Raw genomic sequence first — 82529 nt, 5'->3', positions numbered from 1 at the left:
CAACCCTCTCCCGCGAGGGGAGAGGGAGTTAAAACGGGGCTTTCATAAGCACATTTCAAGTGTTTTAGGCATCTAGCGCTTGATAGACAAGCGCTAACAGCTATCAATTTCATAGTATTCAGCCCCATGACCACATCCCCCTCCTCCCCAGGCGCCCTCGTTGGCATCAAGGTCCTCGACCTCTCCCGCGTGCTCGCCGGCCCCTGGTGCACGCAGATCCTGGCCGACCTGGGCGCGGATGTCGTGAAGGTGGAGCGCCCCGGCGCAGGCGATGACACGCGCCACTGGGGGCCACCCTTCTTGAAGGACGCGGAGGGCAACGACACCACGCAGGCCAGCTATTTCACGGCCTGCAACCGCAACAAGCGCTCGGTGACCATCGACATGGCCACGGCGGAGGGGCAACAGCTCATCCGCCAGATGGCCCAGCAGGCCGACATCCTGGTGGAGAACTTCAAGGTGGGCGGCCTTCAGCAATACGGGCTGGACCACGAGAGCCTGCGCGCGCTCAACCCGCGCCTCATCTACTGCTCCGTCACCGGCTTCGGGCAAGACGGCCCCTACGCCGAACGCGCCGGTTATGACCTGATGATCCAGGCCATGACCGGGATGATGAGCATCACCGGCCGGGCCGATGGCGAGCCCGGCGGCGGCCCGCTGCGCGTGGGCGTGGCGCTGACCGACCTGTTCACCGGCGTGTACGCCAGCACCGCCATCGTGGCCGCGCTGAACGTGCGCGACAACGCCACCAGCGGCACTGGCCTGGGCCAACACATCGACATGTCGCTGCTCGACGTGGGCATGGCCATCCTGGCCAACCAGGCCGCCGGCTTTTTGGCCACGGGCACCGCGCCCACACGCCAGGGCAACAGCCACCCAAGCCTGGCGCCGTACCAGGACTTCCCCACGCAGGACGGCGCCATGCTGCTGGCCATCGGCAACGACGGGCAGTTCCAGCGCTTTTGCGCCGCCGCAGGCCAGCCCCAGTGGGCCACCGATGCGCGCTATGCCACCAACACGCTGCGCGTCAAACACCGCACCGACCTGATCCCTGCCATGGAAGCCGTGACGCGCACACGCACCACCGCCGACTGGATCACGCTTCTGGAAGACAAGGCCGTGCCCTGCGGCCCGATCAACACCATCGCCCAGGCGTTTGACGATGCACAGGTGAAGGCACGCGGCCTGGCCGTGGCACTGCCGCGCTGGGCGGAGGGGGACACCGCCCAGGACGGCGTGCAGCAGATCACCGGCGTGGCCAGCCCGCTGCGCCTGTCGGCCAACCCGCCCGTGCTGCGCAACGCCCCCCCCGCGCTGGGCCAGCACACCGACGAGGTGCTGGGCGAGCTGGGGCTGGATGCAGCGCGCATTGCGGCGCTGCGGGCCAACGGGGTTTTGTAGCCACCGGGCCAACACGGGCGCAGGCCCACTCAGAATCCACCCACGCTGTGCACCAACAGCGGAACGGCCTTGCCCAACTCGGCAAGGCCGTTTTTTTATCAGTTCGGCATCAAATTGGACATCAGCGCTTATCCATCAAGCGGTAGCTGCTATTAATTTGATACCGACCACGTGCAAACACCGCACCGCCACGCCCTCGGCCATGGGTGAAAAATTCATGTACAAAAATTTACATCCCTCTCCATAATGGCAGTGGGAATCTCTCCGGCACGACACACCGCGCGCGCCGGTTGACCGAGACGGGGGGCGCAGCCGAACCACTGCCACCAAGCATGGCAGGGCAAGGCCAGGGCCCACCGGAACTTGCCCGCGACTGCGGTGATTTGTGGACCCAACAGGAGTTCCCCATGAAGCTCAGCCTCAAGCTCCCCCTGGCCTTTACCGTGTCGCTGCTTTTGCTGTTTGCAGCGGCGCTGTTTGGCATCAGCCGCCTGAACCAGGCGCTGGACACCTACCAGACCACCGTGGCCCAAAGCTTTGAACATGAGCGATTGGCATCCAGCATGCTCAACGAGTTCAAGGTGCAGGTGCAGGAGTGGAAAAACGTGCTGCTGCGCGGCAAGGACCCGGCCCAGCTCACGCGCTACTGGGCTGCGTTTGAAAAGCAGGAAAAGTCCATCAAGGACCATGCGCAGAAGCTGACAGCCGCCCTGCCCCCGGGTGAAGGCCGCGAGCGTGTGGTGCAGTTTGCCAAGGCCCATGAAAACATGGGCGCGGCCTACCGCAAGGGGTTTGAAGCCTTCAAGGCCGCCGACCACGACCCGCAGGTGGGCGACAAGGCCGTGGCGGGCATGGACCGCGAGCCTTCGCAGCTGATCGACCAGGCTGGGGATCTGATCGCCAAGGCCAGCAGCGAAGTGGCGGCAAGCGCAGCAGCCACCGCACAGCGCGCCACCACCATCAGCCTGGTGGTGATGCTGGTGGTGTGCGCGCTGGGCATTGCCGGGGCCATTGCCTTCAGCCGCACGGTGGTGAACCCGCTGGACAACGCGGTGCGTGTGTCGCAGGCCGTGGCCGGGGGCGACCTGACGGTGGCGCGGCATGTGGCGGGCAAGGACGAGATTGCCCTGCTGCTCAACGCCCTGCACGACATGCAGATCAGCCTGTCGCGCGTGGTGAGCAACGTGCGCAACAACGCCCACAGCGTGGCCGCCGCCAGCACCGAAATCGCGCTGGGCAACAACGACCTCTCGGCCCGCACCGAGCAGCAGGCCAGCGCGCTGGAGGAAACCTCGGCATCGATGGAAGAGCTTAGTTCCACCGTGCAGGCCAACGCCGAAAACGCGCGCCAGGCCAACCAGCTGGCGGTGAGCGCGTCCACCGTGGCCGTCCAGGGCGGCGATGTGGTGGCCGAGGTGGTGACCACCATGAAGGGCATCAACGACAGCAGCAAAAAGATCGCCGACATCATCAGCGTGATCGACGGCATCGCTTTCCAGACCAACATCCTGGCGCTGAACGCCGCCGTCGAAGCCGCGCGGGCGGGTGAACAGGGGCGCGGCTTTGCCGTGGTGGCCAGCGAGGTGCGCAGCCTGGCCCAACGCAGCGCCGATGCGGCCAAGGAGATCAAGACGCTGATACACGCCAGTGTGGAGCGTGTGGAACTGGGCACCGCGCTGGTGGACAAGGCCGGAGCCACCATGACCGAAGTGGTCGCCTCGATCCGCCGCGTGACGGACATCGTGGGCGAGATCAGCGCCGCCAGCAGCGAGCAGAGTGCAGGCGTGGCCCAAGTGGGCGAGGCGGTGATGCAGATGGACCAGGCCACCCAGCAGAATGCGGCCCTGGTGGAAGAAAGCGCTGCGGCCGCCGACAGCCTGAAGGGGCAGGCGCAGCAGCTGGTGGACGCGGTGTCGGTGTTCCGCCTGTCAACCGGCGAGCACGCAGCGGCGGGCGTGCACGTGCCCCGCCTGGCTGCCGCCTGACAGGCTGGCCAAGGGCTGGTGCGCCCTGTGGCGCCGGGGCACCGATACGGCCATGGGCGCCTGCGGGCGCTCGGTACTGCGTCTCCGCGCTCAGGGCCCCATGCATGGGCCTGTGCAGAGAAGAAAATCCAATAAAAAGGCCTCTAACGCTTGTCTATCATGCGCTGTAAGCTATATTTTTTATAGCAACCAAGCCTGTTCAGGTTCCACTGCTCGCTGCAAGGCCTGCAGCGCCTCGATCAATGCCGGCGCCACCAGTGGGTGCGTGGCCATCTCGTTTTCTGCCAGGTGTGCGCCCAGCAACGGAAGGCTCAGGCACGCAGGCTCGACGATGCGCGCAGACATCGTCCGCAGTGTTTCGCGCAGCGCATCATCGGCGTGGTGCGCGCGGGGCGAGGCATTGAACACCGCCACCGGCTTGTTCACAAAGGCCTCCTGGCTCACCAGCCAGTCGAGTGCATTCTTGATCACCCCCGTCACACCGTGGGCGTATTCGGGGCTCGCGATCAGCAGCGCATCGGCCCACGCCACATCGGCCTGCAGACGCAGCGCGGCGGGTGGCGGTTGTGCCTCCAGGTCGGGGTTGAAAAGCGGCAGCTCACCCACCGCCACGCACCACGCGACCTCCATGCCAGGTGGAGCAACACGTGCCGCCGTGCGCAGCAACGCAGCGTTGATGGAGGCAGCGCGCAGGCTGCCGCACAGGGCCAGAATTTTCATGGAGCCATTCTGGCCCAGCCGCACGCCCAAGCCGGTGGCGGCAACCGGTTGCGCGCCGCTCAATCCCCGTGCGCGGGCTCCAGCGCCTTGAACTGGGCCATGGTGTCCAGGCAGGCGCGCGCCACTTCTGCGCCCTTCTTCACAAAGTGCTCGCGGAAGAACTTGAGGTGGTCTTCGTGCTCATGAAAATCGCGCGGCGTGAGCACGGCGGACATCACGGGCACGTCCGTGTCGAGCTGCACGCGCATCAAACCGTCGATGACGGCGGTGGTCACAAACTCGTGGCGGTAGATGCCGCCGTTGACAATGAGCGCGCAGGCAACGATGGCGTCGTAGCGCCCGCTTTGCGCCAGCCGCTTGGCCAGCAGCGGAATCTCGAACGCGCCGGGCACCTCGAACTGGTCGATCTGCCCCGCAGGCAGCCCGCTGCGCGCGAACTCGGCCACGGCGGCATCACGGGCCTGGTCAACGATGTCCCGGTGCCAGCTGGCGCAGATGACCGCAACCCGTTCGCTGCGGTGCGCAATCGCTGTGCGGCCGCTTTGGTCGGCGTTGGCAGCAGCGGCATGGTGGGAATGGAAGGACTGATTCATGGATTTTCTCGAACAAAGAAAAGGGTTACCAGAATCAGGGCGCGCGCGAACAGAGCCCCTTGCATGGCAAGGCAGCTGCCCACACGCATGCGGCCCAGCGAACAGCCCCTGGCCCTGCAGGCACGCCCGACCTCACGATCAGACAGCCCCGCACAGCCCGGCACCGCGCACCCGACACGCACACAGGCAACCACCCCGGCGGGAGGCCCATGGCTTCGCGATCTCTTTCATCCGGACTGTGACCGTCGGCTCTGGCATCGCACCAGATCTGCTGACCCTGCGGGGCTTAAGAACCTGATCAATGTCTTTTTGGAGATCGCGTTGGAGTGCAATCGGGATGAGTGGAAGCCTCGGATGCGCCGCATGGGCTCATGCCCATGCAAGCAACCAAGGCTTCCAATCGCCCGATTTCACCCCAACCCTTCGGGCAAGAGCCTTTTCGGGCGGTCTGCGGTGTTGCGGCGCTTGTGGATAGCTGGGCTATCCACTGCGCCCCGCGCCTAGCATCCCATCCCGAAAAGGTTCTTGCGCGACTCCAAAAAGACATTGATCAGGTTCCAACTGCCCTGCAGGCGCTCGCGGGCTGCTGCAGGCTTTTTCAGCCCGCAGATACCGCCGGTGGGGAATTTCGCCCCGCCCTGAGAACGCAATCGGCCCCGGAAACACTCCGGGGCCAACGGACGGATTCTAGGAGCCTGTCGGACTTGGAGCGTCGAACGCGAAAATTGACCCCAGCGAGGACAGTTTTTGCCGGATTTGCAGCCCCATAGCCCGGCTATGGGGCAAGAAGACGGTAAAAAATGGACCGCTGCGGTCAATTTGCAGCCGACGATTTCCAAGTCCGACAGGCTCCCAGGGGCTTACCCTGTGGTCTCCGGTCACCCATGCGATTGGCAACACCGGCAGTGCCGTTTTTGCAGCCACCCGGGGTTCATTCAGCGCGGCTTTTCGAACCCGCCCTGGGCCCAGGCCGTGGCGCTGTGGGTGGTGAGCTTGAACGTGGGGGGCACGGGCACACGTGCCAGCTCCTCCCCCAGGTCGTCCATGGCACTCAGCGTGGCGGTGGCGCCTTCTTCGTCCGGCACGATGGCGAGGGCCACGCGCAGGCGCTGGCCCTCGGCCGTGGTGATGCTCACGTTCTTGTTGAGCTGCGCGTGCAGCTGCTGCTCGTGGCGGCGCAGCACCTCGCTGGCGGTTTTGACCAGCGTGTTGAAGGCCGACACATCCAGGGGCTTCGGGTTCTTCTTGTCACGCCCCATGGTCCAGGGGCCCACCAGCGCAGGCTCAGACTCGCCATGCAGCGTCATGGACACAGCCCAGCCATCGTCATCCTCGTTCTTGATGACCCGCGCCATCCAGCGCTCGTCGCTCCACAAGCGGGGTTCCTGGATGGGGGTGGGGGTGTCGTCGGCAGAGTCGGTCATGGGGCAGCAGGCAGGTTCGGTCAAAGGGCGCAGAGCATAACGGCGTGGTGAGGAAGGACGGGGATGCAAACCGTCCCAACGGGGTGGACAAGCCCCAAAAGCCGTCGTTTTCGATAACTTTTGGTTATTGCCAAAGTGGGACGACCATCGGCCATCACGGCTCGTCAAAGCCAGCGCCCGCCGTCTCGCGCAGCACATCGATGAAGGCCTGCGCGGCGGGTGTCGGCGGCTCCCCCAGCCGCGTGATGAGGCCATAGCTGGGCATGCGGTCTGGCAGGTCCACGGGGATACGTGACAGCAGTCCTTTGTTCACGTATTTCTCAACCAGGGCGGCGGGCTGCAGCGACATCATGTTGGTGGTGTTCATCAGCTCCAGCGCAAACAAAAAGGACGGCGTCTCCACCACCCCCGCCGTGAGCGCCAGGCCTGCGCCGCCAAACAGGTCGTCCGACACCTTGCGCACGGCGGTAGAGGCGGGGTACAGAATCCACGGCCAGTGGGCCAGCTCGGTCAGGGCCAGGTCCGCCCCTCCGCGCAGGGGGTGGTGCAGTCCGCCCACCACGGCCAGCGGCTCGGCCGACAGGCGCTCGTAATGGAACTGGCTGCGCTGGGCCTCGTCGGTAAAGCGCCCGATCATCAGATCGATCTTGCGCTCGGCCAGCCATTGGATCAGCTGGTCGCTGCTTTGCTCCAGGATCTTGAGCACCAGCAAGGGCCGCAGGCGCTGGATCTCGACCACCGACGCCACCAGCAGATGGGCCGCCGAGCCCGTGATGGCGCCAATCGTCAGGTGGCCATGGCCGCCTTGTTTGAGGGCATTGAACTCATCCACGAATTGGCGCTGGCCATCCAGCGCGGCACTGGCATAGCGCAGCGTGAAAAGCCCCAGTTCGTTGGGCCGCATGCCACGCGACAGACGGTCGAACAAACGCGCCTCCAGGATTTCTTCAATGTCCATCAGGATCTTGGTGGCCGCAGGCTGCGTGACGTGCATCTGCTCGGCCGTCAGGCGCAGGTTGCGGGTGCGTCCCAGGATGTCCAGAAACTGCAAATGCCGAAACCGCAGCCGCGCACAGGCCTGCGCCAAAGACAAGGGTTTACCCGGAAATGCGTCTGGACTCATAAGCGTTTGGAATGGATCGTAGCAAAAGATTCAGTGGACCCCGGCACGCGCGCTACCTAACCTGTGGCCTGCGTCGATGACGGTCCTGCAAAAGGACTGCAGGGCGCCGATGACCTCGGCCATCGAGACCCCAGCCATTCCAAAACGGAGACAAAAGCATGCAATTCAAAACCCTCGCCGTGGTCGCCACGGTGCTGGCCGCTCTGGCCGCCCCGGTGTCTGCACAAGTCAAGGAACACACGTTCAAGGTTGGCATCGGCCTGAGCGACGACCACCCTCAAGCGCAGGCGGTCAAGCACTTTGCCGAAAGGCTCCAGGCCAAGAGCGGCGGCAAGATGAACGCCAAGCTGTTTGCCAGCGGCTCCCTGGGCAACGACGTGAGCATGACGTCGGCCCTGCGCGGCGGCACGCTGGAGATGACGGTGCCAGATTCGTCCACGCTGATGTCGTTGATCAAGCCGTTTGGCGTGCTCAATCTGCCGCTCACCTTCAACAACGAGCAGGAAGCCGACGCGGTGCTGGATGGCCCCTTTGGCCAGAAGCTGCTGGCCATGCTGCCCGAGAAGGGACTCATCGGCCTGGGGTTCTGGGAGAACGGCTTTCGCCACGTGACCAATTCGCGCCGCCCCATCAACAAGGCCGACGATCTGGCGGGCCTCAAGCTGCGCGTGATCCAGAGCCCCTTGTTTTTGGACACCTTCAACGCCCTGGGCGCCAACGCCACACCCATGCCATTCACTGAGCTGTACACGGCCATGGAACAAGCTGCGGTGGATGGGCAGGAGAACCCACCGGCCACCATCCTGGCCAGCAAGTTCTACGAAGTGCAAAAGCACCTGGTGTTGTCGCGCCACATGTACAGCGCCTGGGTGCTGCTGATGTCCAAAAAGGCCTGGGATGGCTTGTCAGCCGAGGAGCAGAAGATCGTGCAGGAAGCCGCGCGCGAAGCCACGTTGTTTGAGCGCAAGACCATCCGCGCTTTCAGCGAAACCGCATTGGGCGAGCTGAAGAAGGCGGGCATGCAGATCACCGAGCTGCCTGCTGCCGAACAGGCCAAGCTGCGCACCAAGCTGCAGCCGGTGCTGACAAAGTACGGCAAGGAATTTGGTGAAGCAACCACCAGCGAACTGATGGGCGAACTGGCCAAGGCGCGCGGCGGCAAGTAAGCAAAGCCCGGCCCCGTCGGCGCGCCGCCAAATGCTGCGCGCTGGCAGCGGCGGTTTTCCCTTCTTTCACAGCGTTCTTCTGACAACCCCATGCAAAAGACACCCCGACGCCCCTTTCGCTCCCGCGACTGGTTTGCCGACCCCGCGCGCTCGGACATGACCGCGCTGTATCTGGAACGGTTCATGAACTACGGGCTCACGCCCGAAGAGCTGCGCTCGGGCCGGCCCATCATTGGCATCGCGCAGACGGGCAGCGACCTGTCGCCCTGCAACCGCATTCATCTGGACCTGGCGCGCCGCGTGCGCGATGGCATCCGCGATGCGGGGGGCATTCCGATGGAGTTTCCGGTCCATCCAATCTTTGAGAACTGCCGCCGCCCCACTGCGGCGCTGGACCGCAACCTGGCCTACCTGGGCCTGGTCGAGATCCTGTACGGCTACCCCATCGACGCGGTGGTGCTGACCACGGGCTGCGACAAGACCACACCGGCTGGCATCATGGCCGCGTCCACCGTGGACATCCCGGCCATCGTGCTCTCGGGCGGGCCCATGCTGGACGGTTGGCACGACGGCGAACTGGTGGGTTCGGGCACCGTGATCTGGCGCAGCCGCCGCCAGCTGGCAGCGGGCGAGATTAATGAAGAAGAGTTTCTGCAGCGCGCCTGCAGTAGCGCACCCTCGGCGGGCCACTGCAACACCATGGGCACTGCCTCGACCATGAACGCCGTGGCCGAGGCGCTGGGCCTGTCGCTGCCTGGCTGCGCCGCCATTCCGGCGCCCTACCGCGAGCGTGGCCAGATGGCCTACGAGACCGGGCGCCGCATTGTCGAGATGGCGTATGAAGACCTGCGCCCTTCGCGCATCCTGACGCGAGAGAGCTTTTTGAATGCGCTGTCGGTGGTCAGCGTGGCCGGGGGTTCCAGCAACGCGCAGGTGCACATCATGGCCATGGCGCGCCATGCGGGCGTGGTGCTGGAGGCCAAGGACTGGACCGAACATGCCTACAACCTGCCCCTGCTGCTGAACATGCAGCCCGCAGGCAAGTTCCTGGGCGAACGGTTCTTCCGCGCGGGGGGCGTACCCTCCCTGATGTGGGAGCTGCAGCAGGCGGGCCGCCTGCACAGCGATTGCGCCAGCGTGACGGGCAAGACCATCGGCGACAACCTGCAAGGCCGCGAAACGCGCGACCGCGAGGTGATACGCCCCTTCAGCGCGCCACTGATGGAGAAGGCGGGCTTCCTGGTACTCAGCGGCAACCTGTTTGACTTCGGCATCATGAAGACCTCGGTGATCTCCGAAGCGTTTCGCGCAAGCTACCTCAGCCGCCCCGGGCACGAAGGCATCTTTGAAGCCCGTGCCGTGGTGTTTGAAGGCGCTGACGACTACCACGCACGCATCAACGACCCGGCGCTGAACATCGACGAGGGCTGCATTTTGGTGATGCGCGGTGCGGGGCCCATCGGCTGGCCGGGCTCTGCGGAGGTGGTCAACATGCAGCCGCCCGACGCGCTGATCCGGCGTGGCATCAACACACTGCCCACCCTGGGCGACGGGCGCCAGTCGGGCACGGCAGACAGCCCCTCCATCCTCAACGCGTCGCCCGAAAGCGCGGTGGGCGGGGGGTTGAGCTGGCTCCTGAGCGGCGACACGATCCGCATCGACCTGAACACAGGCCGCTGCGACGCGCTGGTGGCGGCGGATGAGATCGAACGCCGCCAACGCGAGCTGCCCGCGCCGCCCGTGCCTGCCAGCCAGTCACCGTGGGAAGCGCTGTACCGCGAAAAGACAGGCCAGCTGGTCGATGGCGCCACGCTGGACTTTGCGCTGACCTTTCGGCGCATCTCCGAAAAAACCCCGCGCCACAACCACTGAAGCTGGCGACAACGCCTGCCGCACCGCACAGCACCGCACAACGTGTGCGGTCCGCGCAATGAACCTTTGAAGGATTTCAAATGAACAACATGACAACGGCCCGCGCGGCCGGTGCGGACACGCATGCCCAGGTTTTACCGGACGACGGCCTGCAAGGCACGCTGGTGGGCCGTGTGTGGACCCACGGCGCCATCCCCGGCCCGGCCGTGGTGGCGCTGCGGCCCGAAGGCGTTTTTGACCTGAGCGACAGCTACCCGACCATGAGCACGCTGCTTGACACGGAGTTGCCCGCACAGGCTGCGCACAACACGCCCGGGCGGCGCATTTGCGGTGTGGATGAACTGATCCAGAACAGCCTGCCGGGCCAACGCCAGCCCACGTTGCCCTGGCTGCTCGCCCCTTGCGACCTGCAGGTTGTCAAGGCGGCAGGCGTCACGTTTGCAGCCAGCCTGATCGAACGCGTGATCGAAGAACAAGCGCGGGGCGACGCGACCCGCGCGCAGGGGCTGCGCAGCCAGGTGATCGGGCTGATCGGCGAGAACCTGGCCGACATGCGCCCCGGATCGCCCGAGGCCATGGCCCTGAAGGCGCTGCTGCAGGAAAAAGGGCTGTGGTCCCAGTACCTGGAAGTGGGCATTGGCCCCGACGCCGAGGTGTTCACCAAGGCGCCAGTGCTGGCGTCCGTGGGCTGCGGCGATGACATCGGCATCCGCGCCGATTCGGCCTGGAACAACCCAGAGCCCGAGGTGGTGCTGGCGATCAACAGCCGGGGCGACATCGTCGGCGCCACGTTGGGCAACGACGTGAACCTGCGCGACATCGAGGGCCGCAGCGCGCTGCTGCTGGGCAAGGCCAAGGACAACAACGCATCGTGTGCGCTGGGCCCCTTCATCCGCCTGTTCGACGCTGGCTTCGGCATGGACCAGGTGCGCAACGAAACCGTGCACCTGCGGGTGGCGGGGGTGGACGGCTTTGAGCTGCGCGGCATCAACACCATGGCCAGCATCAGCCGCGACCCGACGGACCTGGTGGCGCAAACGCTGGCCGCACACCAGTACCCCGACGGGTTCATGCTGTTCCTGGGCACGCTGTTTGCGCCCATTGAAGACCGCGACCAGCCGGGCAGCGGCTTCACCCACAAGCTCGGTGATGTGGTCACCATCCATAGCGCCTGGCTGGGCGGCCTGCACAACCGCGTGACCCACAGCGAAACCGCCGCGCCCTGGCAATTTGGTTTGCGCGCCTTCATCGGCAACCTGGCGCAGCGCGGCCTGCTGCGCGCAGCGCTTTAGCCCGCACAGGCCGTCGTTGACCCGCAGCGCCGCGTGCGCCGGGCCCACAGCTCGACTCCCCTCACCAAAAATCAAATGGCCTTGCCATGACGGAGACACAACCATGCTGAACGCCTTTATCGACCGGTGCTGCCGGTGGATCAATCTGCTGATCGCCTTGGCCCTTGCGGTGATGGTGCTGCTGGTGTTTGGCAACGTGGTGCTGCGCTACGTTTTCAACTCCGGCATTTCCGTCAGCGAGGAGCTCTCGCGGTGGCTTTTTGTATGGATCACCTTCCTGGGGGCCATCGTGGCGGTCAAGGAGCACGGCCACCTGGGCACCGACATCCTGCTGACCCGGTTGCCCCCCATCGGCAAGCGCATCTGCCTGGCGGCCAGTTATGGGCTGATGCTGTTTTGCACCTGGCTGCTGTTCAGCGGCGCCCTTGCACAGGCCCGCATCAATTGGGATGTGGAGGCACCCGTCACCGGCGCATCGGTGGCCATCTTCTATGCATCCGGGGTGGTGTTTGCGGTGGCGTCGGGGCTGTTGCTGTTGATGCACCTGTGGCGCCTGTTGTCTGGCCAGGTGCCGGACGACCAGCTGGTGCAGGTCACCGAATCCGAAGAGGTGGCAGCCATCCCGCACCTGCATCTGGACCGCACCAGCGGCCCGAAGTGAATCGCCCCGGAGCAACATCCCATGACCATTTTCATCTTCCTCGGCTCCCTGCTGGCCGCCATGGCCATTGGTGTGCCCATTGCCTACGCGCTGCTGGTGTCTGGCGCAGCGCTCATGTGGCACCTGGACCTGTTTGACGCCCAGATCCTGGCGCAGAACGTCATCAACGGCGCAGACTCGTTTCCGCTGCTGGCGGTGCCGTTTTTCATGCTGGCGGGCGAGATCATGAACGTGGGCGGCCTGTCCCAGCGCATCGTGAAGCTGGCCCTGACGCTGGTGGGGCACAAGCGCGGCGGGCTGGGTTTTGTCGCCATCCTGGCGGCGTGCATGCTGGCCGCACTGTCCGGATCTGCCGTGGCTGACACTGCGGCTCTGGCCGCCCTGCTGCTGCCGATGATGGTGAAGGCAGGGCACGACAAGGCCCGTGCCGGAGGGCTGATTGCGTCGGCGGGCATCATCGCGCCCGTCATCCCGCCGTCCATCGGGTTTGTGGTGTTTGGCGTGGCCGCCAATGTGTCGATCAGCAAGCTCTTTCTGGCCGGCATCGTGCCGGGGCTGCTGATGGGCGTGGCCATCGCCATCGCGTGGTACTGGGTGTCACAGCGCGAAAACATCACCCCACCCCCCAAGGCGACTACCGCAGACAAACTGCAGGCCCTCAAGGAATCCACCTGGGCGCTGTTTCTGCCGGTCATCGTGATCGTGGGCCTGAAGATGGGCGTGTTCACTCCCACCGAGGCGGCAGCCGTGGCAGCGGTGTATGCGCTGCTCGTGGCCACGCTGGTCTACCGTGAGCTGCACTGGCGCCAGCTCACCGCCGTGTTCGTGAGCGCCGCCAAAACAACGGCCGTGATCATGTTCCTGGTGGCTGCGGCCATGGTCAGCGCCTGGCTGATCACCGTGGCCGACATCCCCCGCCAGCTCGTGGATCTGCTGCGCCCCTTCATGGACAACCCCACGCTGCTGATGATCGCCATCATGCTGCTGGTGATGGCCGTGGGCACCGCCATGGACATGACCCCCACCATCCTGATCATGGCTCCCATGCTGATGCCAGTGGTCAAAGCCGCAGGCATCGACCCGGTGTACTTCGGTGTGCTGTTCATCATGAACAACGCCATCGGCCTGATCACGCCGCCGGTCGGCACGGTGCTGAACGTGGTGGCGGGGGTGGGCAAGATGCGCATGGACGAGGTCACCCGGGGGGTGCTCCCCTTCATGGGCGCGCAGTTCGCCATGATGTTCCTGATGGTGTTGTTCCCGTCCATCGTGCTGGTGCCGATGCGGTGGTTTATTGGCTAGCACACCATTTTTAAGGCCAAATAGGCCGCTAGCGCTTATTGATAAAGCGCTAGCAGCTATCAAAAAAGGAGTCTTATGCCCTGTCGGCGCCTGACTCCCGCCTGTTTCCCATCCGTTGGCGTTTCAGCTCGCCACCGTGAACCGCTTCTGCACATGGCGGGGCGTTTCCAGTTCGTCGGCAATGGCCACGGCCAGGTCGGCCACGCTGATGCTGCCGGGCTGGTCGCCGTTCATCAGCGGTGCCTCGTCACCCAGGCGGTACTGGCCGGTGCGTTCACCGGGCTGCAGCAGGATGGGGGGCGACAGGAAGGTCCAGTCCAGCGTGTTTTCGGTACGGATCCAGTTCAGCGTTTCGCGGGCGGCCAGGGCGCCCTGCTTCCATTCGGCGGGGAACTGGGGCGTGTCCACCAATTGCAGGCCAGGCGCCACAAACAGGCTGCCGGCGCCGCCCACCATGAGGAAGCGGCGCACGCCAGCCGCCTTGGTGCCGTCGATGATGGCGCGGGTGCCCTTCAGGAATTCGTCGTGGATGTTGGGGTTCTCCCAGCCCGGGTTGTAGGCGCTCACCACGGCATCGTGGCCCGCAGCGGCCTTGGCGACCTGGGCGGCGTCTTGTGCGTCGGCCGCGACCACCGTGAGGCCTTCACGGGCGGCGAGCTTGGCGGGGCTGCGGGCCAGTACGGTCACGCGGTGGCCGCGTTGCAGCAGTTCATTCAGCACGGCAGAGCCGACAAAGCCAGAGGCGCCAATCAGGGCGATGTTCATACGGTGTCCTTGGTTTCAAAGTTGCGATGCAGTGAGAATAGGATCTTGTCAAAGCGGGCGGTAGATGGCTAAAACTGCCTTCTCTTTGAAGCTCAACTTCACAATCACGTTTTTTCACCCATGGAAGACCTCAAACGCATGGCGGTATTTGCCGCCGTGATGCAGCACGGCTCGATGAGCGGTGCAGCCCGCGCTTTGGGCATGAGCACCTCGGCCGTGAGCCAGCAGGTGCGCAAGCTCGAAAGCGACGGCGGCGTCACCCTGCTGCACCGCTCCACGCGCAAGCTGGCGCTCACCGAGGCGGGCCAGCGCTACCACGCCCGCTGTGCGGCCATGTGTGCCGCAGCCGACCAGGCACGCGCAGAACTGGCAGCGTCACGCGATGCGCCCAGCGGCGAGCTGCGCCTGTCGGCCACGGTGGGCTTTGCCCGGCACATCGCGCCGGCGCTGGGGGAGCTGCTGGCGGCCCACCCGGCGCTGCGCCTGCGGCTGCTGGTGGACGACTCCACCATCGACCTCATCAATGCGCGCATCGACCTGGCCGTGCGCTATGGACGTCTGGCCGATTCCACCTGGGCGGCGCGGCGCCTGGGTGGCATGCAGTGGTTTCTGTGCGCGTCGCCCGGCTGGGTGGCTGCCCACGGCATGCCGCAGCACCCGGACGCGCTGCTGTCGCACAGCTGGCTGGGCTTTGCGCGCGAGAACGGCGGCCTGCTGATCGATCTGCGCAGCCCCACGGGCGATCCCCGGGCCTTGCGGGTGGAGCCCCGCATTGCCAGCAACAACCAGCTTTCGATCCAGCAGATGTGCGAGGCCGGGCTGGGCCTGGCCCTGGTGGGCAGCATGGATTCGCACGATGCGCTGCAGGCCGGGCGGCTGGTGCGGCTGCTGCCCGACTGGTCGTTTGGCACGCTGGACATCTGGGCGGTGACACCCCAGCGCGATGCCCAGCCCGCCAAGGTGCGCCAGGCCATCGCGGCGCTGCACCGCTATCTGGGCCAGGTGCCTGGCGTCACGGAATGAGATGGGAGCAGCCCCGAAGCAGCTGCCTTAGGCGCTTTCTCCCGCAGCAAGACTGCATTCACTTTTTATCCATCATTTTTTTATCGTTTCAGCCCACAAATTCCATCGTTGTGCGGGCCGCGCCTGCTGCCTACAGTCGCCTCCCAGAACCTGCTTCTGAGCCTTTACCCCCCCCGACTGGAGCGCACACATGACGACCAACCCCACCACAAACTTCCCCATCGACCGCGTGCTGGCCGCCTTTGAAAAAGGCGACGTGCCCACGCTGCTGGGCAGCGTTGCCGATGACATGGATTTCCGCATCGACCACTACCGCGATGACGCAGACACCAGCTGGCAAGTCGCCCGCAACAAGGCCGACCTGCTGGCCGTGGTGCAGCGCCTGGGCACCGAGATTTTTCCGCGTGGCACAAAAATCGTGCATACCCACAGCCAGCCCCTGGGCAACGACTGGGTGATCACACAATTCCACCAGCGTTTCTTTTATGCGGTACAACAGCGCGAAGTGGAATCGCTGACCTGGATCGTGAGCCACTCCCAAAACGGCCAGCTCGACTACTTCCGCGAAACCGTCACCACCATCACCCCGACCTGACTGCCGCCTCGGCCCCTGAAACCTGCATGCTGTTTGACCTGCGCGCCCTCGGCTACTTTGTGGCGGCCTACGAAGAACGTTCCGTGACCACGGCGGCGCGCCGGTGCTTTGTGGCACAGCCGTCGATCAGCATGGCCATCAAGGGGCTGGAGGATGCGCTCGACACCGTGCTGTTCGAGCGCAGCCGCCAGGGCCTGGCGCCCACCCCCGCCGCCCACCGGCTGTATCCGCGCGCCTGCAGCCTGCTGGCGCAATCCAGCGCCATGGTGCGCGATTTTCGCGACGCGCCACGCGAAACGCTGGGCGTGTTCCTGCAGGACGATTTGATGGTGGGCCCGGCCGCGCCGCTGTTTGCGCAGATTGCCGACCTCCTGCCCAACACGCTGGTCCGGCTCACTGCCAGTGCGCAAGAGGCGCGGCTGCGCCTGGTGGCGGAGCATTGCAAGCCGCCTGGCGACACCTTCGTGTCTTTGTGGCGCGAGCCCTATGTGATGCTCTTGCCCGAACAGCATCCATTGCGTTTCAAGAAAAAATTCGGCATGGCTGACCTGCAGGGTGTGCCGCTTCTCGAGTGGCCCTACTGCCCGCTGCACCAGTCGTTCATCCGCCTGCTGGCCGAGCGCGGCATTGCCCTGGAGGTGCAGGCCAGCGCCGCGCGCGAAGAGCTTCTGCTGCACATGGTGGACAGCGGCCTGGGCGTGGCGGTGGTGCCTCAGTCCCATGCGGCGCATGCACGCCGCTCGGTCACGCGGCCGCTGGATGGGCCCCTGGCGTTCTCGCGCCACCTGGGTCTGGCGTGCGATGCATCGGATGCACCCATGCTTGCACTGCTGGGCCGCCTGGCCGACAGCTTGAAGGCATCCGCGATCCCCCAGAGCAGCGTTGCCTGAGCCCACCCTGTGCTTGCGGGAAGCGAGCGGGTTGTTGCACACGGTCCTTTCAGCTGGTCCATGCAGTAAAAAGGGGGCACCTCCATCCTGCGCAGCGCGCCACTGACCGCCATGGTTCTCGAAATCGCCCACCTCACCATTCGCCCCGGCCAGAACGCCGCCTTCGAGCAGGCCTTTACCCAGGCGCAACGGATCATTGCCTCCATGCCTGGCTATCTCTCGCACGAGCTGGGCCTCTGCCTGGAACGCCCGCAGGACTACGTGCTGCTGGTGCGCTGGGCCACGCTCGAAGACCACGAGATCGGTTTTCGCCAGTCGGCGCAATACCAGGAATGGAAAAAGCTGCTGCACCACTTCTACGACCCGTTCCCCTCGGTGGTGCACTTTGAGCCAGTGGCCCTGCCACCCGTGGCCTGAACCGCCCCCCGCGCCACCCGACCTGTGACGGCGCTGCCACGCCACGATGCTGCGGTGCACTATTCGGGTATTGCCTGAACATTTAGCCCACTGCGCATGCCGTTCTGATCCTAGAATTTGTAAACGCGCGTATCTTCTTCTTTTCTGCGCGAAGGACCCATCATGAAAGCAGTGCAGCAGGACATCGACGAGCGGACCAACCTCACCAGCACCAACAAGTTCGAGCTGCTGCTGTTTCGCCTGGGCACCGACAGTGCGCTGGGCAAGTCCGAGCTGTTTGGCATCAACGTGTTCAAGATCCGCGAGATCGTGGCCATGCCCAGCATCACGCCGATTGCAGGCACGACGCAGTACTCGCTGGGCGTGGTCAACCTGCGCGGCCAGGTGATCCCGGTGCTGGACCTGCCCGCCATCGTGGGCTGCAAGCCCCAGACTGGCCTGAACATAATGCTGGTGACCGAGTACGCGCGCACCACGCAGGCGTTTGCGGTGGAATCGGTGGAAGACATCGTGCGCCTGGACTGGAAGCAGGTGCTCTCGGCCGAAACCAGCGGCGCCGCTGGCAAGCTGGTCACCAGCATTGCCCGCCTGGACGGCAATACCGACGAATCCCGCCTGGCCCAGGTGCTGGACGTGGAAGCCATCCTGCAGATGGTGTCGCCCTCGGACGGTCATGAAGTCACCGAAGAAAAAGTCGGAGCCAAGCTGGTGCTCAAGCCGGGCACCATCATCCTGGCGGCAGACGACTCGTTTGTGGCGCGCTCGCTCATCGAGCAAGAACTCAAAGTGCTCAAGGCCCCCTATGAAATGGTGAAATCGGGCAAGGAAGCCTGGGACCGCCTCAATGCCATTGCCAAGAGCGCCGAGGCCGAAGGCAAGAGTGTGCTGGACCGTGTCGCCATGGTGCTGACCGACCTGGAAATGCCAGAGATGGACGGGTTTACCCTGACACGCAATATCAAGCAGGACTCGCGCTTTCATGGACTGCCCGTGGTCATCCACTCTTCGCTGTCGGGCTCGGCCAATGAAGACCATGTGCGCAGCGTCGGGGCCGACGGTTACGTTGCCAAGTTTGTGGCCGAAGATCTGGCAGAGACCATCCGCCGGGTGTTGCCCAAGTAAAGACCATTGAGGAAGCTCGCCTGAATTGGGTGCCGCGTCTGGCCGCGGTGAGAAATTGAATAGAAATTGGCCGCTATTGCTTTGCGCATAACAATCGATAGCTATCATTTTTGATACTTCTCACCCGTGCCTCCCGCACCAGCGGGCTGGACAATAGGCGCCGTCCTACCCTGCGCATCGGCATGCAGGTCAACCAAACCGCAGGCCCACGCGCTACATTGGGAGCGGCTTTAATGCGCAAGCCTTCGAAACTTGTAACACCCCGCCGGGGTGCTTTTCGGGGGCTTTACGAGCAGGGTGGAACGGCCACGCCTTGCCAGGGTCTGACCAGCATGACATACACACTCGCCCGCCTTATTTCTGTCGCGGTTCTGGGCGCCGCGGTAACCGGCTGCGCCACGGTGCCGGGTGACCCGTATTACGAGCCAGCGCCGTACCGGGTCTACGAGCAGCCAGGCTACATCCACAGCAACGCCCCCCCGGTGTATTCCAGCCCACAGCCGGTTTACCCCGCTTATTCCGCACCCCCTCCCGTCATTTACTACGGCGGACGCGACCGGGATGACCGCTGGGAGCGCGACCGCAACCGCGGTGACTGGAGAGAGCGGGAACGCGAACGGGAACGTGCCGAGCGCGACCGGCAGGCCCGGGAACGCGAGCGCGACCGCCGCGACCAGCAGGCCCGCGAGGCCGACCGCCGCCAGCGCGACCGTGACCAGGCCCTGCGCGATCAGGCTGAACGCGACCGCCGTGCCGCCGACGACCGCCGCAACCGCGAAGCCCAGCCCGGCCGCATGGCACCAGGCAGCTACACGCCGCACCCCCAAGACTGGCGCTCCCGCCAGCAGTCCAATAACCCCGACAAACCCTGACCAACCCTGGCAAAGGGTGAGAGGGCCGAGCCTGCTTCCACCTTTTTTAGCCCCTCTTGGCTGCAGACCATGCGCATCCCGACCCGCCATCTCGTTCCATTCCTGTGTGTGTGCGCTGCCTGGTGGGGCGCAGTGGCCCACGCACAGGTGGTGCGCTGCACAGATGCCCGCACCGGCAAGGTGACCTATACCGATGGCGCCTGCGCCGGCGGCTCTGCGGCACGCGAGGTGGAAGCGCGCAAAACACCCGAAGAAATCCAGCTGGATCGCGAGCTTGCCGCAGAGGCGCTGGAGCGCAAGCAGCAGCGGCTGCAGGCTGAGGCCACCGCCGCAGAGACCGAGGCGCGCCGTAACGCCGAGCGGGATCGGGCACGCGCCGCACAGGCCGCTGCAACCGCCCCCCAGCCCCAGGACTACGCCCGCTCCCCGGAATGTGCGCGCTCGCGCCGCAATTTCGATATGGTGGCGGCAGGCCTGTCGCGCTCGACCCATGAACAGGAACTGCGGCTGGAAGCAGCCCAGCGGCAGGTGGACCTGGACTGCCTGGGCCCCCAGGGCTATGCCGAAGTCGAAAAGGCCCGTGCCAACCAGCCGCGTGTCGTGGTGGTTCCGCCCTCCAGGCACCGCCCCCTCTACCCCGACCCGTTTCCCCAGGCAGGTACCCCGCAACCCCCGCCACGGCTCACGCAGTGTGGCGACTTTCGCTGCACCGACAACCTGGGCAACACCTATCCCCGCGCAGGCCCGGGGCGGTTTCCTGGGCCCGGCGGGGTCTGCCGCTCGAACGGCGGCCAAGCACCCTGCTGATCCAGCAGGCCACCCGCAAAGGGCCTTACCTCACAGGCCCCCTCGCAACCCCTCGGCCACGCTGGGGTAGCACAGCCGCACACCCAGCTCCTTCAAAATGCGCTGATTGTCGAGTCGGCGTGACTCGCTCATGAAGCTCAGCAGCATCAGCGACAGTTGCTCCTGGGCAGCGCTGCGCGGCACACGCGGGGGTCGCGGCAGGCCATACAGGTCGGCGGCCAGGTCAAAGTAGTCGCCCATCTTCATGTGGGTGGAATCGCTCACGTTGTAAGTACGCTGTGGCCGCCCTTTCCACAAGGCGGCCATGCAAGCCCGCGCCAGGTCATCGGCATGGATGTGGTTGGTATACACGTCGTCCTCGGGCACGAGCACCGGTGTGCCCCGGCGCAGGCGGGCCTCGGGCGTACCACCTTCGCGGTCCGGCGCGTAGATGCCCGGGATGCGCAGCACGCTGGCCCGCACACCGGCACGGCCCAGGTGGCGCACAGCGCCTTCAGCGTTCACCCGGCGCTGCGCCCGCGGAGTGCCAGGGGCTACGGCCCGGGTCTCGGGCACCAAGGCACCCTGACAGTCGCCATAGACCCCGCTGGTCGAGGCATAGACCAAGGACACCGGCAGGCTGCGTTGCCGCAGCATGCGGGTCAGCACCACTGTGCGCGGGTCCAGCCACCAGGCACTTCCTCCAGCCCCTTCGCCCGGCGGGGGGGCGAGATGCAACACCCGGGTGGCCACGCCAGACAACCGCCGCACTGTGGCGGCATCGTCCAGGTTGCCCACCAGTGGCCGAACTCCCAGCTTGCGCAGCCCCAGCACCCGGGTGGGACTGGACGTAAGTGCCAGCACCTGCAAGCGCCCGGCGCCAGGACCGGTGTTCAGGTCGCGCGCCACACGTTGACCCACATCACCGCACCCTACGATCAACAGGCGTTCGCGGCGAAAGCGCGCTGGCAAGGCGCCAAGGGGGTTTTGGTTTGAGGGCAAAATCGGTTCCGTTTGCTTAGCTTGAGACGATTCCAAGGATACCCACAACATGACCAGCGCCGAGGCTGCCCCGACTGCAGCGTTCCAGATCACCGTGCAGCCCAGCGGCCGCGCTTTCAGTGCCAATGCGGGCGAGGCCATCCTGTCCGCCGCCATCCGCAGCGGCGTGGGCCTGCCCTATGGCTGCAAGGACGGCGCCTGTGGCTCGTGCAAGTGCAAGAAGCTCAGCGGCGCCGTGCACCACGGCGAACACCAGTCCAAGGCACTGACAGCCGACGAAGAGGCCACAGGCCTGGTGCTGACCTGCTGCGCGCAGCCACTGACCGACGTGGTGCTCGAATCACGCCAGGTCACCGACGAAAGCGCCTACCCGATCAAGAAGATGCCGGTGCGCGTATCCGCGCTGGAAAAAAAATCGCACGACGTGATGCAGGTGCGCCTGCAGCTGCCCGCCGCCGACACCTTCCGCTACCACGCGGGCCAGTACATCGAATTCATCCTGCGCGACGGCGCCCGCCGCGCGTACTCGATGGCCAACGCACCCCACACACAGGCCGAGGCGCCGGGCGTGGAGCTGCACATCCGCCACATGCCAGGGGGCAAGTTCACCGACCATGTGTTTGGCGCCATGAAGGAAAAGGAAATTCTGCGGGTGGAAGGCCCCTTCGGCAGCTTTTTCCTGCGCGAGGATTCCAACAAACCCATCGTGCTGCTGGCCTCGGGCACGGGCTTTGCGCCCATCAAGGGGCTGATCGAGCACATGCAGTTCAAGGGCATCACCCGCCCCACCACGCTGTATTGGGGTGGCCGCCGCCCGGGTGATCTGTACCTGCACGACTGGGTGCTGGCCCGTGCGGCCGACATGCCCCACCTCACCTACGTGCCCGTGGTGTCCGACGCCTTGCCCGAAGACGGCTGGACAGGCCGCACCGGCTTTGTGCACCAGGCGGTGATGGACGATGTGGCCGACCTCTCGGGGCACCAGGTGTATGCCTGCGGCGCCCCCATCGTGGTCGATTCCGCGCGCGCGGCCTACAGCACGCAGCGCGGCCTGCCAGAGGAAGAGTTCTATGCGGATTCCTTCACCTCCGAGGCAGACAAGCACGGCGGTTGACCGGGGCGCGCATGCCGACCACCCCGGCTGAGCCAGCGGCCCCTCCTCCTGCCCCCTCGCCTCCCCAGGGGCTGCGATCGCGTTGGCGCAATGCACTGCGCGGCACGGGCCCCATGGCGGCCGTCGTGGGGCTGGCGGTGCTGCTGGTGCTGGGGGCCGGTGAATGGGCGACCCGCAATGAACTCGACAACCAGTGGGACAACCTGCGGCGCTCGGGGGAAGTGCAGGCCCTGGCCCTGCGCGGCGTGGCCACCCGATACAGCTATCTGCCCTTCACAGCAGCACAGCAGCCGTTGATTGCCGAGCTGCTGCACCACCCCGGCGCGCAATCACTGCGCAACGCTGCCAACGCCTACCTGCAGGCCATAAACGCCAATGCAGGCTCGGACACGCTCTACGTGATCAACACCGACGGGCTCACGGTCGCCTCCAGCAACTGGGACACGCCCACCAGTTTCGTGAACCAGAACTACGGCAACCGTCCGTATTTCCGCGATGCGCTGCAAGGGCAGCCTGGGCGGTTCTACGGCGTTGGCAAGACCACCGGCGAGCCGGGTCTTTTTGCGTCGGCACCCGTGGTGGAAAACGGCCGAGTGATCGGCGTCGTGGCCGTGAAGGTGTGGATGCAGCCCATCGTGGACACCTGGGCGCAACTGCGCGACCCGGTCTTTGTGACCGATGAGCGTGGCATCGTCTTCCTCGGCTCCGTATTCCCCTGGCTGTACAAGACCACGCGCTCACTGCCCGAGCAGGACGTGCAACAGGTGCAGTTCGACGAGCAGTATGGCGCGCGCTGGGCACCACAACCCGTGCCCTGGAAAACACTCCAGCGCGACAGCCAGCCTGGCACCGAGATTGTCGTGCCCGGCACCGGCAAGCGCTATCTGGCCTTTGAAGAGCGCCTGCCCGACCTGGGCTGGACCCTGACCCTGACGGCCGACAGCAAGGCCATTGCCCTGGCCCGGCAGCAGGCCTGGGCGCTCGCCAGTCTCGCCTCTGGCCTGCTGGTGCTGGGCGCGCTGTACTGGCAGCTGCGCGAACGGCGACTGGCCGAGAACCGCCAGGCCCGCATCGAGCTGGAACAGCGTGTGCACGAACGCACCTACGCGCTGCAGCAGGCGCAGGCGTTCAGGCAGTCGATGGAAGACTCGTTGCTGGTCGGCATGCGCGCCCGCGACCTCGAGGGCCGCATCGTCTACGTGAATGCCGCGATGTGTGACATGGTGGGCTACGCTGCCTCCGAACTCATCGGCTCCCTGCCGCCCTACCCCTACTGGCACCCCGACGACCTCGATCGCCACTGGAACGACAGCGACACTGTGCTGGCCGGCAAGGCCTCGCCCCAGGGCCGCGAGAACAGGTTGCGGCACAGAAACGGCTCCGACGTGCACACCATGTTCTACACCACACGGCTCATCGACGGCAACGGCCAGCACATTGGCTGGATGAGCTCGGTGGTGGACATCACCGCCCAAAAGCGCGCCGAAGAACAGCAGCAGCAGCGCGAGGCCCAACTGCAGCGCGTGCAGCGCGTGATCACCGTGGGCGAGATGGCGTCCACCCTGGCGCACGAGCTGAACCAGCCGCTGGCAGCCCTGGTCAACTATGCGGCCGCAGCGCGCTCGCTGGCCGCACAGGGCAAAACCGAACTGTTGCACGACAGCCTCACCGCGCTGTCCGCCCAGGCCCTGCGCGCAGCCGACATCGTCGGGCGCATCCGCCGCTGGGTGCGCCAACACCCCGAGGCCCGCGAGCCCTGCGACCTCAATGCCGCCGTGGACCAGTCGCTGGACCTGCTGCTGCGCGCCGAAGCCCGGCGGCACGGGGTGGCGGTGCGCCTGGACCTTGCCCAGGGCCCGCTGCACGTGAATGCCGACCGTGTGCTGCTCGAACAGGTGGTGCTGAACCTGGGCCTCAATGCCTTGCAGGCCATGCAGACGCACGCCACGCCCCCCACCGAGCACGAACTGCTGTTGCGCACCACGGCCGATGCAAGGTTTGCCAGCCTCGAAGTGCTGGACCGGGGCCCCGGCCTGGCGCCCGAGATCGCCGAGCGGCTGTTCGAGCCCTTCTTTACCACCCGCTCCGACGGCTTGGGGCTGGGCCTCAACATCTGCCGCTCCATTGTGGAAAGCATGGGCGGCGAATTGCGGGCCAACAACCGGGACGGTGGCGGCGCGGTGTTTGAAATCCGGTTGCCCCGCCTCTCCTCCCCGCCATGACCGACAGCCCCCTGATCCCCGCCCCCCCCAATGTTTACGTCGTGGACGATGACGAGGGCGTGCGCAACTCCCTGGCCGCCCTGTTGCTCGCTGGCGGTCATATGCCGCGCACGTTTGCCAGCGGTCCCGAGTTCCTGGCCAGCGCCGACCTGGCACACCCTGGCTGCGTGCTGCTGGACCTGCGCATGGATGGCATGAGCGGCCTGCAGGTGTTCGATGCCCTGCGCGAACGCGATGCCGTGCTCAAGACCGTGTTCCTGTCTGCCCATGGCGAGCTGGCCTCGGCCGTCGCCGCCGTCAAGCAAGGTGCGGTGGACTGGCTCGAAAAGCCCTGCGACGAACAAACCCTGCTGGCCGCCGTGCTCAAGGCTGCACGCCTGTCACAGGAAACCGCACAGCACGCCCGGCGGCGCAACACCTTGCGGGAGCGCTGGAACACGCTGAGCCCCCGCCAGCAGGAGGTGGCGCGCCTGCTGGCCACCGGCATCAGCAGCAAGGAGGTGGCCCGCGCTCTGGCCCAGCTGGACCCGGAACGCCCCATCGACCCGCGCACGGTGGACACGCACCGCTCCGCCATCTTTCTCAAGCTGGACATCCGCTCGTCGCATGAATTGGGGATGCTGGTGGAAGATTTGGGGCTGGCAGACGGCGCTTCGCGCACGACATGACCGGCCTTCCACCGGTTTTCGTAAGCAGTCTTATTATTTTTTGCACAATGGCACCATGAACCGCAGAAACCACCTCATCGCCAGTGCCGCTGTTGCAGCGGCTTTTTCATCCCCCTTCGCGGCCTCGGTCGCGCTTGCGCAGGACTCCGGCCAGCCCATCCGCCTGATCGTGCCCTATGCCCCCGGCGGGCCCATTGACGTGACCGCCCGTGCGCTGGCCGAGCGCGTGCGGGAGTCGCTGGGCACAGTGATCATCGACAACAAGGGCGGCGCAGGCGGCAACATCGGCGCCGACGCCATTGCCAAGGCCGCGCCAGACGGCCTGACCATCGGCATCGCCGCCACGGCCACCCACGCAGTGAACCCCTGGCTGTATTCCAAGATGCCTTACGACGCGGCCAAGGATTTCGCGGCCATCACGCAGATGGTGCGCGTGCCCAATGTGCTGGTCATCAACGCGGCCAAGGCCGAGCAGCTCAAGATCCACACCGTGGCCGACCTGATCGCCTACGCCAAGGCCAACCCCGCCAAGCTCAACTACGGCAGCGGCGGCAACGGCAGCGCCGGCCACCTGGCGGGCGAGATGTTCAAGCAGCGCGCAGGCATCTTTGCGCTGCACATCCCCTACCGGGGCGCCAATCCTGCGCAACTGGCCCTGCTGGCGGGCGAGGTGGACTTCAACATCGACAACCTGGCGGCCGCCGCGCCCAACATCCGGGCGGGCAAGCTCAAGGCCTTGGCGGTAACCTCGCTCGACGCCTCGGCCTCGCTGCCGGGCGTGCCACCGCTGTCTGCCACGTTCAAGGGCTTTTCCATCGACACCTGGTGGGGCCTGGTGGCGCCTGCGGCCACGCCCAAGCCCATCATCGACAAGCTGAACAAGGCATTTGTGGCAGCCCTCAATGCGCCCGAGACCAAGACCCGCTTCGGCGCCCTGCTGGCCGAGCCCGTGCCCACCACCCCCCAGCAGTTCGACAGCTTCATGGCCACCGAGCGCGCCAAGTACCAGCAGGTGGTGAAGGCCTCCGGGGCAAAGGTCGACTGACCCCCTGAGCGGCTGCGCCGCTTCCCCCAAAAGGGGGACGCACCCGCTGGACCGGCAAAGCCGGATCCACGGGTGCACTGATGGGCGCCGCGCCGGGAATGACGGGTGAGGCTGGTTTTGAATAAAAATAGCCTCCAGCGCTTATCCATCAAGCGCAAACAGCTATTAAACAGATAGCAAATCTATGCAATGCGGTGAAACTGCCGCCGGTAGGCCGAAGGTGCAATGCCCACGCTGGCCGAGAAGTGCTGCCGCAACGACACCGCCGAACCAAACCCCGCTTCGACGGCCACGGCTTCGATGGACTGGTCCCCGCCCTCCAGCAGGCGCTGCGCGAGGGCGATGCGCTGGTTCTGCAGCCACTGGCCCACGGTGGTTCCGGTGGACTGCCGAAAGCGCCGGGTGAAGGTGCGCGGGCTCATCACCGCGCGCTCGGCCAGGGCCTCCAGGGTGTGCGTCTCGTGCAGGTGCTCGCCCAGCCACTGCAGCAGCGGTGCCAGCCGGTCGCCGCGCACCGACGGCGCCACCGGCTGCTGGATGTACTGCGCCTGCCCGCCCTGCCGGTGGGGCGCGACCACCATGCGGCGCGCAGCGCGGTTGGCGGCCTCAGCCCCATGCTGCTGGCGCAGAAGGTGCAGGCAGCAGTCGATGCCCGCCGCGGTGCCGGCCGAAGTGAGCACCAGGCCGTCCTCCACGTACAGAACCTCGGGCCTGAGCTGCACCTGCGGATAGCGCCGCGCGAATTCCGCTGCCAGCGCCCAGTGCGTGGTGGCGGCCCGGCCATCCAGCAGCCCCGCGTCGGCCAGCACGAAGGCCCCCAGGCACAAGCCCACGATGCGCGCCCCGCGACGGTGCGCGGCCCGCAGCGCGGCCCGCAACGCAGGGGGCACAGGTGCCAGGTCATCGCGCCACGAGGGCACCACGATGGTCTGCGCACGCTGCAGCACCTTGAGGCCATGGCCCACATCGATGCCAAAGCCAGCGGAGGTGCGCAGCGGGCCAGGTTCCACACCACACACCACCAGCCGGTAGCGGTGCACCCCCTCTGCCGTGCGGTCCTCGCCAAAGACCAGGCAGGGCACCGAGAGGTGAAAAGGGCTGATGCCGTCAAAAGCCACCACCGCGACGGTGTCCGGGACAAGGGGAGAAACATGGTGGGTGTCAGGTTGGGCAGGGGCGGGCATGATGGCCTGATTCTATCGATGAGTGTCAATCAAGCCACTTTCGACAACTGGCCGAAGCGCGAACAATTCACCCTATCCCTTCCACACAACCCACTTTTTTCTTCATCTTCCAAGGACCGTGACCATGACCTCTTCCAACACCACCCCCCGCCGCGCCCTGATCGTCATCGACGTGCAAAACGAGTATTTCGCGGGCGGCAACCTGCCCATCGAATACCCACCCGTGGCCGAAACCCTGCCCAATATCACCCGTGCAATGGATGCCGCCCAGGCCGCGGGCGTGCCCGTGGTGGTGGTGCAGCACACCGCGCCGTCGGGTGCGCCGGTGTTCGACAAGGCCACCGAGCGCTGGCAGCTGCACCCCGAGGTGGCACGCCGCCCCGCCGACCACCATATCGAGAAAAACTTCGCGAGTGTCTTCACGAACACCGGCCTGGCCGAATGGCTGACAGAGCGCGGCATCGACACCCTGACCGTGGTGGGCTACATGACGCACAACTGCGACGCCAGCACCATCTACGAAGCCTCGCACCGGGGCCTGGGGGTGGAGTTTTTGAGCGACGCAAGCGGCGCTCTGCCCTATGCCAACGCGGCAGGTAGCGCCAGCGCCGAAGAAATCCACCGCGTCTTCAGCGTGGTGTTCCACAGCAACTTTGCCGCCGCCGCTTCGACCCGCGACTGGGTGGCGGCCGTGCAGGCCGGCCAGGCTTTGCCCAAGGACAACGTGTTTGCGTCGAACCAACGCGCTAGAAAGGGGTAACCCCCAGAAAGAGCAGCCCCCTGAGTCGCCTGCGGCGCCTCGGTGCCACCGCCGCCGCGGAGGCTGCGTCTCTTAGGGCACACCCAAGCCTGCGCAGGCAGGCTTGGGGCCGCAGCCCTCAGCCCAGAGGGAGAGAGCCTCCGGTGGCCTGGCGGAGCCGGTTCCACGGCGGCACGGGGGTGGGCTGCGCCAGTTGCCGGCGACTGCGATGAACGGGTGCAGTGGATGGGTGAGAAATGCCATTCGTCCAACGGCAGGCAACCGAAAATTCAGGTGTTTTTGGCCTCTAGCGCTTATTGAGAAAGCGCCATTAGCTCCTATTTTAGGAGCAACCTACACCGGCGTCAGGTCTGCCGCCCAGTGCGGCCCTTCCAGCACGTGGATGTCTTGCGTCGCCACGGCCTGCAGCCACGCGGCATCCACGCGCTCCGGTGCCAGGTCGGCCAGCGGGCGCAACACGAACGCGCGCTCGGCCATGCGGGGGTGGGGCACAGCGAGTTCGGGGGTGTCGATGACCTGGCCGCCGAACCACAGGATGTCCAGGTCGAGCGTGCGCGGAGCGTTGCGGTAGGGGCGCTCACGACCGGCGGCTTGTTCGATGGTTTGCAGGGCCTTCAGCAGCGCCTGGGGCGCCTGCGTGGTAGCCAGCTCGGCGACGGCGTTCAGGTAGTCCGGGCCTCCGGCATCGACCGGTGCGCTGCCGTAGAGCGGCGACACACGCAGCAACTGCGTGCCGGGCAACTGGACGATGGCAGCCAGGGCGGCGCGCAGGGCGGCCTTGCGGTCACCCAGGTTGGCGCCCAGGCCGATGAATACGGATACTGCGGGGCGGTCCCCCTCGGTGCGGTCATTGACGCGATCCACCCCGGAGTTGGGCCACTCAGCCACGGACACTGCCAAGGCTTGCTGCGTCACTCGCCCGCAGCGGCGGGTGCGGCGCCTTCGCCACCACCGGCCCCGCCCGGCTTGCGACGGCGGCGGCGGCGCTTCTTGGGGGCGCTGCCTTCGTATGGAAACGCGGCGTCGCCGTCGGCTGGTCCGGCATCTGGCGCAGCACCTTCGGCACTTGGCAGACCGCGCGGGTCGGCGGCAGGCGCGGCGCGGGGCACGCGCTTGACCACGGGTTGCGCCTTCTGGCGAGCCTTCTGCTCTTCGCGGGCCTGGTCCATCAGGTCTTCGCGGCGCTCGTCGTCGGCCGCCTGGAAGTCCTGCCACCATTCGGCCAGCGCCTCTTCGACCTCGCCCACATCGGCGCGCAAGCGCATGAAGTCGAACCCGGCACGAAAGCGCGGCTGCATGACCATGCCAAACGGCGTACTGCCCACGCGCTTTTCAAAGCGGGGCTGCATGACCCAGATCTCGCGCATGTCGGCCGCCAGCTTGCCCCGGCCGGACACGTCACCAATCCGCTTGTCGAACACCTCGTCGATGGCCTCCTGCAGCGCAGGCAGCGGGTGTTGGCGCTGGTTCAGGCGCTCCGTCCAGCCATTGCGCACGTCTTCCCACAACACGCAGGCCAGCAAGAAGCTCGGGGCTACAGGCTTGCCCTCGTTCACGCGGCGGTCGGTATCCACCAGAGCGGCTTTGACAAAGGCGCTGTCGGCGCGCTCCACGGCCACGTCCAGCAGCGGGTAGATGCCCTTGGCCATGCCCAGCTTGCGCAGCTGCTCGACGGTGGCAATCGCGTGGCCCGTCTGCAGCAGCTTGAGCATTTCGTCGAACATGCGGCTTTGGGGCACCTCGGCCAGCAGCGTCTGCGATTGCACCAGCGGGGCAGCGGTCTTGGCTTCGATGCTGAAGCCCAGGGCACTGAGCTTGGCCGCAAACCGCACGGCGCGGATGATGCGCACCGGGTCTTCGCGGTAGCGTGTGGCGGGGTCGCCAATCATGCGCAACGTCTTTTTCTTCGCGTCCTGCAAGCCCTTGTGGTAATCCACCACGATCTGGCTCACCGGGTCGTAGTACATGGCGTTCACGGTGAAATCGCGGCGCGTGGCGTCTTCGTCCTGCGGGCCCCAGACGTTGTCGCGCAGCACGCGGCCACTGGCGTCCACGGCATGCTGCATGCCCGACAGCTGCGCCTTGCTGGTCTTTTCGTTGCCTGCCACCTGGCCGGCGGCGGCGTTGTCGAGGTAGGCACGGAAGGTGGAGACCTCGATCACCTCGTGTTCGCGCCCCCGGCCATGCACGACGTGCACGATGCGAAAACGCTTGCCGATGATGAAGGCGCGGCGGAACAGGCCCTTGACCTGCTCGGGCGTGGCGTTGGTGGCCACGTCAAAGTCCTTGGGGCGCAGGCCCAGCAGCAGGTCTCGCACGGCACCGCCCACGATGTAGGCCTCAAAACCTGCCTGCTTGAGCGTGGCCACCACCTCGGCGGCGCGGCGGTCCACCAGCTCGGGGTTGATGCCGTGGACCGAGGCAGGCACCTCTTCGCGCTTGCCGAAATGGGGCTTTCCGCCCGAGGTGCCGGGCGTCGATTTGCCCATCAGTTTGTCTAAGAACTTCTTGATCATGGAGTGAGAGTATTCAGGAGATCTGGCACGAAACGGCGGCTGGAGGGGGCTGAAAAGCGCTCAGAGGCTGAGAGTTTTTGAGCCGAGCCCGAAAGGCGCACGAAACCGCCTCGGATCTAGGCGCAAAGCACAGCCATAGCTCGGGCTATGGCGAGCATTTGCAACGACGAGCCGGGGCGTTTTGGCGTGCAAGGCGGGCATGGATAAAAGACTCTCAGCCTCTCAGGCAGCAGGTGGTGCAGGCGTTTCGGCATCGGCCGCAAACAGGTCCAGTATGCGCCAGCCGCGCTCCTGGGCCAGCGCGCGCAGGCGGGGGTCGGGGTTGGTGGCGACCGGGTGGTTCACCTTCTCCAGCAGGGGCACGTCGTTCATGGAATCACTGTAGAACGTGCTTTCGACATCGCCCCAGCCCAGTTGCCGCTCGGCCAGCCATTGTTCCATGCGCCGCACCTTGCCTTCGCGCATGGTGGGGATGCCATCGATTTCGCCGGTGTACCAGCCACTGGCGTCGCGCGCCAGCTGTACGGCCAGCAGTTGTTCCACGCCCAGCGCCCGGGCGATGGGCGTGGTCACAAACTCATTGGTGGCGGTGACGATCAGCACTTCGTCGCCAGCGTCCTGATGCTGGCGAACGAGGTTGAGCGCCTGGGGCTGGATGGCCGGGCCGATCACATCCCGCATGAATTGCAGGTGCGCCGCAGCCGCCGCCTCGGGGCCGCGCAGGCGCACGGCCTCGGTGGCAAAACGCACATAGTCATGCACGTTGAGTGTGCCCGCTTGGTAGTGGGCATAGAACTCGTCGTTGCGGCGCGCGAACTCCACAGGGTCATTCCAGCCGATGCGGATGGTGAACTCGCCCCACTCATAGTCGGAGTCAAGCGGGAGCAGCGTGTGGTCGAGATCGAACAGCGCAAGCCGCAGGCGGGGTTCAGAAGTCATTCGGGTTCACAAATAAAAGGAATGCAGGGACCGGCATCATTCCGATTCCAGCATCGTCTTGAGCAAGGGAATCGTGATGGCTCGCTGGGTGCGCAGCGCAAAAGCGTCGAGCTGGTCGAGCAATTGCATGAGGCTGCCCAGATCGCGCGAGAAGCGGTTGAGCATGTAGTCCATGACCTCATCGCCCAGGAACACGCCGCGGGCGTCGGCCTCCTGGCGCAGCACGGCGCGGCGCTCGGCCTCGCCCAGCAGCTGCAGCTGGAACACATGGCCCCAGCCCAGGCGGCTGCGCAGGTCGTCGCGCAGAGGCAGATCGGCAGGAGGCAGGTTGCCAGCAGCCAGCACCCAGCGCTGGCTGCCGCTGGCGGGGCTGATGGCGTTCACAAACCAGTTGAAGGCCGTGGCCTGCTGGGCGGTGCTGTACAGGTGCACGTCGTCCATGACCACGGCAGCCCAGTTCTCGTCGAAATCCGGGGGCTCGGCCACCGAAGGGTCCAGCCAGCCCACGCTGGAGCCCTGCTCGCGCACGGCCTGGCGCACGGCCTGAAGCAGATGGGTCTTGCCACTGCCCGGCTCTCCCCACAGGTAGGTGGGCACTGGCGACCGGGTGGCCTCGCTGCTGCCCGCACCCGCTGCCAGGCGCAGGTGTTGTAGGGCCGCCTCATTGGGGCCCGCATGAAACCGGGCCAGCGTAGGCCCTGTGGCCAGGCCAATGTCCAGCGCCAGCTGCTTCATCATGCGCGGCGCCCTGGCAGCAAGGGCAGGCCCGAGGCAGCAGGAGCAGGAACGGTGGACAACAAGGGGATCGGCAGCTGCATCACAGGTGAATTGGAAGGCGCCTGGCCGTATGTGACTGCGGCGGGGCGCCGCAAAAAAAGTGCTTCGGACGCGTTGTCGCAACGCATCCTCTTCTTGCAAAGAGGTTTGGCGACAATGGGCGCGATTTTAGTCTGTGGCAAATGCCCTGCGCCAACCGTCCGGCCCCGCCTTGGGAATCCACCCTCCCATGCCCCTGCCCCGCCACAGGAGTCCCTGAGGTGGGTCAGCCTGCCGATGGAGCTTTCACCGCATTTTTCCCGGCCATTGCAAGGCCCGCAGCGAGCCCAGCGATGTTCCGCTTCAAGCGATCGCCTCCCAGCGACCTGTGCGCTCGGACAGCCAAAGGGCATCGATCACCCGCGCCTGGGCGACCGCATCCTCCAGTCCTCCGGCCTGCGGGCTTGCACCATCGCGGACGCGGCGGCAGAAGGCCTCGACCTGCAGCCGGTACTGGTCGGCCGCTGGCAGGGTTTCGACAGTGACACTGCTGCCATCCAGAAGGCCTCCCTCGTCCAGCGCCAAGTGCATCTGCTCGCCCCGGGCTGCATTGAATGGAATGAACAGCTCGATGCGGCCAAGGGTACCCACCACCTGCACCCTTTGAAACCGGACGCTTTGCGTCGATACCGTGAAATTGAGCTGCCGTCCGGCGCCAAAATCCAGCAACGCGCTGGTGAGCCGGTCGGTCCCCAGCTGCGGGTCGCGGTCGACCAGCGAGACCGCCCGCCGAGGCTCGCTTTCAAACAGATAGCGCCCGGCCAACACCGCATAGCAGCCGATGTCGTAGAGCGCCCCGCCCCCAATACCAGGCTGGTTGCGGATGTTGTCTGGATCGTCATTGAAGTACGAGAAAAACACCTGCACCGCCCGCAATTCGCCGATGCGCCCGGCACGCACAAGCTCCCGGGCTCGCCGCCACTGGGGATGGTGGCGCACCATGAAAGCCTCTTCAATGTGCACCCGGGCCGATGCGGTTCGCAGTGTCTCGGCCTCGGCGGCGGAGAGCGCCACCGGTTTCTCGCACAGCACGTGCTTGCCCGCAGCCGCCGCCTGCAGGGTGAGCGGCACATGCAGGTGGTTGGGCAGCGGGTTGTAGACGGCCTCGATGGCCGGGTCGGCCAGCAGCTCTTCGTAGCTGCCGTAGGCCTGGGCAATGCCCAGGGACCGCGCAGCCTCCTGCGCGGGAGGCAGGGTACGCGAGGCGATCGCGCGCAGTTCGACCAGCGGGCTGGACAACATCGCAGGGATCACATGCTGGACACCGATCTTGGCCGTGCTCAGCACGCCCCACACCACAGGTTTCATGGGTACCCCCGGTCCTGGTGATCCATCAGAGATAGCTGTTGAGCAGGTTCTCGAGCAACTCCTGCCGCCCGGAAACTGGCCGTGTGTCCTGGTTGCGCTCCAGGGCGCGCGCCGCCACCTGGTCCAGCCCGAGCCGTCCGCCCAGCAGATCCTGGCCAAACGCCTCGCCCCAACCCGCGTAGCGGACATCGACATGGCGGGCCAGGCGCCCGTCCGTGATCATTTTCTCGGCAATCAGCAACGCCCGGGCTGAAACGTCCATACCGCCGATGTGGCCGTGGAACATGTCCTCGGCATCCAGCGACTGGCGCCGCACCTTGGCGTCGAAGTTGAGGCCCCCGGTGGTAAAGCCGCCGGCCTGCAGGATCAGGTACAGGGCCAGCGCGGTCTCGGGGATGTTGTTGGGGAACTGGTCCGTGTCCCAGCCGCACTGCATGTCGCCGCGGTTCATGTCGATGGAGCCGAAGATGCCCAGGTCGATGGCCGTGGCGATCTCGTGCTCGAAGCTGTGCCCCGACAGAGTGGCGTGGTTGGCCTCGATGTTGACCTTGATCTCCTTGTCCAGGCCATAGCGGGCCAGAAACCCGTAGACCGTGGCGGTGTCGAAGTCGTACTGGTGCTTGGAGGGCTCGCGCGGCTTGGGCTCGATCAGGATGGTGCCGGTGAAGCCGATCTTGTGCTTGTACTCCACCACCATGTTCAAGAAGCGCCCCATCTGGTCCAGCTCGTGGCCCACGCGGGTGTTGAGCAGGGTTTCGTACCCCTCGCGGCCGCCCCACAGCACGTAGTTCTCTCCGCCGAGCTTGAGCGTCGCGTCCATCGCCTCCTTCACCTGCAACGCGGCCAGCGCAAAGATTTCGGGGTCCGGGTTGGTCGATGCGCCCGACATGAAGCGCCGGTGGCTGAACAGGTTGGCCGTGCCCCACAGCAGCTTCACGCCCGTCTGGGCCTGCTTGGCCTGCAGCACGTCGACCATCTCGTGCAGGTACTTCACGCTCTCGCGGGGCGTGCTGCCCTCGGGCACCACGTCGCGGTCGTGAAAGCAGTAGTACGGCGCGCCCAGCCGGGCGAAGAAGTCGAACGCCGCGTCGGCTTTCAGGCGCGCGGCGGCCATGGGGTCGGCCACCTGCTGCCACGGGCGCTCGAAGGTGCCGTCGTAGCCAAAGGGGTCGAACCCGTTCCAGCAGAAGCTGTGCCAGTAGCACACGGCAAAGCGCAGGTGGTCTTCCATGCGCTTGCCCAGCACCAGGCGGTCTTTGTCGTACCACTTGAAGGCCAGCGGGTTGGTGGAATCGGGGCCTTCGTAGGCGATGGGGGAAATGTCGGAGAAGTAGGTGCTCATGGTTTTCTCGGCTAAGGACGGAACATGGCTCAGGACAGAGCTCGGGAAAGGGCTCGGGGACATCAAGGCCTGCGGTACAGGCTGCGAAACAGGGCGTGGCGCGGCGCCAGCAAGGCGCGCTCGGCAGGATCAGGCAGGTAGACGGTGTCGATGGGCGGCGGCAGGCACGCCCACTCCATGGGGGTGCCGACGCTCAATGCGCCCAGGCGGGCCGCGCCCAGCGCGCCACCCACGGCCGAGCCGCCGTGGGTCACGATCTCCACGTTCAGCGCGCTGGCCAGCATCTGCGCCCAGAAGGCGCTGCGGGCGCCACCGCCCACCAGGGACAGACGCGACACCTCGCTGCCCGCGGCATGCAAGGCCGCCAGGCCGTCCCGCAAACCAAAGCTCACGCCCTCCATCACCGCATAGCCCAGGCGTGCGGCGTCGGTGTCCATATCCAGCCCGTGGAAGCTGCCGCGCACCCGCGCATCGTTGTGGGGCGTGCGCTCGCCGCTGAGATAGGGCAGAAACACCGGCGCTGCCTCACGGTCCCGGGTGCTCAGCGCCGCGGCGCGTGCGGCCACCTCGCCCGCGTCCGCAGCGCCCAGCAGGTGGGCCACCCACTGCAGCGCGCTGGCGGCGGCCAGCATCACGCTCATCTGGTGCCAGCGGCCCGGCACTGCGTGGCAGAACGCATGCGTGGCACTGGCGGCATTGGGCTGGTACTGCGGCGTGACCACAAACAGCACGCCGCTGGTGCCCAGCGACAGGAACCCCTGCCCGGGCTGCACCGCGCCCATGCCCACGGCGCTGGCGGCGTTGTCACCCGCACCACCGGCCACCACGGTGCCGGGCCGCAGGCCCAGCGACTGCGCCACGTCGGCCCGCAGGCGCCCGCTCACTGCGCTGCCTTCCACCAGGCACGGCATGTGCTGTCGCGTCAGGCCGGTCAGCGCCAGCAGTTCATCCGACCAGTCGCGGCGCTGCACATCGAGCCACAGGGTGCCGCTCGCGTCCGACAGGTCGCTCACGTGCTCGCCGGTCAGCATCAGGCGCACATGGTCCTTGGGCAGTAGCACCTTGGCGATCTGCCGGAACACCGCGGGCTCGTGGCGTGCCACCCAGCGCAGCTTGGGGGCCGTAAAGCCGGGCATGGCCAGGCTACCGCCCAGATCGCTCAGCGCCGGCAGCTCGCGCATCATCTCCGCGCATTCCTCGGCGCTGCGCGTGTCGTTCCAGAGGATGGCCGGACGCAGCACGCGGTCGTGTGCATCGAGCAGCACTGCGCCGTGCATCTGGCCCGACAGGCCGATGGCCTCGGTGGCTGCGTATTCTTCGGGGTGCACGGCCCGCAGGCTGGCCAAGGCTTCCTGCGTGGCCGCCCACCAGTCGGCCGGGTCCTGCTCGCTGTGGCCGGGGTGGGGTCGCGACACCGACAGGGGCGCACCGGCGACACCCAGCACCTGCTGGTCAGGGCCGAGCAACAAAGCCTTCACTTCCGAGGTGCCTATGTCGATGCCTATGTACATGGTGGATGGCTGCGTTCAGTGAAGAAGGGCGGGCGGTGTGGCGCCTGCCGGTGGTGGAGTCAGGGCCTGCTCATCGGCCCCCGTCGCGGCGACTGCCGGCGCATGCATGGGCCGCAGCTCGTGGTGCAGCACCAGCGCGGCCGCGCCCACGGCCGAGGCCAGCAGGCCGTAGCGGGCTGCGCGCACACTGGGAGCCGCCACGCCGGCGCTGGCCGCGTAGGCATCCAGCGTGTCGCGGGCCTGCTGCACGATGCCGGGGTACCGTTCGCACGATGGCCCGCCCACCACCAGGGCACCGGGGTTGAAGGTGGTCCAGAGGTTTTGCAGCACCACGCCCAGGAACACGCCGCCGCGCGCGGGGTCGCTCTGGCGCTCCAGCGCCCGGGCCCCGAAGAAGGTTTCGGCGCACCCCCTGCGCCCGCAGGAGCACGGCGGCCCGTCGATCTGCAAAATGCTGTGGCCGATTTCGCCAGCCATGCCCTGCAGCCCGGTGAACAGCCGGTCGTTGAGCACGATGCCCGCCCCCACGCCCACGCCGCAGGTCACGAAGATCAGCGAGTCCGTCGCCTCCCCGTCCGCAAACTCGTACTCGCTGAGCGCGGCGGTGTCCGCCTCGTTCTGCACATGCACCGCCACCGGCGGGCTGCCCGCGTCGGCCAGCGCACGCGTGATCAGCGGCAAAAAGGCCACGTCGCGCCAGCCCAGGTTGGGCGCAAAGCGGATGGTGCCGGTGGCCTCGTCGAACGCGCCGGGCACGCCGATGCCCACGCCCGATACGGTGACCGGCCTGGCCGCCAGTTCGGCCTGCGTGCGCACCACCAGCGCCGCCACCTGGCGGCACACGGCGGCGGGGTCGCGGTCGGCCAGGGGGGCCTCGGCCGCGCACAGCACCTCGCCGGTGACCGACACGCCCACCACCCGCAGCGACTCGACGCCGATCTCCACGCCCACCATGGCGCGGCGGCTGCCGTCCAGGCGCAGCGGGGTGGACGGGCGGCCCATGCCCTGCGCGGCGGCCAGCCCGGTCTCGGCGAGCCAGCCTTCGTCGATCAACTCCCGCACCAGCAGGCTCACGGTGGATTTGGTCAGGCCGCTCTCGCCGGCCAGTTGGGCGCGCGAGAGGCTGCCGCGCTGGCGCAGCAGCCGCAGCAGCACGCTGCGGTTGATGCGTTTGACAAGTTGCTGGTCGCCGGTGGTCTTCATGCGGGTGTGGTGGAAGGCGCGGGCTCGCCGAGGCGGTGGGCCTGCGCTTTTCCTTCGGGTTGTTTGCCTGCGATGATCATGCCCAGAACCTCGTCCTCGGTGACATCAGTCGTGCGGTAGGCGCCCACCATGCGCCCGTTCTTCATCACCGCCAGGCGGTCGCTGAGCCCGAACACGTCGGGCATGTCGTGGGTGATCAGGAAGATGCCCACGCCGTCGGCCTTGAGCTGGCGCACCAGGCGGCCCACCATGGCGGTCTCCTCGGGGCCCAGCGCGGCGGTGGGCTCGTCCATGATCAGGATACGGGCGTTGAAGTAGATGGCGCGCGAGATGGCCACCACCTGGCGCTGCCCGCCCGACAGGCGCCGCACCGGCGTGCGCACGTTGCGGAAGTTCTTGTTCAGGCGCTCGAAGACCTTGCGGGCTTCGGCGTCCATGCGGTGGTCGTCCAGCGTGTTCCAGCGGGTGAGCAGCTCGCGGCCCAGAAACAGGTTGGCCACCGCGTCCAGGTTGTCGGCGAGCGCCAGCGTCTGGTAGATGGATTCGATGCCCAGCCGCTGCGCGTCGGCCGGCGTGCGGATGTGGGCGCTCTGCCCCTGCACCAGCACCTCGCCGCTGTCGATGGGGTAGGCGCCGGCCAGCATCTTCATCAGCGTGGACTTGCCCGCGCCGTTGTGCCCCAGCAGGGCCACCACCTCGCCCGGGTACAGGTTGAGGCTGACGTCGTCCACCGCCCGCACGCCGCCGAACGACTTGCGGATGCCGCGCATCTCCACGAGGGGCGCGTTCATGCGGTATCTCCCGTCAGGCGGCGGTACACCACGTCGAACACCACGGCCGCGATCAGCACCTGCCCAATGATCACGTAGCGCAGGCCGATGGAGATGTCGAGCAGCAAGAGCCCGCTGTCGATGCTCTGCATGATGAGCGCCCCCAGCACCGACCCCAGGATGGAGCCGCTGCCGCCCGCCAGCGCCGTGCCGCCGATCACGGCCGCCGCGATCACGAACAGCTCCATGCCCGTGCCCAGCGAATTGGTGCCGGCGTTGAGCCGCGCAATCGAGACCATGGCCGCAATCGTGATGAGCACGCCCATCAGCGCGAACAGCATCAGCGTGACGCGGCGCACCGGAATGCCGACCAGGGCCGCCGCCTCCGGGTTGCCGCCGATGGCGAACACGTAGCGCCCAAAGCGCGTGCGCCGCACGATGAACGACAGCACCACCGCCACGCCGCCCCAGATGAGCACGGGGATGGGCACGCCCTGCGGCGCATCCTTGGTGGGTATCTGGTACGCGTTCATCGTGGCGACAAAGCCCACGGCGATCACGGCCGGCACGGCTGCCACCAGCGCATCGAGCCACAGCGCGGGGTTGGGCACACCGTACGACGCCTTGGCCCGGCGCCGCAACCAGGTCTTCAAGCCCAGCGCCACCACCAGCACCACGGCCAGCACCCAGCTGGCCTGCACGCCGATGGCGCCATCGAAGCCGCCGCCCAGGCGCTGAAAAAAGCTGTCGCTGACCGGCTGGGTCTTGCCGTCGGCCACCATGAAGGCCGCGCCGCGAAACGACATCAGCCCGCCCAGAGTAACCACGAAGGACGGCACCCCCAGCATCGCCGTGAGCGCGCCCTGGTAGAGCGACACGCCGATCGCCACCGCCAGCCCGGCCAGCGACGCCGCCACCCAGTGCCAGCCGGCGGTGTACATCAGCGTGGCGATCAGCACGCCGACAAAACCCATCACCGAGCCCACCGAGAGATCGATGTGGCGCGCCACGATCACCAGCACCACCACCGTGGCCACGATGCCGACCACGGCCGTCTGCTGGGCAATGTTGTAGAGGTTCTCGGGCGACAGGAACAAGCCGCCCGAGAGGATGTTGAACACGATGGCGGTGACCATCAGGACGGCGCCCATCAGCACCAACCGCCAGTCGATGGCCAGTTGCCTGAGGGCATGGGGAACAGGACTCACAAGCGCACTCCGCCAGAAATGAGAAGGGACCGGGTTCAGGCCTGCCCGCCGCGCACGGCAATGCCCCGCTCCCGGTCCGGGAGCTTCAAAACATGTTGTTCAGCAGCCGGGCGGCACGCAGCGCCGCGCCGGGCTCACTTGCAGGCGGCAGGCGCCTTGGCAGCATCCACACCCTTGCACAGTGCATCCTTCTGGATCCAGCCGGCCTTCACCACCAGATCGAGGTTCTTGGCAGTGATCGGCACGGGTTTCAGGAACTGCGCCTGCAGCGACACCTTTTTCTCCCCGCCGTTCCAGGTCTGGGCGCCCGCCACCTTCTGGCCCTTGGCCAGCGCGACGGCTGCTGCGGCGGCATCGCGGCCCAGGTCGCGGGCGTCCTTCCAGACCGACACCGTCTGCGAGCCCTGGGCCACGCGGTTCAGTGCAGCATGGTCGCCGTCCTGGCCGGACACCGGGATGCCCTTGATGCCCTTGGCCGTCAGCGCCGCCACCACACCGCCGGCCGTGCCGTCGTTGGAGGCCACCACGGCGTCAATCTTGCCGCCGCTCTTGGTGATGATCTGCTCCATGTTCTTTTGCGCGACCTCGGGCTTCCAGCCTTCGGTGTATTCCTCGCCGACGATCTTGATGTCGCCCTTGGTGATGGCCGCCTCGATCACCTCCTGCTGCCCGCCGCGCAGGAAGTTGGCGTTGGGGTCGGTGGGCGAGCCCTTGATCATCACGTAGTTGCCCTTGGGCTTGGCCTCGAACACGGCGCGGGCCTGCATGCGGCCGACCTCGACGTTGTCAAAGGTGATGTAGAACACGCCGGGGGCCTCGATCAGGCGGTCGTAGGCCACGACCGGGATCTTCTGCTGCGCGGCCTTGTTGACGGCGGGCAGGATCGCGTCCTTGTCCATCGCCAGCACGATCAGCACCTTGGCGCCCTTGGCGATGAGGGAGTCGACGTCGGACAGCTGCTTCTCGGGCGAGCCGCCCGCGTCGGCGCTGATGTAGCTGGCGCCCAGCTTGGCCAGCTGCTCCTTGATGGCCTTCTCGTCGGTCTTCCAGCGCTCTTCCTGGAAGTTGGACCAGCTCACGCCCACCACCTGGGCGAACGCACTGGCGCCGGACAGGCCCAGCACCAGGGCTGCCAGGGCGGTCAAGGTTGTCTTCAATTTCATTCTTGTCTCCATGAGTGGCCTCGTGCGGGCCTTGGTTGGTGTGAACGACGTTGACTGTCGTGCCGCAATCCCTCTCGCTGAACCTTGCAGGCTGCAGGCCGTGACGAGACGTTTTCCCCGCCAAGCAAAGACTTCAACCCGACATAGTGCGGACGACAAACTAATTATGAAAGGGCCGAACCGGCGCACGCATCCGGGCAAACCCGACATAGTTTGATGAGTGAACTTATTAGTTAAGCAGCGATAAAAAGTGCAGCCATGGATGTCGCGCCCGGCCTTGTGACCAGCCCTCGCCGCATTCGATGGCCGCTCTGTGCGAGTTGGTGCCCCGCCCCGGTTGCGGCTCCAAAGCCCCCGCCCAGACAGGGCTGAGAAGGCCCGCCCGGGCGGTGCCCCTTAAAATCCCCGGATTCCAGCCCGCCCGGCGGGTCTACCAGCACCAAAGCCCCTTCCATGAGCTCCTCTGCCTCCTCCACCCCCATCTCCTACAAAGACGCCGGCGTTGACATCGACGCGGGCGACGCGCTGATCGAGCGCATCAAGCCGCTGGCCAAGAAGACCATGCGCGAAGGCGTGCTGGCGGGCATCGGCGGCTTTGGCGCCCTGTTCGAGGTGCCCAAGCGCTACAAGGAGCCCGTGTTGGTGTCTGGCACCGATGGCGTGGGCACCAAGCTCAAGCTCGCGTTCGAATGGAACATGCACGACACCGTGGGCATCGACCTGGTGGCCATGAGCGTGAACGACGTGCTGGTGCAGGGCGCCGAGCCCCTGTTCTTTCTTGATTACTTCGCCTGCGGCAAGCTCGATGTGGACACTGCGGCGGCCGTGATCGGCGGCATTGCCAAGGGCTGCGAGCTGTCCGGCTGTGCCCTGATCGGCGGCGAAACCGCCGAGATGCCCGGCATGTACCCCGCAGGCGAATACGACCTGGCCGGCTTTGCCGTGGGTGCGGTCGAAAAGGCCAAGATCCTCACCGGCCAAGACGTGAAGCCCGGCGACGTGGTGCTGGGCCTGGCCAGCCACGGCGTGCACTCCAATGGCTTCAGCCTGGTGCGCAAGTGCATCGAGCGCGCAGGCGCCACCGCCCCGGCCACGCTGGACGGAAAGCCCTTCAAGCAGGCCATCATGGAGCCCACCCGCCTGTACGTGAAGAACGTGCTGGCCGCGCTGGCTGCCCACCCGCATACGCAGGATGCCGGTGGCATCAAGGCCCTGGCCCACATCACCGGCGGCGGCCTGCTGGAGAACATCCCCCGCGTGCTGCCCGACGGCACCGCCGCCCACCTGACCAAGGGCAGCTGGCCCCAGACCGAGCTGTTCGCCTGGCTGCAAAAGACCGCCGGCATCGACGACATCGAGATGAACCGCACTTTCAACAACGGCATCGGCATGGTGGTGGTGGTGGATGCTGCCGCCGCAGAAGCCACGGCCGCCACGCTGCGCGCCGCGGGCGAGCAGGTGTACGCCATCGGCACCATCGCCGCACGCGGCGAAGGTGCGGCCGTGGTCGTGGCCTGAGGTGAAGCAACACCCCCCTGAGCCGCTTCGCGGCTTCCCGCCGGACTCGGCCGCGCCAGTGTCGAGCCATGCAGGTGATGTGCAGCGCCGTGACTGACCAACATCCCACCACGCTACCGCCCCGCGCCCTGAACCTGGGCATCGTGGCAGCCAGTTACGTGCTGATGGCTGCTGTGCTGCTGCTGGTGATGTGGCGCGGCCTGTTACCCGGCCTGTTGTGTGTATGCCTGGGCTTCCTGCTCACCCGCGCCCTCACCGGCTGGTTTGCCCAGGGGCTAGGCCGCATCCAGCGGCAACCCACCCCCTCCGCCACCAGCCTGCGCGTGGCGCAGGTGACGGCGGCGGGCCTGGTGATGCTGCTGCCGCTGGCGCTGCTGGCGGCGGGTCTCACCCACTCGCGCGGCTACTTGGTCAGTGCGCCGCAGCAATACCAGGAACTGCTCACCTACATGGCGCGCACGGTGCTGGAGCTGCGCCTGAAGCTGCCCGCCGACGTGGCCTCGCACCTGCCTGAGGGCGTAGCCGATATCCAGCGCATCATCGCCAACTACCTGGGCGCCAAGGCGGGGGCCCTGGCCATGGCGGGGCGTGCCTGGCTGGCGGGGGTGCTGTTTGCCTATGTGGGCCTGCTGATTGGCGCCCTGGCTGCCGTGCGGCCGCCAGTGCTGGCACGCGGCCCGCTGGCCCAGCAGCTCAAGCTGCGCATCACGCTGTTTGGCGAGGCGTTCCGCCAGATCGTGGCAGCGCAGTTCTGGATTGCAGCGTTCAACACGCTGCTGACCGCGCTGTTCCTGCTGTTTGTGCTGCCGCTGTGGGGCCTGCAGCTGCCTTACACGCCTGTGCTCATCACCTTCACCTTTGTGGCGGGGCTGGTGCCCATCGTGGGCAACCTGGTGTGCAACGTGGTGATCACGATCGTCGGCCTGTCAGTGTCGCCGCTGGCGGCTGCGGCATGCCTGGGCTTCCTGATCCTGATCCACAAGGCCGAATACGTGATCAACGCCAAGGTGGTGGGGCGCCGCACGCAGATGGGCGTGTGGGAGCTTCTGAGTGTGATGTTCGTGGCAGAGGCCGTCTTCGGCCCCGCCGGTCTGGTGGCAGCGCCGCTGTTCTACGCCTACCTCAAGAAGGAACTGGTGGCGTCGAGGCTCGTGTAGTGGCCCCGCCCCCGCCGGGCGCTGCAGCCGCAGCAGCCTGGCCCATCCCTCCCCTCTGAGCCCAGCGGCTCACCGAGGGCCATGTGCCCGCCATGCCCCCTGCAGGGACTTTCCCGTGCAAGGCCAGTGCGGGTTATCGCCATGCTGAAAGCCAGCACTCCGGGGCTACCCTGCTCTTTGAACAGATTCTTGACGCCGCGCCCACTCGCCGGACGGCGACAGCGCCTGGTCTTCACTTTTTTTCAGGGGCTCCCCATGACCATTGCACGAAAACTGGCACTTCTGGTGCTGAGCGCCCTCCTCGGCATCGCCGTCCTGACCGCGTGGTTCCTGCTGTCCGAGCGCCAGTTGATCCTGGAGGAGCGCCAGACGGGCGTGCGCCAGGTCGTGGAATCCGCGCATGGCATTGCCACACACTTCCACGACCTCAGCACCAAGGGTGGCATGCCCGATGACGAAGCCCGCAAGCGCGCGGCGGCGGCCATTCAGGCGGTGCGCTACAGCGGGAACGAATATGTCTGGATCAACGACATGCACCCCCGCATGGTGATGCACCCGATCCGCCCCGAGCTCAACGGACAAGACCTCACGGCCAACAAGGACCCCAACGGCAAGCAGCTGTTTGTCGAATTCGTGCGCACTGTGCAGGCTAGCGGCGCGGGCTTCGTGCCCTACCTGTGGCCCAAGGCCGGCAGCGACACGCCGGTGGAGAAAACCTCCTACGTCAAAGGCTTTGCCCCCTGGGGCTGGGTGATCGGTTCGGGCGTCTACATCGACACCGTCAACACCGCCATCTGGCAGCGGGCACTGCGGTTCGGCGTGCTGGCCCTGCTGCTGGGGGCCGCCCTGCTGGTGCTGGGCACCCTCATATCGCGCAACCTGCTGCGCCAGCTGGGCGGCGAGCCCGGCTACGCGCGCAGCATTGCCCGCAGCATCTCTGAAGGGGATCTGTCGGTGGCTGTCGCCACGCGTGCGGGCGACAGTTCCAGCCTCATGCTGGACATGCAGTCCATGCGCGACAGCCTGCACCGCATCGTGCAGCGGGTGCGCGACGGCACCGAACACATTGCCAGCGCGTCGCAACAGATCGCTGCGGGCAATCACGACCTGTCTGCCCGCACCGAATCCCAGGCCAGCGCGCTGGAGCAGACCGCTGCGTCCATGGAAGAGATGACCTCCAACGTGAAGCAGAACGCCGACAACGCCCGCCAGGCCAGCGTGCTGGCCCAAACCGCCTCGGACGTCGCCCGCAAGGGGGGCGTGGTGGTCGAGAAAGTCGTGCAGACCATGGGCTCGATCGACGCGTCTTCGCGCAAGGTGTCCGACATCACGGGCGTCATCGAGGGCATCGCGTTCCAGACCAACATCCTCGCGCTCAATGCGGCGGTGGAAGCCGCCCGGGCCGGCGAACAGGGGCGGGGCTTTGCGGTGGTGGCCACCGAGGTGCGCAGCCTCGCGCAGCGCTCGTCCGAGGCGGCCAAAGAAATCAAGGCGCTTATCGGCCATTCGGCCGAGCAGGTGAAGGCGGGCGCACAGCTGGCGCAAGAGGCCGGGGCCACCATGCAGAACGTGGTGGACAGCGTGCTGCGCGTGTCGGCCGTGATCGAGGAGATCAGCCAGGCCAGCCGCGAGCAGACCGATGGCATCGAGCAAATCAACGAAGCCGTCTCGCAAATGGACCAGGGCACGCAGCAAAACGCGGCCTTGGTCGAGCAGGCCACCGCCGCCGCCGCCGCCTTGCAGCAGCAGGCCCATCAACTCAAGGAAGTGGTGGCCGCCTTTCAACTGCAGGCGGGTGCACACGCAGAACCATTGGCCGACAGGCGCCAGCCCCGGCTGACCTGAGCCGCTCAGACCATTTACTGCATATTTGATAGCAGAAAATGCCCTGCAGAAAAGCGGCAGGGCCTGATCTGATGGCTATTTTTCTTTGAACTGGCGGGCTACAAAGGCCCAGACCAGTGCCGAGGCATCGGGCCCCAGGGGATCGCTGTACAACAGCTGCGCGGCACCACCGCTCCAGGCATGGGCCAGCCCGACCACTTCGCGCAACGCCACAACCGTTCGGCCCCGCGCCCGGAACTCGGTCACCCGCATGGCGTGGCGCTGCCCGCGCTGCAAGGTGCGGCTGGCGCCCGCCCGCGCACCCAGCGCCTGTGCCCACAACTGTGCCGTGGCGGCCGCATTGCGCACCGACACCACACCATCCGCGTCGCCATGCAGCACCAGCAACGGCGGCAGCAGGCTGCCCGTCGGACTTTTTCCGCCCACAGCGGCAACCGATTCGACAGGTGCCCCGGCCGCCAGCGCGTCAGGCAGATGGGCATCACGCCGCCCGTGCATGGCGGCGATGGCGGTGGCCGCGGACTCGGCCGTGCCCGGAGCCACACCCGAATGCATGGCCACGGCGCAAAACCGGTCGGGATAGAGCGCAGCCATCAGCACGGCCATGCTGCCACCCGCCGACAGGCCCGCCACGGCCACGCGAGAAAGATCCACCGGGTGGCGGCGTGCGAGCTGGTCCACGGCGGCCAGCAGCGTGGCGGCTTCAGCCTCGGCCTTGCCACTGCGGCGTTCGAACCAGTTCCAGCAGCCATGTGCGTTGGCCATGCGTTCCTGCTCGGGGTAGAGCACCAGAAAGCGCTCACGCGCGGCGAGCCGGTTCATGCGCGACACGGCGGCCAGGTCCCGTCCGGTCTGGCCGCAGCCGTGCAGCATGACCAGGAGGGGCAGCTTCTCATCCACCGCCAACGCCAGGCCGGGCGGGGTGTACAGCTGAAACCGCCGCGCGCCCGCAGGCCCTGGTGCAATGCCCGCCAGCCATTTGCCGCTGGCCGGCACCGGCTTGCGTGCGGGGCGAGGGGTTCGCGTGCTGGACGGTTTTTGGGCAGCCACCACCCGCAGCTTTGCCGGCGCCTTGGCGCGCACGGGCTGCACCGCCCGCGTCGCCCGTGCAAACGCCTTCAGGTTGCGCTGGTACGCCCGCGTCAGCGCTGACATCGAAAACAGACGGGAACGGCGGGGCATGGGTGTTTGGGGCAGGACGGGCAAGGAATTAAGGGAAAACCCTAGTCACCATAACAGCTTATGGCAAATAATTGCATATTGCTACTATATTTATAGCAATAATCCATTGCAGGATAAGCCCCAGAGATTGTTTTTATCTCAAAAAATGCCCCACCCGCCCAGCACACCGACGGCAGCGGGCAGACTACCCCCTCCAATATGGCCTAAATTGATCTAAGCTTGTCTCCAGGAGACGGGACGCCATCTGGTTGCGCTGAGAAGATTGGACCTTCATTTCAACCCGCCTTCGAGTTCACCATGAAAACCTGTCTGATTGTGATTGACGTCCAGGAATCCTTCCGCCACCGCCCCTATTTCACAGCCCAGGATCTGCCGGCCTATCTGCGCGCCCAGAACGCGCTGATCGAAGGCTGTGTGGCACGCGGCGTGCCCGTGGTGCGGGTGTTCCATGCAGAAGGCCCGGCTGTGCCCGAGAACGCTTTCTCTGTCGCGTCGGGCCATGTGCGGGCGCTGGAGAGCCTGGTGGACTTCGAGGCAGCCGCCACCTTCACCAAATCTCGCCACAGCGCGCTGGTGGGCACGGGGCTGGACGTGTGGCTGACACAACACGGCGTCCAGCGCCTGATCGTGAGTGGCATCCGCACCGAGCAATGCTGCGAGACCACCACCCGCCACGCCTCCGACCTGGGCTGGGAGGTGGACTACGTCACCGACGCAACCCTGACCTGGGACATGGAGCAACCCGACGGCCAGACGCTGGCGGCCGCAGACATCAAGACCCGCACCGCCACCGTGCTGCAGGGCCGGTTTGCCACCCTGAGCACGGTTCAGCAGGCCATCGACCGGGCCGCAGCATGAGCACTGCCATGAACACCTTCTCCGCACCCCACCCCCTGCAGGTCTCCATCCTGGTCTTCGACGAGGTGGAGGCCCTGGACCTGGGCGGCCCCTACGAAGTCTTTACCACTGCCAGCCGCATGCACCAGCGCCTGTACCCCGGCGCGCCAGCACCGTTTGGGGTGCAGTGCGTGGCCCGCAGCATGGCCCCGGTGCGCGCCCGCGCGGGCCTGCGCGTGTTGCCCGATGCGGACTTTGCCACCGCCGCCACGCCCGATGTGCTCATCGTGCCGGGTGGTGTGGTCGATGCCGCCGCTGCCTGCCAAAGCACCCGCGCGTGGGTTGCCCAGGCGGCGGGCGGTGCGCAGATCACAGCCTCGGTGTGCACGGGCGCCTTTATTTTGGCGGCGGCAGGTGTCCTCACCGAAGGGCCCGCCACCACGCACTGGGAGGACATTGCCGACCTGCGCGCTCAGTTTCCTGCGCTCGACGTGCTGGAGAATGTGCGCTGGGTGGACCGGGGTGCGCTTGTCACGTCCGCGGGCATCAGCGCCGGCATCGACATGAGCCTGCACTTGGTCACGCGCCTCGTCGGCGCCGCGCTGTCCGAGCGCACCGCCCGCCAGATGGATACCCCGTGGAACAACAAGCCTTGACCCCCCTGTGCCGCTGCGCGTCACCCCCCCCGAGGGGGACGCCGCCCGTGGACTGGCAAAGCCCGTTCCACGGTGGCACTGGCCTCGGTTGCGCCAGTTTTATGACGGGTCAACAGGAACAAGTGATGTCCAACACACTGCCCCAGCCCATCCACGTGTACTTTGCTTTGCTACCGGGCAGCCTGGTGCTGGACTGGGCGGGCCCGGCCGAGGCGCTGCGCATTGCCAACCAGACCCTGGTCAACCAGGGCCAGCCCGCGCGGTTTGTGCAGCACTTCGTGAGCCCCACTCCCCAATCCGTGTCTTCGGTGGGCGCCGTGCTGACAGGGCTGGAGCCGCTGCCCGCCACCTTGCCCTCACCCGCGTGGGTGGTGCTGGTGGGGCTGGCGGGACAACACATCGACGTGGAAGGCGAAGAGGCGCGCGCCCTGCTGCACTGGCTGCGAGGGCTGCGGCCCGTGGCGGGGCAGCTGGACCTGATCACGGTGTGCGCCGGGTCGGTGCTGGCCGCCCATGCGGGCCTGCTGACGGGCCGCCGCGCCACCACCCACCACCAGCACCTGGATGAACTGGCTGCCGTGGACCCGCGCTGCGACGTGGTGGCCAACCGCGTGTTTGTGGCCGATGGCGCCGTATACAGCAGCGCGGGCGTGACCACGGGCATCGACCTGCTGCTGCACCGCCTCTCCGACACCTGCGGCCCCGCGCTGGCGGCCCAGGTCGCGCAGTCCATGGTGGTGGCCCTGCGCCGGGGACCGAACGACCCCGAGTTTTCCCCCTTTCTGCACCACCGCAACCACCTGCACCCCGCCCTGCACCGCGTGCAGGACGCCGTGGGCCAGCAGCCGCAAGCCGACTGGAGCGTGCCGCAGATGGCCGAGGTGGCCCACACTTCGCCCCGGCACCTCACGCGGCTGTTTCTGGAGCACGCGGGCATTGCGCCGCTGCAGTACCTGCGCCGCATCCGCCTGGCCACGGCCGAGGCCGCGCTGCGGTCTGGCCAGAACGTGACGCAGGCGGCGCTGATGGCAGGCTTCAGCTCGGACACCCAGCTGCGGCGCGCCTGGCACCAGTTCGGGCGCGGCGGCACGCCGTCGCAGGGCACCTTCCGAGGGCACACGCACTGAGCGTCCGCAAGCGCGCATTTCACGCCCACGGCCCATAATCAATGTCCATCGCGACTGCCCCATACCGCCATGAAAGAGCCCCCTCGCCCCGCCAATGAGGACGACCGCCTGCAGGCCCTGCGCCAGCTGCTGATACTGGACACCCCTCCCGAGGAGCGTTTTGACCGGCTCACGGCATTTGCCGCGCAGGAATTCGACATGCCCATCGTGCTGCTGTCGCTCATCGACGCAGAACGGCAGTGGTTCAAGGCCCGCGTCGGGCTGGATGTGTGCGAGACCACACGTGGCATCTCGTTTTGCGCCCACGCCATCCTGCAGGACGACACGCTGGTGGTGCCCGATGTGGCGCTGGACGACCGCTTTGCCGACAACCCGCTGGTCACCGGCGATCCCCACATCCAGTTCTACGCCGGCGCACCACTGAAGATGCCGGGCGGAGAGAACATCGGCACGCTGTGCCTCATCGACCGCACACCGCGCCAGCTGGATGCGATCGACCTGGCCATCCTCGCGTCCCTGCGCGACCTGGCGGTGGAGGAGCTAGTGCGCCGCGCCCACGGGGAGCCCGCACGATGAGCAGCGCATCCCCATTGGACATTCTTCTCGTGGAGCCCAGCTCGCTCACCGGCAGCATCATCGTGGCCACGGCGCGCCAGTTGAACCTGCCTGCAGTGCGCCAGGTGGGCACGGTGCGCAACGCGCAGCAGCAACTCGCGGCCAAGGACTTCTCGGGCGTCATCGTCTCGCTGGACGAAGCTCCCGAAGCCGTGGCACTGCTCGAACAGGTGCGCAGCGCCCAGTTCGCAGTGGACGCCCAAGTGCCCGTGGCGGTGACCACGACCCAGGTCGATGCATCGACCGCCGTGCAGATGAAGGCGCTGCAGGTGCGGCGCGTGTTGCTCAAGCCCTTCAAGGTGCGGGACGTGATCTCGACCATCGAGATGCTCAAGGGCCCGGCCCAGACGTAGAAATTCAGGCCTTTTTGGCCGCTAGCGCTTGATGGACAGGCGCTACCTGCTATTCAAAAAATAGCAATGAAACTACTGAGCTGCGTGGCGCGGGCAGCACCGGCGGCGGCATCAGACGTCTTGCACCAGCCACCCTGCGCAAAGTGCGCTCAGTACATCTCAGGCACATACATCGGCGCGGGCACGGGTTGGCGCAAATACTCAGGGTTACGCACCCGGTCCGGCAGCACCACCGCCGGGTGGGGCACATCCTGGTAGGGCAGTTGCGACAGCAGGTGGGCGATGCAATTGAGGCGCGCCTTTTTCTTGTCCACCGCCTGCACCACCCACCAGGGCGCCTCGGGGATGTGGGTGCGCTCCAGCATGGTTTCCTTGGCCTTGGTATAGGCTTCCCAGCGCACGCGGCTTTCCAGGTCCATGGGGCTGAGCTTCCACTGCTTGAGCGGGTCGTGGATGCGGCCCAGAAAGCGCAGGTGCTGCTCTTCATCGGTGATGGAGAACCAGTATTTGACGAGTGTGATGCCCGAGCGCACGAGCATCTTTTCAAACTCGGGCACGGTGCGGAAGAACTCTTCGTATTCGTCGTCGGTGCAAAAGCCCATCACGCGCTCCACACCCGCGCGGTTGTACCAGCTGCGGTCAAACAGCACCATCTCGCCAGCGGCGGGCAGGTGCGCCACGTAGCGCTGGAAGTACCACTGCGTGCGCTCGCGGTCATTGGGTGCTGGCAGCGCAGCCACGCGGGCCACGCGGGGGTTCAGGCGCTGGGTGATGCGCTTGATCACGCCGCCCTTGCCGGCGGCGTCGCGCCCCTCGAACAGGATCACCACCTTCTGGCGGCTGTGCTGCACCCAGTCCTGCAGCTTGACGAGTTCGCCCTGCAGGCGAAACAGCTCCTTGAAGTAGAGCTGGCGTGCGAGCTTGTCCGTGGACTGCAACGCTCCGAGGTCATCGACATCGCGGTCCTCGATCTCCAGCTCCAGCTCTTCGTCATAGCTGTCGATCAGGTCGTTGGCGATGCGTTGCATCAAGTCCTGGGTATCAAGGGTGTTCTGGTGAAACATGGGCAACAGATCCGAGCGGGCAAAGAGACAGACAGATGCGCCATCGTGGGGCCGGCCGGTGACAGTGTTGTGACACCGGCGTGATCTGTCACGGGGTTGTCACGCCCGCGCCGCACTATGCAGCCGTGCCCGCTGTTGTTTGTCCACTCCCGTCCGCCCCTTCCCCGCCGTGAACACCCACCTGAACTACGGCGGTGATGCCGCCGGGCTGATCTGCGGCTACCTGCTGGGCGCAGGCACTGCGCCCCACGAAGTCGATACCGTGCAGGCCGCACAGTGGTTGGCGGGCCTACACCCCCATGGCACGGCCAGCGACCACCGTGCGCTGCCACCACAAGGCACCTTCCTGTGGCTGCACTTCAACCTGAGCCACGCCCAGGCCGTGCGCTGGATGGAGCGGCATGCCGACCTGCCCGAAGCCTTTTTTGACGCGCTCAAGGACCGCTCGGTGTCCACCCGCATCGAGCGTGACGACGACACGCTGATCGCCGTGCTCAACGACGCACACTTTGACTTTGCGTTCGAGCCTTCGGACATCGCCACCCTGTGGACCAGCGTGGCGCCGCACCTGATGGTGACGGGGCGCACCCGCCCGCTGCGCTCGGTGGACGCACTGCGCACGGCGGTGCGCAGCGGCAACGCGCCCTGCTCCAGCGTGGCCCTGCTGGCCGAGCTGATGCGCACGCAGGCCTCGGGCCTGGTGGACATCGTGCGCGGCGTGACCCAGCGCATCGACGATGTGGAGGACGCGCTGCTGGCTGGCCGGCTGGACCACAAACGCGCGCGGCTCGGCGTGCTGCGGCGCCTGCTGGTGCGCCTGCAGCGGCTGCTGGCGCCCGAGCCGGCGGCGCTGTTCCGCCTGCTGCAGCACCCGCCTGCCTGGATGGGCGCAGACGATGCGCAAGAGCTGCGCGATTCGACCGAAGAGTTCTCGGTGGTACTGCGCGACATGCAGGGCCTGCAGGAGCGCATCAAGCTGCTGCAGGAAGAAATCGCTGCCAGCGTGCAGGAGGCGAACAGCCGCAGCCTGTTTGTGCTGACGGTTGTGACCGTGCTGGCCCTCCCCATCAACATCCTTGCGGGGCTGTTCGGCATGAACGTGGGCGGCGTGCCGCTGGCCGACAACGGGCATGGCTTCTGGATCATCGTGGCCGTGGTGGCGGCCTTCACGGCCGTGGCGGGCTGGCTGGCGCTGCGGGGCACGGGGGACTCATAGGAGCCTGGCTCCGGGCGCTGACGGAGCCCTCTACAATCGCGCCCCTTGCCCGCTCCCGATTGCCTCCTCTGCCATGAACATCGTCGTCAACGAAGAACTCAAAGCCTACATCGAACCCCTGACCCCCGACGAGCATGAGGCGCTGGAGCGCAGCATCCTGGCCGAAGGTTGCCGCGACGCGCTGGTGCTGTGGGGCGACGTGCTGGTGGATGGGCACAACCGCTATGGCATCTGCCAAAAGCACAGCCTGCCCTTCCAGACCGTACAAAACCCGCGCTTTCAGTCCATGGAAGACGTGCACCTGTGGATGATCGACCAGCATCTGGGGCGCCGCAGTGTGTCGGACTTCCAGCGCGGCGTACTGGCCCTGCGCAAGCGCGAGATCATGGCCGACCGCAAGGCCCGCGCAGCGACGTCCCCAGAGGCCGAAGCAGCCACCGCAGCCCCTGACACCCCCGAGGCAACCGCCGCCCTGCCCGCACCCGATCCACTGAACAGCCGCGAGGCCATTGCCAAGGCCGCACGCCTGAGCAGCAGCCAGGTGGTAATGATCGAAAAAATCCAGAAGCAGGCCGCCCCCGAACTGGTGGCGGCCGTGAAGTCCGGCACCATCTCCATCAACGCCGCCGCCGCCGTGGCCACGCTGCCCGCCGAAGAGCAGGTGGCGGCCGTCGTTGCAGGCAAGGACGAACTCAAGCAGGCTGCCAAGCGCGTGCGCGAACTCAACAAGCGCAAGCCGCGCGACGAAGCCCCTTCCGCAGAAAGCCCCGCAGCAGAGGCGGGCACCAGCGCCGACGGAACTACCGACGAGTTGCAGGCCCTGCGCCACCGTGTGGCAGAACTCACCGCCGAAAACACCGAACTGCGCCGGCAACTGGCGCAGCTACAAGCCGACCAGCCGGCGAACAGTGCGCCGTTCTAGTTGCGCAGTGCGTTGAGGCGGTCGGCAATCAGATCGATGTCCAGCCCGTCTTCCGCATGGGCCAGATAGGCTTCCAGGTCGGCCATCGCTTCGAGGGTGTTGCCGCGCTCGGCATGGGCCAGTCCCCGGTCACGCCGCTCGCCCCAGGCGTCAGGCAGCAGCACGATGAGCCGGTCGAGCACGGTGATCAGGCGCTGCCAGTCCTGCTGCGTGCGATGCACCTCTTTCAGGTTGCGCAGCATGCGCGCGATGATGTCGCGCGGCGTGGCGGCCTGCAGGTACAGGCCCAGCGGCACATCGTAGTCGTCCACCAGGCCGTTGCGGCGCTTGTAGGGTTCCAGCCGCTCGGCGAGCTCTTCGCGGCTGAGGGATTGGCCCGAGATCGGGTCCAGCACCACCTGTCCTTTGGGCAGCAGCACCTTGACCATGAAGTGCCCAGGGAATGCAATGCCCCGCGCATGCAGGCCCAGTCCCTGGGCCAGCTCCATCCACAACACGGCCAGCGAAATCGGGATGCCCCGGCGCGTGCGCAGCACAGCGTTGAGGTAGCTGTTTTCGGGGTCGTAGTAATTGTTGATGTTGCCGCCAAAGCCCAGGTCGGCAAAGAAGAACTGGTTGAGCGTGCGCAAGCGCTGCAGCGCCGGGGCATCGGCAGGCAGGCGGCGCTTGATGCGCGCGAGCAGCTGGTCCATATCACCCAGCAATTGCTGCATGTCGAGCTCGGGGTATTCGTCTTGCGCCAGGCTGGCTGCAGCCTCCAGCAGCGGGAAGTGGTCATCGCTTTGCACCAGCGATGCAAAGTACTCCAGCGAGGTGGGTACGGAATAGCTCAGGGACATGGTGGAGTTGTAAGTGCCCCGCCGGATGGCGTCAAGCGACAGAAAGCCCCTCTTGACAGGGCATTTGCGGCCTTCGCTGGAATCAGCGCCGCAACAGCTGGTGCAGCTTGAGCCCGGCTGCCCACAGCGCGCCAAAGTACAGCACGGCAGCAGCAGCCATGAGCGCCGCCAGCAACCCTATCCGCCGAAGGGTTTGTCCCTTCATTTCCACCCAATCGAAGTGCTGCGCACCCCATACCAGCAGCACCGCCAGCAAGGCGCTCGCAGCGATCACCTGCAGGGCGAACTTGCCCCAGCCTGGCAGAGGCCGATAGCTGCCGCGCCGCAGCAGACCGATCAACAGCCAACCGGCATTGATGAGTGCGCCAATGCCGATGGTCAATGTCAGGGCGGCATGCTGCAGATAACGCACCAGCACCAGGTTCATCAACTGGGTCAACACCAGCACCGCCACCGCAATGAGCATTGGGGTACGCATGTCATGTTTGGCATAGAAACCGGGCGCCAGCACCTTGATGGCCACAATGCCCACCAGGCCCACGCCATAACCGGTCAGGGCCAGGGTAGTCTTCCGCACGTCTTCGTCACCAAACGCGCCATAGTGGTACAGCACCGCCACCAGCGGCTCTGAAAAGACCAGCAAGGCCACCATGCAGGGCACTGACAACAGCACCACCAGGCGCAGCCCCCAGTCAAGCATGGCCGAGTACCTTTCGTCGTCCTGCTTGGCGCGGGCGCTGGCCAGCTGCGGCATCAGCACCACACCCAGTGCAACGCCCAGCAGCGCGGTCGGCAGCTCCATCAGACGGTCTGCGTAGGTGATCCAACTCACGCTGCCAGTGGCCAGGTGCGAGGCAATCTGGGTATTGATCAGCAGCGAGATCTGCGCCACGCTCACCCCCAGCAGCGCGGGCAGCATCAGGCGCGCCACCTTGCGCGTGGTGGGGTCGGCCCAGGCGGCACGAATGGCCGCCCAGCGCACCCCAATGCGCGGCAGCAGCCCCAGGCGCACCAGCGCAGGCACCTGGATGGCCAGTTGCAGCAAGCCACCCAGCATCACCCCCGCCGCCTGGGCGTAGATGGGCTCGATGCCATGGCGGGAAAACCAGGGTGCGCCCACCGTGATGGACAGGATCAGCGCGATGTTGAGCAGCACGGGCGACGCCGCCGGTACCGCAAACTTCTTCCAGGTATTGAGAATGCCCCCCGCCAGCGCCACCAGCGACATGAAGCCGATGTAGGGGAACATCCAGCGCGTCATGGTCACAGCAGCGTCAAAACCCTGGGGCGACTGCTTGAGCCCGCTGGCCATGCCCCACACCATCCAGGGAGCGCCCAGCACACCGGCAATACACAGCAGCACCAGCGTCCACGCGAGCAAGGTGCCTACATGGTTGATCAGTGCACGGGCCCCCTCGTCGCCCTCCTGGGCGCGGGTGGCAGACAGCACCGGGACAAAAGCCTGGCTGAAGGCGCCTTCGCCCAGGACTCGGCGGAACAGATTGGGGATGCGGAACGCTACGTTGAACGCATCCGTCATCGCACTGACCCCGAAAACCGAGGCCATAAGCAGCTCTCGCACCAGCCCGGTGATGCGGGAGACAAAGGTCAGAAGAGAAACGGTAGAGGCGGCTTTGAACAGTGACACCGCAGGGAGTGTATTCCCCCTGAGTCGCTTCGCGTCTTCCCCCGGAAGAGGACGCGCTCAGCGGCCAGGCAGGGCCAGTTCCACGGGTGCGCTCGCGATGGCGCTGCGCCGGTTGTGAACACCGCGGCGATGAACAAACTGCCTTGGGCTATAATCGCGGGCTTTGCTGGCATCATCCACAGACCCAAGGAACTAAATCATGGCATCCGCTAAACCAAAGAAGAAGAACCCGCGCCTGGCGTCGGGCCGCAAGCGCGTCCGTCAGGACATCAAGCTCAACGCTGCGAACACCTCGCTGCGCTCCAAATACCGTACCGCTGTCAAGAACGTCGAAAAGGCTGTTCTGTCCGGCGACAAGACCAAGGCGACCGAACTGTTCGCCAAGATGCAAGCCGTGGTGGACACCGTGGCTGACAAGGGCATCTTCCACAAGAACAAGGCTGCTCGCGACAAGAGCCGCCTGTCTGCCAAGGTGAAAGCCCTGGCACTGGCAGCCGCCTAACCAACCCACCGCCTGCCCCGGCAGGCAAACAGCCCGAACGGTATGTGCCGTTCGCCGTTTGTAACGGGTGCGCTGCCAGCAAAAAAACGAATTAAACCGCCTTCGGGCGGTTTTTTCGTTTCTGGACGGGAAAGAAGCGCCAAGCCAGCAGGGGCGGCGCATATGAGGGCACGGCTTCAGGCCACCCAATATTGAAATCCGAGAAAGGATAGAGCGCGCGCGGGCCGAAAAAGACGCCCTTCAGCCACAAGCTGCCAGGTCACAGGCCAGATCAGGGCTTGACGGACGGGAGATCGGGCAGAAGGCAAGCTTCGGCCACCTGCAGGTTGTTGTCGCGCGCGAAGTTGATGACGAAGTCCCAGGCCATGGGCTCATGGCCCTGCAGGTCGCGGTGCACCACCACACATTTCACGCCATTGAGCGTGGTGGGAATGCACCAGGGCGAATAGCTCAGATGGCTGCCAGGGCGCGCGCCACCCGGGCGGAAACTGCTCATCACCCCGGCCAGACGCTCGGCCCAGTCGCTGGGCCGAAAGGTTTTCCCGTCGTGGGTGATGCCCTGAATGAAGACTTCTTTGGAGGAGGGGGAAACCATCGGGGAGTGGAGTGGTAATGAGCGCGCCAGACACAGGATCACTGCATGCTGCACCGCAGCGCGACATTCTAACTCTTATATAAGAGCTAGCTCCCTAATCCCCGTGCCGGGCCATAGATAGACACCGAAATTCAGGGTTTGGCCCGCATTGCAGTAATGCGCAATCGTCAACAGCCATTCACCGTGCTCCCCCTAGAATCGTGCTTCGTTTTTCCGGGTTTATGGCCACCAGCCAACCCATCACCGCACCGTCTGGAGATTTCTGCATGACCGCTACCACCCCGGCAGCTTCGCCCCACGTGATGAACACCTATGGCCGCGTTCCCATTGCGCTGGCCCGTGGGCAAGGCTGCCGAGTCTGGGACGTGAACGGCAAGGAATACCTCGATGGCCTGGGTGGCATCGCCGTGAACACGCTGGGGCACAACCACCCGAAGCTGGTGCCCGCACTGCAAGACCAGATCACCAAGCTGATCCACACCTCCAACTACTACCACGTGCCGCTGCAGGAGCAACTGGCGGCCAAGCTGGTGGAGCTGTCGGGCATGACCAACGTGTTTTTCTGCAACTCGGGCCTGGAGGCCAACGAGGCCGCCCTGAAGATCGCACGCAAGTTCGGTGTGGACAAGGGCATCGCCAAGCCCGAGATCGTGGTGTATGAGAAGGCCTTCCACGGCCGGTCGATTGCCACCATGTCAGCCACCGGCAACCCCAAGATCTACAGCGGCTTCGGCCCACTGGTCGAAGGCTTTGTGCGCGTGCCGCTCAACGATATCGAGGCGATCAAGAAGGCCACCGAAGGCAACCCCAATGTGGTGGCCGTGTTCTTCGAAACGATCCAGGGCGAAGGCGGCATCAACCCCATGCGGGTCGAATACCTGCAGCAGCTGCGCAAGCTGTGCGACGAGCGCGGCTGGCTCATGATGATCGACGAAGTGCAGTGTGGCGTGGGCCGCACCGGCAAGTGGTTTGCCCACCAGTGGGCAGGCATCGTTCCCGACGTGATGCCACTGGCCAAGGGCCTGGGCTCGGGCGTGCCGATTGGCGCCGTGGTGGCCGGCCCCAAGGCCGCCAATGTGCTGCAGCCCGGCAACCACGGCACCACCTTTGGCGGCAACCCGCTGGCCATGCGTGCAGGGGTCGAGACGATCCGCATCATGGAAGAAGAAGGCCTGCTGCAAAATGCGGCCAAGGTGGGCGACCACCTGCGGGCCGCGCTGCAGCGCGAACTGGGCAGCCTTCCCGGCCTGAAGGAGATCCGGGGCCAGGGCCTGATGCTCGGCATTGAGCTGAACAAGCCCTGCGGCGCACTGATTGGCCGTGCGGCCGAAGTGGGCCTGCTATTGTCCGTGACAGCCGACAGCGTGATCCGCCTGGTGCCCCCGCTGATCCTGACCACTGCCGAAGCCGACGAGATCGTCGCCAAACTGACCCCGCTGGTCAAAGCCATACTGGCTGAATGAAGAGCAAAGCAACACCGCCATGACGACGCTGAAACATTACCTGCAGTTCAACGACCTCACCGCCGACGAATACACCTACCTGTTCGAGCGCGCCGCGCTCATCAAGAAGAAGTTCAAGGCCTACGAAAAGCACCACCCCCTGGTGGACCGCACGCTGGCCATGATCTTCGAGAAAGCCAGCACCCGCACGCGCGTGAGCTTCGAAGCCGGCATGTACCAGTTGGGCGGCTCGGTCGTGCACCTGACCACGGGCGACAGCCAGCTGGGCCGCGCCGAACCGATTGAAGACAGCGCCAAGGTCATCAGCCGCATGGTGGATCTGGTGATGATCCGCACCTATGAGCAGACCAAGATCGTGCGCTTTGCCGAACACTCGCGCGTGCCCGTCATCAACGGACTGACCAACGAGTTCCATCCCTGCCAGATCCTGGCAGACATCTTCACCTTCATCGAGCACCGGGGCTCCATCCAGGGCAAGACGGTGGCATGGGTGGGCGACGGCAACAACATGGCCAACACCTGGTTGCAGGCGGCTGCGCTGCTGGGCTTCAAGGTGCACGTGAGCACGCCCCGTGGCTACGAAATTGATGAGAAATTGGCCGTTGGCGCAGGCGGGATAAGCGCAAGCAGCTATCAATTTTTTAGCAACCCGCTCGAAGCCTGCCAAGGCGCCGACCTCGTCACCACCGACGTGTGGACCAGCATGGGCTACGAGGCCGAGAACGAAGAGCGCAAGAAGGCGTTTGCCGACTGGTGTGTGGACGCCGAAATGATGGCCGCCGCCCAACCCGACGCATTGTTCATGCACTGCCTGCCTGCACACCGTGGCGAGGAAGTCGAGGCCGATGTGATCGACGGACCGCAGTCCGTGGTGTGGGATGAGGCTGAAAACAGGATGCACGTGCAGAAGGCACTCATGGAGTACCTTCTGCTCGGCCGCGTTGCATGAAATGCAATGCGGGGGCGCGACAGCGCCAGCAGACTGTTTCGGCGCAGGCTCATGTCCGCAGCGCGGACGTGAAGCAGTCGCAGACTGCGTGCCGCAGCCAAAACCGCATGCACGTGCAGAAGGCACTCATGGAGTACCTTCCGCTCGGCCGCGTTGCGTAGCGCCTCGCCCCCAATGCCCTGGCGCCGCCAGCCTGCCCACGCCACCGAACTGCTTGCGCATTGGCAGGCCCTGGGCCAAGCGCTGGGCCGGGATTCTCCGGCGTGGCGCACCGAAGGCCGCCGCCTCATCCTGAGCTGGGCCCACTGGCCCCGCGCGTACCACGACACCACGCACCTGTGGGCCTGCCTGCGGCATTGGCAGGCCGTGCAGGACCAGCAGCCCGGCACACTGCAAGACCCCCATGCCGTCGCTCTGGCCCTGTGGTACCACGACGCCATTTACTGGCCGTGGAGCAAGCACAACGAACAACGCAGCGCCGACTGGGCACATCGATTCGTTCTGAACCACAAGCTACCAGCTACGCTGGCAGAGACTGTGCACCAGCACATTCTGGATACCTGCCACACCCCCGGCCCGCTCGCGGGCGATGCGCAGTGGGTGGTGGATATTGACCTGGCCATCCTCGGACAAAGCGATACGGTGTACCGCCAGTTCGAGCGCCATGTGCGGCGCGAATACTTCTTTGTGCGCTGGCCACGCTATGTAGCGGGGCGCAGCGCGGTGCTGCAGGGGTTTCTCGACCGGCCGCGCATTTACGGCACCGAATGGTTCCAAACACGCTATGAGGTGCAGGCCCGCAGCAACCTGGCCCATGCGCTGCACGCCTTGAAGGATGGCCGTCTGTACGCCTGAGGGGTGCAGCGGCGGCACAGACCTCGCACCCGCCACCCCCACATTCACGCTCCGCGCGTTAGTCGCAGGGCTGAAAGCGCTTGCACTCCGGGGTCAACTGGATTGAGGTCAGGGTGTTCTCGCCGTCCATGTGGCGCGCCGTGAACTTGACCCATGAGCCCTCCGGGATGCCCGTCAGCAGCGCCCGATCGCTCACCTTGAACCTCTGCGTCGTGAAAGGGAGCTTCGAGCTTGGCAGCAGCTTCAGGCGCACATACAGCCGATTCCCATCCTCTTTCTGAACCGAAACCAGCGTGCCCGGGTGAACACCGGTTCAGCGGGAGCGCTTGCTCCGGATGCTGTTGCAGGTGCCATCGGGGTTGCGCCCGCCGGCAAAACCAAAGAGGCCAGCGAGGACCATGCGATGAAGACCACGCACCGAGCCCGTGAGCCCCAGCCCAGGCGTCCTGCCGCCTTCAAAACTGCGTCCCCACCGTGAGGTACGCGCGCGGCGTCCACTGCATGCTGCTGGTGCTCACGACCGGTACCGCACCCGACGCGTCGACGCGATCCCGGCGGAAATGGGCATCACCCACGTTGTAGACCCCCAACCGCCAGTAACCCAGCCCGCGTACCAGCTGACCCACATACAGATCCAGCATGGCGCTTGCGCGATTCTTCCCGGTCAGCGTCCCATTGATGTCCTGGTCGGCCGGCCCCGTCATCGACAGCGTGGCGCCGCCATACCAGCCGCCATTGCGCGGCATGGGTTTTGCCGCCGTCAGCGTGGCCACATAGCGTGCCTGCCCCGGAATGCGCCGTCCTTCGTTGGGCCCGCTGGTCATGCGTGACTGCAGCGCACTGGCATTGGCCGACAGCGTCCATTCGCTCCCCAGGCCCACCCAGCCCAACCCCGTGCGGGCATCGGCCTCCAGGCCCCACACGATGGCGTCTCCCACATTCCCACGTTGCTCCACCCAGCGTGCACCGATCAACTGCAGTGTGGGCGCAAGAACGTCGCTCATCCGGCGCACGAACAGGTTCACGCCCGCGTGGCCAGTGGCAAGACGCCGCTCAAAACCGGTGTCCAGTGTCCAGGCCACCTGGGGACGCAAGTTCGGATTGCCAATGGTGTCAGGGTTGTTCAGGCTGTTGCTGCCCTGGCTGGGGATGGCGCGGTCCACCAGATCCCACACGCGCGGCAACTGGGTGACGCGCGCGAGATTCACGCGCCACTGCAGGTCCTCGGACAAGGGCGTGCGTGTATGCAGCGATGGCTGCAGGATGTTCCACTGCTTGCTGCCCGTCACGGCAGAGCTTCCGCCGCTCAGCTCCACGCGCTCGCCGCGCAGGCCCAGCGTGAGCGTGGTGGTCGCGGGCAGCTCCCATTCGTTCTGCCCCCAGACCACCCACCGGCGGATGCCGGCATCCAGACCCGAGTTCACCGGCAGGTCGCCACTCGCCATCGTGTTGACAAAAAGTTTGCGGTCTTCCAGCTGCGCCCCGGCGCTCCACAGCAGTGCGGCGGCCGTACCCGTGAGCTTGGTGCTGAGGTTCCAGACGTCTTCACGCCGGTCGTCCACAAAGCTATAGCTGTCCGTGACTGCAGCACCGCCAACGCCGATGTTGCGCAGCAGGTCGCCCCTGCGGTCCACGGTGTCGCTGGCACGGCTCGCTGACAACGTCGTTTCGAGCTTGCTGGCCGCAAAGCGGTGCGTCCAGTCGGCTGCGGCCTGTAGATAGCGCCGGTCGTAGTTGTGCGCTTCATGCGAACGCGCCGCATACGTACCATCGCCGCTGCCCACGCTGTCCGCGGTACCGCCAAAATCGGCCTTGCTGAGCGTGGCACGCAGCGTCAGCTGATCCGCAGCACCGATCTTTCCGCTGACACGCGGCACCAGTGCGTAGTCGGTGCGCTTGTAGCGGGCACTGGTATCGGACTGTGCGACCTCCGCACCGCCGACCTGCGTGCTGCGGTGGGTGTCCGAGCCCAGCAACAAACCCGTCGCAGAGGCCGCGACGAAATAGGACCACGGCTCCCTGTTCTCCGCCTCGAGCACCTCCTCGGCGCCATCGGAGCCTTGGGCGCCCTTGGCAGGCTTCACAGCGCCGCCCAAAGGCCCCGTGCGCGAAAAGAACGCCTGGCCCGCATTGCGCCCCCACACGTGGTTGTCGGTGAGGCGCAGCACCGTCTCGCGCTTCACCGTGGCCTGGCGCAGCACGATATTGAGCGTGCCCCCGGTGGCACCCGAAAACTCTGCGCTCGGCGCTCTCACCACCTCGATGCGTTCGATCAGTTCAGGCGGCAATTGGTCAATGGGCAACTGGGTACGCTTGCTGCCCACGCGCTGGCCGTCGATCAGCAACTGCGTGGCGCCGCGCTCCATGCCGCGCATGCGGATCTCGACACTGCCATCGGCAGATGGCACTACCTGCACGCCTGGCAACTGGCGCAGCACATCGGCCACCGAGAACGCACCCATTTGCTCGATGTCGGCGCGGTCCACCACGACCAGCGAACCGGCGGCAAAAAAACGCTGCTCCAGCGAGCGGCGCGCGGTCACCGTGACCCCATCGAGCTGCGGCGTTGATGCCCCGGCCCCCGCTCCCTCGGGCGACGCTTGGGCCCATGCGGCGCCACCTGCCAGGCACGCCGCCCAGACGACGACGCGGTGGGTGTGTGTTTTTCTCATAGACATCCTCTCTGCCAAGGATTGTCTGGGGACAAGGCTTAAGCGCAGCCTAAGACCAGCACGTTCTGCCCCATGGCGTCGCGGAGCTGCTGTATTCCTGCGACAGGCAAATTGCGGCGCCAGCGCACGTTGCGCCTATACCTCGGGTACCACTAGCGGTTTTCGGTAGATCGTGTGGCGCTTGACCGTGTGGAACCCACAGTCCTCATACACCCGGTTGGCGCCCGTCAGGTTTTCGCCGTCCACCACCAACGCAGACTCCGACATGCCCTCCTGCGCCAGCAGGCGCAGGCTGCGGGCAATCAGCGCTCTGGCAAGGCCACGGCCACGCCAGCGGCGACCCACGCTGATGAACTCGGTGTAGCCCCGTCGCCTGGACAGATGGCGGTTTTCGTCCTCGTTGATATACGTGCGGACCTGGCCTGCGACCTCTTCGCCGTTCCATGCCACCTGCCAGCGCGCGGGCTGGAAAATCAGGCTCTCCAGCCACGTGTCGTAGTCGCGTGGCAATGGCGGCACCATCCCCCAATGGTCCTCAAACGCGGTGTGGTGCGCATCCCAGATGGCTCGGTAGTGCTCGGGCAACACGGCCCGCAGTTCCAGCCCTTCGGGCATGTGAAAGTCGGGCACAGCATGCAGCTGCGTCTGCAGCATTTCGAAGAAATACCGCATCGGCGCATAGCCACGGGCCTGCAGCAGCCTGGCGCGTGCATCTTCGCCTTGCTGCACATAGGCATGGTGCACATGCGGGCCGTCCGGCTGCTGCGCTGCCACGGCGTGGTGCCGCTGCTCGATCCAGCCCTGCAGCAGACGGCCAATGCCGCGTCCGCGCCAACGCCCTGGCACAAAGCCGATTTGGGAGTGAAGCGTCAACCCGTCGGCCTGTGTGAATCGCCAGCAACGGCCATAGCCCACCAGTTCACCGTCCAGCTCGGCCATCACCGCGTCCTGATACGGATCGCACTGGGTGAACGCGGCGTAGTCGCGCGCCAGGTCTTCGGGTGTACGCCGTGCGAGCACCCCGTCGGCATCAAAGCTGGCGTTGGCGACCTCGGCCATGCCCGGGAAGTCCGATGGGCCGCGAAAGGGCCGCAGCACCAGCCGTGAAGGGGCCGATAGACCCATCATCGATTTGTCATCACCCACAAGGGCATCCTCCCCAGTTTCTTTCATTCTTCTCTCTCAAACGTCGGTGAGCAAGCCACGTTGCGCTGCGCGCGCTGCCATTGTGCAAACTGCTGCCTTAACGCCAGCCAAAGGCGGACCTTCTGGCCTCGCCCAGCAGGCACCGCACCCGCCACAATCTCGCCATGCACATCCTGCTCATCGAAGACGACCTGGACCTGGGCCGCGCGCTGCAGTCCGCGCTGAAGGTGGAGGGCCTGACCAGCGAATGGCTGCGCCGTGCGGTGGACGCGCCCGCCACGGTGGATGCGACCACCGTGGACTGCGTGCTGCTCGACCTGACGCTGCCCGACGGCAGTGGTTTTGACCTGCTCGCGCGCTGGCGCAGCCAGGGCGGGCACGGCGGGCAGGTGCCCATCATCGTGATCACTGCGCGCTCGGCCGTGGAAGACCGGCTGGCGGGGCTGGATGGCGGGGCGGATGACTTTGTGATCAAGCCTTTTGCCACGGCCGAGCTGATGTCTCGCATCCGCGCCGTGCTGCGCCGCAGCGCACGCCAGGCCAGCGAACGCTGGGTGCTGGGCGAGCTGGTGATCGAGCCGCGCCGCCACGCTGCGCAGCGCGGTGGCGCGGCGCTCGACCTTTCACCACGCGAATTTCAGCTGCTGCTGGAACTGGCACGCGAGCCTGGCGTGGTAGTGTCCAAAAGCCTGCTGTCGCAGCGGCTGGACCCACTGGGCGAGCCCGTGGACTTTGGCGCCATCGAAGTGCATGTGTCCAATCTGCGCCGCAAGATCGGGGCGGAGCTGATCCGCACCGTGCGTGGTGTGGGCTACCTGCTGCAGGCATGACCCGCACCATGACGGACCCACGCACGCCGCACAGCGCCTGGACAAGGCTGACCGAACCCACGCTGGTACGCCGCAGTGTGGTGTCGGTGGTACTGGCCTTTGTGCTGGTGTGGGCAGTGCTGCTGGGCTACATCTTCATCACTTACAAACACACCATCACCAATGACCCCGGCCTGCAAAAGTATGGCGACGCCCTGCTGGTATCTCTGCAGGACTTGACCGACCCCGCACACGCCGCAGCGGCCATCGCCTCTACCGAAACCTGGACCTACATCCGCCGTCGCCAGAGCGGCATTTTTCCCGGCAAGACACTGCATGCACTCAGTGATGCAGCCGGCAACCCGGTGTTTGCATCGCCCGAGTTGAAGACCCTGAATCTGCCCCCCAGGCAGCCTCAGGCGGTGGGCGTGATCACCGAAGCCAGCGCACAGGGCTCCGTGTACCGCATCTACACCGGCCACAACGCCCGCTGGGCCTTGCAGGTGTTTGAGCCCAAACGCACGGATGCAGCCTTTCTGGCCTACAACGGGCGCTTCATCCTGCCCTATCTGTTGCTGGCCATGCCTTTTGTGCTGGTGCCCGTGTGGCTGTCGGTGCGCAACGGCCTCAAGCCCCTGCAGCAGTTGGCCAGCCGCATTGCCCGCCGCAACACCGACGACCTGCAGCCCGTGGGCTTCAACGCGCGCCACCGCGAGCTCAAACCCCTGGAGCAGTCGCTGGATACCCTGCTGGCCCGCATGCGCCAGAAGGTCGAGCGCGAACGTGCCTTTGTGCAGGACGCCGCACACGAGATCCGCACACCGCTGGCCGTGATCACGGCCCAGGCCCATGTCATGGCGCGCTCGCAGATCGAAGAGGAACGTACACAGGCCCAGGCGCACATGGAGCAGGCCATCGCCCGCACCTCGCACCTGGCGCAGCAGCTGCTGGACCTGGCCGCGCTGGATGAAGCCCAGCGCCCTGCGCCGCGTGACCTTGATGTGGCCCAGTGGCTGCGCGCCGCCCTGGCGCAGGCGGTGCCCCAGGCCATGGCGCGGCAGATCGAGCTGTCGCTGGACGCACCCGACACCCTGCCCACACGGCTGGACCTGCCCGCGCTCGAATCTATCGTGCACAACCTCATCGACAACGCTGTGCGCTACACCACGGCCGGCGGCAATGTGGCCGTGGGCCTGCGGCAAGACGGTGCCCTGCTGCACCTGGTGGTGCAGGACGACGGGCCTGGCATCCCCTTCACCGAACGCAGCCGGGTGTTCGAACGCTTTTACCGGGGCCTTGGCCATGCGGCCAATGGGTCCGGCCTGGGCCTGGCCATCGTGCGGCAGGCGGCCCTGCGCATGGGGGGGCAGGTGCAGATAGGCGAAGGTTTGAGCGGCCAGGGCGTGGGATTTTTCGTGGGCATTCCCCTCCCCCACAGCGCCTGACTACGCCTGCACAGCGCACCCCGTTTTCCCCTGCCGTTTCTTCTCGCTTGTAGGCCCGACTAAGTTCACCCTTGCCTGACCTGCTGCGCCCACTTTCGTGTGGGGTTTGTGGCGGAAGAAATGGACGGCCTCATCTCCGGATCTGCGACCCCAGAGATCGTTTAAGCCTCAACAAAAACTGCTGAGCTGTTGGAAATAACCGACACCACGGTTTTTCCGGGACATGCAAACTTTGTCCCATGCCAGCAAGCCCTACCTCCAACGCCCGCCCGCTGTGGGACATCTCGCCGCCCGTGCACACCGGCAGCCCCGTGTTTCCGGGTGACACGGCCTACAGCCAGGCGTGGTGCGCCACCATCGGCCCGGGTTGTCCGGTCAACGTCAGCGCCATCACGCTGTCGCCCCATGTGGGCGCCCATGCCGATGCACCGCTGCACTACGACGCACAGGGCGCCACCATTGGCGATGTATCGCTCGATGCCTTCCTCGGCCCGTGCCGCGTGGTTCACGCCATCGGCTGCGGCGCGCTGATCACCTGGGATCACATTGCCCACGCTGTCGATGGCGCCCTGCCCGCCCGCGTGCTGGTCCGCACCTACGCCCAGGCCCCCGCGCAATGGGACGGCCAGCTCACCGCCTACGCCCCCGACACCATCGAGCGCCTGGCCGACCGGGGCGTGTTGCTGGTGGGCATCGACACCGCCAGCATCGACCCGGCCGACAGCAAGACGCTGGACAGCCACCAAGTCATCCGCCGCCGGGGCCTGCGGGTGCTGGAGAACCTGGTGCTCGACCACGTGCCCGAGGGCGACTACGAGCTGATCGCCCTGCCGCTCAAGCTGACCACGGCGGATGCGTCGCCCGTGCGCGCCGTGCTCAGAGCATTGTGATGCATTGATTTCAAGCATTTTTTGCCTCTAGCGCTTACCAGACAAGCGCAAGCAGCTATCAAAACAGAAGTAACTGACCTGGACCGCCATGACGACAACCCTCCAAGACTGCCGCGCCCTCGATGCGCAAGACCCGCTCGCCCCGCTGCGTGCGCACTTCAGCCTGCCTGCGGGCGTGATCTACCTCGACGGCAACTCGCTGGGCGTGTTGCCCAAGGCTGCTGCGGCGCGCGTGGCCGATGTGGTGGCGCGCGAATGGGGCACCGACCTCATCAAATCCTGGAACACCGCAAGCTGGTTTGACCTGCCCCAGCGCCTGGGCAACCAGCTGGCCCCGCTGATTGGCGCGGGCCAGGACGAAGTGGTGTGCACCGATAGCACGTCCATCAACCTCTACAAGGTGCTGAGCGCCGCGCTGAACATCGCCCGCGAGGACAACCCCGCGCGCAAGCGCATCGTGAGCGAGCGCAGCAACTTCCCCACCGACCTCTACATCGCCGAAGGCCTGTGCAAGGAGCGTGGGCTGGAGCTGGTGCTGGTAGAACCCGAGGAGATCGCCGCCGCACTGACGAGCGACGTCGCCGTGTTGATGCTCACCCACGTGAACTACCGCACCGGCGCCATGCACGACATGGCGGCCATCACCGCTGCCGCGCACGCCCAGGGCATTTTGTGTGTATGGGATTTGGCGCACAGCGCGGGCGCCGTGCCCGTGGACTTGAACGGCGCAGGCGCTGATTTTTCGATTGGCTGTGGCTACAAATACCTGAACGGCGGGCCGGGCGCTCCGGCCTTTGTGTGGGTGAATCCGCGCCACACCAATCGCTTCTGGCAACCGCTGTCGGGCTGGTGGGGCCACGCGGCTCCGTTCGCCTTCACCCCCGACTACACACCCGCACCAGGCATCACGCGCTACCTGTGCGGCACCCAGCCCATCATCAGCCTGTCGGCATTGCAGTGCGGGCTGGATGTGTTCACCGCCGCAGAAAACCTGGGCGGCATGGCCGCGCTGCGCACCAAGTCGCTGGCACTCACCGACCTGTTCATAAAGCTCGTGGAAGAGCGCTGCGCAGGCTACGGCCTGGGCCTGGCCACACCGCGTGACCATGCACAGCGTGGCTCGCAGGTGTGCCTGACGCGCGACGAAGGCGCGGGCGTCAATGGCCAGGGCAGCGGTGCCTACGCCATCGTGCAGGCGCTGATTGCGCGCGGTGTGATTGGTGACTTCCGCAAGGGTGACGGGGGCAAAGGCCCGCACAAGGACATCCTGCGCTTTGGCTTCACGCCGCTGTACATCGGTTTTGAAGACGTGTGGAACGCGGTGGAGCATCTGCGCCAGGTGCTGGAGGTGGCCGAGTGGCAACGCCCCGAGTTCAACCAGACGCACGCAGTGACCTAAGAAGGTGCGAACGAACCCGCCATGCCCGCTCATTCCGCAAAAACGCACACCATCGTCGTTGCAAATACTCGCCATAGCCCGAGCTATGGCTGCACTTTGCGTCTAGACGGAGCACGTTTGTGCGGCCTGCTCGGACACGCCGGGCCCCTTCACACCTGCTAAGCAACGGAGACCCAACGATGTGCCCTTTTTCTCAAACGACCGTCCCAACCGGCCAAACACCGACCTCCGCCCTGACCGAATCCATCGTGCACGAGGAGCGCGCCCAGCTTGACTTCAGCAAGTCCATGAGCTACGGCGACTATCTGCAACTCGATGCCATCCTCACCGCGCAAAAACCGCTGTCGCCCGCACACGACGAGATGCTGTTCATCGTGCAGCACCAGACCAGCGAGCTGTGGATGAAGCTCATGCTGCACGAGCTGCGCGCGGCCATTGCGCACATTGCCAACGACGAACTGCAGATGGCCTTCAAGATGCTGGCACGCGTCAGCAAGATCATGGAGCAGCTGGTGCACGCCTGGGACGTGCTGGCCACCATGACGCCGCCCGAGTACACCGCCATGCGCCCGTACCTGGGCCAGTCCAGCGGGTTTCAAAGCTACCAATACCGCAGCATCGAGTTCGCCCTGGGCAACAAGAACCGCGCCATGCTCAAGCCCCACGAGCACCGCGCCGACCTGCTGGCCCAGGTGCAGGCCGCGTACGAGGCCCCCTCGCTGTACGACGAAGCCCTGCGCCTGCTGGCGCGCCGTGGCATCCCCGTGCCCGCCAGCCACCTGGATCGGGACTGGACGCTGCCCTATGCGGAAAGCGATGGCGTGGAGCAGGCCTGGCTGGTGGTGTACCGCAACCCCAAGGAGCACTGGGACCTGTACCAGCTGGGCGAGGAACTCACCGATCTGGAAGACGCGTTCCGCCTGTGGCGCTTTCGGCACGTGACGACGGTGGAGCGCGTGATCGGCTTCAAGCGCGGCACGGGCGGCACCGGGGGCGTGAGCTACCTGCGCAAGATGCTGGACGTGGTGCTGTTCCCCGAGATCTGGAAGCTGCGCACGGACCTCTAAGGGTCTGAAAGCCTCTTGCCCATGCCCGCACAACGGGGGCGTTGGGCATAAAAATAGCCGCCAGCGCTTTATGTATCAGCGTTGGCAGCTATTATTTTTACAACGCCCTGCCAAATACAGGGCTCGCCCACCGGCGAACGAATTGGGGATTACTGCACGCCCGCCACCATCATGGGGCGGTTGCTGCGGCACCAGATCGGTGCCAGGTGACCAATCTGGATGGTCAGCTCGTTGCCCTTGCCCAGCACCGTCGTTGGGCCGTTGCTGAAGGCATAGCCCGTTTCAGCGGCCTGCTTGGGCAGGTCTACCGTCCAGCCGCTGCGCCGCAGCACGCTGCGCCCCTGATCGGGGTAGAACTGCATTTCCACCTTTTCGCCATTGCCACAGGCAAACTGCATGCTGCTGCGGTCTGTCGGCTCGGAGAAAGCCTGCAGTGCAGGGGGTTGGCTTGCACATCCCGTCAGCATGAGGGTCACCAGCGCACCCGAACCCAGCGAAACCATCTTCTTCATCGGTCACTCCTGACATCGCGGTGGCCTTGGCGGCACACCCGAAAACCTTGCAACATCCAACACCTTGGGGCCACCGGCCACACAGGCCCCTGGTTGCCACCAAGCACAAACCTTGCCACTACCACCTGCCTGCGCCGCCTTTGTGAAAACACCGAGCTGTGCGCATCTGTCCAGACTGCTTGCGAGAGACCGAAACCACCGACTTCAGAACTTTCCCAACACCCGGCGAGGCGTGTCCACAAGAGTGCCCCAGGGCCCCTGCCCCGTCATTGGGGTGATCCCCACGTCGAGAGCCTCCTCTAAAGTCTGCCCCCGGCCTGTGGCGCCTCCATGACGGTGCAAAAAGCCCTTTGACCTGCGCCTATTGGGAATACAGGCCAGCACAATCCGCCGCACAACTGCTGGATTGCAAGCAGTTGTTGCAAAGAAAGCACCCCCGCAGGGGGGCGTGGTGCGCGGCCTGCAATGGATCAGGACATACCCTAGGAAGTGGCTGCGGGGACCCATAACCGGCCTTGAACACGGGTTGGAGACGACCCGGGCGCCGGATGTGAAGCCGCGCGTTCAACAGCCACCCGCACCGGCGACAGCGCCCGTCCCGATCTGCAGGTACCCTCGCTGGAGAGAGCGTCCCCGGCACATGGCCCGGGAACCGCTGTTTCTGGAGCCCCCACTTGCCAGCGCCCCCTTCCCCTTTCGCACCACCGCTTCTGCCTGCGCGCACCGCGTGGGTCATGCTGCTCGCGCTGGTCTCCGGCTTTGGCCTGAGCCAGGCGTTTCGCACCATCACGGCGATCATGGCGACCGGGTTGCAGGCGGAGTTCGGCCTGTCGGCACAGGCGCTGGGCGTGTTTGCAGGCGCGTTTGCGTTTGCCTTCGGCACCATGCAGCTGTTCATGGGCATCGGCATCGACCTGTACGGCGTGCGGCGCACGCTGCTGGCGGCGTTTCCGCTGGCGATTGCGGGCTCGGTGCTGTCGGCGCTGGCGCCCGGCTATGGCGGGGTGCTGCTGGGGCAGGTGTTGATCGGCGTGGGCTGCGCGCCCGCATTTTTGGTGTGCACGGTGTTCATCGCGCGCTACTTTCCCGCCAGCCGGTTTGCGATGGTGTCGGGGGTGGCCATGGGCGTGGGCGGGCTCGGCATGCTGTTCACGGGCACGCCGCTGGCCTGGCTGGTGCAGCTATCGTCCTGGCGCATGGGCTTTGCCGTGCTGGCTGGCCTGGCCGCGCTGGCGTGGCTGCTGATTTTCTGGAAGGTGCACGAGCCCCCGCAACCGACGCACAACGCCCCTCCGCGCGAATCGGTGCTGCAGGCGGTACGGGGGTTTGGCGCGCTGTTTTTGCTGCCGCACACCGCCGGCATCATGCTGCTGGCGCTGACGACGTATGCCTCCTTTCTCACACTGCGCGGGCTGTGGCTGGGGCCGCTGTTGATCGAGCGGCACGGCTATTCGCTGGTGGCCAGCGGCAACGTGGCCATGCTGTCATCGCTGGTGTCACTGTTCAGCCCAGCCTTCTTCGGCCGCCTGGACCCGGGGCCCACACGGCGCAGGCGCTGGATCACGGGCTTTACCGTGCTGCTGGCCGCCCTGTTCGCGGCCATCGGCTTTCTGCACCGGGAGTGGCTGGACGTGGGCGGCGCCATCGCCGTGGGCCTGCTGTCGGGCTACATGGTGCTGCAGTATTCGGACGTGCGCTCGGCCTATGCCCCCGCCGTCACAGGGCGTGCCATGGCGGTGTTCACCATGGCCCTGTTCCTCGGGGTGGCGCTGATGCAGTGGATGACCGGCGTGGCCGCCTCCATCGCCGCCGCGCAGGGTGCCGACCCGTATGTGGCGGTGATGCTGACCATTGCCGCCATGCTGGCGGCGGGCGCCCTGGCGTTCAGGTGCCTGCCAGCGCCTGCGCGCTGATCTTGGGAGCCTGCGGGGCATCCGCCACACGCCACCACTGCAGCACGCCAAACAGCAGCTCAAACAGCGTGAACCCCAGCACGATGGCATTGGCGCCGTGGGCCACGGCGTAGATCTGCCAGGCCGAAAACAGAACCCGGGCCACGCCATCCAGCCGCCCCAACAACACGGTGGGCGCAGCGATGCGCGCGATAGACCACACCACGACCACCGAGCCCAGCAGATTGGCCAGCAGCATGTGGGTGGTATCCAACGGATGCAAGGTGCCTGGCAGGCCCAGCTGGGCGGCCAACAGGCCCAGCTGGGCATACAGCCAGGCAAAGGTCCACGGCAGCGCAAACGGCCAGGTCACCAGCAGGTCGTACCAGCCGCTGGCGCGCACGATGCGCAGGTAGCGCGGAGTAGAAATTGAAGAAAGGGACATGGGGATCAACGTTGGGATGAAAGAAGCCCCGAGGTTCAGCCCTGAAGTACGCTTCAGGGTCAAGCCACTTTCAGGGGTGGCATTTGTTTTCACGCCACAAGGACATCCCCATGCTGATTGGTGAACTCGCCTCCACCTCCGGCCTGAGCCGCGAGGCCCTGCGCTTTTATGAGCAGCAGGGTCTCATCCGTTCACGGCGCCTGGCCAACGGCTACCGTGACTACCCGGCCGAAACGGCGATGCTGGTGCAGTACATCCGCACCGCACAACAGCTGGGCTTTACGCTGGCGGAAATTGGCGACCGGCTGCCCGCCATCTGGGACGCCGCCGACCCAGGCCCTGCGCTGGCCCAGGTGCTGGCGGTCAAATTGAAGGAGATCGACACACGCATCGCCGCGCTGCAAGCCCTGCGCCAGACACTGGCCGAGCGTGTGGCTACCGATTGCCCGCTGCGTGGGGCCACGGTCGCCTGAAGGGCGCAGCAGCTCCATCACCCGGGGTTGTCACAAAAATTTGACAAAAACAGGCCCTGGCGCTTATCCATCAAGCGTCAATAGCTATATTTTCAATAGCAATCGGTCCTTGCAATGAACTGGAACTTGGCCCCTGGGCGTCCAGCAGGCCTGCACCCACACATGGCGCTGCCATCACCTTCCATACCGGCTCACGCGGCAGATGCGGCCACCGAGTGCAGTAGCACGGGGTTGTTGCCGTAGGCGTCCACACTCTCGATCTGCACGCCAAAGCCCCACAGGCGGGCCACATGCCGCAGCACCTCCTGCGTGTCGTCGGCCAGCGGGCGGCCCTGGTACTGGGTGTGGCGCAGGGTCAGGCTGCGGTCGCCGCGCAGGTTCACGTTCCAGACCTGGATGTTGGGCTCGCGCGTGCCCAGGTCATATTGCTGCGACAGGATCTGGCGCAGGCTGCGGTAGCCGTTCTCGTCGTGGATCTCGCTGACCACCAGCTCGCTCTGGCTGGTGTCGTCGTGCAGGGCAAACAGGCGCATCTCGCGCATCAGGTGCGGGCTGAGGTACTGGCCGATGAAGCTCTCGTCCTTGAAGTTGCGCATGGCATGGTCCAGCGCGGGCAGCCAGGGCGTGCCCGCGATGTCGGGGAACCAGCGGCGGTCCTCCGGGGTGGGGTTCTGGCAGACGCGCTGGATGTCGCGGTACATGGCAAAACCCAGCGCGTAGGGGTTGATGCCGCTGTAGGCGCGGTGGCCCACGGGGGGCTGGAAGATGACGTTGGTGTGTGAGCCCAGCCACTCGATCATCAGGCCGTCGCTGAGGTGGCCCTCGTCGTACAGCGTGGTGAGCAAGGTGTAGTGCCAGAAGGTGGCCCAGCCCTCGTTCATGACCTGGCTTTGGCGCTGCGGGTAGAAATACTGCGCGATCTTGCGCACGATGCGCACGATCTCGCGCTGCCAGGGCTCCAGCAGTGGCGCGTTCTTCTCAATGAAGTACAGGATGTTTTCCTGCGGCTCCTTCGGAAAGCGGTTGTGCTCCTGCGCCGTGCCATCCTTGCCGGGGCGCGTGGGCAGGGTGCGCCAGAGTTCGTTCACCTGCTGCTGGGCGTAGGCCTCGCGCTGCTCGCGCTCCAGGCGCTCGCGCGTCAGGTTCTTCTTGGAGGGACGGCGATAGCGGTCCACGCCAAAGTTGGCCAGCGCGTGGCAAGAATCCACGAGTTGCTCCACTTCGTCAAAGCCGTAGCGCTCTTCGCACTGGGCGACGTAGTCCTTGGCGTACACGAGGTAGTCGATGATGGAGGAAGCATCTGTCCACATGCGGAACAGGTAGTTGCCCTTGAAGAAGCTGTTGTGCCCATAGGCGGCATGGGCAATCACCAGTGCCTGCATGGCGGTGGTGTTCTCCTCCATCAGGTAACTGATGCAGGGGTTGGAGTTGATGACGATCTCGTAGGCCAGCCCCATGTGCCCGCGCCGGTAGCGCCGCTCGGTGGCCAGAAACTCCTTGCCGTAGCTCCAGTGGCGGTAGTTCACCGGCATGCCCACGCTGGAATAGGCATCCATCATCTGCTCGGCGGTGATGACCTCCAGCTGGTTGGGGTAGGTATCGAGCCCAAAACGCTCGGCGGTGGCGGCGATCGCGGCGTGGTAGCGGTCGATCAGCTCGAACGTCCAGTCGCTCGGATCGGGCAGCGGCTGCGCGGGCCGCTCCCCGGCAGGCAGAAGCTGCTCTGGCGCGGCACGGTGGCGGCGCTCGCCCACGGCGGCGGCCTTCCACGGGTTGTCGCGCAAGCGGCGCTCCAGCACCGGATACTGGGTCATGTTCATACCTGCACCCCCTCTTTCTTGAAGAGGTCGCGGAACACGGGGTAGATGTCGCCCGGCTCGGACACCTTGCGCATGGCGAAGTGTGAAAACAGCGGCAGCAACTGGCTGTATTCATCCCACAGGTTCTGCTCTACCTCGGTCACCTGCACATAGGCAAAGTAGCGCACCAGCGGCAGGATCCGATCTACCAGCAGGTTGCGGCAATTGCCGCTGTCATTGGGGAAATTGTCGCCATCGCTGGCCTGGGCGACATAGACGTTCCAGTCACCCTGCGGGTAGCGCGCGCGAATGATCTGGTCGAGCAGCACCAGCGCGCTGCTGACCACCGTGCCGCCACTTTCGGTGGAGTGGAAGAACTGATCCTCGCTCACCTCGGCGGCCTGGGTGTGGTGGCGGATGAAGACGATGTCGATCTTTTCGTAGTGCCGCGTGAGGAACAGGTAGAGCAGGATGAAGAAGCGCTTGGCCAGCTCCTTGCGCCCCTCGTCCATGGAGCCCGAGACATCCATCACGCAGAACATCACCGCCTGGCTGTTGGGCACGGGCACCTGGACACGGGCCCGAAAGCGCAAATCGATGGGGTCCAGGTACGGGATCCGGCCGATGCGCGCCGCAAGCCCGTCGATGCGGCGCTGCAACTCGGCCACCGCCTCACTGGTGCCGTCGTCCTGTGCCAGCAGGGCGTCGAGCTGCAGCTGCAGCGCTATCAACTCGCGGTGCGACGCCTTGCCCAGGGCGATGCGCCGCCCCAGGGCCCCGCGCATGGTGCGCAGCACTGCCAGGTTGTTGGGAATTCCGTCCTGGCTATAGCCGGCGCGGCGCGACTTCCACTGCGGGTTCTCGCCGATGTGCGTGCGCAGCAGGCGCGGCAGCGCGAGGTCCTCGAAGAAGATCTGCATGAACTCTTCCTTGGTCAGCGTGAAGGTGAAATCGTCTTCGCCCTCCCCGCTGTCGCTGGCCTGCGAGCCGCGCCCGCTGCCCCCCTTGGGCCGCTCGATGCGGTCGCCGCGCACATGGTCCGCATTGCCGGGGTGCACCACGTCGCGGATGCCGCCCTGCCCATGGTGGAACACCGGCTCGCCGATGTCCTTCCTGGGAATGGTGATGCTCTCGGCCTGCTCGATGTCGCGGATGCCGCGCTGCGACACCGCACGGCGCACGCTGTCCGCAATCTGCTCCTTGAAGCGGCGGACAAAACGTTCGCGGTTGCCCACAGATTTGTTCTTGCCTGCGAGCCTGCGGTCGATGATTTGCAGTGCCATCCCCTTGCTCCCCTGCGTAGACCAGTGCCCCGGTGGGATGCACTGGCAAAAACCTTCAAGAGCTTTTTTGGCCGCTGCGCTAGCTGCTCTTGCGAACGCGCAAATACCACTCACACAGCAACCGCACCTGTTTCGGGGTGTAGCCCTTGTTCACCATCCGCGTGACGAAATCTTCGTGCTTGCGCGCCTCCTCGGCGCTGGCTTTGGCATTGAAGCTGACCACGGGCAGCAGCTCTTCGGTGTTCGAGAACATCTTTTTCTCGATCACCAGGCGCAGCTTCTCGTAGCTGGTCCAGCTGGGGTTCTTGCCCTGGTTGTTGGCACGCGCGCGCAGCACGAAGTTGACGATCTCGTTGCGGAAATCCTTGGGGTTGGCAATGCCTGCGGGCTTCTCGATCTTCTCCAGCTCGGCGTTGAGCGCGCCACGGTCGAACACCTCGCCGGTGTCGGTGTCGCGGTATTCGTTGTCCTGGATCCAGTAGTCGGCGTAGGTGACGTAGCGGTCGAAGATGTTCTGCCCGTATTCGCTGTAGCTCTCCAGGTACGCCGTCTGGATCTCCTTGCCGATGAACTCGGCATAACGCGGCGAGAGGAACTCCTTGATGTAGCTGGTGTACTTGGTTTCCAGCTCAGCCGGGAACTGCTCGCGCTCGATCTGCTGCTCCAGCACATACATCAGGTGCACCGGATTGGCCGCCACCTCGGCGCTGTCAAAGTTGAACACCTTGGACAGTATCTTGAACGCAAAGCGCGTGGAGATGCCGTTCATGCCCTCGTCCACGCCACCGTAATCGCGGTATTCCTGGTAGCTCTTGGCGCGCGGGTCGGTGTCCTTCAAGCTCTCGCCGTCGTACACCTGCATCTTGCTGAAGATGCTGGAGTTCTCGGGTTCCTTGAGGCGCGTGAGCACCGAGAACTGGGCCATCATCTTCAGCGTGCCGGGGGCGCACTTGGCGGCACCCAGCGAGGATTCGCGGATCAGCTTCTCGTAGATGCGGGTCTCCTCGCTCACGCGCAGGCAGTACGGCACCTTGACGATGTAGATGCGGTCGAGGAAAGCCTCGTTGTTCTTGTTGTTGCGAAACGCCTTCCACTCGCTCTCGTTGCTGTGGGCCAGCACCACGCCGTCAAACGGGATGGCACCAAAACCCTCCGTGCCCTTGTAATTGCCCTCCTGCGTGGCAGTGAGCAGCGGATGCAGCACCTTGATGGGCGCCTTGAACATCTCGACGAATTCCAGCAGGCCCTGGTTGGCCAGGCACAGGCCGCCGCTGTAGCTGTAGGCGTCGGTGTCGTCCTGCGCAAAAGTCTCCAGCTTGCGGATGTCCACCTTGCCCACCAGGCTGGAGATGTCCTGGTTGTTCTCATCGCCCGGCTCGGTCTTGGCGATGCCCACCTGCTTCAAGATGCTGGGGTAGCGCTTGACCACCCGGAACTGGCGGATGTCGCCGCCGAACTCCTCCAGCCGCTTGACCGCCCAGGGCGAAAGCACATGCTGCAGGTAGCGCCGGGGAATGCCGAACTGCTCTTCGAGCACCGGGCTGTCCTCCACCGCATCAAACAGGCCCAGCGGCGACTCGTTCACCGGCGAGCCCTTGAGCGCATAGAACGGCACCTTCTGCATCAGGTACTTGAGCCGCTCGGCCACCGAACTCTTGCCTCCGCCCACGGGTCCCAGCAGGTAAAGGATCTGCTTGCGCTCCTCCAGCCCCTGCGCGGCATGGCGGAAAAAGCTCACCACCTGTTCGATGGAATCTTCCATGCCGTAGAACTCGGTGAACGTGGGGTAGCGCTTGATCACCTTGTTGGCAAAGAGGCGCGAAAGGTGGGGGTCGTTGCGCGTATCCACCATCTCGGGCTCGCCGATGGCGGCCAGCATGCGCTGGGCTGCCGTGGCGTAGACCATGGGATCCCGCTTGCACTCGGCGAGGTACTCGTCAATCGACATTTCCTCTTCGCGGCTGCGGGCATAGCGCGCGGTGAAACTGCTGATGGCATCCATACGACCTCCTGTGGCGGCACCCCCGGCGGGCTCGGGTGGTGCCACGGTGTTGCAGTGGGAATCGCTACCGGCTTAGCCCTTTGTAGCACCACGGCCCGCCATTGAACAGGGTATTTGTCCATGCAAACAACGCTTTTTCGCAGCATGCATACACAGGGATAGAGCACGGCACACGGCGCAAAGTTCACCACACACCGGGTTTCCAAGGCACGTTGCCAATGATGCCCTGGCACAACAGCCTGCTGGACGCGAGAGCCCGGCCATCCAGCGTGAGGAGCTACCAAATAAAGAGCATCACAGCGAACTGGCGCTCGACCCGTCGCCCCGGTACAGCCAGGGCACATCCAGCACCCTTTCACCCAGCAACCGCAGCGAAAGGTCTCGCCCCCAGCGCATGGGCCCCGTGGCATGAAAGATGCGGCCGTTGCGGGTGGAGCGGGCCTGCACACGCGCATTGCGCTGCCATCGGTTGAGGGCGTATCGGGTGAGTCGCAGGGGCACGTCGAGGTCGTGCATGGCGAGCGCACGTTGCAGCTCGGCAGCGTCTTCAATGGCCATGCCCGCACCCTGGGCCAGATAAGGGCGCATGGGGTGGGCGGCATCGCCCAGCAGCCCCACCAGGCCTTGGGCCATCTCGCCCGCATGTTGCACCGGCGGACGGTCACACAGCGGCCACAGCCGCCAGCCGGGGCCACCCGCGGTGCTGACGCTGCGCACCACATCCTGCAGCGCGGTGCAGGTGCCCTGCAGGGCGTGGTCAAGGCCTGCCACGTTGGCTGCATGGTCCCAGCTTTCCAGATCCTGCGGCGCGGGGCCCTGCACGATGACAACGATGTTCTGCAGCTCGCCCCGGCGCACAGGGTACTGCACGGCATGCAGGCGCGGGCCGAGCCAGGCGGTGACCTGGCCGGTGCGCAGCGCATCGGGGAGCGCATGCTGTGGCACCAGCGCGCGGTAGGCCAGGTGCCCAGTCACGCGGGGCGGCACGGCGCCCAGCAGCTGGTTGCGGGTGCGGCTCCACAGGCCATCGGCGCCAATGAGCGCATCCCCTTCCACCTCTTTGCCCCGGCTGGTGCGCACGGTAACAACCCCATCGCCGTCAACAAAGCCGTCAATGGCGTGCTCCAGATTCAATTGCGTGTCGGTGTATTTGGTGACAGCGGCCAGCAGCAGCCCATGCAGGTCGGCGCGGTGGATGGTGGCGTAGGCCGCGCCATAGCGCTGCACCGCCGTGGGGCCCAGCGGCAGCACGGCCAGTTCCTTGCCACTGACGGCGTTGCGCACCTGCAAGCGGCTGGGGAACGCGGCCACAGCCTGCAACGGCTGCTGCAGGCCCCAGGCCTGCAGGCGGCGCACCACGTTCGGCCCGATCTGCACGCCAGCGCCCACTTCGCTGAACGCTGCCGCGCGCTCGTACAGCCGCACATCCCATCCCGCGCGCGATGCGCCCAACGCCGCCGCCAGCCCGCCGATGCCACCACCTGCCACCAGAACCTGTTTCTTCATGCGCCCATTGTCGCGCCTGCGTGGCGTAGCGGCTTTGTCACAACGCAGGCCGCAGCGCTCGCTCCAGAATCTCCGGTGGCATGGGTCGGCCGAACAGGTAGCCCTGGAACGCCTGGCAGCCGTGGCGCTGCAGGAATTCAAGCTGCCCCGTCGTCTCCACGCCTTCGGCCACCACGGCCAGGTCCAGGCTGTGCGCCAGCGCAAGGATGGTGCGCACGATGGCCGCGTCGTTGGGGTCGGTCTGCAGGTCGCGCACAAAACTCTGGTCGATCTTGAGCTGGTCCAGCGGCAAGCGCTTCAAGTAGCTCAGCGACGAATAGCCGGTGCCAAAGTCGTCCAGCGAGAAGCCCACGCCATAGCGCCGCAGGTATTCCATGCGCGAGATCACATCCTCCACATCGGCCAGCAACAGGCTTTCGGTCAGTTCCAGCTTCAGGCGCTCAGGGTTGGCCCCGCTGGCCTGCAGGGCACCCAGCACCTGCTCCACAAAATCGGGCTGGCGAAACTGCCGCACACTCACATTCACCGACAGGAAAAACTGCCTTGTGAGCGAGCTGCGGGACCACACCACCAGTTGCTCACAGGCGGCCTCCAGCACCCACTGCCCCAGCGGCAGGATGAGACCCGTCTGCTCAGCCAGCGGGATGAATTCGGCCGGCGACACCAGGCCACGCCGGGGGTGCTTCCAGCGCACCAGCGCCTCGGCCCCCAGCAGGCGGCCCTTGCCGTCCACGATGGGCTGGTAGTACAGCGCCAGCTCCTTGTCCTGCAAGCCCCGGCGCAGGTCGGCCTCGAGGGCCGATCGGTTGCTGACGGCGGCCTGCATGTCGGGATCGAAAAAGCGCTGGGTGTTGCGGCCCGCCGCCTTGGCCTGGTACATGGCCAGGTCGGCATGTTTGAGCAGTTCGTCCACACTGACGGTCTGCTGGCCAAACAGCGCAATGCCGATGCTCGGCGTGCTGTGGTGGCCCGTCTCACCCAGCGCATAGGGCTTGCCCAGCGTGGTGGCGATGTGGCTGGCCACCAGCGCGGCCTCAGCGCTGGCGTGGGGGCCATCCGCACTCAGGCCCTCCACCAGCACCACGAATTCATCCCCGCCGAAGCGGGCCACGGTGTCGGCCTCGCGCACGCAGGCCTTCAGGCGCTGGGCCACCTGCACCAGAAGCTGGTCGCCGGTGTCGTGGCCCAGGGTGTCGTTGAGGTCCTTGAAGTTGTCGAGATCGATGAACAACAAGGCCCCTTGCGCTCCTGAACGCACCACAGCAGCCGTGGCGCGCTGCAGCCGGTCCACCAGCAGGCGGCGGTTGGGCAAGCCGGTGAGTACGTCGTAGAACGCCAGCTGCTCAATCTGGCTTTCCACCCGCTTGCGTTCGGTGATGTCGCGGCCTACGCCCCGGTAGCCCCACAGCGCGCCCTGCGCGTCAAACACGGGTACGCCACTGACCGAGATCCAGTGCATGCTGCCATCTGGCCGCTGGCGCTGCAGTTCCAGGTCGCGAAACGGCTGATGGGTCTGCAACACCGCACGGTGTGCCGCCCAGTCGGCCTCGGTCATGTTGAGCGCGCCGATCTCCCAGCGTGTGCGGCCCATCACGGTCGACAGCGGGATGCCGTTGACGCTCAGATCGCCCGCAAGCTGCACGAACCGGCCTTCTGCATCATGCTCCCAGTACCAGTCGGACGACAGATCGCTCAGCGAGCGAAAGCGCGCCTCGCTTTCGCGCAGCTCATTCTCCACACGCACATAGTCGCTCACATCGGCAAAGGTGCGCACCAGGCCACCATCGGGCAGGTCGGTGGTACGCACCTCGAAGGTGCGCCCATCGCGCGTGGTGCGCCAGTACACAGTCGGTGCGGGGGCCACGGCGCCGCCCGCCACGTAGTCGTGCCCGCGCCGGTCTACCAGGCGATGGCCTTCGCCAAAATCTCCACGCTCCGCCTGGATGCGCGTCAGGTCGGCCAGTGTGGGCCGCGTGGCCATCAACGATTCGGGCAGGTTGAGCAGCTCCAGCACGCGCTGGTTGTAGACGGTGATGCTGCCGTCCGCCGCTGTCTTGAAGATGCCCTGGCTCATGCTGGCCAAAGTGGCCTGCAGGGCCGTGCGCTGCTCCTGCAGCAGAGTCAGCGCCTCTTGCCAGACGCGGGCGTCCACCATGCGCCCGGGCTGGCCCCGCCCCTGTGCGCCTTGCAGCAGCACGGCCAGCCGGTGCAGCAGCTCGACCAGGTGGGCCACCCCGTCGGCCTCGCGCACCATGTAGTCCCCCAGCCCGCAACGGAACGCGCGTGCAGCCAGCGCCTCCTGGTGGGCATCGATGCACATCAGCACCGGGCGGCCCGCGCACAGCTCCAGCACGCCGGGCAAGTCCTGCACCGAAGGCTTGAGGCACAGCACCACGGCATCCCACGCCTGCGACGCAAGCGGTGCCCGGGCCGCCTCGGGCGTGGGGCTGTTCACCACACGCCAGTCCGGGTAGCGCGCTGAGATAAGGTGCCGCGCCGACGCCGCATGCTGCGTATCGCCGTCGACCCAGAGAATGCCGGGGCCGGTCATGGCTTGCGCCCTTCAGGAAGGGCCACCGCAGGCTGTGCGAACAGGCCCAGCTGGTGCTCGCGCGCAAACACGTCGATAGGCACCGGCCGGCCAAAAAGAAACCCCTGAAACCCCTCGCACCCATGCAGCCTCAGAAAACTCAGCTGCCCCGTCGTCTCCACCCCCTCGGCCACCACCTCCAGGTCCAGGCTCTTGGCCAGCGCCAGGATCGTCCTCACGATCGCCGCGTCGTTCGGGTCCGAGAGCACGTCCCGCACGAAGCTCTGGTCGATCTTGACCTGGTCCAGCGGCAGCCGCTTGAGGTAGCTCAGGCTGGAGTAGCCGGTGCCGAAGTCATCCAGCGCAAACCCCACGCCTTCGCTTTTGAGCTGCACCATGCGGGCGATGGTGTCTTCGATGTCTCCCAGCAGCAGGCTTTCGGTGAGTTCGAGCTTGAGTTTGCGGGGGTCGGCGTTGTGGCTCTTGAGGTCTGCAGCACTTCTGCCACGAAGCCCGGTTTGCCGGAACTGCCGGGC

74 protein-coding genes are annotated in these 82529 nt (G+C 65.9%); 40 read left to right on the top strand and 34 right to left on the bottom strand.

Going from position 1 to position 82529, the window contains the following annotated elements:
* The first annotated feature begins 126 nt into the window (after positions 1-126).
* A complete protein-coding gene (locus ARADN35_RS0104095) occupies positions 127-1401 on the top strand; it encodes a CaiB/BaiF CoA transferase family protein (RefSeq protein ID WP_010459301.1) in 1275 nt (424 codons plus the stop codon).
* 407 nt (positions 1402-1808) lie between these two features.
* Positions 1809-3386, top strand: a complete 1578-nt coding sequence (locus tag ARADN35_RS0104090; protein WP_010459299.1) for a methyl-accepting chemotaxis protein — start codon at positions 1809-1811, stop codon at positions 3384-3386.
* A gap of 180 nt (positions 3387-3566) precedes the next feature.
* On the opposite strand, the gene ARADN35_RS0104085 is transcribed toward ARADN35_RS0104090, so the two are convergent.
* The 4 genes from ARADN35_RS0104085 to ARADN35_RS0104070 all read right to left on the bottom strand — a co-directional run bounded on the left by ARADN35_RS0104085 (position 3567) and on the right by ARADN35_RS0104070 (position 7246).
* The gene (locus ARADN35_RS0104085; RefSeq protein ID WP_035197443.1) at positions 3567-4106 is read right to left on the bottom strand and encodes an NADPH-dependent FMN reductase; all 540 of its coding nucleotides are present in this window, start codon (positions 4104-4106) and stop codon (positions 3567-3569) included.
* A gap of 59 nt (positions 4107-4165) precedes the next feature.
* Positions 4166-4699 (bottom strand): 6,7-dimethyl-8-ribityllumazine synthase, encoded by a 534-nt coding sequence (locus ARADN35_RS0104080; protein WP_010459295.1) that lies wholly within the window; start codon positions 4697-4699, stop codon positions 4166-4168.
* Positions 4700-5634: 935 nt separating this feature from the next.
* Complete coding sequence (locus ARADN35_RS0104075; protein WP_010459293.1) at positions 5635-6123, bottom strand: hypothetical protein; 489 nt, start codon at positions 6121-6123, stop codon at positions 5635-5637.
* Positions 6124-6277: 154 nt separating this feature from the next.
* Positions 6278-7246, bottom strand: a complete 969-nt coding sequence (locus ARADN35_RS0104070; protein WP_035197426.1) for a LysR family transcriptional regulator — start codon at positions 7244-7246, stop codon at positions 6278-6280.
* Positions 7247-7404: 158 nt separating this feature from the next.
* On the opposite strand from ARADN35_RS0104070, the gene ARADN35_RS0104060 reads away from it, so the two are divergent.
* From ARADN35_RS0104060 to ARADN35_RS0104040, 5 genes are all read left to right on the top strand, one after another.
* Entirely contained in the window at positions 7405-8412 is a 1008-nt protein-coding gene (locus ARADN35_RS0104060) for a TRAP transporter substrate-binding protein (protein ID WP_010459288.1), read from the top strand.
* Between the two features lie 90 nt (positions 8413-8502).
* Positions 8503-10284: an IlvD/Edd family dehydratase gene (locus tag ARADN35_RS0104055; RefSeq protein ID WP_010459286.1), complete on the top strand. Its 1782-nt coding sequence runs from the start codon at positions 8503-8505 to the stop codon at positions 10282-10284.
* Positions 10285-10364: 80 nt separating this feature from the next.
* On the top strand, positions 10365-11576 hold the full coding sequence (locus ARADN35_RS0104050) for a fumarylacetoacetate hydrolase family protein (protein WP_010459285.1): 1212 nt from the start codon (positions 10365-10367) through the stop codon (positions 11574-11576).
* A gap of 103 nt (positions 11577-11679) precedes the next feature.
* Positions 11680-12237 (top strand): TRAP transporter small permease, encoded by a 558-nt coding sequence (locus tag ARADN35_RS0104045; protein ID WP_010459282.1) that lies wholly within the window; start codon positions 11680-11682, stop codon positions 12235-12237.
* A 21-nt stretch (positions 12238-12258) separates the two neighbouring features.
* Positions 12259-13539 carry a TRAP transporter large permease subunit gene (locus ARADN35_RS0104040; RefSeq protein WP_010459281.1) on the top strand — a complete coding sequence of 427 codons (1281 nt, stop codon included), beginning with the start codon at positions 12259-12261 and terminating at the stop codon, positions 13537-13539.
* Between the two features lie 123 nt (positions 13540-13662).
* Here the strand turns inward: ARADN35_RS0104040 and ARADN35_RS0104035 are convergent, their stop codons facing one another.
* Positions 13663-14304 (bottom strand): NAD(P)-dependent oxidoreductase, encoded by a 642-nt coding sequence (locus ARADN35_RS0104035; RefSeq protein ID WP_010459279.1) that lies wholly within the window; start codon positions 14302-14304, stop codon positions 13663-13665.
* Between the two features lie 120 nt (positions 14305-14424).
* Here ARADN35_RS0104035 and ARADN35_RS0104030 point away from each other — a divergent pair, with 120 nt between their 5' ends.
* The 7 genes from ARADN35_RS0104030 (at position 14425) to ARADN35_RS0104000 (ending at position 20030) form a co-directional block, all read left to right on the top strand.
* Positions 14425-15327 (top strand): LysR family transcriptional regulator, encoded by a 903-nt coding sequence (locus ARADN35_RS0104030; protein ID WP_010459277.1) that lies wholly within the window; start codon positions 14425-14427, stop codon positions 15325-15327.
* Between the two features lie 190 nt (positions 15328-15517).
* On the top strand, positions 15518-15922 hold the full coding sequence (locus tag ARADN35_RS0104025; RefSeq protein ID WP_010459275.1) for a nuclear transport factor 2-like protein: 405 nt from the start codon (positions 15518-15520) through the stop codon (positions 15920-15922).
* A gap of 26 nt (positions 15923-15948) precedes the next feature.
* On the top strand, positions 15949-16812 hold the full coding sequence (locus ARADN35_RS25850) for a LysR family transcriptional regulator (protein ID WP_010459273.1): 864 nt from the start codon (positions 15949-15951) through the stop codon (positions 16810-16812).
* 111 nt (positions 16813-16923) lie between these two features.
* Positions 16924-17229, top strand: coding sequence for an antibiotic biosynthesis monooxygenase family protein (locus ARADN35_RS0104015; RefSeq protein WP_010459271.1), 306 nt, complete (start codon positions 16924-16926; stop codon positions 17227-17229).
* 162 nt (positions 17230-17391) lie between these two features.
* On the top strand, positions 17392-18351 hold the full coding sequence (locus ARADN35_RS0104010; protein WP_010459269.1) for a chemotaxis protein: 960 nt from the start codon (positions 17392-17394) through the stop codon (positions 18349-18351).
* 332 nt (positions 18352-18683) lie between these two features.
* The gene (locus ARADN35_RS25845) at positions 18684-19223 is read left to right on the top strand and encodes a hypothetical protein (protein ID WP_029413205.1); all 540 of its coding nucleotides are present in this window, start codon (positions 18684-18686) and stop codon (positions 19221-19223) included.
* Positions 19224-19292: 69 nt separating this feature from the next.
* Complete coding sequence (locus ARADN35_RS0104000; RefSeq protein ID WP_010459266.1) at positions 19293-20030, top strand: DUF4124 domain-containing protein; 738 nt, start codon at positions 19293-19295, stop codon at positions 20028-20030.
* Between the two features lie 30 nt (positions 20031-20060).
* Here ARADN35_RS0104000 and ARADN35_RS0103995 read toward each other — a convergent pair whose 3' ends face one another.
* On the bottom strand, positions 20061-21011 hold the full coding sequence (locus ARADN35_RS0103995) for an SDR family oxidoreductase (protein WP_010459265.1): 951 nt from the start codon (positions 21009-21011) through the stop codon (positions 20061-20063).
* A 49-nt stretch (positions 21012-21060) separates the two neighbouring features.
* Between ARADN35_RS0103995 and ARADN35_RS0103990 the strand changes: the two genes are divergently transcribed.
* Genes ARADN35_RS0103990 through ARADN35_RS0103975 form a run of 4 tightly spaced genes read left to right on the top strand, consistent with a single transcriptional unit; the run spans position 21061 to position 26060 of the window.
* Positions 21061-22125 (top strand): CDP-6-deoxy-delta-3,4-glucoseen reductase, encoded by a 1065-nt coding sequence (locus ARADN35_RS0103990; protein ID WP_010459263.1) that lies wholly within the window; start codon positions 21061-21063, stop codon positions 22123-22125.
* Between the two features lie 11 nt (positions 22126-22136).
* Complete coding sequence (locus tag ARADN35_RS0103985; protein ID WP_029413202.1) at positions 22137-24347, top strand: sensor histidine kinase; 2211 nt, start codon at positions 22137-22139, stop codon at positions 24345-24347.
* Positions 24344-25015: a response regulator transcription factor gene (locus ARADN35_RS0103980; protein ID WP_010459259.1), complete on the top strand. Its 672-nt coding sequence runs from the start codon at positions 24344-24346 to the stop codon at positions 25013-25015. The genes ARADN35_RS0103985 and ARADN35_RS0103980 overlap by 4 nt, the downstream gene beginning before the upstream one ends.
* Before the next feature lie 55 nt (positions 25016-25070).
* The gene (locus tag ARADN35_RS0103975; protein ID WP_029413200.1) at positions 25071-26060 is read left to right on the top strand and encodes a tripartite tricarboxylate transporter substrate binding protein; all 990 of its coding nucleotides are present in this window, start codon (positions 25071-25073) and stop codon (positions 26058-26060) included.
* Between the two features lie 182 nt (positions 26061-26242).
* Here ARADN35_RS0103975 and ARADN35_RS0103970 read toward each other — a convergent pair whose 3' ends face one another.
* Positions 26243-27244 carry a GlxA family transcriptional regulator gene (locus tag ARADN35_RS0103970; protein ID WP_050812443.1) on the bottom strand — a complete coding sequence of 334 codons (1002 nt, stop codon included), beginning with the start codon at positions 27242-27244 and terminating at the stop codon, positions 26243-26245.
* 124 nt (positions 27245-27368) lie between these two features.
* On the opposite strand from ARADN35_RS0103970, the gene ARADN35_RS0103965 reads away from it, so the two are divergent.
* Entirely contained in the window at positions 27369-28004 is a 636-nt protein-coding gene (locus tag ARADN35_RS0103965) for a cysteine hydrolase family protein (protein WP_010459254.1), read from the top strand.
* 333 nt (positions 28005-28337) lie between these two features.
* Here ARADN35_RS0103965 and folK read toward each other — a convergent pair whose 3' ends face one another.
* The 11 genes from folK to xylF form a co-directional block, all read right to left on the bottom strand.
* The gene (gene folK, locus ARADN35_RS0103960) at positions 28338-28892 is read right to left on the bottom strand and encodes a 2-amino-4-hydroxy-6-hydroxymethyldihydropteridine diphosphokinase (protein WP_373404726.1); all 555 of its coding nucleotides are present in this window, start codon (positions 28890-28892) and stop codon (positions 28338-28340) included.
* 23 nt (positions 28893-28915) lie between these two features.
* Complete coding sequence (gene pcnB, locus ARADN35_RS0103955) at positions 28916-30520, bottom strand: polynucleotide adenylyltransferase PcnB (protein WP_010459249.1); 1605 nt, start codon at positions 30518-30520, stop codon at positions 28916-28918.
* A gap of 222 nt (positions 30521-30742) precedes the next feature.
* The gene (locus ARADN35_RS0103950) at positions 30743-31459 is read right to left on the bottom strand and encodes a histidinol-phosphatase (RefSeq protein ID WP_010459247.1); all 717 of its coding nucleotides are present in this window, start codon (positions 31457-31459) and stop codon (positions 30743-30745) included.
* A gap of 36 nt (positions 31460-31495) precedes the next feature.
* Positions 31496-32194 carry a DnaA regulatory inactivator Hda gene (hda, locus tag ARADN35_RS0103945; RefSeq protein ID WP_010459245.1) on the bottom strand — a complete coding sequence of 233 codons (699 nt, stop codon included), beginning with the start codon at positions 32192-32194 and terminating at the stop codon, positions 31496-31498.
* 384 nt (positions 32195-32578) lie between these two features.
* Positions 32579-33583: a Gfo/Idh/MocA family protein gene (locus ARADN35_RS0103940; protein ID WP_010459243.1), complete on the bottom strand. Its 1005-nt coding sequence runs from the start codon at positions 33581-33583 to the stop codon at positions 32579-32581.
* A gap of 25 nt (positions 33584-33608) precedes the next feature.
* The gene (gene xylA, locus ARADN35_RS0103935; protein WP_010459241.1) at positions 33609-34925 is read right to left on the bottom strand and encodes a xylose isomerase; all 1317 of its coding nucleotides are present in this window, start codon (positions 34923-34925) and stop codon (positions 33609-33611) included.
* Between the two features lie 62 nt (positions 34926-34987).
* Positions 34988-36436, bottom strand: coding sequence for a xylulokinase (gene xylB, locus ARADN35_RS0103930; RefSeq protein WP_010459239.1), 1449 nt, complete (start codon positions 36434-36436; stop codon positions 34988-34990).
* Between the two features lie 15 nt (positions 36437-36451).
* On the bottom strand, positions 36452-37639 hold the full coding sequence (locus tag ARADN35_RS0103925) for an ROK family transcriptional regulator (RefSeq protein WP_010459237.1): 1188 nt from the start codon (positions 37637-37639) through the stop codon (positions 36452-36454).
* A complete protein-coding gene (locus tag ARADN35_RS25840; protein WP_010459236.1) occupies positions 37636-38430 on the bottom strand; it encodes an ATP-binding cassette domain-containing protein in 795 nt (264 codons plus the stop codon). The genes ARADN35_RS0103925 and ARADN35_RS25840 overlap by 4 nt, the downstream gene beginning before the upstream one ends.
* Positions 38427-39560, bottom strand: a complete 1134-nt coding sequence (locus tag ARADN35_RS0103915; RefSeq protein ID WP_050812444.1) for a sugar ABC transporter permease — start codon at positions 39558-39560, stop codon at positions 38427-38429. The genes ARADN35_RS25840 and ARADN35_RS0103915 overlap by 4 nt, the downstream gene beginning before the upstream one ends.
* Before the next feature lie 191 nt (positions 39561-39751).
* Positions 39752-40780 carry a D-xylose ABC transporter substrate-binding protein gene (gene xylF, locus ARADN35_RS0103910; protein WP_010459232.1) on the bottom strand — a complete coding sequence of 343 codons (1029 nt, stop codon included), beginning with the start codon at positions 40778-40780 and terminating at the stop codon, positions 39752-39754.
* A gap of 453 nt (positions 40781-41233) precedes the next feature.
* Between xylF and purM the strand changes: the two genes are divergently transcribed.
* From purM to ARADN35_RS0103895, 3 genes are all read left to right on the top strand, one after another.
* Positions 41234-42298, top strand: a complete 1065-nt coding sequence (gene purM / locus ARADN35_RS0103905) for a phosphoribosylformylglycinamidine cyclo-ligase (RefSeq protein WP_010459230.1) — start codon at positions 41234-41236, stop codon at positions 42296-42298.
* Positions 42299-42375: 77 nt separating this feature from the next.
* Entirely contained in the window at positions 42376-43455 is a 1080-nt protein-coding gene (locus ARADN35_RS0103900) for an AI-2E family transporter (RefSeq protein WP_010459228.1), read from the top strand.
* Between the two features lie 255 nt (positions 43456-43710).
* Positions 43711-45300, top strand: a complete 1590-nt coding sequence (locus ARADN35_RS0103895; protein ID WP_010459226.1) for a methyl-accepting chemotaxis protein — start codon at positions 43711-43713, stop codon at positions 45298-45300.
* A gap of 75 nt (positions 45301-45375) precedes the next feature.
* Here the strand turns inward: ARADN35_RS0103895 and ARADN35_RS0103890 are convergent, their stop codons facing one another.
* On the bottom strand, positions 45376-46482 hold the full coding sequence (locus tag ARADN35_RS0103890) for an extracellular catalytic domain type 1 short-chain-length polyhydroxyalkanoate depolymerase (protein ID WP_010459224.1): 1107 nt from the start codon (positions 46480-46482) through the stop codon (positions 45376-45378).
* Between the two features lie 297 nt (positions 46483-46779).
* Between ARADN35_RS0103890 and ARADN35_RS0103885 the strand changes: the two genes are divergently transcribed.
* The 5 genes from ARADN35_RS0103885 to ARADN35_RS0103865 all read left to right on the top strand — a co-directional run bounded on the left by ARADN35_RS0103885 (position 46780) and on the right by ARADN35_RS0103865 (position 50070).
* The gene (locus tag ARADN35_RS0103885) at positions 46780-47340 is read left to right on the top strand and encodes a cysteine hydrolase family protein (RefSeq protein WP_010459221.1); all 561 of its coding nucleotides are present in this window, start codon (positions 46780-46782) and stop codon (positions 47338-47340) included.
* An 8-nt stretch (positions 47341-47348) separates the two neighbouring features.
* Positions 47349-47975, top strand: a complete 627-nt coding sequence (locus tag ARADN35_RS0103880) for a DJ-1/PfpI family protein (protein ID WP_029413189.1) — start codon at positions 47349-47351, stop codon at positions 47973-47975.
* A 125-nt stretch (positions 47976-48100) separates the two neighbouring features.
* Positions 48101-49102, top strand: a complete 1002-nt coding sequence (locus ARADN35_RS0103875) for a GlxA family transcriptional regulator (protein WP_010459217.1) — start codon at positions 48101-48103, stop codon at positions 49100-49102.
* Between the two features lie 69 nt (positions 49103-49171).
* Entirely contained in the window at positions 49172-49678 is a 507-nt protein-coding gene (locus ARADN35_RS25835) for a GAF domain-containing protein (RefSeq protein WP_010459215.1), read from the top strand.
* Positions 49675-50070, top strand: a complete 396-nt coding sequence (locus ARADN35_RS0103865) for a DNA-binding transcriptional response regulator (RefSeq protein ID WP_010459213.1) — start codon at positions 49675-49677, stop codon at positions 50068-50070. Before ARADN35_RS25835 ends, ARADN35_RS0103865 begins: the two co-directional genes overlap by 4 nt.
* Positions 50071-50219: 149 nt before the next feature.
* Here the strand turns inward: ARADN35_RS0103865 and ppk2 are convergent, their stop codons facing one another.
* A complete protein-coding gene (ppk2, locus tag ARADN35_RS0103860; RefSeq protein WP_010459211.1) occupies positions 50220-51134 on the bottom strand; it encodes a polyphosphate kinase 2 in 915 nt (304 codons plus the stop codon).
* Positions 51135-51303: 169 nt separating this feature from the next.
* Between ppk2 and ARADN35_RS0103855 the strand changes: the two genes are divergently transcribed.
* Both ARADN35_RS0103855 and ARADN35_RS0103850 read left to right on the top strand, forming a co-directional pair.
* Positions 51304-52350: a transporter gene (locus ARADN35_RS0103855; RefSeq protein ID WP_029413186.1), complete on the top strand. Its 1047-nt coding sequence runs from the start codon at positions 51304-51306 to the stop codon at positions 52348-52350.
* Between the two features lie 73 nt (positions 52351-52423).
* A complete protein-coding gene (locus tag ARADN35_RS0103850; protein WP_010459207.1) occupies positions 52424-53272 on the top strand; it encodes a hypothetical protein in 849 nt (282 codons plus the stop codon).
* Here the strand turns inward: ARADN35_RS0103850 and ARADN35_RS0103845 are convergent.
* Together ARADN35_RS0103845 and murJ are read right to left on the bottom strand one after the other, a co-directional pair.
* A complete protein-coding gene (locus tag ARADN35_RS0103845; RefSeq protein WP_010459206.1) occupies positions 53269-54111 on the bottom strand; it encodes a SirB1 family protein in 843 nt (280 codons plus the stop codon). The genes ARADN35_RS0103850 and ARADN35_RS0103845 overlap by 4 nt on opposite strands.
* Before the next feature lie 82 nt (positions 54112-54193).
* A complete protein-coding gene (gene murJ / locus ARADN35_RS0103840) occupies positions 54194-55759 on the bottom strand; it encodes a murein biosynthesis integral membrane protein MurJ (RefSeq protein ID WP_029413183.1) in 1566 nt (521 codons plus the stop codon).
* Between the two features lie 199 nt (positions 55760-55958).
* On the opposite strand from murJ, the gene rpsT reads away from it, so the two are divergent.
* Complete coding sequence (gene rpsT, locus ARADN35_RS0103835) at positions 55959-56261, top strand: 30S ribosomal protein S20 (RefSeq protein ID WP_010459202.1); 303 nt, start codon at positions 55959-55961, stop codon at positions 56259-56261.
* Between the two features lie 271 nt (positions 56262-56532).
* On the opposite strand, the gene ARADN35_RS0103830 is transcribed toward rpsT, so the two are convergent.
* Positions 56533-56856 (bottom strand): DUF3579 domain-containing protein, encoded by a 324-nt coding sequence (locus ARADN35_RS0103830; protein ID WP_010459200.1) that lies wholly within the window; start codon positions 56854-56856, stop codon positions 56533-56535.
* Positions 56857-57122: 266 nt separating this feature from the next.
* On the opposite strand from ARADN35_RS0103830, the gene ARADN35_RS0103825 reads away from it, so the two are divergent.
* From ARADN35_RS0103825 to ARADN35_RS0103810, 3 genes are all read left to right on the top strand, one after another.
* The gene (locus ARADN35_RS0103825; RefSeq protein WP_010459198.1) at positions 57123-58319 is read left to right on the top strand and encodes an aspartate aminotransferase family protein; all 1197 of its coding nucleotides are present in this window, start codon (positions 57123-57125) and stop codon (positions 58317-58319) included.
* 19 nt (positions 58320-58338) lie between these two features.
* The gene (argF, locus tag ARADN35_RS0103820; protein WP_010459197.1) at positions 58339-59268 is read left to right on the top strand and encodes an ornithine carbamoyltransferase; all 930 of its coding nucleotides are present in this window, start codon (positions 58339-58341) and stop codon (positions 59266-59268) included.
* Positions 59269-59442: 174 nt separating this feature from the next.
* A complete protein-coding gene (locus tag ARADN35_RS0103810) occupies positions 59443-60123 on the top strand; it encodes an HD domain-containing protein (protein WP_010459193.1) in 681 nt (226 codons plus the stop codon).
* 58 nt (positions 60124-60181) lie between these two features.
* Here ARADN35_RS0103810 and ARADN35_RS28465 read toward each other — a convergent pair whose 3' ends face one another.
* From ARADN35_RS28465 to ARADN35_RS0103795, 3 genes are all read right to left on the bottom strand, one after another.
* On the bottom strand, positions 60182-60319 hold the full coding sequence (locus ARADN35_RS28465; RefSeq protein WP_244265843.1) for a hypothetical protein: 138 nt from the start codon (positions 60317-60319) through the stop codon (positions 60182-60184).
* A 259-nt stretch (positions 60320-60578) separates the two neighbouring features.
* Entirely contained in the window at positions 60579-62795 is a 2217-nt protein-coding gene (locus tag ARADN35_RS0103800) for a TonB-dependent receptor plug domain-containing protein (protein ID WP_159103179.1), read from the bottom strand.
* A 135-nt stretch (positions 62796-62930) separates the two neighbouring features.
* On the bottom strand, positions 62931-63968 hold the full coding sequence (locus ARADN35_RS0103795; RefSeq protein WP_010459187.1) for a GNAT family N-acetyltransferase: 1038 nt from the start codon (positions 63966-63968) through the stop codon (positions 62931-62933).
* 137 nt (positions 63969-64105) lie between these two features.
* Here ARADN35_RS0103795 and ARADN35_RS0103790 point away from each other — a divergent pair, with 137 nt between their 5' ends.
* The 5 genes from ARADN35_RS0103790 (at position 64106) to kynA (ending at position 69551) form a co-directional block, all read left to right on the top strand.
* Positions 64106-64771 (top strand): response regulator transcription factor, encoded by a 666-nt coding sequence (locus ARADN35_RS0103790; protein WP_010459185.1) that lies wholly within the window; start codon positions 64106-64108, stop codon positions 64769-64771.
* Complete coding sequence (locus ARADN35_RS0103785; RefSeq protein ID WP_010459183.1) at positions 64768-66195, top strand: sensor histidine kinase; 1428 nt, start codon at positions 64768-64770, stop codon at positions 66193-66195. The genes ARADN35_RS0103790 and ARADN35_RS0103785 overlap by 4 nt, the downstream gene beginning before the upstream one ends.
* A 239-nt stretch (positions 66196-66434) precedes the next feature.
* Positions 66435-67085, top strand: a complete 651-nt coding sequence (kynB, locus tag ARADN35_RS0103780) for an arylformamidase (protein WP_010459181.1) — start codon at positions 66435-66437, stop codon at positions 67083-67085.
* An 88-nt stretch (positions 67086-67173) separates the two neighbouring features.
* Positions 67174-68484: a kynureninase gene (kynU, locus tag ARADN35_RS0103775; protein WP_010459179.1), complete on the top strand. Its 1311-nt coding sequence runs from the start codon at positions 67174-67176 to the stop codon at positions 68482-68484.
* A gap of 179 nt (positions 68485-68663) precedes the next feature.
* A complete protein-coding gene (kynA, locus tag ARADN35_RS0103770) occupies positions 68664-69551 on the top strand; it encodes a tryptophan 2,3-dioxygenase (RefSeq protein WP_010459177.1) in 888 nt (295 codons plus the stop codon).
* Between the two features lie 149 nt (positions 69552-69700).
* On the opposite strand, the gene ARADN35_RS0103765 is transcribed toward kynA, so the two are convergent.
* Complete coding sequence (locus ARADN35_RS0103765; protein ID WP_010459175.1) at positions 69701-70063, bottom strand: MliC family protein; 363 nt, start codon at positions 70061-70063, stop codon at positions 69701-69703.
* A 734-nt stretch (positions 70064-70797) separates the two neighbouring features.
* Here ARADN35_RS0103765 and ARADN35_RS0103760 point away from each other — a divergent pair.
* Complete coding sequence (locus ARADN35_RS0103760; RefSeq protein WP_085940290.1) at positions 70798-71976, top strand: MFS transporter; 1179 nt, start codon at positions 70798-70800, stop codon at positions 71974-71976.
* On the opposite strand, the gene ARADN35_RS25825 is transcribed toward ARADN35_RS0103760, so the two are convergent.
* Positions 71948-72400 carry a hypothetical protein gene (locus ARADN35_RS25825; protein ID WP_010459171.1) on the bottom strand — a complete coding sequence of 151 codons (453 nt, stop codon included), beginning with the start codon at positions 72398-72400 and terminating at the stop codon, positions 71948-71950. The genes ARADN35_RS0103760 and ARADN35_RS25825 overlap by 29 nt on opposite strands.
* Positions 72401-72510: 110 nt before the next feature.
* Here ARADN35_RS25825 and ARADN35_RS0103750 point away from each other — a divergent pair, with 110 nt between their 5' ends.
* Positions 72511-72873: a MerR family DNA-binding protein gene (locus ARADN35_RS0103750; RefSeq protein WP_010459169.1), complete on the top strand. Its 363-nt coding sequence runs from the start codon at positions 72511-72513 to the stop codon at positions 72871-72873.
* Between the two features lie 191 nt (positions 72874-73064).
* On the opposite strand, the gene ARADN35_RS0103745 is transcribed toward ARADN35_RS0103750, so the two are convergent.
* From ARADN35_RS0103745 to ARADN35_RS25820, 6 genes are all read right to left on the bottom strand, one after another.
* Positions 73065-74693 (bottom strand): SpoVR family protein, encoded by a 1629-nt coding sequence (locus tag ARADN35_RS0103745; protein ID WP_010459167.1) that lies wholly within the window; start codon positions 74691-74693, stop codon positions 73065-73067.
* A complete protein-coding gene (locus ARADN35_RS0103740; RefSeq protein WP_010459165.1) occupies positions 74690-75955 on the bottom strand; it encodes a YeaH/YhbH family protein in 1266 nt (421 codons plus the stop codon). The genes ARADN35_RS0103745 and ARADN35_RS0103740 overlap by 4 nt, the downstream gene beginning before the upstream one ends.
* A 79-nt stretch (positions 75956-76034) precedes the next feature.
* Complete coding sequence (locus tag ARADN35_RS0103735; RefSeq protein WP_010459163.1) at positions 76035-77957, bottom strand: PrkA family serine protein kinase; 1923 nt, start codon at positions 77955-77957, stop codon at positions 76035-76037.
* Positions 77958-78251: 294 nt separating this feature from the next.
* Positions 78252-79463: an FAD-dependent monooxygenase gene (locus ARADN35_RS0103730; protein ID WP_010459161.1), complete on the bottom strand. Its 1212-nt coding sequence runs from the start codon at positions 79461-79463 to the stop codon at positions 78252-78254.
* 37 nt (positions 79464-79500) lie between these two features.
* The gene (locus tag ARADN35_RS0103725) at positions 79501-82014 is read right to left on the bottom strand and encodes a putative bifunctional diguanylate cyclase/phosphodiesterase (RefSeq protein WP_010459159.1); all 2514 of its coding nucleotides are present in this window, start codon (positions 82012-82014) and stop codon (positions 79501-79503) included.
* The coding region (locus ARADN35_RS25820) for an EAL domain-containing protein (protein WP_010459157.1) at positions 82011-82529 on the bottom strand (519 nt) is incomplete at its 5' end. The genes ARADN35_RS0103725 and ARADN35_RS25820, both read right to left, overlap by 4 nt.

The sequence above is a fragment of the Acidovorax radicis N35 genome, assembly GCF_000204195.1.
GTDB lineage: Bacteria > Pseudomonadota > Gammaproteobacteria > Burkholderiales > Burkholderiaceae_C > Acidovorax > Acidovorax radicis.
Note: the sequence above shows the minus strand (reverse complement) of the source record. Positions and strands in the feature narration are given on the sequence as shown.

What these genes read in the sequence shown, in the direction of transcription:
- ARADN35_RS0104095 (WP_010459301.1), top strand. Translation starts at nt 127, where the DNA reads ATGACCACATCCCCCTCCTCCCCAGGCGCCCTCGTTGGCATCAAGGTC.
- ARADN35_RS0104090 (WP_010459299.1), top strand. Translation starts at nt 1,809, where the DNA reads ATGAAGCTCAGCCTCAAGCTCCCCCTGGCCTTTACCGTGTCGCTGCTT.
- ARADN35_RS0104085 (WP_035197443.1), bottom strand. Translation starts at nt 4,106, where the DNA reads ATGAAAATTCTGGCCCTGTGCGGCAGCCTGCGCGCTGCCTCCATCAAC.
- ARADN35_RS0104080 (WP_010459295.1), bottom strand. Translation starts at nt 4,699, where the DNA reads ATGAATCAGTCCTTCCATTCCCACCATGCCGCTGCTGCCAACGCCGAC.
- ARADN35_RS0104075 (WP_010459293.1), bottom strand. Translation starts at nt 6,123, where the DNA reads ATGACCGACTCTGCCGACGACACCCCCACCCCCATCCAGGAACCCCGC.
- ARADN35_RS0104070 (WP_035197426.1), bottom strand. Translation starts at nt 7,246, where the DNA reads ATGAGTCCAGACGCATTTCCGGGTAAACCCTTGTCTTTGGCGCAGGCC.
- ARADN35_RS0104060 (WP_010459288.1), top strand. Translation starts at nt 7,405, where the DNA reads ATGCAATTCAAAACCCTCGCCGTGGTCGCCACGGTGCTGGCCGCTCTG.
- ARADN35_RS0104055 (WP_010459286.1), top strand. Translation starts at nt 8,503, where the DNA reads ATGCAAAAGACACCCCGACGCCCCTTTCGCTCCCGCGACTGGTTTGCC.
- ARADN35_RS0104050 (WP_010459285.1), top strand. Translation starts at nt 10,365, where the DNA reads ATGAACAACATGACAACGGCCCGCGCGGCCGGTGCGGACACGCATGCC.
- ARADN35_RS0104045 (WP_010459282.1), top strand. Translation starts at nt 11,680, where the DNA reads ATGCTGAACGCCTTTATCGACCGGTGCTGCCGGTGGATCAATCTGCTG.
- ARADN35_RS0104040 (WP_010459281.1), top strand. Translation starts at nt 12,259, where the DNA reads ATGACCATTTTCATCTTCCTCGGCTCCCTGCTGGCCGCCATGGCCATT.
- ARADN35_RS0104035 (WP_010459279.1), bottom strand. Translation starts at nt 14,304, where the DNA reads ATGAACATCGCCCTGATTGGCGCCTCTGGCTTTGTCGGCTCTGCCGTG.
- ARADN35_RS0104030 (WP_010459277.1), top strand. Translation starts at nt 14,425, where the DNA reads ATGGAAGACCTCAAACGCATGGCGGTATTTGCCGCCGTGATGCAGCAC.
- ARADN35_RS0104025 (WP_010459275.1), top strand. Translation starts at nt 15,518, where the DNA reads ATGACGACCAACCCCACCACAAACTTCCCCATCGACCGCGTGCTGGCC.
- ARADN35_RS25850 (WP_010459273.1), top strand. Translation starts at nt 15,949, where the DNA reads ATGCTGTTTGACCTGCGCGCCCTCGGCTACTTTGTGGCGGCCTACGAA.
- ARADN35_RS0104015 (WP_010459271.1), top strand. Translation starts at nt 16,924, where the DNA reads ATGGTTCTCGAAATCGCCCACCTCACCATTCGCCCCGGCCAGAACGCC.
- ARADN35_RS0104010 (WP_010459269.1), top strand. Translation starts at nt 17,392, where the DNA reads ATGAAAGCAGTGCAGCAGGACATCGACGAGCGGACCAACCTCACCAGC.
- ARADN35_RS25845 (WP_029413205.1), top strand. Translation starts at nt 18,684, where the DNA reads ATGACATACACACTCGCCCGCCTTATTTCTGTCGCGGTTCTGGGCGCC.
- ARADN35_RS0104000 (WP_010459266.1), top strand. Translation starts at nt 19,293, where the DNA reads ATGCGCATCCCGACCCGCCATCTCGTTCCATTCCTGTGTGTGTGCGCT.
- ARADN35_RS0103990 (WP_010459263.1), top strand. Translation starts at nt 21,061, where the DNA reads ATGACCAGCGCCGAGGCTGCCCCGACTGCAGCGTTCCAGATCACCGTG.
- ARADN35_RS0103985 (WP_029413202.1), top strand. Translation starts at nt 22,137, where the DNA reads ATGCCGACCACCCCGGCTGAGCCAGCGGCCCCTCCTCCTGCCCCCTCG.
- ARADN35_RS0103980 (WP_010459259.1), top strand. Translation starts at nt 24,344, where the DNA reads ATGACCGACAGCCCCCTGATCCCCGCCCCCCCCAATGTTTACGTCGTG.
- ARADN35_RS0103975 (WP_029413200.1), top strand. Translation starts at nt 25,071, where the DNA reads ATGAACCGCAGAAACCACCTCATCGCCAGTGCCGCTGTTGCAGCGGCT.
- ARADN35_RS0103970 (WP_050812443.1), bottom strand. Translation starts at nt 27,244, where the DNA reads ATGCCCGCCCCTGCCCAACCTGACACCCACCATGTTTCTCCCCTTGTC.
- ARADN35_RS0103965 (WP_010459254.1), top strand. Translation starts at nt 27,369, where the DNA reads ATGACCTCTTCCAACACCACCCCCCGCCGCGCCCTGATCGTCATCGAC.
- pcnB (WP_010459249.1), bottom strand. Translation starts at nt 30,520, where the DNA reads ATGATCAAGAAGTTCTTAGACAAACTGATGGGCAAATCGACGCCCGGC.
- ARADN35_RS0103950 (WP_010459247.1), bottom strand. Translation starts at nt 31,459, where the DNA reads ATGACTTCTGAACCCCGCCTGCGGCTTGCGCTGTTCGATCTCGACCAC.
- hda (WP_010459245.1), bottom strand. Translation starts at nt 32,194, where the DNA reads ATGAAGCAGCTGGCGCTGGACATTGGCCTGGCCACAGGGCCTACGCTG.
- ARADN35_RS0103940 (WP_010459243.1), bottom strand. Translation starts at nt 33,583, where the DNA reads ATGAAACCTGTGGTGTGGGGCGTGCTGAGCACGGCCAAGATCGGTGTC.
- xylA (WP_010459241.1), bottom strand. Translation starts at nt 34,925, where the DNA reads ATGAGCACCTACTTCTCCGACATTTCCCCCATCGCCTACGAAGGCCCC.
- xylB (WP_010459239.1), bottom strand. Translation starts at nt 36,436, where the DNA reads ATGTACATAGGCATCGACATAGGCACCTCGGAAGTGAAGGCTTTGTTG.
- ARADN35_RS0103925 (WP_010459237.1), bottom strand. Translation starts at nt 37,639, where the DNA reads ATGAAGACCACCGGCGACCAGCAACTTGTCAAACGCATCAACCGCAGC.
- ARADN35_RS25840 (WP_010459236.1), bottom strand. Translation starts at nt 38,430, where the DNA reads ATGAACGCGCCCCTCGTGGAGATGCGCGGCATCCGCAAGTCGTTCGGC.
- ARADN35_RS0103915 (WP_050812444.1), bottom strand. Translation starts at nt 39,560, where the DNA reads ATGGGCGCCGTCCTGATGGTCACCGCCATCGTGTTCAACATCCTCTCG.
- xylF (WP_010459232.1), bottom strand. Translation starts at nt 40,780, where the DNA reads ATGAAATTGAAGACAACCTTGACCGCCCTGGCAGCCCTGGTGCTGGGC.
- purM (WP_010459230.1), top strand. Translation starts at nt 41,234, where the DNA reads ATGAGCTCCTCTGCCTCCTCCACCCCCATCTCCTACAAAGACGCCGGC.
- ARADN35_RS0103900 (WP_010459228.1), top strand. Translation starts at nt 42,376, where the DNA reads ATGTGCAGCGCCGTGACTGACCAACATCCCACCACGCTACCGCCCCGC.
- ARADN35_RS0103895 (WP_010459226.1), top strand. Translation starts at nt 43,711, where the DNA reads ATGACCATTGCACGAAAACTGGCACTTCTGGTGCTGAGCGCCCTCCTC.
- ARADN35_RS0103890 (WP_010459224.1), bottom strand. Translation starts at nt 46,482, where the DNA reads ATGCCCCGCCGTTCCCGTCTGTTTTCGATGTCAGCGCTGACGCGGGCG.
- ARADN35_RS0103885 (WP_010459221.1), top strand. Translation starts at nt 46,780, where the DNA reads ATGAAAACCTGTCTGATTGTGATTGACGTCCAGGAATCCTTCCGCCAC.
- ARADN35_RS0103880 (WP_029413189.1), top strand. Translation starts at nt 47,349, where the DNA reads ATGAACACCTTCTCCGCACCCCACCCCCTGCAGGTCTCCATCCTGGTC.
- ARADN35_RS0103875 (WP_010459217.1), top strand. Translation starts at nt 48,101, where the DNA reads ATGTCCAACACACTGCCCCAGCCCATCCACGTGTACTTTGCTTTGCTA.
- ARADN35_RS25835 (WP_010459215.1), top strand. Translation starts at nt 49,172, where the DNA reads ATGAAAGAGCCCCCTCGCCCCGCCAATGAGGACGACCGCCTGCAGGCC.
- ARADN35_RS0103865 (WP_010459213.1), top strand. Translation starts at nt 49,675, where the DNA reads ATGAGCAGCGCATCCCCATTGGACATTCTTCTCGTGGAGCCCAGCTCG.
- ppk2 (WP_010459211.1), bottom strand. Translation starts at nt 51,134, where the DNA reads ATGTTTCACCAGAACACCCTTGATACCCAGGACTTGATGCAACGCATC.
- ARADN35_RS0103850 (WP_010459207.1), top strand. Translation starts at nt 52,424, where the DNA reads ATGAACATCGTCGTCAACGAAGAACTCAAAGCCTACATCGAACCCCTG.
- ARADN35_RS0103845 (WP_010459206.1), bottom strand. Translation starts at nt 54,111, where the DNA reads ATGTCCCTGAGCTATTCCGTACCCACCTCGCTGGAGTACTTTGCATCG.
- rpsT (WP_010459202.1), top strand. Translation starts at nt 55,959, where the DNA reads ATGGCATCCGCTAAACCAAAGAAGAAGAACCCGCGCCTGGCGTCGGGC.
- ARADN35_RS0103830 (WP_010459200.1), bottom strand. Translation starts at nt 56,856, where the DNA reads ATGGTTTCCCCCTCCTCCAAAGAAGTCTTCATTCAGGGCATCACCCAC.
- ARADN35_RS0103825 (WP_010459198.1), top strand. Translation starts at nt 57,123, where the DNA reads ATGACCGCTACCACCCCGGCAGCTTCGCCCCACGTGATGAACACCTAT.
- argF (WP_010459197.1), top strand. Translation starts at nt 58,339, where the DNA reads ATGACGACGCTGAAACATTACCTGCAGTTCAACGACCTCACCGCCGAC.
- ARADN35_RS0103810 (WP_010459193.1), top strand. Translation starts at nt 59,443, where the DNA reads ATGCCCTGGCGCCGCCAGCCTGCCCACGCCACCGAACTGCTTGCGCAT.
- ARADN35_RS0103800 (WP_159103179.1), bottom strand. Translation starts at nt 62,795, where the DNA reads ATGAGAAAAACACACACCCACCGCGTCGTCGTCTGGGCGGCGTGCCTG.
- ARADN35_RS0103795 (WP_010459187.1), bottom strand. Translation starts at nt 63,968, where the DNA reads ATGAAAGAAACTGGGGAGGATGCCCTTGTGGGTGATGACAAATCGATG.
- ARADN35_RS0103790 (WP_010459185.1), top strand. Translation starts at nt 64,106, where the DNA reads ATGCACATCCTGCTCATCGAAGACGACCTGGACCTGGGCCGCGCGCTG.
- ARADN35_RS0103785 (WP_010459183.1), top strand. Translation starts at nt 64,768, where the DNA reads ATGACCCGCACCATGACGGACCCACGCACGCCGCACAGCGCCTGGACA.
- kynB (WP_010459181.1), top strand. Translation starts at nt 66,435, where the DNA reads ATGCCAGCAAGCCCTACCTCCAACGCCCGCCCGCTGTGGGACATCTCG.
- kynU (WP_010459179.1), top strand. Translation starts at nt 67,174, where the DNA reads ATGACGACAACCCTCCAAGACTGCCGCGCCCTCGATGCGCAAGACCCG.
- kynA (WP_010459177.1), top strand. Translation starts at nt 68,664, where the DNA reads ATGTGCCCTTTTTCTCAAACGACCGTCCCAACCGGCCAAACACCGACC.
- ARADN35_RS0103765 (WP_010459175.1), bottom strand. Translation starts at nt 70,063, where the DNA reads ATGAAGAAGATGGTTTCGCTGGGTTCGGGTGCGCTGGTGACCCTCATG.
- ARADN35_RS0103760 (WP_085940290.1), top strand. Translation starts at nt 70,798, where the DNA reads ATGCTGCTCGCGCTGGTCTCCGGCTTTGGCCTGAGCCAGGCGTTTCGC.
- ARADN35_RS25825 (WP_010459171.1), bottom strand. Translation starts at nt 72,400, where the DNA reads ATGTCCCTTTCTTCAATTTCTACTCCGCGCTACCTGCGCATCGTGCGC.
- ARADN35_RS0103750 (WP_010459169.1), top strand. Translation starts at nt 72,511, where the DNA reads ATGCTGATTGGTGAACTCGCCTCCACCTCCGGCCTGAGCCGCGAGGCC.
- ARADN35_RS0103745 (WP_010459167.1), bottom strand. Translation starts at nt 74,693, where the DNA reads ATGAACATGACCCAGTATCCGGTGCTGGAGCGCCGCTTGCGCGACAAC.
- ARADN35_RS0103740 (WP_010459165.1), bottom strand. Translation starts at nt 75,955, where the DNA reads ATGGCACTGCAAATCATCGACCGCAGGCTCGCAGGCAAGAACAAATCT.
- ARADN35_RS0103735 (WP_010459163.1), bottom strand. Translation starts at nt 77,957, where the DNA reads ATGGATGCCATCAGCAGTTTCACCGCGCGCTATGCCCGCAGCCGCGAA.
- ARADN35_RS0103730 (WP_010459161.1), bottom strand. Translation starts at nt 79,463, where the DNA reads ATGAAGAAACAGGTTCTGGTGGCAGGTGGTGGCATCGGCGGGCTGGCG.
- ARADN35_RS0103725 (WP_010459159.1), bottom strand. Translation starts at nt 82,014, where the DNA reads ATGACCGGCCCCGGCATTCTCTGGGTCGACGGCGATACGCAGCATGCG.